Origin of the sequence: Marinactinospora rubrisoli (assembly GCF_042664915.1) — a bacterium.
Classification (GTDB): Bacteria; Actinomycetota; Actinomycetes; order Streptosporangiales; family Streptosporangiaceae; genus Marinitenerispora; species Marinitenerispora rubrisoli.
The window spans coordinates 633,118-746,610 of record NZ_JBHTBH010000001.1; the positions used below are offsets into that span (position 1 = coordinate 633,118).

Genomic DNA, 113,493 nt, shown 5'->3' on the forward strand with positions numbered 1-113,493 from the left:
ACGCGGCGCGCGTGTTCGGGCTGTAGCGCGGCCAGGCGTCACCCGCCGCGCCGGGCAGCCGCCGTCATCCCCGGGCACCGCCGAGATCGGCGTCCACGCCCCACTCGGCCAGCACGTCCGAGAGCTCCGGTTCGGGGAAGTCCGGAGCGCGGGTGACCGCGCCGGGCGTGCGGCCGAACCGCGGCGCCGGTCCGGCGTAGATCCGGTCGCCGTCCCGCCGCAGCGTGCCTCGGGCGCGGACGTGCGGGTGGTCGGGGGCCTCGGCGAGCGAGAGCACCGGCTGGACGCAGGCGTCGGTGCCGGCGAACGCCTCGGCCCACTCGTCGCGGGACCTCGTGCGCAGGACCGCCGCGAAGCGGTCGCGCAGCCCCGGCCAGTTCCGCGGGTCCATCCGGTCCGGAAGATCGGCCTCCGCCAGCCCCAGGCCGGCGAGGAAGGCGGTGTAGAACTTCGGCTCGATGCAGCCGACCGACACGTACCCGCCGTCGGCGCAGGCGTACACGTCGTACCAGGGTGCCCCGGTGTCGAGGTAGTTGGTGCCGCGCTCGTCCCGCCACGCCCCACGGGCGCGGTCGTCCAGGATCATCGACATCAGGAAGGCGCTGCCGTCCACCATGGCGGCATCCACCACCTGCCCGCGGCCGGACCGCTGCCGCTCCACCAGCGCGGCGAGGATCCCGGTGACGACGAAGAGCGCGCCGCCGCCGAAGTCGCCCACCAGGTTGGCGGGCGGCACCGGACCCGAGTCCGCCCGGCCGAAGCTGTGCAGGGCGCCGTTCAGCGAGATGTAGTTCATGTCGTGCCCGGCACGGTCGGCCAGCGGGCCGTCCTGCCCCCATCCGGTCATGCGCGCGTAGATGAGGCCGGGGTTCGCGGCCAGGCAGTCGTCCGGCCCCAGGCCGAGCCGCTCCATGACGCCGGGGCGGAAGCCCTCCAGGGCGACGTCGGCCGCCGCGACGAGCGTGCGCGCGTCGCGTAGCCCCGCCTCGGACTTCAGGTCGAGTCCGGCCACCGGCCGGCCGGCGCTCATGTGCGGGCGGGGTGCGCCGGACGCCGCCGCCTCCGGCCGGTCCACCCGGATGACGCTCGCGCCGAGATCGGCGAGCAGCATCGCGGCCATCGGGCCGGGGCCGATGCCGGCGAACTCCACGATCCGGATTCCGTGCAACGGGCCCATGAGTGCGCACCTTCCGTGCCGGGGGACATCTCGCCGGACGCGCCGGGGTTCCATTCTGCCGATCCGTCGGCCGGTGCGCGCCGGAAGGCGTCCGAATCGCGCCGGACGGCCGTGCGATCCGCCGAAAACCGGGAACCCGGGAAACCGGAAAAACCGCCATTCCCAAAGCGCGGATACGGTCCCTGTGGTAACTTCCCGATATCTCTGAATCACCGTGTGGCAGGCGAGCGAGCCGCGCACCCGGCGTTCCGGCCGGGCGAGGGCACCTCAAGCCGCCACGGTTCTGAACCGGGAATCCGCTCCCGGCCCCCTGCTCCCCGTGATCGCGAAGGTCTGAAATCGTGCGTACTGGGTCGTCACGTTCCCGCGGCTCCCGCCGGGCGCCGCGCAACTCCCCGCCGGACCCGAACCGCTCGCCGCGGACCGGGCCGCCACCGGCACGCCAGCCGGGCAGGAAGGCGAGGAAAGCGAAGTCCGGGCCGCGGCTGTCCCTGCCCAAGCTTCCCCAGCTGCCGCCGATGTCGCGCAGGTCGCGCCCGGTGGTGATCGGCGCGGCGGTCGCCGCGGTGCTCATCGCCATGGGGGGCGGGACCGCCTTCGCCATGGACAAGCGCATCTCGCTGGTCGTGGACGGCGAGAGCGAGACCGTGCACACCTTCGGCGCCTCCGTCCAGGAGGTGCTGGACTCCGCGGGGGTGGAGCTCGGCGAGCACGACGCCGTGGCCCCGTCCCTCGACACGGAGCTGGGCCAGGGCGCCCAGGTGCTGGTGCGCAGCGGCCGCCAGCTCACCCTGGACATCGACGGCGAAGAGCAGACCCACTGGGTCACCGCGCTGACCGTCGGCGAGGCGCTCGACCAGATCGGCATGGGCGAGGAGGCCCTGGAACTGTCGGTGGACCGCGCCGCCGAGGTGCCGGTGTCCGGGCTGGATGTCGAGGCCAGCAGGGGCCAGCACGTCGTCATCCTCCGGGACCGGGTGCGGCTGGAGGTGGACACCACCGCCGCGACGGTCGGTGAACTGCTGACGGAGAACGGCATCGAGCTCGGCGAGCACGACAAGGTGAGTCCGGCCGCCGACGAGGAGCCCACCGACGGCATGGTCGTCAAGGTCATGCAGATGCTCACCGAGCCCAAGACCGAAGAGGTCCCGATCGAGGCCGAGGTCGAGGAGCGCGAGAACCCCGACCTGGAGAAGGGCGAGGAGAACGTCATCCAGGAGCCCAAGGACGGGCTCAAAGAGGTCACCACCGCGATGATCATGCGCGACGGTCAGGAGACCGAGTACGTCATCGAGGAGGAGATCATCGAGGAGCCGGTCGACGGCATCGTCGAGATCGGCACCAAGGAGGACGTCAGCCCCAACGTCGGCGGCGAGGCGGACAGCCTCAACTGGGCGGCGCTGGCCCAGTGCGAGTCCGGCGGCGACCCCACCGCGGTGAACCCGGCCGGGTACTACGGCCTCTACCAGTTCTCGCAGGCCACCTGGGAGTCCGCCGGGGGCAGCGGCCTGCCCAGCGAGGCCAGCCCCGATGAGCAGACCATGCGGGCCAAGACGCTGTACAACCTGGTCAACGGCAACTGGCAGGGCCAGTGGCCGGAGTGCGGCGTGCACCTGTTCGACTGAGCGGCGTCCGCAACGCTTCCCGCCGGTCCCTGACGAGTAAGGGGCCCGCCCGATCCGGGCGGGCCCCTTCGGGTCTCCCGGGCCGGGGACGGGAGTGCCGGAGGGCGTCTCCTCAGGTGTCGGGCGATGCGCGGTCAGGGCCGCCGCGCGAGCGTCAGCATGTGGTTGGACACTCCCATCACCGACGGCTCGCACTCCACCTGACGCAGCGCCCACAGCAGGCGCCGGCGCCGTTCCGGGTCGTCCAGCCAGGCGTCGACCTCGGCGTCCGGCAGCATCCCGGCCGGTCCCTCGACCGCGAACCGCCGCGGCTCGGGCAGCCCGGCCGCCCGCGCCTCCGCCAGGGGCTCGTCCGGGTGGTGCAGGTGGACGTCGGTGAACCACCACCACGGGCTGCCGGGCGGTGGCCGGTGCCGGCCCTCGGCGAGATCACGCCGCACCATGGCGCGGAACGCGTCGTCGGAGAGCAGGCCGGTCCGGATGCCGTCGTGCAGCGAGGCGAAGCGGCTGACCGTGGCCGCCGCCACCAGCCCGCCGCGCCGGACCACCCGGACCGCCTCCCGCCAGGCGCGGGCCCGGTCGGCGGGGTCGGTGAGGTGGTAGAGCGGGCCGAAGAGGAGTACCACGTCCCATGACTCGTCGTCGGCGTCCAGGGCCCGGGCGTCCCCGGCCACGGCCGCCACTCCCGGGAGCCGCCGGGCGACCGCGACGTGCTCCGGCACCGGATCGACCAGCCGCACGCGGTGACCGTCGCCGGCCAGCCAGCGGGCGTGCGCCCCGGTGCCGCCGCCGACGTCGAGCACGGAGACCGGTGCCGCGGGGAGCCACCGGCGCAGGACGTCCTGGGTGCGCAGCAGCTCCAGACGGCCGACTCCGCTCCGCAGCCGGTCGTGCTCCTGACCGCCGGAGTAGTACGCGCGAACGGTCCCCAGGGCGTCGGGGCCTGCGGTGGACTCGCCGGATCCGGCGGGCTCGGTGGGCTCCATGACCCGGACGCTAACCCCACGAGGGCGGTCCACGCACCCCGTTTTCGCGGGACGCGCCGCCCTCCGGCGCGGGCCGGCCGCAGAGACTGCGAAAATGGCATGGTGACCCGATCCGACACCGCCGACCCCGCCCGCCTGCTCACCCCGGCCGACGTCCGGCGGCTGGCCGGCCGGCTGGGCGTCCGGCCGACGAAGACCCTCGGCCAGAACTTCGTCATCGACGCGGGCACGGTGCGGCGCATCGTGCGCGTCTCGGGTGTCGGCGCCGACGACGTGGTGATCGAGGTCGGGCCGGGGCTCGGCTCGCTGACGCTGGCGCTGCTCCCGCACGTCCGGCGGGTGACGGCGGTGGAGATCGACCCGACGCTCGCCGCGGCGCTGCCCGGCACGGTCCGCGAGCACGCGCCGGACCTCGCCGGCCGGCTGGAGGTCGTCACCGCCGACGCCATGCGCGTCACAGCGATCCCGGGCCCGGAGCCCACCGCGCTGGTGGCCAACCTGCCCTACAACGTCGCGGTCCCCGTGGTGCTGCACCTGCTGGAGCTGCTGCCGTCGCTGCGGCGCGGGCTGGTGATGGTGCAGGCCGAGGTGGCCGACCGGCTGGCCGCCGGGCCCGGGAGCCGCACCTACGGTGCGCCGTCGGTCAAGGCCGCCTGGTACGCCGAGGTGCGCCGCGCCGGGTCGATCGGACGCAACGTGTTCTGGCCGGCGCCCAACGTCGACTCGGGCCTGGTCGAACTCCGTCGCCGCCCGGCGCCGCCGGCCGCGGTGAGCCGTGCCGAGGTGTTCGCGGTGATCGACGCCGCGTTCGCCCAGCGCCGCAAGACGCTGCGCGCGGCGCTGGCCGCACTTGCGGGATCCGCCCCGGCCGCCGAGGCCGCCCTGCGCGCGGCCGGCGTCGACCCGTCGACGCGCGGCGAGGCCCTGGACATCGTGGCGTTCGCCCGGATCGCCGAGCAGCTGGCGGCCGGTTCCGCCACCGGTCCCTCCGCTTCGGGGCGGTAGCCGGGCGGGCGGCGGGGCCGCCGGAGCCCCGCGCGGGGGAACCGGCTCAGGCCGGCTCGGTGGCGCCGCTGAGGTCGATGCGGGCGCCCTCCACGTTCTCGCGGCTGCGCAGGACGAGCTGCAGCGGCTCCACGCCGTCGTTCACGATGAACACCAGCTCGCCCTCGGCGCGCTCATTGGGCTCGATGGAGCCCCACAGGGGCGCCATCGCCTCCTCGGCGCTCGGGTCCTCAGCGGGGGCCAGCTGGCCGCCCGATCCCTGGAGCAGCTGCCACTCGGGGCGGATCCGCACCGGGTCGCCGGAGGTGTTGCGCGCCGCGACCGAGAAGACGCAGTACTGGCCGTTCTGCAGCCCGGACCGGCCGCCGACCTGCGTGGTGCAGGTGTAGTCGGTGAGCTGGAACCGCAGCACGCCATCGGAGGCGGAGTCGGCGCCGCCGTCCTCCTCCGCGCCGGCTCCGGGGGACTGCGGCGCGCCGGAGGAGCCCGGCTGCTCGTCCGCCTGCTCGTCCTGCGAGCCGCTGGTGGTGTCCTTCCACGGCAGGCTGAACCCGTTGGAGCTCAGCATGGTGAGCGTGCTGAACAGCAGGATCAGCAGCACGACGGCCACGACCCCGGCGATCACCAGCCAGCGGGTACGCCGTGCCGGCTCCAGCGGGGTGTGCGGGGGCGGCGGCACCGGCGGGACGTAGGGCTGCGCCTGTGGCCGCGACGGCGCCTGCTGCTGGTTCGGCTGTCCCTGGGGCGGCCCGACCGGCGGGATGGGCCCGGTGTGCTGCGGGGAGACCGTCGGGAACTGGCCGGTGTGGTGACCCGGGGGCGCGGGCATCCGTTGCTGCGGCTGCCCCGGCGGTTGCTGGGACTGCTGGGGCGGCATCCCGCCCGCCGGGTGCGGCCCGCCGCCCGGCTGCCCGCCCTGCGGCGGGTAGGGCTGCGCCGGACCGGGCCCGGGCGCGTGCGGATGCCGCATCCCGGTCAGCGTCTGGTGCGCGCCCGGGGGCGGCCCCTGCGGCGGCATGGGCGGCATCGGGGGCAGGTTGGGCCGCCACGACTGGTGCAGCGCGTGGCTCACCATGGCGTTGGGGTCGGGGGTGTTCGCGTCGCCGCCGGCCCCGGCCAGCTCCAGCAGCAGGTCCTGCGCCTTGGGACGGCGCTCCGGCTCCTTGGCGAGCGCCTTGGCCACCAGCCGGTCCAGCGGGCTGTCCAGGCCGGTGATCTGCGGCTCGGCGAACAGCACCCGCTTGCCCAGGGTCATGGCGTCGCCGTTGCCGAAGGGGTGCGCGCCCGTGCCGGCGAACGCCACCAGGCAGCCCCACGCGAAGATGTCGGCCGCCGTGGTGACCTTCTCCTCGAGGAGCTGCTCCGGCGCCATCCAGCCGGGGCTGCCCATGACGATGCCGGTCTGGGTGTGGTTGGTCGCCGTGTTCAGCGCACGGGCGATGCCGAAATCGATCACCCGCGGGCCGGACAGCGACAGCAGCACGTTCGCGGGCTTGAGGTCGCGGTGCACCAGGCCGGCGCCGTGGATGGCCGCCAGCGCGGCGGCGATCCCGAGCGCGAAGCCGTGCAGCGTGCTGGAGTCCAGCGGGCCGTGCGTGGCGATGTGCTCGGCCAGGGCGGTGCCCGCGATGTACTCGGTCACCATGTACGGCCGGTTCTCGAACGAACCGTGGTCCAGGACCTTGGCGGTGCAGAAGGAGGCGACCCGGCGGGCGTTCTCCATCTCGTCGCGGAACCGGGCCCGCGTCGCCTCGTCGAAGGCCAGTTCGGGCCGGATCACCTTGATGGCGACATGGGCACCCTTCTCAGGGGACCGGCCCAGGTAGACCGTTCCCATTCCTCCGCTGCCCAGTCTCCCGGCCAGCACGTAAGGACCGATGGTGGCCGGATCCCCGGCGGCCAACGGTTCCAGGTTCTTCGGGAGCCCATCCGACGGCAAGCGACCCTCCGCGACGGTGACGGTATCTGACTCCGTCTGGTCCCCAAAGGTAGCGGGGATCGTGTCCGGATACCCACCCGCGCAGGCCATCGAGCCCCGGTGCGGGGGTTCGGGGCGGCGCTGCGCCGGGAGGGTTCGTCACCAGGAGTCCCCACCATCCTGAGGGTCGTGCGCGAACCGCACAAGCAGCCCGTTGCAGGACATGGTTCACGCAGGTGGGGTTTCCTTTACGATCTAGGACTCGTGACCGCTATGACCGCCGTGACCGTTCGGGTCCCCGCGAAGGTGAACCTCCAGTTGGCGGTGGGGCCAGCGCGGGAAGATGGATACCACGATCTCGTGAACGTCTTTCACGCTGTTTCGCTGTTCGACGAGGTTACCGTCACGCGCGCCGAACCCGGTCCGCTCCGGCTGACCGTGTGCGGGGACCTGGAGTCCCACACCGCCCGCGTGCCGCTCGACGGGAGCAACCTCGCCGCCCGCGCCGCCGAACTCCTGGCACGTGAGGCGGGGGTCGAGCCCGCCGTGCGCATCCACCTGGACAAGTCGATCCCCGTGGCCGGCGGCATGGCCGGCGGCAGCGCCGACGCCGCCGCGGCCCTTGTGGCGTGCAACACACTGTGGGGGGCGGGGTTGTCCGACGCCGACCTGCACGCGCTCGCCGCCCGCCTGGGCAGCGACGTGCCCTTTCCCCTGCTCGGCGGCAGCGCGGTCGGCACCGGGCGCGGCGAGCACCTCACCCCCATGCCGTGCGGCGGGCGGTTCAGCTGGGTGTTCGCCCTCGCCGAGGGCGGTCTGTCCACCGCCGCGGTGTTCCGCGAGTACGACCGGCTGCGCCCGGACGCGCCGCCGCCCCGGCCCGATCCCGGGCTCGCCGCGGCCCTCGCCGAGGGGGACGCGCCCGCGCTCGGGGCGGCGCTGGCCAACGACCTGGAACGCGCGGCGCTCACGCTGCGACCGGAACTGCGCCGCACCCTGGACACCGGCCGGGCCGCCGGCGCGCTCGGCGCGATCGTCTCCGGCTCCGGCCCGACCTGCGCCTTCCTGGCCGCCGACGCCGCCGCGGCCGACCGCATCGCCGCGGCCCTCACCGGCTCGGGGAACTGCGCCGGCACCGTCCGCGCGTACGGCGACGTGCCCGGGGCCACGGTGGTGGGCCCGCCGGAGCGCTGATCGCCCGGTCCGGCACCGGGCCACGGGAGTCAGAGGCCGCCCTCGCGCGCGGGCTTGAGCAGCGGCGCGCCGGGGCCGAACGCCGCCAGCGCGTCGTCGTTGTTGTGCAGCCGGCAGGACCGCAGTGACAGGCAGCCGCAGCCGATGCACGAGGTGAGCCGGTCCCGTAGCCGCTGCAGCGCGTCGATCCGGGTGTCCAGCTCGTCACGCCACTGCTCGGAGAGCCGGGCCCAGTCCTCCGCCGTCGGCGTCCGGCCGTCCGGCAGCGTGGCCAGCACCTCCCGCACCTGGGCCAGCGTCAGTCCCACCCGCTGGGCCGCGGCGATGAACGCCAGCCGGCGCAGCGTCGCGCGGTGGTACCGGCGCTGGTTGCCCGCCGTGCGCTCGGCATGGATCAGCCCGCGTTCCTCGTAGAAGCGCAGGGTCGTGTGCGGCACGCCGCTGCGGTCGGCCAGCTGGCCGATGGTGAGTCTCACCGGAAGGTGTCCCATGTCACTTCCCACTCGATCGGCTCCTCCGTGTTGACCTACAGTTAACTCGAAGTCCGAGACTGGGCGCATGGACACGCGCTCCTTCACCAGGTACGCCGATCTCCCGGCGCTCATCGGGCTGATGACCGGCGACGAGAAGCACCAGGCGGCCGCGGTTTCCACCCTCGACGTGCTGTGGGTGCTCTACGACCGCGTGCTCGACATCACCCCCGGCCGCGTCGACGACCCCGACCGCGACCGCTTCCTGCTCTCCAAGGGGCACGGGCCGGCCGCCTACTACGCGGTGCTCGCCGCCAAGGGCTTCGTGGAGGTGCCGGCGCTGCGCCGGTGGGGCGAGTTCGACTCCCCGCTCGGCCACCATCCCGACCGGACGCTGATCCCGGGCGTCGAGATCGGCAGCGGCTCGCTCGGCCACGGCCTCGGCCTCGCCGTCGGCACCGCGCTGGGCCTGCGCGCCCTGGGACGCACCCGCCCGCGCGTCGTCGTGCTGGTCGGCGACGCCGAACTCGACGAGGGCAGCAACCACGAGGCCATCGCCGCCGCCGGCCGGCTCGGTACGGACCGCCTCACCGCCGTCGTCGTGGACAACCAGTCGGCGTCCCTCGGCTGGCCCGGTGGCATCGCCGAGCGGTTCGCCCGCGAGGGCTGGGCCACCCGGACCGTCGACGGGCGCGACCACGAGGCGCTGTTCGAGGCGTTCACGGCCGCGCACACCGGCCGGCCGATGGCCGTGGTCGCCCGCGTCCCCGCCAAGAACTCCGCGGCCGGCGTCCGGCCGCGGTGGAGCCCGGCCGTGAACGGCGGCCGGACCGAGGAACCAGGAGGACGGGTCCAGTGAGCACGAGCACCCTCAGCACCCGGCCGGCGCCGCCGGCCGTCGTCCCGCAGGACATGCGCGAGGCGTTCGCCGGTACCGTCGTCGCCGCACTGGAGACCGACCCGCGGACCGTCCTGGTGCTGGCCGACATCTCCGCCGACCGCTTCACGGCAGCCGCCGCCCGGCATCCCGACCGGGTGCTCAACGTCGGCATCCGCGAACAGCTGATGATCGGGGTGGCCGGCGGCCTCGCCCTCACCGGCATGCGCCCGGTCGTGCACACCTACGCGCCCTTCCTCGTCGAGCGGGCGTTCGAGCAGATCAAGCTCGACCTCGCGCACCAGGACGCCGGGGCCGTGCTCGTCGGCATCGGCGGCTCTTATGAGGCGCCGTACGTGGGGCGCACCCACATGGCACCCGGCGACGTCGCGCTGCTGGACACGGTCCCGGGCTGGACGGTGCACGTGCCCGGCCACGCCGCGGAGGTGCCGCGGCTGCTCGGGCCCGCGCTCGGGCCGGATCGCGACGACCGCGTCTACCTGCGGCTGTCCTCCCGCGGCAACGCCGCGGCACGGCCCGTGGACGACGGGCTCGTCGTCATCCGCGCCGGCTCCTCGCGCTCCCGCGGCGTGGTGCTCGGGGTCGGTCCCATGCTGGACCGGGCGCTCGCCGCGACCGCCGACCTGGACGTCACCGTCTGCTACCTGGCCACGGTACGGCCGTTCGACCGCGCCGGGCTGCACGCCGCCGTCGCCGCCGCCGGCCGCCCGGACGTCCTGGTCGTGGAGCCCTACCTGGCCGGCACTTCGGCGCACGAGGTGGCCGCGGCGCTCACCGACCGGCGGCACCGGCAGCTCGGTCTCGGCGTCCAGCGCGCCGCCGAGGTGCGCGGTTACGGGACCGCCGAGGACCACGACCGGGCCCACGGGCTCGACACCGCCGGCATCGCGGCCGCCGCCCGCGCCTTCTTCCTGGACTAGCGCCCGCCCCGGCCGGCGGGGCCGGGCGCGCCCCGTGGTCGCCGCACGGCACCGAAGCCAGCACAATGGGATACACGATGAATCTCGTCAACCTTCAGGACGTATCCCTGGCCTACGGCCCGCTGGTGCTCCTCGACGGCGTCTCCCTCGGCGTCGAGGAGAACGACCGCATCGGCGTGGTCGGGCGTAACGGCGGCGGCAAGTCGACACTGGTGTCGGTCATGGCGGCTCGTACCGAGCCCGACTCCGGGCGGGTGGTGCACACCCGCGGGCTGCGCGTGGGATTCCTGCACCAGCGCGATTCCTTCCCCGACACCACGGTGGGCCGCTACGTGCTCGGTGAACGCGCCGAGCACGAGTGGGCCGGCGACGCGCGGGTCCGCGACATCCTGCGCGGCCTGCTCGGCGGATGGGACCTCGCGGCCTCCATGGCCGGCCTGTCCGGTGGCGAGCGGCGCCGCGCCGCGCTGGCCCGGCTGCTCGTCGAGACGCACGACCTCATCGTCCTGGACGAGCCCACGAACCACCTGGACATCGAGGGCATCGCCTGGCTGGCCGAGCACGTCCGGGGCCGTCGCGAGGCCCTGGTGGTCGTCACCCACGACCGCTGGTTCCTGGACGCCGTCACCACGCGCACCTGGGAGGTCGTCGACGGCCGGGTCGAGCGCTACGAGGGCGGTTATGCCGCCTACGTGCTGGCCAAGGCCGAACGCCAGCGGCTGGCCGCCGCCGCCGAGGAGCGGCGGCAGAACCTCATGCGCAAGGAGCTGGCCTGGCTGCGCCGTGGCCCGCCGGCCCGCACCTCCAAGCCCCGGTTCCGGATCGACGCCGCCAACGCCCTCATCGCCGACGAACCGCCGGCCCGCGACACGGTGGAGCTGGTGCGGTTCGCCAGTGCCCGGCTCGGCAAGACCGTGCTGGACACCGAGAACGTCACGGTGCGCGCCGGTGAGCGGACGCTGCTGGACCGCCTGACCTGGCAGCTCGGCCCCGGCGACCGGGTCGGCCTGGTCGGCGTGAACGGCTCCGGCAAGACCTCCCTGCTGCGGCTGCTCGCCGGCGAACGCGCTCCCGACTCCGGGGCCGTGCGGCGCGGCCGGACCGTCCGGCTGGCGCACCTGTCGCAGAACCTGACCGAGCTGCCGCCCGACCGCCGGCCGCTGGAGGCGGTCGAGGAGATCCGCACGGTCGTCACGATCGGCCGCAAGGAGCAGACGGCCAGCCAGATGCTGGAGCGGTTCGGCTTCCGCGGCGAGCGGCAGTGGACGCCCATCGGCGACCTGTCCGGCGGTGAGCGCCGCCGCCTGCAGTTGCTGCGGCTGCTCATGGACGAGCCGAACGTGCTGCTGCTCGACGAGCCGACCAACGACCTCGACATCGAGACACTGACCGAGCTGGAGGACCTGCTCGACGGGTGGCCGGGATCGCTCGTGCTGGTCAGCCACGACCGGTACTTCCTGGAGCGGGTCTGCGACCGGGTGCTGGCGCTCCTCGGCGACGGCCGGCTCGCCTTCCTGCCCGGTGGGGTGGACGAGTACCTGGAGCGCCGGGCGGCGGCCGGGGACGGCGGCGGGGTTCCCGGGGCACGGGACGCCACGCTGCCGGACGCCGCGGGCGGCGCCTCGGAGACGGCGGACGCGGAGCCGGTGAGCGCTCCGCGCCTCTCGGCGGCCGAGCGCCGCGCGGCGCAGAAGGAGATGCAGCGCATCGAGCGCCGCATCGACCGGATCGGTGCGCGTGAGGAGGAGCTGCACGCGGCGATGGCCGCGGCGGCCGACGACTACGCGCGGCTGGCCGACCTCGACGCCGAACTGAAGGCGCTCGTCGCGGAGAAGGACGAGCTGGAGGAGCTCTGGCTGGTGGAGGCGGAGAAGATCGGCGACTGACCGGGGCCGCCGTCCGGGGCCGCCCGGACCGTCCTAGCCGCGGGCGGGCGGTTCGTCCAGCGGCGCGAGCAGCCCGCGCAGCAGCGCCGCGAGGCGGTCCCGGTCGCGGCGGGGCATGGCGCCGAGGATGGATCGCTCGTAGACGAGCAGGTCGTCCAGCGCGGCGTCCACCCGCTCCCGCCCCTCGCCGGTGAGCCGGACCAGGACCCCGCGCTTGTCGGCGGGGTCGGGGAACCGCCGCACCAGCCCGGCGGCGGCGAGGCGGTCGATCCGGTTGGTCATGGTGCCGGACGTCACGAGGGTGGCGCGCAGCAGCCGGCCCGGGCTCAGCTCGTAGGGGCCGCCGGACCGGCGGAGCTCCGCCAGGACGTCGAACTCCCACGGCTCCAGGCCGTGCCGCGTGAACACCGTGCGCCGGGCCCGGTCCAGGTGGCGGGCCAGCCGGGACACCCGGCTGAGGACCTGGAGCGGCTCGACGTCGAGATCCGGACGCTCCGTCCGCCACGCCTCGACCAGCCCGTCAACCTCGTCGCGCATGGCGGCAGTTTATCTTGATATCGAGATATGTGCGCCGGTTCCGGCCACGCCGCCGGTCACTCGGCGCGGCGCTTGCGCTGCAACGTCTCCAGCCGGGGCTTGGGGTCCAGGCTGGAGAGCCCGTTCCAGGCCAGGTTGACCAGGTGGGCGGCCACCACCTCGCGCTTGGGCTTGCGGACCTCCAGCCACCACTGGCCGGTCAGCGCGACCATCCCCACGAGCGACTGCGCGTACATGGGCGCCAGCTTCGGGTCGTAGCCACGCGAGCGGAACTCGTCGGCGAGGATGTGCTCCACCTGGGTGGCGATGTCGCTGATCAGGCTCGCGAAGCTGCCCGTTCCCGAGGCTGCGTGCGAGTCGCGGGCGAGGATGCGGAAGCCCTGGCTGCTCTCCTCGACGTAGCGCAGCAGCGCCAGGGCCGCGTTCTCCAGCTTGGCGCGGGCGTGGTCCCCGATCAGCGCCTCGCCGACCATGCCGAGCAACTGCTGCATCTCGCGGTCGACCACGACCGCGTAGATGCCCTCCTTGCCGCCGAAGTGCTCATAGACCACGGGTTTGGAGACGCCCGCGCGGGCCGCGATCTCCTCGATCGAGGTGCCATCGAAGCCGCGTTCGGCGAACAGCTGCCGGCCGATGTCCAGAAGTTGTTCCCTGCGCTCCTTACCGGTCATGCGCTTTCGGCGCGACCGGGGTTTCTGCTCGCTCACGGCTTCCATGATGGCCAACCAATCTAGCCGCTGACGCGCTTGGCCGCGAGGCGCTCGGCGTTGGGCCAGCGGACCTTCGAGGCCCATCCCAGCTTCTCGAAGATCCAGATGACGCGCGCGGAGATGTCGATCTGGCCCTTGAGCACGCCGTGCCGGGCGCACGTGGGGTCGGCGTGGTGCAGGTTGTGCCAGGACTCCCCGAACGACGGGATCGCCAGCCACCACACGTTGCGCGAGCGGTCCCGCACCTCGAAGTTCTCCTCGCCGATGGTGTGGCAGATGGAGTTGACCGACCAGGTCACGTGGTGCAGCAGCGCGACGCGGACCAGGCCGCCCCAGAAGAACGCGGTGAACGCGCCCCACCACGACATCGTCACCAGGCCGCCGATGACCGCGGGGGCGAGCAGCGAGAAGGCGACGAGCGCGCCGAACCACCGGTCGATGCGGACGATGTCGCGGTCCTTCAGCAGGTCGGGGGCGAAGCGCTTCGGGGAGGTCTTCTCCTCGCTGAGGAACATCCACGCCATGTGGGCGTAGAAGAGGCCCTTGGCGACCGAGCGCCAGTCGTCGCCGAACCGCCACGGCGAGTGCGGGTCGCCCTCGTGGTCGGAGTACTTGTGGTGCCGGCGGTGGTCGGCCACCCACTTCACCACGCCGCCCTCGATGGCGAGGCTGCCCGCGAGCGCGAGCGCGATCCGCAGCGGCCGGTTGGCCTTGAAGGAGCCGTGCGTGAAGTGCCGGTGGAAGCCGACGGTGATACCGAGGCCGCCGATGACGTAGAAGACGGCGCCGATGGCGATGTCCGTCCAGGTCAGGCCCCATCCCCACGCGAACGGGACCGCCGCGAACAGGGCCAGCAGCGGCACGAGGACGAAGAAGAAGACGGTGGCGCGCTCGGCCTTCCCGCGCCCGTGGGGGTCGACTTCGGGCTCCGGCGCGCGTTTCGGCGTGGAGTCGAGCATCAATTCTGCGGTCATCTGGCCCACCTTGTTCCTGACGGCCACCGCCCGGCGGGCCGATCCGCCGTGCCGGTGTCCTGCTTCCGCGACCGCTCGGCGATCGTGCTGACAACTTATACCTACGTAACCGTAACCTACGGCAACGTAGGTTTGGCAAGGTGTGCGTCGCGAACTTCCCGTAAAGTCCGGATGGGGACCGTCCCTTGATCGCCCCGGGGCCGGCCGGGGAAGAGGTGCTCAGGCGGTGGCGCCCGGAGCGGTGGTCCGCTCGATTGGAGATGCTCTGGGACGGGCCAGGCGTTATGGTGTCTCTGGGTACGGCGCCGGACGCGATGTCCGATCACCGCGACAGGCGAGATGTCCGTTTCATTCCCGGGTGATGTAATCGGCAGCATTTCGGATTTTGGTTCCGACCGTCCAGGTTCGAGCCCTGGCCCGGGAGCGCCTGTCCCTCAGTCCGAACATCCGCCTGTACGCGGTGCCGCCGGACGGCGGCCGTGCCGCCCCTTCTTCCGGCGCGTTCGCGCCCGCCCCGCAGCCCGGCGGCACCCGCCCCGGCCGTGGGGCACTCTCCGCCCCCGCCCGGCTCACAGGCCACATGTATGCTGCCCATGTCGGCCCCGGAAGCCGCGTCTGTTCGCATGCCCGCGGGTGGTTCACGGTGGTGCCGGCACTCATGTCAGCGCGCCCCGACACCGCGCGTCGACTCAGTCATCCGCCAGCGAATCGAGGAGTCTCCGCCAGTGAGCGTGAGCCGCCCGGCTGCCGTCATCGTCCTCGCGGCGGGCGAGGGCACCCGTATGAAGTCCAGGCTTCCCAAGGTCCTCCATGAGATCTGCGGACGCAGCATGCTCGGCCACGTCCTGGCCGCCGCGGCCGAACTCGATCCGGAGCGCACGGTCGTGGTCGTCGGCCACGGCCGGGACCAGGTGACCGGGCACCTCAAGCAGGTGGCGCCGGAGGTCGGCACCGCCGTACAGGAGCAGCAGAACGGGACCGGCCACGCCGTGCGGATGGCCGTCGAGGCGCTGCGCGACCAGGGGGTCGACCTCGCCGGGACCGTGGTACTGGCCTACGGCGACACCCCGCTGCTGCGCGGCCGGACGCTCGCCGACCTGGTGAGCGCGCACGAGGCGGCCGGCAACGCCGTCACCGTGCTGTCGGCGCGGGTGCCCGACCCCACCGGGTACGGCCGGGTGGTGCGTGACGCGGCAGGCGACTTCACCGGCATCGTCGAGCACGCCGACGCCACCGAGGACGAACGCGCGGTCGACGAGATCAACTCGGGGATGTACGCCTTCGACGGCGCGCTGCTGAGCGAGGTGGTCAACCGCCTCTCCACGGACAACGCCAAGGGCGAGGAGTACATCACCGACGCCGTGACGATCCTGCGCGCCGACGGCCACCGGGTCGACGCGACGGTGGCCGGCGACTGGGTCGAGATCCAGGGCGTGAACGACCGCGTGCAGCTCGCCGAGGCCCGCCGGCTCCTCAACGACCGGCTGCTGACCCGCCTCATGCGCGAGGGCGTCACCATCGTCGACCCCGCCAGCACGTGGGTCGACGCCGACGTGGAGATCGGCCGCGACTCGATCGTCGAACCGCAGACCCAGCTCCAGGGGCGCACCCGCATCGGAGCGGACGCGCACATCGGTCCCGGGGTGCTGCTCCGTGACACCGAGGTCGGCGCGGGCGCCCGGATCTCGCACACGGTCGCCCACGAGGCGGTCGTCGGCGCCGAGTGCTCCGTCGGTCCGTACGCCTACCTGCGGCCGAAGGCGGTGCTGCACCGCGGAGCCAAGATCGGCACCTACGTCGAGGTGAAGAACTCCACGGTCGGCGAGGGCTCCAAGGTCCCGCACCTCACCTACGTCGGCGACGCCGACATCGGCCGCGGCGTCAACATCGGCGCCTCGTCGGTCTTCGTGAACTACGACGGTGTCAGCAAGCACCGCAGCTCGATCGGCGACCACGCCCGCACCGGCAGCGACAACATGTTCGTCGCGCCGGTCCGGGTCGGTGACGGCGCCTACACCGGCGCCGGCACCGTCGTTCGGGAGGACGTCCCGCCCGGCGCTCTGGCGGTCTCCGCCGGCGCGCAGCGCAACATCGAGGGGTGGGTGCCGCGCAAGCGGCCCGGAACGCCCGCGGCCGAGGCCGCGGAGCGCGCGAACGGAGCCGAGCAAGCCAATGACCAGTAGTTCCGAGGGAGATCGACAAGTGACCGGCAAGAAGGCCGCGGGTCAGAAGAAGCTCATGCTCTTCTCAGGGCGCAACCACCCCGAGCTGGCCGAGCAGGTGGCCGAGCACCTGGGTGTCGAGGTGGCTCCGACGAGATTCCAGGATTTCGCGAACGGGGAGATCTTCGTCCGCTATCTGGAGTCGGTGCGCGGTTGCGACGCGTTCGTCCTCCAGTGCCACTCCGACCCCATCAACGAGTCCATCATGGAGCAGCTCATCATGGTGGACGCGCTCAAGCGGGCGTCCGCCAAGCGCATCACCGTGGTGACGCCGTTCCTGGGCTACGCGCGCCAGGACAAGAAGCACCGCGGCCGGGAGCCGATCTCGGCCCGCCTCATGACCGACCTGTTCCACACCGCGGGCGCGCACCGGCTCATGGCGGTGGACCTGCACACCGACCAGATCCAGGGCTTCTTCGACGGCCCGGTGGACCACCTGTTCGCGCTGCCGATCCTCGCCGACTACGTGGGGTCGCAGGTGACCGACTCCGAGATCACCGTGGTGTCCCCGGACGCCGGCCGGGTGCGCACCGCCGACCGCTGGGCGGACCGCCTGGGCGCGCCGCTGGCCATCATCCACAAGCGCCGCGACCCCGACGTCGCCAACGAGGTCAAGGTGCACGAGGTGGTCGGTGAGGTCGAGGGCCGCACCTGTGTGCTGGTCGACGACATGATCGACACCGCCGGCACCATCGTCAAGGCCGCCGACGCGCTGTTCGAGAACGGCGCCGACAAGGTCATCGCGGCGGCCACGCACGGTGTGCTGTCCGGCCCGGCGGCGGAGCGTCTGCAGAACTCGCGGATCTCCGAGGTCGTCATCACCAACTCGCTGCCGGTCCCGAAGGAGCGGCAGTTCGACAAGCTCACGCAGCTCTCCATCGCGCCGCTGCTGGCCCGCGCCATCAGCGAGGTCTTCAGCGACGGTTCGGTGACGAGTCTGTTCGAGGGGGCCGGCTAGCCGCCCCGACCGCGGCCGTGCCCGGCTCCGGCGGAAAGCGCCTGCGCCGGGCCTGTCCGGCCGTGTTCGGACCTGTCCGCGGACCCACTAGACTGGAATGAGTGTCCCGCGTCTGTGTGGGGCTCCGTCCCTTTTGGTCGCGTGCACGTTCAATGTGGCCCGGCGCGGTCGTGACCCCGTGGATTCGGGGTTCCCCGCCCAAGCGGGAGTGGTTCCAGAGAAGTCGTGTTCCCCGTCGACGCGGGGATGATCCCGAGGAGTTTTGTCGTGTCCGAGGTACGCATCGCTGCCGAGCCGCGCACGGAGTTCGGAAAGGGCGCCGCACGTCGCGCTCGCCGCGCGGGTAAGGTGCCGGCCGTCCTCTACGGCCACGGCACCGAGCCGCGCCACATCAACCTGCCGGGGCACGACCTCATGCTGGCCCTGAAGACGCCGAACGTGCTGCTGCGCGTCGACGGCATCGAGGGCGGGGACAACCTGGCGCTGCCCAAGAGCGTGCAGCGGGACCCGATCAAGGGCTTCCTGGAGCACGTCGACCTGCTGGTCGTGAAGAAGGGCGAGAAGGTCACCGTGGAGATCCCGGTGACGGTCGTCGGCGAGGTCGTCTCCGGCGGCGTGCTCAACCAGGAGCTCGTGCAGGTCGAGGTGGAGACCGAGGCCACCCACATCCCCGAGGGCGTCGAGGTCGACGTCGAGGGCGTCGAGATCGGCGCGCACGTGACCGCGGGCCAGCTGAAGCTTCCGGCGGGCACCGCGCTGGTGACCGACGCCGAGACGATCGTGCTGACCGTCGCCGCCGAGCGCGTTTCCGCGGAGGCCGAGGAGGAGGCCGCTGAGCCGGCCGAGGCCACGGCCGAGACGGGGTCCTCGGAGGAGTAGGGCCGTCCGCCCCCTGGAACGTACGGAGCGAACCGATGCGTGGTCTCCTCAGCCGACTGCTGGGAGGCCACGCGTCCGTGTCTCCGGAGGGGCGGTCCGACCGGGAGGGCGATGTGAGCGTCGAGTGGTGGCTCGTGGTCGGTCTGGGCAATCCCGGGCCGAAGTACGCGGGTAACCGGCACAACGCCGGGTTCATGGTGGCCGACGCCCTGGCCGGTCGCGCGGGCGCCCGCTGGCGGGCGCACCGGACGCGGGCCGAGGTCGCCGAGGCGACGCTCGGCGGCGCACGCGCCGTTCTCGCCAAGCCGCGCACCTTCATGAATCTTTCGGGCGGGCCGGTGGCCGGCCTGCGCCAGTACTACCAGGTGCCGCCGGAGCGGATCGTGGTGATCCACGACGAGCTGGACATCCCCTACGGCGCGCTGAAACTCAAACGCGGCGGCGGATCCGGCGGGCACAACGGGCTGCGTTCGATCACCGCCTCGCTGTCCGGCCCGGACTACACGCGGGTCAGGTTCGGCATCGGGCGCCCGCCCGGCCGGATGGACCCGGCCGCCTACGTGCTGAAGGACTTCAGCGGCACGGAGCGCAAGGAGCTGGACCTCAACATCGAGCGCGCCGCCGACGCGGTGGAGACGGTGCTCACCGACGGCCTGGAGAAGGCCCAGCTCATCTACCACACCAACAACGGCTGACGCCGGCGCGCCGCGCCGCCGTGTCGTTGCGGACGGTCCGATGGCCGTCCCGTGCCCTGTTCCCGGCGCCCTCCCACCTCCGACACGTCGGGCGGAATCCGCTTTTCAGCTCCCTTACGGGCTTTACCGGCTACTGTCCGTCACCTTCCGCGACTTGCTCGCCACGTTTGGTTACTATTCACCGCGTCAAGTCGCGTTCCGCGCTTCCTGATCCCTTCGTCGCGGCATGTCCGGTCTCGGGGGTGTGCGCGCCGCTCGTGCGGCGGGGCGGGGAGAGGGCGCCGGGGTCGGGGGTGGGAGAGGTATGGCGGTCGCCAGTGGCGTACAGGCGGGTACCCGGGAGGTTCGGTCCAGACCGGGGCCCCGGCTCGTGTGGACCCGGGCCTACGTGCGCGGGATGCTGGCCGCGGATCTGGCCTCCGCCGCGGTCGCGGGACTGTGCGCCGTGCGGCTGCGGTTCGCCGCGTCGATCGGGACCGCCGAGGTGGCTCCGTACCTGCTGGCCACCTGCGCCCTTCCGCTGCTGTGGGTGGTCGCGGTGGCGGTGGCCGGCGGGTACGAGCGCCGGTTCATCGGCGTGGGCACGGAGGAGTTCCGGCGGGTGCTCAGCGCCGGTGTGGCACTGACGGCGCTCGTGGCGATCGCCGCCTATGCGACCAAGGTCGACGTCGCCCGCGGCTACGTCATCGTGGCGCTTCCGCTGCTGACGCTGCTCAGCCTGGCGCTCCGGTACGCCCTGCGCAAGCGCCTGCACCACCGGCGCCGGTCGGGCGCGTGCATGCGGCGGGTGATCGTGGTGGGGCACCGTGACGGCGCCCGAGACCTCATCCGGCAGTTCCGCCGCGAGCCCTACCACGGCATGAACGTCATCGGGGTCTGCCTGCCGGGTGCGCAGTGCGACGAGGCGGACGGCGGCCTGGACGAGGTGGACGACCGGCCGGTCTACGGAGACTTCGCGGCGGTGCCCGGCGTCGTCGAGGTCACCGGCGCGGACACCGTCGCCATCCTGAGCTGCCCGGAGCTGGACGGGGTCGAGCTGCGCCGGCTGGCCTGGCAGCTGGAGAAGAGCGGGACGGATCTCACGGTGGCCCCGGCGCTGATGGAGGTGGCCGGCCCGCGCACGTCGATCCGGCCGGTCGCGGGGCTGCCTCTGCTGCACGTGGAGCACCCGGAGCTGGCCGGGGTGCGCCGCGTGGTGAAGGAGTTGTTCGACCGGGTCACCGCGGCGGCCGCCCTGGTGCTGCTGATGCCGCTCTTCGTGGTGCTGGCGCTGCTGATCCGGGCCGGAGACCCCGGGCCGGTGCTGTTCCGGCAGACCCGGGTGGGGCGTGACGGAGCCGAGTTCACCGTCTACAAGTTTCGTACCATGGTCGTCGGTGCGGAGGCGCTGAAAGGGGGTCTGCGGCCCCGGAACGAGCACGACGGCGTGCTGTTCAAGTTACGGCGGGATCCCCGGGTCACCAGGGTGGGCGCCTGGCTGCGGCGGTACTCGCTGGATGAGCTTCCCCAGCTCGTCAACGTGCTGCTGGGGGACATGTCCCTGGTCGGCCCGCGGCCTCCGCTGCCCGAGGAGGTGGCCGAGTACGGGCACGACGTGCGCCGCCGGCTGGTGGTGAAGCCCGGGATGACGGGGCTGTGGCAGGTGAGCGGACGCGCGGATCTCTCCTGGGAGGAATCCGTCCGTCTGGATCTGCGGTACGTGGAAAACTGGTCGCTGACCCTCGACATCCAGATCCTCTGGAAGACGTGGTCAGCGGTGGTCCGTGGGGCGGGAGCATACTGAGTCTGGTGAGCAGCATCCGAAATGATCATGAGGTGGCGCGGGATCTCGCGACGGAGGCCGGGCAGCAGCTGCTGCGCCTGCGGGACCGGCACGGATTCGAGGAACCCGAGGTGCTGCGCACCCTGGGCGACCGGCTCTCCCACGAGTTCCTCTTCTCCGCGCTGGGGCGGCTGCGGCCGAGCGACGCGGTGCTCTCGGAGGAGGGGGCGGACGATCGCCGCAGGCTGACCGCGCGGCGCGTGTGGATCATCGACCCGCTCGACGGCACCCGGGAGTTCGCGGAGGCCGGCCGTGGCGACTGGGCGGTCCACGTCGCGCTGTGGGAGAACGGGCGGCTCACCGCCGGGGCCGTGGCACTGCCCGCACAGGGCAGCACGCTCTCGACGGTCGACCCGCCGTGGCTGCCCGAGCAGCGGCCCTCGGACCAGCGGCTGCGCATCACCACCAGCCGGACCCGGCCGCCGGAGTTCGTGCAGCGGCTCGCCACCCAGCTCGGTGCCGAGGTGCTGCCGATGGGGTCGGCCGGCGCGAAGATCTGCGCGGTGCTGCTCGGAATCGCCGACATCTACCTGCACGCGGGGGGCCAGTACGAGTGGGACAGCGCCGCTCCCGTGGCGGTCGCGCACGCCGCCGGCCTGCACGCCTCGCGGATCGACGGCTCGAAGCTGACCTACAACGAGGCCGATCCATCCCTGCCGGATATCCTGGTCTGCCGACCGGAATTGTCGAGTATGTTGCTGGCCAGCGTTCGCGAGGTCGCGGACCTGGACGGCGCCGATCCACACGCGGGAGCCTGAGCCGGCCCCCGCTGGGCTAGGACCCTCCCGTGCCCGAGTGAACGGGAGGGCGTTCCCGTGAGGTGACGGGAGCGGTGTCGCGAGCGTGAGGCGGGTTTCATGAGTCAGGCGAAGGCGGCCCCGGGCCGGTACCAGCTCTCGCAGCTGGACGTCCTGGAGGCCGAGGCGATCTTCATCATGCGCGAGGTGGCCGCGGAGTTCGAGCGGCCGGTGCTGCTCTTCTCGGGCGGCAAGGACTCCATCGTGATGCTCCGGCTCGCCGAGAAGGCGTTCTGGCCGGGGCGGATCCCGTTCCCGGTCATGCACGTCGATACCGGCCACAACTTCCCCGAGGTCATGGAGTTCCGCGACCGCCGGGTGGCCGAGGCCGGCGTGGAACTGATCGTGGCGTCGGTACAGGAGCAGATCGACGCCGGCAAGGTCGTCGAGCCGACCGGCCGCTGGGCCAGCCGGAACCGCCTGCAGACCGCCGCGCTGCTGGAGGCCCTGGAGGAACGCCGCCACGACGCCGCCTTCGGCGGGGCCCGCCGCGACGAGGAGAAGGCGCGCGCCAAGGAGCGCGTCTTCTCCTTCCGCGACGAGTTCGGCCAGTGGGACCCGAAGAACCAGCGCCCCGAACTGTGGAACGTCTTCAACACCCGCATCGGCCAGGGCGAGCACATCCGGGTCTTCCCACTGTCCAACTGGACCGAGCTCGACATCTGGGGCTACATCGCCCGGGAACGGCTGGAGCTTCCCGCCATCTACTTCGCGCACCGCCGCCGGGTGTTCGAGCGGGACGGCATCCTGCTGGCCGACAGCCCCTACGTCACCCGGGACGAGGACGAGGAGGTGTTCGAGGCCAGCGTGCGGTACCGGACGGTCGGCGACATGACGTGCACGGGCGCGGTGCGCTCCACGGCCACCGAACTGGGCGAGGTCATCGCCGAGATCGCGGCGACCCGCATCACCGAGCGCGGCCAGACCCGCGCCGACGACCGCACCAGCGAGGCCGCCATGGAGGACCGCAAGCGCGAGGGCTACTTCTAGCCGCCCCCCTTCCTCCGGCCCCGCGGCCGCCCGCCTCCGCGCCCGTTCCTCTCGACGTTGGGAAACCCGCACATGAGCACTGACATCCTGCGCTTCGCCACGGCCGGTTCCGTCGACGACGGCAAGAGCACCCTGATCGGCCGGCTGCTCTACGACTCCAAGTCCATCCTTGAGGACCAGCTCGACGCGGTCGAGCGCACCAGCCGCTCCCGCGGCGAGGAGCAGACCAACCTCGCGCTGCTGACCGACGGTCTGCGCGCCGAGCGCGAGCAGGGCATCACCATCGACGTCGCCTACCGGTACTTCGCCACCCCGCGCCGGACGTTCATCATCGCCGACACCCCCGGCCACATCCAGTACACCCGCAACATGGTCACCGGCGCCTCCACAGCGGACCTCGCCATCGTCCTGGTCGACGCCCGCAAGGGCCTGCAGGAGCAGAGCCGCCGGCACGCGTTCCTGGCCACCCTGCTCCAGGTGCCGCATCTCGTGCTCGCGGTGAACAAGATGGATCTCGTCGACTACTCCCAGGACCGCTTCGAGGAGATCCGGCGGGAGTTCGCGGAGTTCGCCACCCGGCTGGACATCGCCGACCTCACCTTCGTCCCGATCTCCGCACTGCACGGCGACAACGTGGTGGAACGCTCGCCGAACACGCCCTGGTACGACGGCCCGTCGCTGCTGCACCACCTGGAGAACGTGCACATCGCCTCGGACCGCAACCTCATCGACGTGCGGTTCCCGGTGCAGTACGTGGTGCGCCCGCACCGGGCCGACGACCCGGAGCTGCACGACTACCGCGGCTACGCGGGCCAGGTGGCCGGTGGAGTGCTCAAGCCGGGCGACGACGTCGTGCACCTGCCATCGGGGCTGCACACCCGGATCGCCGGAATCCGGACCGCCGACGGAGAGGTCGCCGAGGCGTTCGCCCCGATGTCGGTCACCCTGCTGCTGGAGGACGACATCGACATCTCCCGTGGTGACATGATCTGCCGTCCGAACAACCGGCCGACCGTCACCCAGGACGTCGAGGCGATGGTCTGCTGGATGTCGGAGAAGCGCGACCTGACGCCGCGGTCCAGGCTCATCGTCAAGCACACGACCCGCACCGCGAAGGCGCTGGTGCGCGACCTGCACTACCGGCTGGACGTCAACACCCTGCACCGCGACGAGGGCGCCGACCGCCTCTCGCTCAACGAGATCGGCCGGATCAACCTGCGGGTCACCCAGCCGCTCTTCGTGGACGAGTACCAGCGCAACCGGCTCACCGGCGGGTTCATCCTCATCGACGAGGGGACCAACGCCACCGTCGGCGCCGGGATGATCGTCCAGGCCGGCTGAGCCGCCCCGGCCCGGCGGGCGGCGCGGTGCGGCTCCGGAGCGGGATCCGGCGCCACACCGCGCCGCCGCGTTGCGTGACCGTACGGTGACCCTGCGTACTAGAGTGGGTTCGTGGACGGGTTCCAGCTGGTCTTCGTGGGAGGCATCGGCCGCTCCGGCTCCACGCTGATCGAGCGGCTGCTCGGCGAGCTGCCCGGGGTGTGCTCGGTGGGGGAGATCGTGCACATGTGGCGGCGCAGCCTCGTCGACGACGAACCCTGCGGCTGCGGCGTGCCGTTCGGCGACTGCGAGTTCTGGCGGCGGGTGGGCGCCGCGGCCTTCGGGGGCTGGGACCGGTTCGACCCGGGCGACGCGCTCGGGCTGCGTGCCGCCGTGGACCGCACCCGCCACGTTCCGGCGCTGCTGCGCCGCGACCCGCCGCCCGCCCTCGCCGCCGCGCTGGACCGTTACACAGGTCTGTACCACCGGCTGTACGGCGCCATCGCGCAGGTGAGCGGCTGCCCGACCGTGGTCGACGCCAGCAAACACGCCTCGCTGGCGGCCTGCCTGTGGCGCCGCTACGACCGGCGGATGCGGGTACTGCACGTCGTGCGCGACCCTCGCGCGGTCGCGCACTCCTGGACCAAGCGGATACCGCGGCCGGACGCCACGGCGACCAGCCCGGAGCAGGAGATGGCCCGTTACTCGCCCGGCCGTACCGCCGTGCAGTGGACCGCGCAGAACGCCGTCCTGGCCGCCATCGCGCGCCGCGGCGTGCCGACCCGGCGGGTGCGCTACGAGGACTTCGCGGCGGCCCCGGCCCGGGAGTTCGCCGGCATCGCCGAGTTCGTCGGTCACACCGGCGCGTTGCCGTTCGGAGCCGACGGCACCGCGACGCTGTCCCGCACGCACACGGTGTCCGGCAACCCGATGCGCTTCACCACCGGTCCCGTGTCGGTGCGCGAGGACACCTCGTGGCGGGGCGGCCTGGCGGCGCGGCACCGGATGGTGGTGTCGGCCCTGACCGCTCCGGTGCGCCGGCGGTACGGGTACTGACGGCGGGCGGCCGGTCGCAGGCCGGGACGGCGGCTGGGGCGATGGCCGCTACGGCGACCGCCGTTCCTCACCGTCGGCGTGCGCTCCGGTGGCCGGAACGCTGACGCGCGGCGCGCAGCGTCGACGCGGCACGCCCGTGGTAGCGCGTCGCCGGACCGCGCCCGGGAACGCGGTCGAGGTCCTCGGTGCGGACCGCCGCCCGGGCGGCGGTCCGGCGGACCTCCGCGAGTTCCGGGCCGTTGCGCTTCAGCAGCTCCGCGACCCTGGCGATCCGCCGGTCACGCTCGGCTCTGGCGAGCAGGGTGTGGGCGAACACCGCCCCCGCGGTCAGGCTCGCGGAGACGGCGAATGCGGTAGAGGTGTCCACGGTGGAGGACTTTAGCCGGATTCTGCGCCGAGGTGTACAGGTGCCGTCGCCCGGTCGTCACCGGAAGGCGGCCACGTGCTCCTCCGCCCACTCCCGGAAGAACCGGGCCGGGACGCCCGTCACCCGCGGCACCGTGTCGCGGACGGCCAGCACCCCGTCGTTGACGTCGCCGCCCATCAGGTCGAGCACCGCCGCCGCCGTCTCCGCGCCGAGGTACCGGGCCATCCGCTGCTGGGCCTCCTCACGGCTGATGTCCACGAGGGTCACCGGCTCGCCGAGCGCGGCGGCGATGGCCGCCACCTGCTCCCGGGGTGTGACGCGCTCCGGTCCGGTCAGCGGGTACGTCCGTCCCTCGTGACCCGGCCGGGTGAGCGCCACCCGCGCCACCGCGGCGATGTCGGCGGGGTGCACGGCGGGCAGGCCGATGTCTCCGAAGGGGGCGTGCACGGTCCGGTGTTCCCGGATCTCCGCCGCCCACCACAGCGTGTTCGACGCGAACTGGGTCGGCCGCAGGATCGTCCAGTCCAGGCCGCTGTCCCGCAGCGCCTGCTCGACGGCGAGGTTCTGGCCGCTCGCGGGCAGGTGCGGGTGGGTCTCGACGGCGATGGACGACACCAGCACCACGTGCCGCACGCCCGCCTGCCGGGCGGTCTCGATGATGCCGGCCTCGGCGCCGGCACCGGAGATCAGGAACAGCGCGTGCGCGCCTTCCAGGGCGGGCTTCAGCGACTCGGCCGAGGCGAGGTCGCCTTCGACGGCCACGACCCCGGTGGGGAAGCGGGCCCGCGCCGGATCGCGGGTCAGGGCGCGCAGCGGCGTCGCGCCATCGGCGTGCAGCTGCCGCACGAGTTCACGGCCGATGTTTCCGGTGGCGCCGGTCACGAGGATCACGTCGTCTTCTCCCGTGGTGGAGGGGTGAGTCGGGAGAACGCTAGGACCTCGATCTAAGTGGAGGTCAACCGGCGGTGCCGTGCCGGAGCGAACGCAGGGCGTCGAGGTCGTCGTAGGCGGCGGAGAGCTCTCGTTCGAGCACCGGTGAGCCGGCGTGGAAGAATCCGGCCTCGACCGTCGCCGTGGTCCGGGGGTGCGCGAGCCAGTCGAGCACGTGCGGGTCGACCCGGGACGGTGTTGTGCGCACGACCGATCGGATCACCGCCGCGAGCTGGCGGAGCGCGGTCTCCGACGTGTCCGCGTGCCACACCGCGAGGAACGGGGAGCGGTCCTCGAAGGGGCTCCGCAGCGCGTGCAGCAGGCCCTCCGCCGGGCGGACGTCGGGTGGGGACGCGAGCACGTCCCGCCACAGGGCGTGGCAGAAGGCCGTCACCGCTCGCTGCTCGTCGTCGGGCCAGGCGCCCCAGCGAGCCGTATGGAGTCGGTCCAGCGTCATGGGCAGGTCCCAGCTGAACCAGGTGTCGTCCAGCGCTCCGAGCTCCAGCATTCGCGGCAGGAAATGCCGGAAGTCGTCCAGGTCGCCCCACGTGGAGAGCGCCTTGGCGGCGAACGGCCGCAGCGCGGCGGCGCTCAGCCTCCGCGGCGGCGCCGCCCGCAGAGCCGCCCGGGCCGCCGGATCGACGCAGTGCGGGCAGGCTGCGATGTCCGGCCGGGCCGGGTAGCGGGCGAAGACCGCGTACATCTCGTTGACGGCCCATGTGAGCGCCTCGTGCATGACGTCAGTATGGCCGGGTGGATGCGCGCGGTTCAGGTGTGTCGTCCTGGTGATCGGGGCCGTGGGGAATTGTGCTCTACGGGGTTTTCTTCGTGGATCGCGGTACCTGCCCGGGGCTGGGGGTTTCTGGCGGTGACTCGCCCGCTCTCGACACGTAGTGTGTTGACTGAGGTGCGTATGGTCATCATTTTGCTATGTGCGGAAATCCACGCTCCTCGAATACCGGGAAGACGGGTGGGACGGTACGCCGAACCTGGGGGCGCGCCACCCGGGCCCGAGTCCGGCGGTTCGGGGCGCTGCTGCTCGCGGTGACCGCGGCCGCGACCGCGTGCGTGCCGGAGGATCGGGACCACGGCCGAAGGGCGATCGGCGACGGGCCCCCTGGCGTCGCAGGCACCCCATCGGAGGCGCCGACGAGGCGGCCGTCCGGCTCCCCGAGCCCGACCGCCCTGGTGGCGTCCGTCGCGCAGGCGGCGCCGGAGACGGCCGCGCCCGGCGGAACGGCTCCGTCACCCGCCGACCCGGAACCGGCCCCGGCCGACCCGGCGCCCTCGGCGGCGCCGCCGGTGCCGGAGGAGGAGTCTCCGGCGCCGTCCCCGGAACCACCGTCCCCGGCGCAGCAGCCGCCATCGGAGGCGCAGCCGGAACCGGCCGGATCGCCCGGGGACGCGGCGCCACTGCCGCCCGTCCTGGTGCCGCCGCGCCCGGACGAGGCCCCGGCCGCGCAGCCCGATCCGCCCGCCGCGACCGCCGCGCCGGAGCCTCCGCCCGCGACGGAACGGTGCGAGGTGAGCGAGATCCTGGAGCCGTCCTGCGGCGTCTGGTGGGGAGCCAGCCCCTGGCAGGACGACGTGCACCGGCTGGAGCAGGCGGTCGGCCGGCGGATGGACATCGTCTACACGTGGCACGGGGTCGACCAGCACGAGATCCCCGACGCGGCGGAGCGGGAGCTGCTCGCCGAGGGCCGGTTCCTGCACGCCAACGTCGAGGCCCGCCGGTTCACCGAGCCCGGGCACCCGCCCGTGACCTACCGGCAGATCATCGACGGCGAATTCGACGCGGCGCTGACCGACCAGGCGCGCGGGGTCGCCGCGACCCGGCGGCCGTACTTCATCACCTTCGACCACGAGGCCGACGGTGGCCGCCGCTACCAGAAGCGCGGGACGCCGGAGGAGTTCACGCAGGCGTGGCGGCACATCGTCGACCTGTACCGCGCCAACGGCGCCGACAACGCCATCTTCGTGTGGAACGTGACCGGCTGGCCCGCCAACCTCGACCGGCTGCCCGGCCTGTGGCCCGGCAACGACCACGTCGACTGGATCAGCTGGGAGGCGTACAACATGACCGGGTGCGAACTGCAGCCCAACTGGGAGCGGGTGGTCAGCTTCGAGGAGGCGCTCGCCCCCACGTACGAATGGATCCAGACGGAGGGGCCCGCGCACGGCATCGACCCCACCAAGCCGGTGATGATCGGCGAGATGGGCACCGTCCCGATCCCGGGTGACCCGCGGGCCACGGCCGAGTGGTACGCGCAGATCCCGGAGGTGCTGCGCAAGTACGAGCGGGTGCGGGCCGTGAAGGTCTGGGACGGCGTCACCGCGCCGACCTGCGACTTCCGGGTTCTGGAGGACCGGCACGCGGCCCACGGGTTCGCGCAGGCCGGCCGCGATCCCTACGTCAACCTGCCGCCCCAGGCGCGCGAGGCCGTCGAGAAGGCGCTCGCCCTGATGGAGGACGCGCAGGAGGCTCAGGGGCCGGAGGAACGGCCCACGGAAGAGCGGCCCACGGAGGAGGGGACCGGGGCGACGGCGGAGACCGGCGACACGACGCAGCCGCCGGATTCCACGGCCGACTCCGGCGGGTGACGCCGCCCGGCCGTCCGGCGGCGGGTCCCCGGCCGGACGGCCGGCCGCACGAACAACAGCGGAACCGGCTCTGCCTTGCTCCGTTCACTCGCCACGGAGGCTCCGCTCCGTTCACTCGCCACGGAGGCTCCCCCACACTCCGCGCTGGACGGCCACTCCCGGCTTACGCGCACCGAAGACCTGCCCGATGAGAAGGCGGCCACTGGCGCGGCCTTCCTGCGAGGAGCCGCCGCCTGGTCCGCCGCACGCGTGCTCACCGGCGACGCCGGGGCCTGCGGGCAGAACACCTGGCGACCGGCCTGCCGTGACCTGGGCCTCGCCGGATCGGCCCCGCTAGCCCTGGCCAACGCGGTACGACCAGCACCGGCCGCGCACCGGAATCAGCGGCCGCACCGTGGCCGGCCGCGTCACCGGCCTCGCCGGACAACCCGGCCTAGATCCCCTTGCCCCGCCGGTGCAGGGCGCGCAGCACGGCGTCGGCCGGCAGACCGCAGGCCACGGCGACGGCGAGCGGCACCCGCGGCTCCAGCGGGCGGGCGCGCAGGGCGGCCAGAGCCCACTCCAGCGCGGTGCCCCGGCGGCCCGCTGCCGCCTCCGCGAAAGCGATCTGGCCGGCCACCCGGGCGTAGCCGCGCGGGACCAGCCGGAACTCCGGGTACTCGGTGAGCAGCCAGCGCAGCGCCGTGGAGACGGTCTGCCATCGGCCGGTGAAGTGCGAGCGCGAGTGCCACAGCACCCGCACGGCGGGGTCGGGCAGGTTGCGGATCGGCGCGCGGCGGGCGAGGCGGAGCAGCAGCTCGTAGTCCTCCCCGTAGCTGCCCGGGATCTCCTCACGGACCATGCCGCAGCCGTGCACCAGCGCGTCCCGGCGCAGCAGGAAGGTGGACGGGTGCAGCTCGGTGAGCCGTGAGCGGAGCAGGTCGGCGAAGGTCACCGTGGTGCGGTCCAGCACCCGAGGCGACTCGGTGGTGTTGTACGCGACACGGATGCCGCAGCACACGATCTCGGTCTCGGGTTCGGCGCGCAGCACCGCGACCTGGGCGCGCAGCTTGTGCGGCAGCCAGGTGTCGTCGTCGTCGCAGAAGGCCACCAGGTCGGTTTCGGCGGCCAGCAGGCCGGTGTTGCGGGCGCCGGCCAGGCCGGGGCTCATCGTGTTGCCGAGCACGAGGACGGGGCGGTCGTCGGAGTCGTCGGACAGCGAGTGGTCGGGGTCGTCGTGGTCGTAGACGACCAGGGTGGTGATGACGCCGGGGTAGTCCTGCCCGGTGATGGAACGCAGGGTGCGCCGCAGCAGCTCGGGCCGGTCGCGCGTGGGGACGACCACGGTCACCTCCGGCCAGGAGTCCGCCGCCACGTCGGCGTCGGGCTCCGGGAGCGGACGCTGCGGAGGGGTATCGGCGGACGAGCAGAGCAGGTCGATCAGCTCCCCGGCGTAGCGCACCGCGGCGGCCGGCCCGGAGTCGGCCTCGGGGTCCATCCGGAAGTCGGCGGGCTGGCTGAGCGCCTTGTCGAGGGTCGCGGTGAGCTGCTGAGAACTCGCGCAGGACCGCACCATGCCGGCGATGTCCAGCCGGGAGACGAACCGCAACTGGTGGTCGTCCACGTGCTCGCCGAGTTCGGGGTCCCGGGCGACGGCGATGGGCAGGTGCCCGCTGCGCCGCGCCTCGGTGACGGTGGCCGGTCCGCCGTGCGTGACGACGGCCGCCGCCTCGGCCATCAGCGCGCCGAGCCGGTCGTGGTCGAGGAACGCGACCCCCTCGGCGACCGACGGCGGGCGGGTGCCACCGTGCTGCACCAGGCAGCGGACCTCTGGGCGGTCGGCGGCGTAACCGTCGATCCAGTCGACCAGCCGGTCGAACGGGTGGTGGTCGGTGCCGAGGCTGACCAGCACGAGCGGCCGGTCGTCGGGCGCGGGGCGGTCGGTCATAGCAGCGGTCCTACCGTGATGGCGGTGGGCATGAAGCCGCGCTGCTCCTCCCACTGGGCGAGGAACAGCCGGGTGAACGGCCGGCAGAGCCGGGCGGTCAGCGTCGGCGTCTCGATGCGGTCGTAGACCTCGATGTAGACGGTGGGCACCCGGAGCAGCCGCGCGACGACGAAGAAGGGCAGCGCCACGCCGGCCCCGGTGGAGACCACGACGGCCGGGCGGCGGTCGGCGAACACGCGTACCGCGAGAAGCGTGTTGCGCAGCAGGTTTCCGAGGTGGCGGGTGGTCGGACGATGCGCCCACCAGACCCGTTCGCCGTCGAGCGTGGAGACGGCGTCAGGGGTGTGGAAGGTGACCCAGCTGCGCTCCCGTCCGTCCCACCAGGGGCGCAGGGACCACAGTTGCGCGAGGTGACCCCCGCTCGACGCGACGAACAGGACCGAGGCGGCAGGCATGCCGCCATGATGTCATGGCGATACGTGATGACCTAGTAACGCACCGCCATCATGCCACGTCGGTGGGCGTGCCGATCGCGACGCGTCGTTCCTGGTGTGCGTTTTGAATACTCATAGGTATTGAATACCGGCAGGTATGCTAACCTCCGTGGCATGACCCAGTCCGACGACCGCCTGCCGGAGCCGACGCCCCGCACGCCGCGCGAGGAGGTGCGCCGCCGCCTCCTCGCCGCGGCCGCGAAGGTCTTCGCGGAGCGCGGTTACGCCGACAGCAGGCTCGACGACATCGCCCGCGTCGCGGGGTTCACCAAGGGGGCGGTGTATTCCAACTTCGGCAGCAAGCAGGAACTGTTCGGCGCGCTGCTGCGGGAACGCTCCGACGCCGAGCTGACCGCCGTTATGGCGGAGGCCCGCGACTCCGGCGACCTCGGGGACGCCGTCCACGGCGCCGCCCGGCTCGTCGCGCGGCGCATCGTCGAGGACACCGAACGGGGGCGTCTCGGGCTGGAGTTCGCCGCCCGTGCCACCCGGGATGAGCCGACCCGGGAGACCGTCGCCGAACTGCGCCGCGCGCAGCGGGAGGCGGCGTCCCGGTCCATCGCGGAGGTCACGCGCAGCGACGGACGCGGCCCGGCCGTCGATCCGGACCTCGCCGCGCTCATCGTGCACTGCCTGACCAACGGCCTGTCCATGGAACATCTCGTGGACCCCGGATCGGTCGATGCCGAAACCGCTGAACGGGCCCTCGCCGCCGTCCTGTCAGCGTTGCTGGGTGCGCCGGCGCGCGACTGACGCCCCCCTTCCCCCTGCCCACGCCTCCGGAGGCGCCCCATGTCCACGCCCCCTTCCACCCCGCGCGTTCCGCTGGCCACCGGCGGCGCGCTGCTCGCGATCGCCGTCCTGACCTCATGCGGTCCCGCGTCCGCCGCCGACCCCGAGGAGCGCGGTTTCGGCCCGGTCGGGGACCGGCTCACCATCTCCGTTGGCGGTGGCGACCTGACGGTGCGTCCCGCCGACGTCGAGGAGGTCGAGGTGACGCGGTGGTTCACCGGGTGGTCCCTCATCGGCGCGCGCACCGCGGCGACCTGGGAACTCGCCGGCGACACGCTCACGCTGGCCACCGACTGCGGTCCCGTGGTGCTCGGCCGCTGCGACGCCCGCTATGAAGTGCTCGTGCCCCGGACCGTCGCCCTCGCGGTCGAGGGGGACAGCGGGCAGATCACCGCCGCCGGGTTCGACACCGCGCTGGCGATCGGCTCGGAGAACGGTGCGGTCCGCGTCGAGGACGTCTCGGGCCCCCTCACGCTGCGGAGCTCCAGCGGGCGACTGCACGCCGCCGACGTCCGGTCTCCTCAGGTCACCGCCGATTCCGAGAACGGGGAGATCACCCTGTCCTTCGCCGACGCCCCCGCGCGGGTGGACGCGACGACGGAGAACGGCGCGGTGACGGTCGAGCTACCGGAAACCGGCTACGACGTCACGGCCACGACGGACAACGGTGACGTGCGCACCGACGTGACCGAGCAGCCGGGCAGCCCGCATGTGATCACGGTCCGGACCGACAACGGCGGCATCGACCTGCGCTCCACCGGCCACGCGCCGCCCGGCGGCGACGACTGAGCACGCCCCGTCGAGCCCGCCGGCCCGGAAGCGGCGGGCACCCGGACCCGGGCCGGCACTAGCATCAGGGGTTCGCCGAGAGGAGGCCGTCCAGCGTGGCCGACGATGCGCTTTCCGCGTACGACGCCCAGGTGCGGGGGCATGTTCCCCGGTTCCCGCCGGTCGGCGCGGTGGTCGAACGGGACGGACCGGTGGTGCGGACCCACTACGGCACGCACGGCCGCGTCGAGCATCGCGGTCCGGCCGACGGCGACCTCCGGCAGGTGATCCGCCGGCAGCAGGCGGCGTTCGCGGAGCGCGCCGAGCCGGTGGAGTGGCGGGTACCCGAGCACCATGGCATCCCGCTCGGGGAACTGCTGACCGAAGCGGGCTTTCGCCCCGGGTGGCGGCGTTCCGTCCTCGTGGCGGGCATCGACGGGCCCGCTGCCACCGCCGTACCGTCCTCCGGCCGCGCCGTACGGGGAGTGGGCGGCCGCGACCGCCAGATGGCGGAACGGGTCCGCGCCCTCGCCGTCGCCTCCGGCCCGCACCGCACGCCGCTGGCCGAGGTCGAGGCGGACGGCCGAGTCCGGTTCTCGGAACTCAACGTGCTGGCGCTCACGGAGTCGGAGCGGGTACTGGGCGTGGGCTGGGCCGAGTTCGTGGACGGCACGGAGTTCGTGGCGATCGGCGGGCTGACCGGGCCGCACACCGAGTTCCTGCCGGTGTGGCGCCAGTGGGCGCGCTCCGGACCGACGCGTTACCTGGGATGGAACCCGCCGGACCCGCGGTACCTGCTCGCGGAGGCGGACGGCCCGATCCGAAGCGCTCTCACCGCGAGCGGGTTCCGGGAGATCACCACGGTGCGCTCCTACCACTGGACACCGCCGGGCACTCCCGCCACGTCCCGACCGGTCACGATGCTGTTCGACGAGCCCGGTCACGATGCGCTGTGGGACGGCTTCGCGGGCCGGTTCGCCTTCCGGCCGAGCACCGCGGTCTTCCCAGCGATCGACGAACCGGCCCCGTCCTCGACCTGGCGGCTGGCCGCCGGAGGCGGACGCGGCACCACCGCCGCGCTCGACGCCGCCGTCCGAGGCGGGCTGCGCCGCTGTGCCCGCCCCGGCGAATCGCTGTACTGGCTGGACTGGCAGCACCCCGGCTACCGCTTCGACCCATGGCGTGTCGGCACGCCCGGCCGCCCGCGCTGGCCCGGCAGCGCGTACCCGAACGGCGACTACTACCTGTACCTCACCGCGGACCTCCGGCTGGGCACCTTCGGGCATCCGTGGGAACGCACGCTGTGCGTCTTCGGCGCGGAGCTGCTGGCCGAGGTCGCTGACGAGATCACCGCGCTGCTCGGCTCCCCGATCCGCCGGGACGGGCACGGCGCCGACGGCCGGGCCCCGTCCCCCTGACGTGCTCTGGCTCACTCTCCCACGGTGATGCCGAGCGCCTGGGCCAGGGCGGGCGCCAGCGCGAACAACTGGTCGGAGCCGATGGTCGCCCCGCGCAGCGCGTCGTAGCCGGAGGCCAGGTCGATGGCGGTGGCGCCGCGCAGGTCGACCTTGCTCAGCGTGGCCCGGTCGAACCGGGCGGACTCCAGCCGCGAGCCGGGGAACCGCACCTTGGTCAGCCGGGCCTCCCCGAAGTCGACGTCCACGAGTACGCAGTCCTCGAAGACGACGTCGGTGAGGGCGGCGGCCCGGAAGTTGACGGCGTTGAGCTTGCAGCCGGAGAAGACCACCCGCCGCATCGCGGAGTCGAACGCCGCGACCCCGGCCAGCGAGGCCGACAGCACGGAGACGTCCTGCCAGCCCGACCCCCCGAGGTCGACGCCGGTCATCCGGGACCCGTGGATCCACACGTCGTCGAACCGCGCCCGCCGGTACCGGCCCCGGTCGAAGGCGACGGACGTGAAGGCGCACTCGATGAACCGGGCGCCGGACGCCTGGGCGTCCTCGAAGACGGTGTCCGCCGCGTGCAGGGCGTCGTAGTCGCCGTCCTCCTCGGGTTCTCCTTCGAACGGTTCGAGGGCGGCGGCGTAGGGCAGGTCGGCGAGTGTCCGTGGTATCCGCATCGAGATCCTTCTGACGTGGGCGAACGGTGTCCCGCCCAGGACCGTAGCCGACACCACGGACGGTGTCCGCACCCAGCGGTCGCGGTTATGCTGCCGGACACATCACAGGAACGCGGAGGTCGACGGGAGCGCCATGGCTGACGAGGAATCGGCGACGCCGGGACGGACCGGGCCACCGGATATCAGACAACGCTTTCAGGAGTTGAAGACCCGGCACGGCGACACCGAGCGGATGTGGCGCGCGGTGGAGGCCGAGCTTGAGATGCGGGTGAACCGGGCCGCCGGCCTGTACGCCCGTGGCTTGCAGGCGGCGGAGGGAGAGCGCGAAGCCGAGGCGCAGCAGTTCTTCGCCGATGCCGGGCGTTGGGTGCGCGGTGTGACGGATCTACTTGCGTCACAGGCACGCGGGCGGTTCCCCGGTCTGATGTTCGAGGCCGGGGTGGTCAGCGGGCGTAGTGCCTTGCAGAGGGACGACCTCCACGAGGCGTATGACGGGTTCTCGAATGCCTACTTGATCGCCCGGCAGCTTCGTGGCGATGAACGCGGCCCAATGCACGACACGGTGCGCCGCGCGGACTTCGCGCGGTTGCAGGAACGGCTCCTGGAACGGGCAGCCGGGGAGACGGACCCGAAATCTGCGGACGGAATGCTGGTCCTAGCGGCCCAGATCGAGAGTGATCTGCGTGAACATCAGGATCCGCGACGGATGCGCGAGATTCAGCTTCAGCGTCTCGGGCGACAGATGGAGATACTGGACACCAACGCTGCCTCTGATGAGGAGTCCGTCCGTGCGCACCGATCGGCGGCGATCGAGACGGCGACCACGATTCTCGGCGCGCAGCCACTAGATAAGGCCGGCCCCGAGCTTCGTCCCGTCGCCTACACGTACGCCCGGCTGCTGCGGCAGTTCTTCGCGGATGGCGGCTACTCCAAGGCCGACGCGGCGTACGCCGTGGGGAACCTGCGCCAGGTTCATACGTACCTCAAGCTGGGCGACCCGGACGGGATCCAGGGGATGGACACCCGTGAGAGCCTGCTCGCACTTCGCGATGCCGACCGTGCCAGCCTCGCCATGCTCCCCGCTCCGGGTACGGAAGACTGGAACGACCTGAAAATGGACAAGAAGCGGGAGGTTGACCAGCAGCGTCTGGAACTGCTGAAGGAGATCGTCGCCGTCGGCACCCACTTGGCGGGATCTGAGAGAGACAAGAACGACGAGGCGCAGCGGGCGGCCGACGCCTTCGAATTGTTTTCGGCAGTTGCGCAGAGTGGCCCCGAGCAGTGGCCGTACGCTCGAACGCGACTTTCGAAGCTGCCGGAACGGCTCACCGAAGCGTTCGGAATCGGCGACGACCGGGTCGCGGCGGCGGCCAGTTCGCTGGCCGCATTGCAGTTCGCCGACGGCCGCACGAAGATGGCCGAAGGGCAGCCTCGTGCGGCGCTGGAGGCCGTGAAGAAGGCGGTCGATCACCAGCAGTACGCGGTGCGCAGCCTGCTTGCCAGGGGAGCGGATGTGACAGAGGCTCAGAGGACACTGGCGACCATGCGGCGCGTCCAAGGGCAGGCTGCGGTGGGTGGACCGGACATGGGGTCGCCGATCACAGCGATGGACGCGCTGCGCGCCAAGCGGGCCGCTGCCGGCGCGCCGCTGGATCGAGGTGTCGTCGCCGCTCTCGCCCGGCCGAATGCCCCTGCTCCGTCGTCCACAGCGCCGGTGCGGGACGCCAGAGCGGCGATCCGCAGGGCCTTCCGCATGAGCTGATGCCGACGCCGGCTAGAGAAAGGCACTTCTCCGCCAGAGCAACGGCCTCCCCCGCGCCGACGGAGCCGTCCGGCCTTCGGCCTATGTCATGAACCGCCTACGGCGCGGCGGGTGGCCTGGTGGTTCGGATGGAACCGGCGGGGCAGCAGCCCGTCCAGCCGGAGTGGGCGCCGCAGCCGCCACAGTGTGAGGGCATAGCCGGTGCCGCCGACGGCCAGCGCCACCGCCAGGGACCCCGCCCCGCCGCCGAGTAGCCCCTGGCAGGCCAGCGGGACCGCGCCGAACCACACCGTGCAGGCGCCGGTGGCCGCCAGCCATACGCGGCTGAACGGGGACAGCCCCAACGCGCGGCGCAACTGGCCGAGCGGCAGCAGGTTGCGGACGCACACCGCCGCCACCCACGCCACGGCGCCGCCCACCGCGCCGAGGACCGGAATGAGGGCCACGCACAGCAGCACGTTCGCGCCCAGGGCGGCCAGGTTGTTCACCAGGTTCCACCGGGTCCGGCCGGCCATCGTGAGGACGAGGTCGCCCATGCCGCACGCCGATGACAGCAGCATCCCGGCCGCGACCACCACCAGCACCGCGGCCCCGGCGCTGTAGCCGGCCCCGAAGATCTGCAGCAGCAGCGGCGCGTACAGCGCGGCGGGCAGGTAGAGCGGCCAGGTGAGGCAGATCAGCCAGACGGTGCTCGCGCGGAACAGCGCGTTGGCCCCGGCGCGGTCGTCCACCGCGAGCAGTTCGCTCAACCGGGGCTGGGCGGCGTACTGGATCGCCTGCGTGCCGAACTGGCCCACCACCATGAACCGGGTGGCCGCGGTGAACAGCGCGGCGTCCACCGCGCCGCGCAGCACGGCCACCAGCACGATGCCGCTGCGCTGGATGCCGATCTGCGCGACGCTGGCGACCGACCGCGGCAGGGAGAACCCCCAGAACGCCCGCGCGTCCGTACGCGGCGGGTCCGGGCCGCCGTCCGCCGGACCCGCCGCCCCCGCTTGGGGTGACGGGTCCGGCGGCGCGGCCCGCATGACGCGGCGCAGCCAGAGGCAGGCGAGGACCGCCGCGGGCAGGTACGGGCCGGCCCACGCCACCGCGAGCAGCCCCGCCGCCCCGCTCGCCGCCACCCCCGCGAGCAGCCCGAGCTGGGTGAGCGGCCGGCCCACCCGGTCCAGCAGCACGGTGCCGCGCATGTCGTGGAACCCTCGAGCCGCGGCGAGCAGGGCGTCGGTGAGCACCGCGAACGGCAGGAACACCGCCAGCAGCCGCAGATACCGGCCGGCCTCCGGGCCGCCCAGCAGATCGGCCAGCGGTTCGGCGACGAGGAACAGCAGGCCACCCGCCAGTATCGCCAGCGCCACCACCGGTCCCAGCGCCAGCCGCAGCACGCCGGGCACGCCCCCGGCGGCGCCGAGCGCGCGCAGCCGCGCCACGAAGTACACCAGGCCGTTGGAGGTGCCGAGGTTGGCCACCGTGGCGCAGATGAGGAAGACCGACGCGGCCGAGAAGAAGGCACCGGCCGTCTGCTGGGAGAACGACCGGGCGATCGCCACCGTCAGCACGACGTTCAGTCCGGCCCCCACCACCGCGCCGGCCAGGTTCACCGCGCCACCGCGCGCCACCCGGCCCAGGCCGGCGGGATCCGCGCGCGGCACGGGCGCCGCGCCCGGTGGCCGCATCGTCACCTCCGCCACGACGGGGTCCGGCCCCACCAGGCGGCGAGCCGTTCGTCGTGCGGGGCGAAGTACTCCTCCAGCCGGGCGCGCAGCGCCGGGTCCATGTCGGCGCGGGGGCGCGCGTTGTGCCGCTCGAACCGGATGTCCGGCCGGTGCGGGAGGCCGAGGAACAGCTCCACCTCGGCGAACACCGGTTCGGGGTCGGTGAAGAGGTCCCCGCTGTCCACGACGTACAGGCGGTCGCGGCCGAGGTGCTTCTCCAGCCGCTCCAGCTGCTCGGCGTAGCGCCCGCGTGCCAGGTAGCCGTGGTGCCGGTGGCTGTGCGACACCGCCGTGGGGTCGGCGCGCAGCCGCTCCTCGGTCCCGGCGAGCCGGTCCTGTTCCAGCTCCAGGGCGCGCTCGAACGGCTCGGTCTCGAACCCCCGGGCGCGTTCGTGCACGTGCGCGGAGTAGGCCCGCTGGACCGGGTCGCGCAGTGTGACGATGACCCGCACCTCCGGCAGCTCCCGCGCGATCCGCTCGGCCGCCAGCGGATGGAACAGGTAGTACGGGCTGGACTCGCCGACCTGTACCGGGGCGGGCGGAGCGCCGCGCCGGCGCCGGGTCCGCATCGCGAGCGGGAAGTGCCCACGGTACCAGTCGAGCCCGCGATGGTGGCCGACGTCGAAGTAGTGCACGCCTTTGCGCAGCACCGGCCCGAGCACGGCGGGATGCTGCGTCAGCGCCTTGAAGAGCGAGGTCGTCCCGCACCGCTGCGCGCCCGCGATCAGGAACGTGGGCAGGACGCGCAGGCCACGGGTGCACTGGCCGAACGCGTCGGCCGCGCGACGGGCCGCCTCCTGCGCGGCGGAGCGGGTACCGCCGGACGGCCGGGTGGAACGGTCGGACATGGTGGCCCCAATCTCGGGTGGTGATGGTGGACGGTGCTGGGCGATGGTGCGGCGTGGCGGCCAGGCCGTGGCGCCGGGGGCTCACGTGGCGTGTCTGGCCTCGTGCGCGGCGCGTTCCCGCAGGCCGGCCAGCGCGGGCAGCGCCCACTCGCCGACCGCGGCGAGCCGGCCGCCGGCCTCGGCCTGCCGGTCCTGGAGGTAGCGGGTGGCCAGGTCGACGAGGTAGAGCGCCATCACGGTGGAGACGGAGTCGGGGCGCAGCCCGGCCGCGTGCAGGAGGGGGTCGCGCAGCAGCCGCGATCCGCTGTCCAGCCAGCGGTGCACGCCCGCCTGCACGCCGGTGCGCACGCACTCGGTCAGCTCGTAGTGCAGGGCGTCCATGCCCACCGGGACGTCGAAGGCGAGCCGCTCCCAGTCCCACACGAAGGCGCGGCGCGGCGTGCTCGCGACGTTCCACCGGGTCAGGTCGCCGTGCCACGCCCCGAAGGGCAGCAGGAGGTCGGGCAGTTCGTCCAGCACGGCGCGCAGTGGCGGCGCCTCAGGGCGGCCGGCCAGCGCCGCGACCCGGCGGCGCAGCTCGTCGAGGTAGCGGCTGGTGGAGAGACGGTTCTCCCGGATCGGCTCCAGGGCGGCGATCTGGGTGACACAGCGCAGCAACTGCCGCCGGGTCGGGCGGTCCGTCTGGTGGCCGACCGGCAGCGCCTCCTGCACCAGCAACGGACGGCCGTTCCACTCGCCGGCGTACACCAGCCGCGGCACGGTGATGTCGCGCAGCCGCGCGTCGGCGAGCCGCCGCAGCGCGGCCGTCTCGGCGGCGACCAGCCGCGACGTGAGCTCGTTGACCCCGACCTTGGCGAACCCGATCGTCCGCCCGCCGGGTGTGAGCAGCAGCAGGACCGGTTTGCGGTTGGCCCTCGGCGGGCCCAGGTGGATGGCGATGACGACCTCGCGGTCCAGCGCGGCGGCGAGCGCGTACTCGATGGCCGGCCCGGCGGCCACGCGGAGGCGGTCGCGGAGCAGCAGTGGCGCCGCCCCGCTGGCGAACGCGGTGGTCAGCAGCGTGGCGCGGAGCCGCTGGCGGAAGGAGTGGCGCTGGGCGAACGCCGCGACGCCGCGCGCGGCGGCGTAGCGGTTGGCCACCGGCAGGATGACCCGGGGGCGCCGCGCGGACGGCACCGGCAGGTACTCGCGCACCTCGCGGCCGTCCGGCCCCGGGAGCCGCGCGCCGCCGGACTCGCCGCGACCGCGGCCCACGACGCCGCCGCCCGGCCACAGCACCCGGGCCAGGGTGGTCAGGTAACCGGCTTCGCCGTTCACCGCGTCACACCCTCACCGGCTCGGCGGCGGCGCCGGCGCGCTCGGCCGCCCGGCGCCACAGCAGCGCCACGGCGGTCAGCGTGATGGCGAGCGGCGCCGTGAGCGCGACGTAGCAGAGCATGTACCAGAACAGCAGCAGGACGGTGAGCAGGGCACCCGCGCCGATCGGCGACGGGTCGCCGCGGTACCGCCACGCGGCCTGCGCGAAGAACGCGACGAACAGCGCGGTCCCCACCCAGCCGTTGGCGACGAGCAGCAGCCACAGTTGCCCGTTGTTGCCGATGGTGGTGTTGCCGCACTGCGGGCAGTCGGGGGTGCGGCCGATGGCGATGGAGTCGCCACCGCCGCGCAGCTCCCGGGTGGCGCCCCAGCCGGCGACGGGCGACTCGCCGGCCGCGCGCACGGCGGCGGCGCTGGCCGTGGCCCGGCCGTCGTCGCTGTGCGGGTGGGCGGCGCGCTGTTCGATGATCGCCATGAGCGGGGAGAACAGCAGCGCCACCGCCGCGACCAGCGCGGCGGTTCCGCAGAGCATCGCCGCGGCCGTCTTCCGGCGGCGGACGAGCTGGTACAGCAGGAAACCGAACGACAGCGCGAGGCCCACCCACAGCCCTCGGTTCAGCGAGTAGACCACGGGCACCGCTGCGAGGCAGATGGCGACGGTGGCCGCCCCCCGCCGCCACCCGGAGCCGAACCGGATCCAGCCGACGACGAGCCACACCAGGAGCAGTGAGAGGTTGTTGCCCCAGGAGTTGGTGTACTCCCACGGCGCCTTGGGACGGGGAGCCTCGTAGCCGAGCACGTCCATGACCTGCGCCGCGGCGGGGTGCAGCAGCGCCTGAACGTACGGATCGGCCGCCAGCGCCCCCGGCAGCAGCCGCTCCAGCGGAGCGGTGAACTCGAAGTACGGGGCGACCGTCCCGAGCACGCCGCCCGCGACGGTGGCCAGGCACAGCCAGCCGAGGGCCCGGGCCACCCGCAGGTCGGACAGCTCGTCCCGTGAGAGGTTGCCGACGTAGAGGAGGAGCACGGTCACCGCCAGGTAGCAGCCGAGGCGCACCAGCGCGCCGAGCAGCCCACCGCTGCCCGGCATCGTGCCGGTGGGCGTGAGCCCGACCAGCGCGAGTCCGGCGACCGACCACAGGAGAAAGAGCGCCCACAGGCCGAACCCCGGCGGCACCCGGATCCCGCCAGCGCGGTGCCGGCGGAGCAACTCGATGGCCATGGGCACCGCGAACACCCAGAACGCGAACTGCCCGAGCCCGAGCGCCCACCACAGCGGGTACCCGGCGAACAGCGCGACGAAGGGCCATCCGGCGGGCGGCCGCAGGGTGCGGATCGGGCGGTCGGTGCCGCGCACGGTGGTCATCGCGTACCTCCGGGGAGAACCCGCCCGGCGGGGCGGGAAAGCGGACGGGGTCCGCGAACGAGGGCGGCGGCCGTTCGGCCGCGAGGGCGGGTTCGATCCGTGGGACGGGGACGGGGACGGGCGCGGCCGCACCGGCACGACGCGGGCCCGGCGGGGCGCGGGAGCGGCCGGTGTTCCGGCCCGCCGTCCCGGGTGCCGGCCGCGCGTTCGGCGCCCTCGGCGCGGCCAGGGACCGGCGCGGTCGCCGGTGTCGGGGCAGCGACCTCGCGCGCCAGCGGCTGGTCCGGCTCGCCGGAGCGGCACCCGGCGGTCTCCCGGGCTCGGTGGACGTCCTCCCGGTACCGCTGGGCGGCGGTGCCGGTGGTGGGGGAGTCCGCCGCCGCGCGGCCGCCACGTCGGAAGGTTCGGGACGGGACCGGCATCCGAACGCCGGGTCGCGGGGAGGACGGCATGACGAGCCCTCCGTGTTCGGGACGGACGTCCGCCGCTGCCGTGCCGGGGGTCGCTGTGCGGCGCCGCGCGGCCGGGCGGCGGCGTCCGGGCCGGGCGGAAGCGGGGCGAGGTGCTGGTGGTGCGATCGCTGACCCTGGGGCCGCATGGGCGTCACCGGGGCACGGGGGCAGCGTGCGGTAGCGGGCAGGGCCGGGCGGAGGCGGGCAGGGAGCGGCGGCCCGGCACGTCGGCAGGAGGGTGCTCGATGGCACCCGCAGGGATGCCGCGGCCCGCTGGCGGGCGGCGAAGCCCGGCCGGGCCGCGCGACGTGCGGATGGGCCGGGCGATCCGAGACGCGCCGGGATCGGGACGGGCCGCGGTGGGCGGGCGCCGCCGTGGTCCTGGAAGGCGGCCCGGGGCTCGGAGGGCGCTGAGGCGGACCGCTCTGCCGGGCGGCCGCCGGACGGGCGGCGCGGCGACATCGCGGACCCGCGGCGGAGGGAGCGGGGCGACCGGACCGGAGGAACGGCGCGGATGGCAGTGGACTCCGGGGACGCGGAGGAAGCGCCCGGGTGCCGGACGGCAGCGGTGCGGTCGGTGGAGCCGGCCGACCGCCTCGGCGGCCGAGGCGGGCACACCGGGGCCTGGTGGCCGGAGACCTCGGCCGGTACCGGTGCCGGGGGACCGGCGGGCGGGGCCGGCACGCCCCCGCCCGCCGGCCGTCGGGTGACGGTCGCGCGTCGTACCGCGCCGGTGTCCGGTGCCGCGGGCGCCGCCGTTTCGGGGAGCGCCTGCGGCACCGGAGCGGACCGGCGCGGACCAGTGGTGGATCGCATCGGGTCCGTCAACGTTGCGGTGCGAGGTCGGCGTCGTCGGTGACCGTGCCGGCGTCGGCCTGCTGCTGGGCCGGGACCGCGGACTTGCCGGGCGCCGTTGCGTCCGAGGCCGCGGGTGCGGCTTCGTCCGCGTCGGCCGTGCCGGAGTCGGCCGCCTGCGCGTTCGCGGGAGCCGCCTGCTCCTCGGGCGCGGTGTCCGGTGTCGCGGGCGGTTCCGTGGCGTCCGGCCGGCCGTCCTTCGGCTCCGCGGCGACGGCCGCCTGTGCCCGGGCGGCCGTGTTCGTCGGCGGGAGACCCCACCAGACGCGCAGCCGCTCGAACAGGTCGCGCGCGACCCGCAGCGCCGTGGCGGCTCCCCGCTGCGGCTCGGCCGGGTGCTCGGTGGCCACCGGCGCGGGCTGCCCGGCGGGGCGCTGCTCGGGCAGACCGACCGTGCCCAGCACCTCGACGCCCAGCCGTTGCAGCCGCTGGACCGCGTCGCGGACGTCGGCGGCGCGGGTGCGGCCCAGTTCGACGGTGACGATGGCGGCGTCGGCGTCGCCGGCCATGGCGTAGGCGTCGGCCCGCGCCGAGGTCGGCGCCGTGGCGATCAGCACGTACCGGGCGCTGCCCCGCAGCTCGTGCAGCAGCACGCTCATCACGTCGCGCTGGAGCAGGTCGGCGGTGTGCTCGCCGGGAGCACCCGGCGGCAGCACCCGGAGCCCCGGCACCGCGGCCGGGCGACGCTCCACGTCGGTGTGCTCGGCGGTGCCGTCCAGCACCTCCGCCAGACCGGGGCCGTCGGTGATGTCCAGGAGTTCGGCGGCCGTCCGGTCCGCGGGATCGGCGCAGACCAGCAGCACGTCGGAGTCGGTGCGGGCCAGGGCGGCGGCGAGGTTGACGGCCGTGACCGCCCCGGAGCGCCCCGGGGGCACGCCGGGCACCAGCAGCACCCGGCCGGTGACGCCGAGCCGGTTGCGGAGCGTGTGCGCGAGCGCGTGGAATCCCTGGGCGGCCGGATCGGCGGACGGCAGCGGCCCGGACCGTGCCATGGACTCGGGCCGGCCGCTGAGGTCCAGCAGCAGCGGGACGTCCACGGCGCGGCGCAGTTCACGGGACCGGTGCAGGTACGGGTCGGTGCGGTCGACCAGGTAGCCGACGGCGAGGCCGGCCAGCAGGCCCAGCAGGGCGCCGCCACCGAGCCACAGGGGCGCGACCGGCGAGCTGGGAGAGTCGGGCGCGACCGCCGCCGTGATGATCCGGCCGGGGACCACCGACTCGCGGAGCGCGCTCAGCGGGTTGATCTCGTTGTTGAGCTCGGTCAGCTCCCCCTGGACCGCCGAGAGATGGCTCTCCGCGCGGACCTGCGCCCCGCCGGACGAGGTAGCGGCTCGCTCGGCCAGCGCGTCCAGCTCGGCGCGGCGCCCCTCACGCTCGTCGCGCAGCGCGGCGATGCGGCCGTCGAGCTGATCGGTGATCTGCGCCTTGCGGTAGTCCAGATACGCCGCGGCGAAGGCGGCCGACCCGCGGCGCGCCAGCTCGGGCGTGGCGTCGGAGTAGGCGATCTCCAGCACGCTGCTGTTCGGTGGAACGGTGACCGCGACGCGCTCGCGCGCCTCGGTGACGTCCTCGGCACTGTCCAGGAGCGAGACGGCGGCGTAGGCGACCTGGGTGGACCCCACGATCTGGGCCTCGGTGTCGAGGTTCACCTCGCCGTTGGTCCGGCCGGACCGTTCGCCGGTGAGTTCGGGGACGCCGGTGGGCCGTACCTGCACCGCCGTCTTGGCGGTGTAGGTGGCCGGGACGACGAGCAGCGCGAGGGCCGCGAGTGTGACGCCGAAGGCCACGCCGACGGCCGCGATCCACCAACGCCGGCGCAGGAAGGCCGCGTAGTCGCCGAGTTCCGGTCCGGATGCAGCGGTGTCCATCTGGATTTCGGTCCTTCCATCTGCGGGTACCACGCAATGGATCTATACGAATACGCAGCGTAGTATCTCCGGCGCGAAGAGTGGTCGATATCCACAGGGGTGGCCGCCGGGTCGTGCGGCGAGGAGAGGGCGTCAGGGCGGCGTCCGACGCACCGGTACGGCGGTGCGGGTGTGCGGCCTCCGCGGTGCGCCGTCGGCGCGGGAATCCCCGGCCCGCGGGCGGCGTGTCGCCGGGCCGGGCGGATGGCCGGGGTGAGGGGGACGGCGGTGCGGTCGCCGCCCCGGGGGTTCACCGTGTCACCGGAACGGAATTCCCGGCGGGTTTCGGTGTGGATCCCGGAGTATTTTCACCACGTGGTTTTCCGGGCTGTTCTCTCATGCGGCGCCGGCGCGGTGGCGTCCGCAGAATTCCTCGATTTCCCTCCTGGTCGCCTGGTGGTGCGCGGGGGCCGCCAATGGAGGTCATCACCAGGGCGAACCTCGCATGGCGCGGGATTCCGGTGCGCCGGCCGCTAGTCGATCGCATTGATGAACAGAAACAGCAGAAAGAGGATGGCGACGGCCGTCGTCCAGTCGCTGGACTGCCCCTTGAAATTGCGCGGCGGCACGGAAACTCCATTGTTCGGGAACGGGGTGCGGTCCTCATTATTGGCGCGGCCCCCGGCGGGAAATCTTGTTCGTTTTTCCGGTGGCCGGTGTTGGCCACGAGGTCCGATCGTCACACCAGGTGACGGATTTCGGATCGATGATCACCCTGCGTTTAAATCCCGTGAAACGGACAGCCGAAGCGAGGAGTGCGGTAGATCCCGATATTTTTTCGGGAGTTCCGCACGTGATTCGGGCTTCTGGCGCAGGTAGGCGGACGACGGTGTACAGCGGTCAGGGCCGCCCCGAGGCGGGGCGGCCCTGACCGGAACGTTCGCAACGTCGCGGGAGGGCGGCCGGTGTCGTCGGCGACGCGGGGGGTCTGGCCGGTCGGACGGCCGGTCGCGACCGGACGGCGGACGGCGGTCAGGGAATCAGCAGGCGGGGCTCGTCGTCCTCGTCGGCCTGCACGTACACCTCGGGGCAGGCCGCCACGAGTTCCCGCAGGACCTCCCGGTAGTCGTCGGGGCCGATCCGGTCCTGGAAGCCGACGATGGCGTCGAGGGTGTCGGCCAGGCGGTCGCCGTACACGGGGAACACCGTGAGTTCGCCGCCGCGCGGATCGACGAGGTTGAACAGGAGCTCCGGGCGCTCGTGGTGCCGCTCGATCTCCAGCACCATCCGGCCGCGCGGGTAGGTGAGCGCGGCCCGCGACAGTGTCACGGCGCCCACGGCCATCTCCCAGCCGGCCGCTTCGAGCCGCTCGACGACCAGCCTCCTGTCCCGCTCGTCCCGATCGCCGGCCGACGCTTCCCCGCCCGACATGGCCTGCCCTCTCCGACGGATGTTCCGGAGCCGAACACTACCCGTGGGTGCGGACATGTCCCGGACCCGGCCGGTGCGGGCCGCGCGGAACCGTCCGCCGCACCGTCCGCCCGCGTCGGGGCCCTCCCCGGCGGGCGGACCGCCCGCCGGGGAGGAAGCACTCACGCTGCGAAGCCGCCGTCCACGGAGATGGCGGCCCCCGTGACGTACCCGCCGTCACCGCCCGCCAGATACGCCACCGCCCCGGCGACCTCCGAGGGTTCCCCGTAGCGGCCGAGCGCGGTGAACGTCCGCTGCCCCTCGGCCCCCGGGCCGTCGGCCGGGTTCATGTCGGTGTCGACGGGACCGGGGTGGACCAGGTTGACGGTGATCCCCCGCGGTCCGAGTTCGCGGGCCAGCGTTCTGGTCAGGCCGGTCATCGCGGACTTGCTCGCCGCGTACAGCGAGCCGCCGCCGAACGCGGCGCGCTCCGTCATGCAACTGCCGATGTTGATGATCCGCCCGCCCTCGGTCATGTGGCGCAGCGCCGCCTGCGTCGCCACGAACGGCGCGCGCACGTTGACCTGCAGCACCCGGTCGACATCGGCGAGCGCGATGCTCTCGACGGGCCCGAGCACCCCGACCCCGGCGTTGTTGACCAGGATGTCCAGGCGCCCGAACCGGGCGGCGACCTGGCCGACCGCGGCCGACAGCGCCGCCGGATCCGCGCTGTCGGCCCGAACCGCCCAGGAACAGCGCCCCAGTGCCTTGACGCGGTCGACGACCGCTTCTGCCCGGTCGGCGCCGTCCCGGTAGCTCAGCGCCACGTCGGCGCCCTCCTCGGCCAGCCGGATCGCCACCGCCGCGCCGATGCCCCGGCTGCCGCCGGTCACGAAGGCCACCCTGCCGTCCAGTGCCGTACTCATGTTCGTCCACTTCCGTGTCGGTTCAGGAACGACATGATGCTCCCGCGTGACGTGCGGAAAGTCTGGCGGCAATCGGACGCCGAGGCGCGATGGCGGGCCGTCCGCGGCGCGGACCGCCGCGGCTTCACGCCGGTGCCGCCACGGCTCCGGCGCGCCGCCGCCAGTACGCGATCGCGACCGCCCCCAGCAGCGGCCCCCACAGCAGCAGCGGCGCGTAGGCCACGGCGAACACGGCCGCCCGCCAGTCGTGCGCCACGAAGGGCACGCCGGCCGGAAGGGGATCGCCCTGGATGGTCTCTCCGGCGCTCATCGCGACGGCGGCGGACGTCCACATGGCCGTCAGCGCCACCGCGCCGAGCAGCGCGGGCAGCACGGCGGCCGCCACCGGCACCCGCCGTCCGCGCGCCACCGGGACCCACCGGGGGACGACCTCGCCCCAGGTGGCGACCAGCCCGACCGCCGCGAAGGCCAGCAGTTCGGACGCGACCGACAGCAGGATTACGTACACCTCGATCGGCAGCCAGGAGGGCAGATCCCCCCGCCCCTGGGAGCCTTCGCCGAGGGGAACGTGGAGGACGACGTCCGCGATCCGCCAAAGAGCGGACGGCAGCACGGTGAACGGGATCGCGTAGGCGGCGATCAGCGCCCAGCGGGGCACACCGGCCACGGGAGCGTGAGCGGCTCGCCAAGCGGCGCGCAGCCGCCCCTTCGCCGCTGGTGCATCGGTACGGGGAATCATGCGCGGTCCTCCTGTGCCCACGGGCGGGGCCGCCCGTTCGGCTCCGAGCATGCCGCCCGGTCCACCGGCGCGCATCGTCCGGCCGAGGCGGTCCGCCTCCGCCGTGAGGAGGACGGCGATCCGTATCCGGGGACGACGGAACCCCGTGGCCGTCACCCCCATCGAGGAGGCGGCCCCGGCGGCGGACGATGCGCCCCACGGGGACGACGTTCCGGGCCACGCGAACGCCGGACTCCGGCCGGACGCCCCCGGGCGCCGGACCGGTGCGACGCGCACACCGGGCAGCGTGTGGCGCCGCCGCGCCTCAGCCCGCCGTGGCCGCCGTCCGCCGGGCCGGCTCGAACACCGCCTCCACCAGGTCCGTGCACCAGGCCAGCAGTTCCCGGTCGCGCAGGGGCTTCCCGCCGATGCCGCCCGACTTGGGCACCGGGACCAGCAGGGTCTGCGACGCCTGCTTGAGGATCGACTTGGGGTGCAGCCGGCGCAGCCGGAGCTGCTGGGACTCGCGCAGGTCGACCGGCGCGAACCGGATCTGGTTCCCCTGCAACACGACGTCGGTCAGCCCGGCGCTCTTGGCGAGCACCCGGAACCGGGCCACCGCGAGCAGGCTGTCCACCGGCTGCGGCGGCTCGCCGTAACGGTCGGCCAGCTCCGCGCGGACCTCCGCGATGTCGGACTCGTCCGCGACGCTCGCGATCCGCTTGTACGCCTCCAGCCGCAGCCGCTCGCCGGGCACGTAGCCGTGCGGGATATGCGCGTCGACGGGCAGCTCGACCCGGGTCTCGACCTCCTCCAGCGCGTTCGGGTCGCCCCGGAGTTCGCGCACCGCCTCGCCGACCATGCGCACGTACAGGTCGAACCCGACCCCCGCGATGCTGCCGGACTGCTCGGCGCCGAGGATGTTGCCCGCGCCGCGGATCTCCAGGTCCTTCATCGCCACGTACATGCCCGCGCCCGTCTCGGTGTGCTGGGCGACCGTGGACAGCCGCTCGTGCGCGGTCTCCGTGAGCGGTTTCTCCGCCGGGTAGAGGAAGTACGCGTAGGCGCGCTCCCGGCCGCGGCCCACCCGCCCGCGCAGCTGGTGCAGCTGGGACAGGCCGTAGGTGTCGGCGCGGTCCACGATGAGCGTGTTGGCGTTGGGCACGTCCAGGCCGGACTCCACGATCGTGGTGGAGACCAGGACGTCGAAGTTCTTCTCCCAGAAGTCGACCATGACCTTTTCGAGCTGCTGCTCGTTCATCTGGCCATGGGCGTAGGCCACCCGCGCCTCCGGCACCAGCTCGCCGAGCCGCGCGGCCACCCGGTCGATGGAGGCCACCCGGTTGTGCACGAAGAACACCTGGCCCTCGCGCATGAGCTCGCGGCGGATCGCGGCGGCGATCTGCTTCTCGTCGTAGGGGCCGACGAAGGTCAGCACCGGGTGCCGTTCCTCCGGCGGGGTGAGGATCGTCGTCATCTCGCGGATGCCGGTGAGCCCCATCTCCAGCGTGCGCGGGATGGGCGTCGCCGACATCGCCAGCACGTCCACCTGGGTGCGCAGCCGCTTCAGCGCCTCCTTGTGCTCCACGCCGAACCGCTGCTCCTCATCGATGATGACCAGGCCCAGGTTGCGGAACCTGGTCTCCGAGGACAGCAGCCGGTGGGTTCCGATGACGACGTCCACCTCGCCGGTGCGCAGGCCGTCGCGGGTGGCCTCCACCTCGGCGTCGCTCTGGAAACGGGACAGCGGTTTGACGGTCACCGGGAACGACGCGTACCGCTCGGTGAACGTGGACAGGTGCTGCTGGACCAGCAGCGTGGTCGGCACGAGCACCGCCACCTGCTTGCCGTCCTGCACCGCCTTGAAGGCGGCGCGGACCGCCACCTCCGTTTTGCCGTAGCCGACGTCGCCGCAGATGAGCCGGTCCATCGGGACCGGCTTCTCCATGTCGCGCTTGACCTCGTCGATCGCGGCCAGCTGGTCCGGAGTCTCCACGTAGGGGAACGCGTCCTCCAGCTCCCGCTGCCACGGCGTGTCGGCGGCGAACGCGTGTCCGGGCGACGCCTGGCGGGCCGAGTACAGCCGGATCAGGTCGCCGGCGATCTCGCGCACCACCTTGCGCGCGCGGCTCTTGGCCTTGGCCCAGTCGGCACCGCCCATCCTGCTGAGCGTGGGGGCGTCACCGCCGACGTAGCGGGTCACCTCGTGCAGCTGGTCGGTGGGCACGAACAGCCGGTCGCCGGGCTGGCCGCGCTTGGAGGGCGCGTACTCGATGAGCAGGTACTCGCGGGTGGCGCCCTGCACGTTGCGGCTGACCATCTCGATGTACCGGCCGACACCGTGCTGCTCGTGCACGACGTAGTCGCCGGCCTTCAGTTGCAGCGGGTCGACCGCGCCGCGGCGCCGGCTCGGCATGCGGCGCATGTCGCGCGTGGAGGACTTCTGGCCGGCGAGGTCGGCCTCGGTCAGCACCACCGTCCGGGTCGCGCGCCACAGGAAGCCGTGCTCGATGCGCCCGGTGGCGACGGTGGCCACCGCGGGCTCCGGCGCCTCGGTGAGGTGCACCCGCAGCTGGGCGCCCAGGCCGGCACCGCGCAGCATGGCGACCAGCCGCTCGGCGGGGCCGTGGCCCTGGGTGACCATGACGACCCGCCACTCGTCGTGCAGCCAGGACTTGGCGTCGGCGAGGGCCCGCTCGGTGTCGCCACGGTACTCGTCCGCCGCGACCGCCCCGATGGTGATCGCGTCCTCGTCGGCCGTGTCGGTACCCGGGTCGAACGGCGTCACCGTCCACCAGGGCAGGCCGAGCGCGTCGGCGTCGGACCGGATCTCGGCGATGGTCTTGTAGGACGAGGCCCCGAGGTCGATCGGGGCCTCGCCGCCGGACGCGGCGTTGATCCATGACGCGTCGAGGAATTCCCGGCTGGTGGCCGCCAGTTCGATCGCGCGGGTGCGGATGCGCTCGGGGTCGCAGCCGACGATGTGCGCGCCGTCGGGCAGGTAGTCCAGCAGCAGCTCCATGCGGTCGGCGAGCACCGGCGCGAAGGCCTCCATGCCCTCCACGGCGGTGCCGTCGGCCAGCTTGTCCAGGATCTCGGCGAGCGACGGGTGCTCCGCCGCGAGGGCGCGCGCCCGCTCCCGGACCTCCGGTGTGAGCAGCAGTTCGCGGCACGGCGGCGCGAACAGGCCGGACGGGGCGGCACCTGGCTCCTGCTCGCCCTCCCCGCCGATGGACCGCTGGTCGGCGACCCGGAAGTACCGGATCTCGTCCACCTGGTCGCCCCAGAACTCCAGCCGCAGCGGGTGCTCCTCGGTGGGCGGGAAGACGTCGAGGATGCCGCCGCGCACCGCCACGTCGCCGCGTTTCTCCACGAGGTCGACCCGGGCGTAGCCGGCGTCGACGAGCGCGCGGACGACGTCGTCCAGCGGCACCTCGTCGCCCGGACGCACCCGTACCGGCTTCAGGTCGCCCAGTCCGGCCACCAGCGGCTGCAGCACGCTGCGGACCGGAGCCACGACCACGCGCAGCGGGGTGGTGAGCGGGTCGCCGGGGTCGGGATGCGCGAGCCGGCGCAGCACCGCGAGCCGCTGGCCGACGGTGTCGGACCGCGGCGACAGCCGCTCGTGCGGCAGGGTCTCCCACGCCGGGAACAGTGCCACGCACTCCGGGGGCAGCAACGAGCCGAGCGCGTCGCTCAGGTCGGCCGCCTCGCGTTCGGTCGCGGTGATGGCCAGAACCGGACGCCCGGCGCCCACCGGCGCGTCGGCGGCCAGCGCCGCGACCAGGAAGGGGCGCAGCGCCGGAGGGGCGACGAGATCAAGACGGGGATCGCGGCCGCCACGGGCGGTTTCGATCGCTTTCGTGAGGGCCGGATCGTCGGCGACGACGGCGAGAAGTCCAGAAAGGCTCATATCACCAGGTGGGGCGTGTGACGGTGGTACCGATGGTGCGGCCGGTCGAACGGCGGACAGGACACGCTGGGCTGAATCGGTTGGCTCCCCGCTCCTAGCCTACGCCGCGCACTCTACCGCGAGCATCCGCATCGCCGGGCGCCGGACGCCGTGACCGGCACGGGCGCTCCACAGGGCCAACGCCGCCGCGGCGCCCCCTGTTCCCCGTCTCCCGGAGCAGTCCCCGGGGCTTGCGTCGCGAGGTCATACGCTAAGTGGGTCCTCCGCGTACGAGAAGGAGCCTCCCGTGGCGAGTGAACGGGAAAAGGAGCGCGAATGACCGGCCCCGCCGCTGCCCCGCCGACCTTCACCCCGGGACCGGACGCCATGGCCCACCTCGAACTCATCCTCAACGGGGCCTGCCCGCTGCCCGGATTCATGACCGCGAGCGAGACGGCGTCGGTGGTCAAACGCGGCCGGCTGCCGGACGGCACCCCCTGGCCGGTCCCGGTCACCCTTCCGGTGCCGGACGAACTGGTCGGCGCCGAGCGCGTGACGCTCACCGACGCGGAGGGCGCGCCGCTGGCGGAACTGACGGTGTCCGAGCGCTGGTGGGCCGGGAGCCTCCCGTGGCGAGTGAACGGGGAGACCAGCGGGCACCGGCTGGCCGGCGAGGTGCACCTGGCCCGCCCGCCGGTGCACGGCGTGTACCGCAGCCTGCGGCGTGCGCCGGCCGAGGTGCGCGGCAGCCGGGAGATCGGCGCGCTCGCGCACCGGCCGATGCTGGCGGTGCTCACCGACCGTCCGCTGCACCACCGGGCGCTGCACCAGATCCGCACCGCGATCAAGGAGGTCGGCCGGGGCGGCCCCGTGGAGGTGCTGCTGCTGATCGACGCGCCGTTCGACGACGAGGGGGCGGTGCCGGCGGTCCTCGCGGCCGAGCCGCTGCTGCCGCCGCGGTCCAGGTTCGCGGTGCTGACCCTGCCCCGCGCCGAGACCACCGACGGCATCGCGCCGCCGGAGGGGCGCACCGAACTCCTCGCGGCGCACGTCGCCGCCGCGTACGGCGCCAGCCACCTGCTCATCAACCGCGACCCCGACCAGCCACCGGCGGTGCCCGTGCCCGGCGCCCCTGTCCGGATCGTCGCCCCCGCCGCGTGGGCCTACGACATCCGGGCCGGCGCCTGGCGCCTCGCCGACCGGGTCACCGCGGGGGAGTCCCGGTCGGAGCTCACCCCCACCGAGGTCGAGGACCTGCTCGGCCGTGGCGAGACGCTTCCGGCGTGGTTCACGTCGTCGCGGGTCTCCGCCGAACTGGCCCGCCGCCGCCCGGCCCGGGTCCGGCGCGGGCTCACCCTGTTCTTCACCGGCCTGTCCGGCTCGGGCAAGTCCACCATCGCGCGCGGCGTGGCCGACGCGATCCGGCGGTCCGGGCGTACCGTCACACTGCTCGACGGCGACGTGGTGCGCCGGATGCTCTCCTCCGGCCTGACGTTCTCGCGTTCCGACCGTGACCTCAACGTCCGCCGGATCGGCTATGTGGCCGCGGAGATCGGCCGGCACGGCGGAGTCGCGGTCTGCGCGCCGATCGCCCCGTACGCCGCCACCCGGGCGGAGGTCCGCGCCATGGCCGAGGACACCGGTGACTTCTTCCTCGTCCACGTGGCGACCCCTCTGGAGGTGTGCGAGGCGCGCGACCGCAAGGGGCTGTACGCGAAGGCGCGGCTGGGGGAGATCCCGGAGTTCACCGGCATCTCCGACCCGTACGAGGCGCCCGGGGACGCCGACCTCGTCATCGACACCACCACCGCCACGGAGGCGGAGTCGGTGGCCACGGTGGTGGAGGCGCTGCGGGCGGGCGGATGGCTGCCGAGGATGGCAGGCTGAGAGGCATGAGCGACCGACACCGCGAGCAAGCGCACGTTCCGGCCGGGCACCGCGTCCTGGCACTGGTCGAGGTGATGGACACGCTGCGCCGCCGGTGCCCCTGGGACGCCGAGCAGACGCACGCCTCGCTGGCCAAGTACCTCATCGAGGAGGCGTACGAGACGCTGGAGACCATCGAGCACGGCGACCTGGGGACGCTCCGCGAGGAGCTGGGCGACGTGCTGCTGCAGGTGGTCTTCCACGCCCGGATCGCCGAGGAGCGCGGACCGGAGGGCTTCACGATCGACGACGTCGCCGACGCCATCATCGACAAGCTCACCCGCCGCCACCCGCACGTCTTCGGAGAGGTGGACGTGGCCGGTGTCGACGACGTCCGCGCCAACTGGGAGACGATCAAGGCGGCCGAGCGCGCCGACAGGGGCCAGCACGACGCCTCCGTCCTGGAGGGCGTCCCGTTCGGTCAGCCGGCCGCGCTGCTCGGCTACGAGCTGCAGAAGCGCGCCGTCCGCAACGGGTTCCCCGAGGACCTGATCGGCGACGACGGCGGCCCGGGCGGCGAGCTATTCGCGGCCGTCAACGCGGAACGCCGCCGCGCGGCCGACCCGGAGATGGATCTGCGCGCCGCGGCCCGCCGCTTCGACCAGCGGGTGCGCGCCGCCGAGGCCAAGGCCCGTGCCGACGGCCGCGACCCGCGCCGGCTGACCCCGGAGCAGTGGCGGGCGTACTGGGAGTGAGGCCGCGCGCCGCTACGGCGGCATCTGGGTGCGCACCATGTGGTCGAACTCGGGGGAGTGGATCGCCGGCAGTTCGCCGTCGGCGCCGGGCGTGAACTCCAGCGCCGTCAACTGCCCGCCGCGCCACCACAGCATCCGGTCGAGGAACGGCCCCTCGCCCGCGATGGACCGCCGGAAGACCACGTGCGCGTCGGCGAGCGCGAGCAGCGACCGCCGGCTGAGCAGCGGCACGAAGATGAGTCCGTCCAGCTGCGGCAGCAGCGCCGCCACCCCGAAGGGGGCCGGACCGGCGAGGAGCTCCGGCAGCCGCAGCACGTGGGACGACGCCGGCCACCCCGATCCCTTCACGGTGTGGACGGGGACGTCGCCGCGGATCTGGATCGGCCGGACGTCGAGGGGCTCATATGCCATGCTCTGCATGGCGGCGAACCAGACGTCCTCCCTGCGCACCCCCCACGCGCGGGCGTGCTCCTCGGTCAGCAGACGGGTGTGGTCCGGTCCGCGCTTGACGCACAGGTGCGCCGTGCAGCCCGGAACGAGCGGGTAGGCGAGTGCGTCCGGAAACAGCGGCCCGGAGCTCGCGAACAGCATCACACGGATGTGCGGTGCGACGTTGGGGAACCGGTCGTGGAGGAGCTGCGCCTGGAACCGCTGGTCCGTGAAGTCGATCTGCAAGGTCTTCTCTTCTTGCTCCGCTGGCGATGGTGCTGCCTCTGACGTCTCTCCCGGCCCGCGCGTTCCCGGCTGCGGCCACGGCACGCGTCTCCCGCGATGCCGAGGGGGCGCGCGACCGTCGAATTTAGGTAAGGCTATCCTCGTCTCGTTCTCAGTGAAGGGGGAGGCCGATGCCGGCAGGGGCGAGGCGACTTGGGGCGGCCGTGGCCGCCGTGGCGCTGCTGAGCGGATGCGGGGCCGCCGAAGGGGTGGCCGGCTCCGCGGAGAACTCCCCGGCACCGGCCGTCGAGACCTGTACCGCGGTGCCCGCGGCCGAGGCGCCCGCGCCCACCGCCGTGCCGGACGGGATGGGAAGCACCGCAGAGGACGGGGAGTTCCCGCGGGAGGTGGCGCACTTCGGCGGGACCAGCACCATCGAGCACCGTCCGGAGCGGGTGGTCGTGGTGGCCACCGGCCAGCTCGACGGCGTGCTGTCCCTGGGCACCGTCCCGGTGGGCGCCGCCGGCGCGCCGGGGGCGGACCTCGTTCCGGAGTACGTCGCGGACGCCTTCCCAGAGCACGCCGACGCGCTCGCCGGCATCGCGCCGGTGGGGACCCGCCAGCAGCTCAACGTCGAACGGATCGCCGACCTGCGCCCCGACCTCATCCTGGCCAACGAGGCGGGCGTGGGCGGCGGACTCTACACCCAGCTCACCGAGATCGCGCCCACCGTGCTCACCGAGGGCACCGGAGTCAATTGGCGGCAGGACTTCCTGCTGATCGCGGACGCCATGGGCGCGACGGACCGCGCCGCGCGGGTGCTCGCCGGCTACCGGTCGCACGCCGCCGAGATCGCCGCCGCCGTCGCCGGCGCACCGCCGTCCGTGTCCATGGTGCGGTTCAGCGCGGGGCGGACGCGGGTGTGGGGACTGGGGTCCTTCACCGGCAGCATCGCCAACGACGCCGGCCTGTCCCGCCCGCGGCCGCAGTGCCGGGACGAGACCTCGGCCGACGTCAGCGCCGAGGACGTCGACCAGATGGACGCCGACTGGATCTTCTACTCCGTCCAGGGCGACGGCGAGGACACCGACGCCGACACGGTGCTCGGCGGGGCGCTGTGGCCGCGACTCGGCGCCGTCCGCGCCCGGCAGGCGGTCACCGTCGACGACGACCCGTGGTTCCTCAACGCGGGCCCGGCGGCGGCCGAGCGCGTTCTGACGGACCTGGAACGGGTCACGGCCGACTAGGGCGGCGCGGGAACCGGGCGGCGGGTCACGCGTGCGACGCCGCGCGCAGCAGCCGAAGCTGGCCCACCTCGGTGATGTTCTTCATCAGCTCGGCGTTCACCCAGCCGGCCATGTGCGCGATGGTCATGCCGGAGTCGTCCTGCCACGGGAACGGTGCGGGGCCGTCGAGGTCCGCATCGGTGAGCCGGTCCAGGACGGTCAGCCACTCCGCGCGCAGGCCGCGCAGCCACGCGGCCGTCGCCGGTCCGGTGCCGGGCCAGGTGATCGCCTCCCGGTCGCGGGGCTCCCGCCCCTGGACGTGGTCCAGGGCCACCGACCACCACCATCCGATGTGCCAGGTGACCCAGGCGATGGTGGGGACCGGGACGGGGTCGGACTCGGCCTCGTCCCAGTCGGGCCGCCACACGCCGTCGGCGCCCTGACGCACCGTCCAGCAGAGGGGAGCGGGCTCCCAGAGGTGGTCTTCGGGTTCCAGCCGCTCCAGGTGGTACTCGAACAACGACCAGGTGAACTCGAACTGCCAGCGCAGCAACGCGGTACGGGAAGTGGTCACGGGGAAACCGTGCCAGGCGGGCGCCGGGAGGGGAAGCGATTTTTTCGCCGCCGGCGAGGGTGCGCCCGCCCGCCTCGGGCTTACTCGGAGCGCGGAGCGGACGCGCCGCGTCCGGCGTGCTCCGCCTCGCGCCGGTCGAGACGGGCCGCCTGCTGCTCCGCGGCCAGGCGCTCGGCCTCCTCCCCGCCGATCGCCTCGCCCCGGGCGACGAGGCCGGAGTCGGCCTTGAGGGGGATCTGCTTGATGAAGCACGCGAGGACGAGCGCCACCACCATGAAGGGGATGATGTACCAGAACACCGGCGCCAGCGACTCGGCGTAGGCGTTGACGATGCCGTCGCGGACGGCCTCGGGCAGGGCGGCGAGCGTCTGCGGGTCGATCGTCGACGTCGCGTTCGAGGCCTCCTCCGCACTCGCTCCGGCGCCGGTGAAGACCTCGGTGAGCCGTTCGGTCAGCCGCGTCGTGAAGAACGCGCCGAAGACCGCGGTCCCCAGGGACGCGCCGACCTCACGGAAGTAGTTGTTCGTGCTCGTCGCCGCGCCGATGGTGTCGGAGGGGACCGCGTTCTGCGCGACGAGGACGACGATCTGCATCACCAGCCCCAGGCCCGCGCCGAACACGAACAGGTAGCCGCAGATGAGCCAGATGGGGGTGGCGGCGGTCAGTGTGGTCAGTGCCAGCAGCGCGACGAGCACGACGAGGATGCCCGCGATCGGGTACGCCTTGTACCTGCCGGTCCGCGAGACGAGGATGCCGGACGCGATCGAGGTCCCCATCAGCCCGGCCATGAGCGGGAGCAGCAGCAGCCCGGACTCCGCGGCCGAGGTTCCCGAGGCCATCTGCAGGAACGTCGGCATGAACCCGATGGCGGCGAACATCCCGATCCCGAGAGTGAAGCCGATCGCGGCGGTGTTGACGAAGATCCGGTTGCGGAACAGCGACAGCGGGATGACCGGGTCCTCCGCTCGCGACTCGACGAGCACGAACAGCGCGGCGGCGGCGAGCAGACCGGCCCCCCACGCCCAGGTCACCGGCGACCCCCAGCCGTGAGCGGAGTCGCCGCCGAAGTCGGTGAAAAAGACGAGGCAGGTCGTGGCGACCGACAGCAGCAGCACGCCGAGGACGTCGATGCGCTTGGTGGGCCTCTTGCTGGGCAGCGTCAGCGCGAACACCCCCACCAGAAAGGCGATGACGCCGACCGGGATGTTGATGTAGAACGCCCACTGCCACGTCAGGTGATCGACGAAGTAGCCGCCCAGCAGCGGGCCGCCCACGGCCGAGATCCCGAACACCGCGCCCATGGGTCCCATGTACTTGCCGCGGTCCTTGGCGGGCACGATGTCGGCGATGATCGCCTGGGACAGGATCATCAGGCCCCCGCCACCGAGCCCCTGCATGGCGCGGAACACCACGAACGTCCAGAAGTCCCCCGCGAACGCGCAGCCGACGGAGGCGAGGGTGAACAGCGCGATCGCGATCAGGAACAGCCATCTGCGTCCGAGCACGTCGCCGAGCTTGCCGTAGATCGGCATCACGATCGTCGTGGCCAGCAGGTACGCGGTCGTGATCCACATCTGGTGGTCGACGCCGCCGAGCTGGCCGACGATCGTCGGCATCGCCGTGGACACGATGGTCTGGTCCAGGCTGGACAGCAGCATCCCGGCGATGAGCGCGGAGAAGATGATCCAGATCCGGCGCTGGGTCAGCAACAACGGTGGGGAGGCGGTGGACATGGAACTCCAAGGTGAATTGCAGTAACTGAAACCATAAACTACAGCATCTGCATGTACCGGTCGTCCGCGCCATCATGAACGGGGCGGAAACGCACATGGAATCCGAACAGTGGACGGAGCAGCTCATGGCACGACCCCACGGGCGGGCGGCGGCGACGAGAGCCGCGATCGAGAACGCAGCCCTCGACCTCGCCCTGGCCCGAGGGTACGAACACGTGACCGTCGATCTGATCTGCGAGGCCGCGGGGGTGAGTCAGCGCACGTTCTTCAACCACTTCCCCACCAAGGACGACGCGCTCCTCGGCCGCGACATGCCGCGGATCGACGAGCGAGCGGCCCGGCGGTTCGTGCTCTCCGAGGGCCCCCTGCTGCTCGACGCGATCGCGCTCGTCGATCATCCAGAGCGGAAAGCGGTGTCGCCCCGGCTGGCCGATCGGCTGAAGGTGATCTCGATGTCACCGCCGCTGCTGGCTCGTCAGATGGAACGGATCAGCGCGATCGACGCCGAGCTGCGCGAGATCGTCGCCCTGCGGCTCGAACGCCGGCACCCCGGCGCCGACGAAGCCGAGCGCGCCGACGAGGCGGCGATGGTGGCCTATCTGCTCGCCGGCTTCATGCGCTTCATCGCGTCGATGGACATGCGGGGCGAGTTCGACGTGGACGATCTGGAGGCGCGGGCCCGAGCCGCGCTGACGCGCGTTCTGGACGACTCCGCCATGTGCGACGCCCCGGCCCCTCCTGCCGCCGGCCGGGAACCGGCGGACCCGCCGTCCCGCGACGTGCGCTGAGCGACCTCGGGCGGCGCTACCCCCACCCGGCCGCCGCGACCACGTCACGGGCGATGCCCGGCACGGTCCGCCCGGCCGTGGGGATGCGCGTCACCCAGTCCGGGGCCGTCGCGTCGAGGTGCTGTGCCATCGTCGCGCTGCGCGCCATGTGCGGAGCCAGCTGGCTGCCGATCTCACGGACGGCGAGCCGGGCGTTCGCCGTCGTGTCGTCCGCCGTGAGCAGCACGCCCGTCACCCGGGCGTCACCGCCCATGGCCCGGGTGACCAGATCGGCCTCCAGCACGCTCACGGTGTTGGTGTACACCAGCCGCCGGTAGCCGAGCCCGGCGTAGTTGCCCCACAGCGCGGCGAGGTTGCGTTCGGTGAGGAGGGTGCGCTGCGGGTCGCCCGGCGGCGCCGGGTGCGCCTGGTCCAGCAGGTCGCCCTCGACCACGCAGTGCGCCACCCGGGCGGCCTGGAGCAGGACCGACACCTCCCACATCACCGTGGATTTGCCGACACCGGACCGGCCACCGATGAGGAGGGCCTCCGGCGCGCTGGCTCCGGCGCGCACCGGAGCCGTGGAGTCGCGGAAGGACATGCGGCGGAGGCTACCGCGCAGCCGGGGAGCGGCTCCAGGGGTTTTTCCCGGACGTCAGTCCCGCGCCTCGGCGGCCTCCGTGGCGGCCGGCGGCGCGGCCGGAGCGTCCGGCACGACCGGCGTTTCCAGCGCGGGGCGGCGCTCGGCGAGGTGCGCGCGCAGCGACCAGGCGACGCAGCCCGCCCAGGCGAGGACGATGACGGTGTAGACGGCGGTCTGCGCCACCGGGGGGATCACCAGGAGTTCGCTGTGGATCAGCGTCCGCACGTTGGTCAGCACGATCAGGCCGCCGACCGCCGCGCCGAGGACCCGCGGCGGGAAGTGGCGGACGATCCAGGCGGCGATCGGCGCGGCGATCACGCCGCCGACCAGGAGCACCGCGGCCCACGCCAGGTTGATCCCGGCGCTGCCGAGACCGACCAGGAAGCCGATGCTCGCCGACAGCGCGATGATGAACTCGCTGGTGTCGATGGAGCCGACGACCTTGCGCGGTTCGATCCGGCCGCTGGCCAGCAGGGCGGGCGTGCCCACCGGCCCCCATCCGCCGCCGCCGGTGGCGTCGACGAACCCGGCCACCAGACCGAGCGGGGCGAGGAACCGCCGGCGCAACGGCAGGCCGATCCGCCCGCGCGGGGTGCCCCACGCGGTGAAGCGGACCAGGATGTAGACGCCGAGTGCGAGCAGGATCCCGGACATGACGGGCTGCGCGGCCTCCGTGGACAGCCAGCTGAGGAAGGTGGCGCCGGCGAACGCCCCGATGGCGCCGGGCAGCGCGATCCGCCGTACCACCCGCCAGTCGACGTTGCCGAAGCGCCAGTGCGAGATCCCCGAAGCCAGCGTGGTCCCGATCTCCGCGAGGTGCACGGTGGCCGAGGCCGCCGCCGGGTTGGCGCCGACGAGCAGCAGCAGCGTGGTCGACGTGACGCCGTAAGCCATGCCGAGGCTGCCGTCGACGAGTTGGGCGAGGAGCCCGACGAGGCCGAGCAGGAGGAGGGTCTGCATGGTGGGGGCCTTTCCGTACGGGGCTGTTCTCGCCGCGGCCGGGATCACGCGATCCGGCGCGATCTTCGCGGGTTTGTCTACCGGTTTGATAGGAATGGTAGGCGAAGACCGGCCTGTCCGTAAACGGGGCGCGCTGATCCGGCCCGGACGGCGGCACCAGACCGTGCCCACCCGGTGGCGCCGCGTTCCCGGCCACGCAGCCCCGCTTTGCGTTCCCGGCCACGCAGCCCCGCTTTGCGTTCCCGGCCACGCAGGCGTACACCCCGCGACACGCCGCGGCCGTGCCGCGGCGCCGCCGCGCCGATCCGGCATCGTGGAGGGGCGGCGAGGCGGCTCCGGGTGAACTCCGCGAGTGGACTACACCAATTCCGAGTGCGGGGAGACTCCGCGCGAGCCGGGTCGATAGGCTCGGCCCTGGTTCGCGTAACGGCCGTGGCGCAGCGGGTCCTGGTGACCCGGCGGGCCGCGGCCCCCGTGCGACGCGGTGTCACCCGCACCGAAACGTGTCTCCGCGCCGGAGGTGTGGAGGTCACGCCCGACGCGAGGAAATGGAGTACAACGTTGTCGTCGATCGAGGAAGTGCAGGCGCGGGAGATCCTTGACTCCCGGGGCAACCCGACGGTCGAGGTGGAGGTCCGGCTCGACGACGGGATCGAGGCCCGCGCGGCCGTCCCCAGCGGCGCGTCCACCGGCCGGTTCGAGGCGGTGGAGCTGCGCGACGGCGGTGAGCGCTACGGCGGCAAAGGCGTCGAGAAGGCGGTGACCGCCGTCAACGACCAGATCGCCGACGAACTCCGCGGCTACGGCCCCGAGGAGCAGCGGCTGATCGACCAGGCGCTGATCGACCTGGACGGCACCCCCGACAAGTCCCGGATCGGCGCCAACGCCATCCTCGGCGCGTCGCTGGCCGTCGCCAAGGCCGCCGCCGCCAGCGCCGGCCTCCCGCTGTTCCGGTACATCGGCGGGCCGAACGCGCACGTGCTGCCGGTGCCGATGATGAACATCCTCAACGGCGGCGCGCACGCCGACACCAACGTCGACATCCAGGAGTTCATGATCGCCCCCATCGGGGCGGACGGCTTCCGTGAGGCCGTGCGCTGGGGCACCGAGGTCTACCACGCGCTCAAGGCGGTGCTCAAGTCGCACGGGCTCGCCACCGGCGTCGGCGACGAGGGCGGATTCGCGCCGAACCTCGACAGCAACCGCGCCGCGCTCGACCTCATCGTCGAGGCGATCGAGAAGGCTGGCTACACCCCGGGCCGCGACATCGCGCTCGCCCTGGACGTCGCCGCCAGCGAGTTCCACAAGGACGGCGGCTACGAGTTCGAGGGCAAGGTCCGCACCGCCGAGGAGATGGCGGCCTACTACGGCGAGCTGCTCGACGCCTACCCCCTCGTCTCCATCGAGGACCCCCTCAACGAGGAGGACTGGGACGGCTGGCGGGCGCTCACCGAGGCGATCGGCTCGCGGGTCCAGCTGGTCGGCGACGACCTCTTCGTCACCAACCCGGAGCGGCTGCGGCGCGGCATCGAGGCGAACACCGCGAACTCGCTGCTCGTCAAGGTCAACCAGATCGGCACGCTGACCGAGACCCTGGACGCGGTCGCGCTCGCGCAGCGCAGCGGCTACACCGCGATGATCAGCCACCGCTCCGGCGAGACCGAGGACACCACGATCGCCGACATCGCGGTGGCCACCAACGCCGGTCAGATCAAGACCGGCGCGCCGGCGCGCAGCGAGCGGGTCGCCAAGTACAACCAGCTGCTCCGCATCGAGGAGGAGCTGGACGACGCCGCCGTCTACGCGGGCGCGTCTGCCTTCCCGCGCTTCGGCCGGGAGGGCTGACCGAGCGTGCCGAAGGTGCCGGAGCAGCCGAAGGGACCCCGTAAGCCCGGCAGGGCGGGGTCCCCGGCCTCTGGCGCCCCGGGACGGGCCACCGGCGCGGCCGGCCGGGACGGCACGCCGGACCGGCCGGCCGCGCCCGCGCAGCGCGTTCGCGCCAAGCCGGGGTCCGCGAAGCCGGGCGCGCAGGAGCGGCGCCCACCGGAAAGCGAGGGGCAGGCCGCCAAGGCGGGGCGGTCGGCCAAGACCACGGGCGGCGGCCCCACGCGCGGTCGCGCGTCCGGGAAGGGCACGCCGCCGGGCGCCGCCGGCACCACCGGCCAGCCGGCCGCACGGCCGCGGCCCGCGCTGACCAGCCGCGCCGCCATCCTCGGCCTCGTCATGTGCGTCATCGCGCTCAGCCTCGCCTACCCGCTGCGCGAGTACATCGCCCAGCGGTCCGAGATCGCGCAGCTACAGGACCAGCGCGCCCGCACCGAGCAGAGCGTCGCCGAACTCCGCGAACGCAACGAGGAACTCCAGGACCCCGCCTACATCGAGCGCGAGGCCCGCACGCGCCTGCACTACCAGTACCCGGGCGAGCGCGCCTACGTGGTGCTCGACGGCACCGATGAGGAGGCCGCCGAGCCGGAGGCCACCGGCCCTCCCGACCCCTGGTTCACGAAGTTGTGGAAGTCCATCCTCGCGGCCGACCAGGCCGGTGCCGAGAATGAGGAGATTCCGGAGGCACAGCCGCCCGCGCGCTAGTGCCGTCCGTCATAAGTCGTTTCAGACGTCCCTGCTCGTCCGATGGCCAGGACGGGAAGGCCGAAAGCGCCGTTGACCCTCACCGGTGAGCGGCCCGGGGCGTGTTCGGCTCCGGCGGCACGCCGGTGCCGCGAGGGCGCCCTTGCCCGGACACCGGCGAAGCGGCGTTCCCGGCCGGCCGGGGTGCTCAGTCGTGGCCGCGCAGGCCGTCGGGGTGGCCGGCCGTCCGTTGTGGATCCGGTCGGCCGTGGCGGTCGGCACGCACCGGTGTCGTGCGGGATCGGCCGGCGCGAACCCGGCCGGGCGGCGGCCGCCCGCTTCGGCGAGCTCGCCGCACGGGCTGCGGCGACGGCGGCGCTCGCCGCCATCGGGGAACGGCACTGAAATCCGAACACGCCCCGACCCGGCCGTCCGGTCCGTGTGGCCTCCGGTGCGGCGGTCCGCTGGTACACCGCCGGGGCGATGGTGCGGTCCTCGCGCCGCCACCGTTCCGGTCAGCCACTACGCTGAGACCCGAGATGACTTCCGTTGACCCGACCACCGCCGGCGAGCCGGCCCCCGGCGTCGATCCTGCCGATGTCGCCGCCGTCGAGCGGCAGCTCGGCCGTCCGCCGCGCGGCGTCCGCGGGGTGGCGCACCGCTGCCCCTGCGGGCTCCCCGACGTCGTCCGGACCGCGCCGCGGCTGGCGGACGGCTCCCCGTTCCCGACGCTGTACTACCTGACGTGCCCGCGCGCGGCCTCCGCCATCGGGACCCTGGAGTCCAGCGGCATGATGCGGGAGATGACGGACCGGCTGGCCGCCGACCCGGAGCTGCGGGCGGCCTACCAGGCGGCGCACGACTCCTACGTCGCCGACCGCGCCGCGCTCGCCCACGCCGACGGTGTCCCGCCGCTGCCCGAGGGCATGCAGAGCGCGGGCGGCATGCCCACCCGGGTCAAGTGCCTGCACGCCCTGGTCGCCCACGAGCTGGCGGCGCCCGGGAGCAACCCCTTCGGGCGCGAGGCGCTGGACGCGCTGCCCGACTGGTGGGGGAAGGGACCGTGCGTGCACGTGGACGACCCCGACGCGGCCCCCGGCCGCGCCCGCGACGAGTAGCGAGGAACCGTACGTGAACACCGTGGCCGCGATCGACTGCGGCACCAACTCCCTTCGGCTTCTTGTCTCCGGCGTCATCGAGACGGACGGCGACGAGGTGCAGCTGGTCGACCTGGAGCGCCGCATGGAGGTGGTCCGGCTCGGCGAGGGCGTGGACCGCACCGGAGCGTTCGCGCCCGAGGCGCTGCGCCGCACCTTCGACGTGCTGCGCGACTACGCCGAGCTGATCCGCGCGCACGGCGTCGAGCCGGGACCGGATTCGGTGCGGATGGTGGCCACCAGCGCCACCCGCGACGTGAGCAACCGCGACGAGTTCATCGACGGCGTGCGCGACATCCTGGGCGTCGAGCCGGAGGTGATCAGCGGAGACGAGGAGGCGGAGCTCTCCTTCGTCGGCGCGACCGCCGAGCTGGCGGCCGACGGCGAAGGCCCGTCGGGTCCGCTGTTCGCCCGCCCGCACCTGGTGGTGGACATCGGCGGCGGTTCCACCGAGTTTGTGCTCGGCCACGGCCGGGAGGCGGATGACGGCGTCGTGCGCGCCGCCCGCTCGGTCGACATCGGCTGTGTCCGGATGACCGAGCGCCACCTGCACGACGACCCGCCGACGGCCGGCCAGATCGCGGCGGCCACCGCCGACATCGACGCCGCCTTGGACGAGGCGGCGGCCGCTGTGCCGCTGGGCGAGGCCGCCACGGTCGTGTGCGTGGCCGGAACGGCGACGACCATCGCCGGCATCGCCCTGAACCTGCCCGGATACGACCCCGACCGCATCCACCACAGCCGGATCCCGGCCGCGCGGGTGCACGAGATCGCGCAGGAACTGCTGGCGATGCCCCGCGAGCGGCGGGCCGCGCTCCCGGTGATGCACCCGGGGCGGGTCGACGTCATCGGCGCCGGAGCGCTGATCCTGGACCGGGTGCTGGCCCGCGCCGGGGCGGCGGAGTTCGTCGCCAGCGAGCATGACATCCTGGACGGCATCGCGTGGAGCCTGAGCTTCGGGGACCCGGAGCAGGGGTGACGCGCCGGCCTGCGGATCCGGCGCCGAGCCGCCGGATCGTGCGGGACGGTCGTGGCAAGAGACCAAAGCCACGATGCGGGGGAATCGGGGAGTGAGACCGGTCACGTCCACACGGCGACGTTAACGCCTTCACAGGCGTTCTGACCTGGTCAAACGTTGCCCGTGTCCGATGTATTGTGGTCTAAACCTTTCCTGGCTGTCCCTTCCTTGACAGGGGTAGCTTGTGAAAGGATGCACAAGCGTGCACGAGGTGAGATGGCCGCGTGCGAGCGAAAAGAAGCTCATTCTTTCCGCGAAACACAACGGTAGAGATGTCGGATCTAGAAGAATTACCGATCTTTGCCACTCCGAGTGACAACGTGCGGTGTGGCAAGGCGATGTGGGAACCAAGGGCGGATATGCGATGACCGAGAGCAGGAACTACCGGCTGGTACACGGTGGTGACGACGCGGAGATTCCGCACGTGCTCATCGTCGGCGGTGGCTACCTGGGCATGTACACCGCGATGCGACTGCAGAAGAAGCTGGGCGCGGGAGAGGCCCGGATCACTGTCGTCGACCCCAACTCCTACATGACCTACCAGCCGTTCCTGCCGGAGACGGCTGCGGGCAGCATCTCTCCGCGCAACGTCGTCGTGCCGCTGCGCAAGGTCCTGGACCGGGTGAAGGTCCTCAACGGGCGCGTCATCCGCATCCAGCACGCCGACCGCAAGGTCGAGTTCGAGCCGAACGAGGGCGAGCCGCGCGAGATCCGGTACGACTACCTCGTCATGGCGGCGGGCGCCGTCTCCCGCACCCTCCCGATCCCCGGGCTCGCCGAGTGGGGCATCGGCATCAAGACGGTGGAGGAGGCCGCGTTCCTCCGCAACCACGTGCTGGAGCAGCTGAACATCGCCGACTCCACCGACGACCCCGAGGTCCGTCGCAAGGCGCTCAACTTCGTCTTCGTCGGCGGCGGGTTCGCGGGTGCCGAGGCCATCGCCGAGCTGGAGGACCTGGCCCGGGACGCCACGCGGATCTACCCCTCGATCGGCGTCGATGATCTGCGCTTCTACCTCATCGAGGCCGCCGACAAGATCCTGCCGGAGGTCGGCCCGGAGGTCGGCCAGAAGGCGCTCAACCAGCTGCGGCTGCGCGGGATCGATGTCCGTCTCTCCACCTTCCTGGAGTCGGCGGTCGACCAGCACATCAAGCTCAGCGACGGCACCGAGTTCGAGGCCGGCACCCTGGTGTGGACCGCCGGTGTGAAGCCGAGCCCGGTCGTGCAGGCCAGCGACCTGCCGCTCGGGCCCAAGGGGCACGTCGACACCAACGAGTACCTGCAGGTCAACGGGGTCGAGAACGCCTTCGCGGGCGGCGACAACGCTCAGGTCCCCGACCTGAACAACCCCGGCCGGTACTACCCGCCGAACGCGCAGAACGCGGTGCGGCAGGCGCCGGTGCTCGCCGACAACGTCATCGCCACGTTGCGCGGCTCGACGAAGCTCACCGCCTACCGTCACAAGAACCTCGGCGCGGTGGCCGGACTCGGCCTGCACAAGGGCGCGGCACAGTTGTTCGGCAAGATCCGGCTGACCGGGCGGTTCGCCTGGTGGGCGCACCGTGGCTACCACCTGTTCGCGGTGCCCACCTTCAACCGCAAGCTGCGGGTCCTCGCCGACTGGACGCTCGCGTTCTTCCTGCGCCGCGACTTCGCCTCGCTGCCGGACATGGGCGAGCCCCGCCAGGCGTTCCAGGAGGCCAGCAAGCCTCAGGTCGAGAACGGGCAGTTGCTCCGCCGCGTGAGCTGACCGCCGCCGAACGTCCACATCCGGACGATCTCGGCTGGTGACAGCGACGAACGGCCGGCTCCACCACGGGGTCGGCCGTTTCGGGTACAGAGTCCCAACCCCGGCGAATCCGGAGTTTTGTCTGTCACGGGTATGATGGTCGCGCCCTCGTAGCCCAATGGTAGAGGCAGGCCCCCTAAAAGGGTCACAAGTGTCGGTTCGAGTCCGACCGGGGGCACCGCACGCACACCTCTTCTCAGCCTCCAACGAACGGCCCCGATCGCCGGTTCCACTCCCTGGAGATTTCTCTGCGCGCCGCATCGGGCGCCGGCCCGGCCGGCGAGACCCGGTGACCGGCCCGGCGGTGCCGCGTCCCGGGTGTTCGCCCTGGTCCGTGACATCCTGGCCGTGCACAGCGCAACACGGTTCGTGCGATCGGACAACACGGGCGGCCGACTTCCGTGGGGCCGTACAGGACGGACCGCCCATCACAGGCGTACGGTGCCTCAAACACGCCGGGTACCCGGTACTCCCCGTACTCGGCGCAGAACACCGCTCCGCACACCTGACGGGAACCAACATGGCATCTGCACCGCAGAGACCCGGGACCGGCTCGGGCATCTTCCGCCGCAAACCCATCGAGAACATCGACGAGGGGCAGCAGGGATCCGGCGGTCTCGCGAAGTCGCTGGGGCTGTGGCAACTCACCGCCATCGGCGTCGGCGCCATCATCGGCGCCGGTGTCTTCTCACTGGCCGGCGAAGTCGCCCAGGGCACCGCCGGTCCGGCCGTGCTCCTCTCCTTCCTCATCGCCGGTGTGGCCAGCGCGGCGGCGGCCTTCTCCTACGCCGAGTTCGCCGGTCTCATCCCGCGCGCGGGCTCCGCCTACACCTACGGCTACGCGGTGCTCGGCGAGATCGTCGGCTGGTTCATCGGCTGGGACCTGCTGCTGGAATACACCGCGATCGTCGCCGTGGTGGGGATCGGCATCTCCGGCTACTTCGGCTTCCTGTTGCAGAACCTCGGCATCGAGCTGCCGCTGTGGATGCTCGGCGCGCCCGGGACCGAACCCGCCGGAGTGCCGGAGGGCAGTTACCGGGTCGACCTGTTCGCGGTCCTGCTCTGCCTGTTCATCGCGTTCCTGCTGACGCGCGGCATGCGCAGCGCGGCCCGGTTCGAGACGATCGTGGTCGCCATCAAGGTGCTGATCGTCCTCGTCATCATCGGCGCCGGCGTGTTCTTCATCAACACCGACAACTACACGCCGTTCTTCCCCTTCGGGATCGGGGGGACGTTCGCCGGTGCCGCCGTGGTGTTCTTCGCGGTGTTCGGCTACGACGCCATGAGCACCGCCGCCGAGGAGTCCACCGACGCGCAGCGGCACATGCCCAAGGCCATCCTGCTGTCGCTGGCCATCTCCATGGTGCTCTACGTCCTCGCCTGTCTCGTGCTCACCGGCATGCAGCACTACACCGAGATCGACCCGCGGAGCGGCTTCTCCACCGCCTTCGCCTCGGTCGGGCTGGGCTGGCTCGCGAACGTCATCGCGCTCGGCGCGATCGTCGGCATCCTCACCGTCATGTTCACCTTCATGCTCGGTGTGACCCGGGTGTGGTACGCGATGAGCCGGGACGGCCTGCTGCCCCGCTGGTTCGCCAAGACCGATCCCAAGCGGCACGTCCCGACCCGCGTCACCTGGATCGCGGGCGTCATCTCCGCGGTCATCGCCGGTTTCCTGCCGATCGGTGAGGCCGCCGCCCTCACCAACATCGGCATCCTCTCGGCGTTCGTGGTGGTCTGCATCGCGGTGATCGTGCTGCGCTACCGCCGCCCCGACCTGCCGCGCACCTTCCGGACGCCCGGCATGCCGGTGGTGCCCGCCATCGGCGTGGTGTTCTCCCTCTGGCTGATCAGCTTCCTCGACTGGCACACCTGGATGCGGTTCGGGATCTGGCTGCTGATCGGGCTGGTCATCTACTTCGCGTACTCCTACCACCGTTCCAACCTCAACCGGCCGCAGGCCACCGAGGCACCGCCGCCGCAGTCCTGACCCGCACCCGCCCGCGGCGGCGCCCGCCCATCGGCCTGGGGCGGGCGCCGCCGCGGACGTCACGGCCGGTGCGTCATCAGCAGTTGCAGGTGGGCGAAAAGCCGCTCGTTGGGGTCGGACAGGTCCAGCCCGCTGACCGCCTCGGCCCGCCGCACCCGGTAGCGCAGCGTGTTGGGGTGGATGTGCAACCGTTCCGCCGCGGCCCGCACGTCGCCGAACGCCTCCAGGTAGGCGACCAGTGAGCCGGCCAGGTCCGAGCCGTGCGCGGCGTCGTGCGCGGTCAGCAGGTCGACTCGGGGGTCGCGCAGCCGTGGGTCGGCCCGCAATCGCGCCAGGGTCTCGCTGACGAGCACGCGGGATCGGACGTCGGAGATGGTGGCCACGTCCATGGCCGGATCCCGGCCCATCGCGTCGAGCACCCGGTCGGCCTCGGTTCGCGAGCGCGCGACGTCGCCGAGTGAGTCCACCAGCGAGCCCATCGCGCCCTGCACCGTGCCGCCGAGCATGGCCCGCGCGGCGCCGACGATCCGGCGGGTCAGCGCCAGCACTGAGGACTCCGCCGACGGGCGCGCCAGGTCGGGGAGCAGCGCGTACACCCGGCCGCCCAGCGCGGTGACCAGCGCCCGCCGCCGGTAGGCCGCGGCGTGCACCGATATGAGGTTGGTGAGCTGCGCGCGCTGCAGCTCCGCCTCCGACCGCCCGGCGGCCGCGTGGGCGGCACCGGCCCGCAGGGCGAACACCACGACCATCACCGGCCGCTCGTGGTCGGCCTGCACGCTGTCGGCCAGTGCCGCGGCCTCGATGCGGCCCTCCAGCAGGCTGGCCAGCAGGTCCTCGCGCAGCCGCAGGCCCACCGTCGCCTCGGTGCGCTGCCGCAGCAGGTGCAGTGTGGCGAGGCGGGCCGCGCCGAGAAGCGCCTCCTCGGCGTGCGACGCCAGCGGGGTGTCGCCCTCCTGCACCCAGATCGCCCCCAGGGGCTGGGTGCCGGCGTGGATGCCCACGGCGATCCGGCGGCGGATGCCCAGTTCGGGGTGCTCGTCGACGCGGACCACCTCCTCGCCGGAGCGGAGCCGCTGGAACACCCCCCATTCGCGCAGCAGCGCGAGATACCGCTCGGGGCCGCGTCGGCCCAGCACCGAGCGCCGGCGCAGCTCGTCGGCCGCCTCTCCTCCGGAGTAGGCGAGGACCCGGCTCGCGGCGTCCTCGATGCTCACCAGTCCGCCGGTGAGCGTGGCGACCGTCTGCGCCAGCGCCGACAGGTCGCCCGGCGCCTCGCCGAGGTCGCCGTCCGCCACGAGCCGCGCGTCGTCGACGATGCTCCGGAACAGCCACTGCACCTGCTCCCAGCGCGCCTCGGGCCGGACGGCCAGCAGCGCGACCCCCGCATCCCCGGCCACACCGCGCAGCACGTCGGCCTCCGCCGGGCCGCCGGCCTTGACCGCGACCGCCGCCGCTCCCTGCCGGGCCGCCGCCCGTACCAGCCGCCCGGCGGCCCGGCCACGGGCGCCCACCAGCAGGACCAGGTCACCGGGGTGCGCGCCGCCCTCGTCCTCGGGGTCGAGGATCACGACGTCGTTCACCCGCACGTCCAGGCCGGCGGGCGCCGCCAGCACGTCCAGCAGCAGGTCGCCCGCCGCGAGCAGCAGGCGGCGGAGCCGCGCCCCGGCGGCCGGGTCGCGCGGATCGGGACCCGCGGAGCGGGACGGCGGAGACGGGTCGGCGGCCATGACCATCCCTCGTTGTTCCTTCGGCCAATCCAGGCTGTCAAAAATCGGGAGCTTCGCCAATGTTGTGGCGGATCGCCGGACATAACTTTTGTGCAGATCCACGACGATCCTCGGGGAGGCAGCCATGGACGCCGTCACGAACGTTCCCGTCCCGGTGAACGAGCCCGTCCGCACGTACGCGCCGGGTAGCGCGGAGCGCGCCGAGCTCGCCGACCGGCTGGACGCGCTCGTCAAGGAGCCGGTCGACCTGCCCATGACCATCGGCGGCGAGCGGAGGATGGCCGGCGGTGAGCGGATCGACGTCGTGCAGCCGCACCGGCACGCCTCCGTCCTCGGGTACACCGCCAACGCGACGCATGAGGACGCCGCTGCGGCGGTGGCGGCGGCGAAGGCGGCGGCGCCGGGGTGGCGGGCGATGTCGTTCGATGACCGGGCGGCGATCCTGTTGCGGGCGGCGGATCTGCTGGCGGGACCGTGGCGGCAGACGCTGAACGCGGCCACCATGCTCGGCCAGTCCAAGACCGCGATCCAGGCGGAGATCGACGCGGCGTGCGAGCTCATCGACTTTTGGCGGTTCAACGTGCACTACGCGCGCCGGCTGCACGCCGAACAGCCGCACAGCCCGGCCGGGCAGTGGAACCGCATGGAACAGCGCCCATTGGAGGGATTCGTCTACGCCATCACGCCGTTCAACTTCACCGCGATCGCGGGGAACCTGCCCACGGCGCCGGCGCTGATGGGCAACGTCGTGGTGTGGAAGCCGTCGCCCACCCAGCAGTTCGCCGCGGAGCTGACCATGCGGTTGCTGGAGGAGGCGGGGTTGCCGCCGGGGGTGATCAACATGGTCACCGGTGATGGGCGTGCGGTGTCGGAGGTGGCGCTGGCGGATCCGGATCTGGCCGGGGTGCATTTCACGGGTTCCACAAGGACGTTCCAGCATCTGTGGCGGTCGGTGGGCGAGCGGATCGGGGAGTACCGGTCCTATCCGCGGATCGTGGGGGAGACGGGCGGTAAGGATTTCGTGGTGGCGCACGCCTCGGCGGATCCTGACGTGCTGCGCACGGCGCTGGTGCGGGGGGCGTTCGAGTACCAGGGCCAGAAGTGCTCCGCCGCCTCCCGGGCGTTCGTCGCCCGATCGGTCTGGGAACGGATGCGCGACGACTTCCTCGGCGAGGTGGAGGCGCTCACCGTCGGCGACGTCACCGACTTCGGCAACTTCATGGGGGCGTTGATCGACCGGCGGGCCTTCGACCGAGTCGCCGGCGTGCTGGAGCGCGCCCGCGCCGACTCGCGCCTGCGGGTCCTCGCCGGCGGCACCGCCGACGACTCCGAGGGCTACTTCGTCCGCCCCACCGTGCTGGAGGGCGACGACCCGGGCCACGACGTGTTCCGCACCGAGTACTTCGGCCCGGTCCTCGCCGTGCACGTCTACGACGACACCGACTTCGACCGGATCCTCGGCGTGGTCGACACCGGGTCCGCCTACGCGCTCACCGGTGCGGTGATCGCGCGGGACCGCGCGGCCGTGGCACGTGCGACCGAGGCGCTGCGGTTCACCGCCGGCAACTTCTACGTCAACGACAAGCCCACCGGCTCGGTCGTCGGCCAGCAGCCCTTCGGCGGCGCCCGCGCCTCCGGCACCAACGACAAGGCCGGGTCCGCGCAGAACCTGGCGCGCTGGGCGAGTCCGCGCGTCATCAAGGAGACCTTCGTGCCGCCGACCGTCTCCGGCCACCCGCACCAGGGCTGACGCCCGCCACCCCCTGGCCGCGGGCCCACCGGCCCGCGGCCGTCCGCCCGGCCGAATCAGCGAGGTCCACATGCTCCGCACCCCACTGCTCATCGCGGCCCGCTCCGCCCGCTGCCGCGCCCTCGTCGAGCACACTCCGCTCACCCGGGGTCTGGTCGACCGGTTCGTGGCCGGGGAGACGCTGGAGGAGACGATGCCGGTCGTCACCGGCCTCACGCGCGACCGCCTGGTCACCCTCGACCACCTGGGCGAGGACGTCGCCGACGCGACGCAGGCCGAGGCCACCGTGGCGGCCTACACCCGGCTGCTCGCCGAGTTGGGCCGCGCCGGGCTCGCCGGACGGGTGGAGGTCTCGGTGAAGCTGTCGGCGGTCGGGCAGGCGCTGCCCGAAGACGGCGAGAAGATCGCGCTGCACAACGCCCGGCGGATCTGCGAGGCGGCGGCGGAGGTCGGCAGCACGGTCACCCTGGACATGGAGGACCACACCACGACCGACTCCACGCTCGGCGTGCTGCGGGACCTGCGCGTCGACTTCCCGTGGGTGGGGGCGGTCCTGCAGGCGTATCTGCGCCGCACCGAAGCCGACTGCCGCGACCTGGCCGGCCCCGGATCACGGGTCCGGCTGTGCAAGGGCGCCTACGACGAACCCGCCTCGGTCGCCTACCGCACGCGGGCGGAGGTGGACCTCAGCTACGTCCGGTGCATGCGGGTGCTCATGGCCGGCGACGGTTACCCCATGATCGCCTCGCACGACCCCCGCATGGTCGCCATCGCTGGCGCGCTCGCGGCGCGGTACGAGCGCTCACCCGACGACTACGAGCACCAGATGCTGTTCGGGATCCGCGACGCCGAACAGCGGCGCATCGCCGCGACGGGCAGGCGGATGCGGGTGTACGTGCCGTTCGGCACGGAGTGGTACGGCTACTTCATGCGCCGCCTCGCGGAGCGGCCGGCCAACCTGGCGTTCTTCCTGCGCTCGCTCGCCGGGCGGAGCTGACGGCGCGACCGGCCCGGATCCGGGGCGGGCGGACACCTCACCGGCCAATAGCCCACATCGCCGCTCCCCGGGGGAGAAACGGCCGGATGATGTCGACCTGTGACAGCCTGGCGGGAACCGCGGCCGAGGCCCGTACGTTACCTTGAGCGCAGCACAACCACGCCCTGAAAGGCTTGCACAACATGCCGATTCGAGGTTCGAACCCCGTTCTGAAGCGGGTCATGTCCCAGCAGGGAGCGGGCGCCCCACCGTACCAGCAGCCCTATGGCCAGGGTCCGTACCAGCAGCCTTATGGTCAGCAGGGCTACTACCAGCAGGGATACCCCGGCTACCCGCAGCAGGGGTACCAGCAGCACCCGCAGCAGCAGTTCGGCTACGGCCAGCCGGTTCCGCCGTCCGCCGAGGACGCGCGGCCCATGACGATCGACGACGTCGTCGTCCGCACCGGGCTGGTGCTCGCCGCGGTGGTCGCCGCCGCGGTCGTGTCCTTCTTCATCCCGAACCCCATCCTCATCTTCGGCGGCATGATCGTCGGCCTGATCCTGGGCCTGGTCATCTCGTTCAAGCAGTCCACCAACCCGGCGCTGATCTTCTGCTACGCCGTGGCCGAGGGGCTGTTCCTCGGCGGTGTCAGCCGGATCTTCGAGATGTCGGCCGGGGTGGCCACCGGCAGCCTGGTGACGCAGGCCGTCTTCGGCACGATCTTCGCGTTCGGCGCGATGCTGGCGCTGTACTCGTTCCGCGTCATCCGCGTCACCAACACCTTCGTCAAGGTGGTCTCCGCCGCGCTGATCGCCGCCGTCGTCCTGCTGCTGGCCAACCTCGTCATCGGCCTGTTCAACGGGGGCGTCGGCCTGGGCCTGCGCGAGGCCGGCCCGCTCGGCATCATCGTCTCGCTGGTGCTCATCGTGGTCGCCTGCGCCACGCTGGCCATCGAGTTCCGGGGCATCGAGGACGGTATCCAGGCTCGCCTGCCGCACCGCTTCGCCTGGCAGTGCGCGTTCGGCCTGACCGTCTCCCTCGTCTGGCTCTACATCGAGATCCTGCGGCTGCTGTGGATGATCCAGTCCATCTTCAGTGGTGACTAGCCCCGTCGCCGCGGTGGCTCCTGACGACGAACGCCTCGCCCGGCAGGGCGAGGCGTTCGTGCTTCGTCGGTGGCCCGCGCCGGCCGGGGCGGGCCGTATGCGAAAGACGCCCCGGCGTCCCCGCTCTGCGGGGGCGGGAGTGGCGCTTCCGGTGTTCGGTGGTGGACGTGGGCCGCGGGACCGCGGCCGGTCAGGAGCGGGGCGACGGGACCGGGGAGCGGTTCCGCCGGCGGCGGTCGTACTCCTGCACGATGGCGCGCGCGTAGCCGTGGCTGAGGCCGTGCTCGTCCGCGAGCCAGTTGGAGCGTTCGGAACAACGGGTCAGCGCGGGGCCTTTCTCCAGCGTGTCGAACCAGTCCTGCAGATCGCGTCCGGTCACGGCGGGGATGCGGGCGAGGAGTAGGGCGTGCGTCTCTGGCGAGTAGGTAACCGACATGGGCACCTCCGAGAGTGACTTCACCTACCTGTGACACTGCAACACGATCTGCTTCCGGACAACCCCCCGGATTCACCTTTTACGTTGCGTTCGGTATGTCGAATCTTTTCGGCCCCGTCACGCGGCGTTCAGTTCGGTGCGCTCGGCCGGCCCCGCGCCGCGCGGGTCAGCTCAGCCGCTCGAACACGGCGGCCATCCCCTGCCCGCCCCCTACGCACATCGTCTCCAGGCCGAACGTGCGGTCGTGGAAGCTCAGTCCGTTCAGCAGCGTGGTGGTGATGCGCGCGCCGGTCATGCCGAACGGGTGGCCCACGGCGATCGCGCCGCCGTTGACGTTGAGCTGCCGGTCGATGTCGATGCCGAGGTCGTCGGCGGACGGCAGCACCTGCGCCGCGAACGCCTCGTTGATCTCCACCAGATCGATGTCGCCGATCGTCATGTTGGCCCGCTCCAGCGCCTGCCGGGACGCCTCGACCGGGCCGAGGCCCATGATCTCCGGGGACAGCGCGCTCACGCCCGTGGAGACGATCCGGGCCAGCGGAGTGATGCCGAGGTCGGCGGCCCGGGTGTCGCTCATGATCACCACGGCGGCGGCCCCGTCGTTGAGCGGGCAGCAGTTGCCCGCCGTCACCGTGCCGTCCGGGCGGAACACCGGCTTCAGGCCGGACACCTTCTCGTAGGTGGTGCCGCGGCGCGGGCCGTCGTCGGTGCTGACGACCGTGCCGTCGGGAAGCGTCACCGGGGTGATCTCGCGCTCCCAGAAGCCATTGTCGAGCGCCTTCTCCGCCAGATTCTGCGACCGAACGCCGAACTCGTCCTGGCGTCGGCGGGACACCCCGCGCAGCTCGGCGAGGTTCTCGGCGGTCTGGCCCATGGCGATGTAGACGTCGGGGACCCGGCCGTCGTCACGCGGATCGCGCCACGGCTCGGCGCCGCCCGAGGCCCGGCGCTCGGTGCGGGACTCGGCCTCGGCGAACAGCGGGTTGTGCGTGTCGGGCAGCGAGTCGCTGTTGCCCTTGACGTAGCGGCTGACGGTCTCCACGCCGGCCGAGACGAAGACGTCCCCCTCGCCGGCCCGGATGGCGTGGAAGGCCATGCGGGTGGTCTGCAGCGACGACGAGCAGTAGCGGGTGACGGTGGCGCCGGGCACGGTGTCCAGGCCCAGCTGTACCGCGACCACCCGGGCGAGGTTGAACCCCTGCTCACCGCCGGGCAGCCCGCAGCCCACCAGCAGGTCGTCGATCTCCCGGGGGTCGAGCTGCGGCACCTTCGCCAATGCCGCGGTGATGATCTGCGCGGCCAGATCGTCGGGGCGGATGTCGGTGAGGGACCCCTTGAAGGCCCGCCCGATGGGGGAGCGCGCGGTCGCGACGATGACGGCTTCAGCCATGCTCGCTGCCCTTCTCCTTCTTCGGATTGCCGCGGACCGGATGGTCGGTCTGCTACTCGCACGTTAACCTGTCGCGGCGTCCCGGTCCGCCGCCGGGGCGCCGTCGCCGGCCTCTCCGCCGGTCCGGGCGCCGTCGGCAGCCGTCTCCGGTGCGGCCGCCCGTGGCCGGCGGCGCATCAGGGTGACCCAGCGTCCGCGCGGACCGCGCTCCCTGCCGCCGACCTGCGCACCGCTGACCTCCGTCCCCGGCTGTTCCGCCGCCGCAACGGCGGCACGGGCGACCGGCAGGACGCCCTCCCCGCGGCGCCGGTCGGGGTGGACCAGGCGGTCGGGCGGCAGACCGAGCGCGGCGCACGCCGACGGCAGCACGGCCGCCGCCGCCTGCGCGTAGCCGTGCGCGGACGGGTGAAAGCGGTCGGGCCCGAACATCTCGTCGGGGTTGCTCCGGAACTGGTCCGCCAGCAGGTCGCTCAGCGAGACGGTGCGGCCGCCCTCCTCGACCACCGCGATGGTCTGTGCCGCGGCCAGTTGCCGCGAGGCGCGCCGGGCCACGTAGCGCAGCGGCGTCCCGATCGGGCGCACCGTTCCCAGGTCCGGGCAGGTGCCGACGACCACGGCGGTGCCCATGGCGGCCAGTTCGCGCACGGCGTACTGCAGATGGCGCACGGAATCGGCCGGCCGGGCCCGCCGGATCACGTCATTGGCGCCGATGAACACCACCGCCAGATCCGGCGGCGCGTCGCGGAGCCGGTCGACCTGCCCGGCCAGATCGCGGGAGGTGGCGCCGACCACCGCGACCGAACGCGCCCGCACGGGCCGCTCGGCGACGGCCGCGATGCCGGACGCGAGCAGCGCCGTGGGGGTCTGCGCGGGAGTCTCCACCGCGCATCCGGCCGCCGTGGAGTCGCCGAGCATGGCGAACTCGATGGGGTCAGCGCCGTCCTTCCCGGTGTGGCCGTAGACGCCGTCCACCGGTGGAGAGGTCCAGGAGGTGACGCCGACGGCCTGGTGCGCCAGCCGCGCCTGCAGGTAGAGCAGCGCCACCGTGCTCGCCCCCAGAACGGTCAGCCCGCCGCCACCGAACGCCGTCGCGGTGGCGATCCGTCGAGCCTGTGCGGCGCGCAGCACCATACTCCCGCCTCCCCACGCCGGGGGCCGATCCCACAGTCGGGCTACCAGCCAGTAATTTTACGGCACGGCGGTGAGATCCGTCCGGCGTACGAGTGAACGGGACCGCCACGGGAGGGGGCGCGATCAGGCTAGAGTTCGGGGAAACGGCCTGATCGGCCGGGCCGCGCGGCCTCCGGACGGGAGCGCGCGGCGCGGAGGGGCGTCCGCGGGATCCGCGGCCGCCGAGGGACTCGAAGGGGGCACCGCTGATGCGGGTGTACGACTCGCTGATCGATCTGGTCGGGAACACCCCGCTGGTGCGGATGAAGCGGGTGACGGCGGGCCTGGCGCCCACGGTGCTGGGCAAGGTGGAGTACTTCAACCCGGGCGGCTCTGTGAAGGACCGCATCGCCCTGCGCATGGTCGAGGACGCCGAGAAGCGCGGCGCGCTGCGGGCGGGCGGCACGATCGTGGAGCCGACGTCGGGCAACACCGGCGTGGGCCTGGCGATCGTGGCGGCCGAGAAGGGGTACCGCTGCGTGTTCGTCTGCCCGGACAAGGTGGGCACCGACAAACTCGCCGTGCTGCGCGCCTACGGGGCCGAGGTCGTGGTCTGCCCGACCACCGTGGCACCGGACCACCCCGACTCCTACTACTCGGTGTCGGACCGGCTGGCCCGCACCATCCCGGGCGCCTGGAAGCCCGACCAGTACAGCAACCCGAACAACCCGGAGTCGCACTACCACAGCACCGGCCCGGAGATCTGGGAACAGACCGAGGGCCGGATCACGCACTTCGTGGCCGGCGTCGGCACCGGCGGCACCATCACCGGCACCGGGCGCTACCTCAAGGAGGTGTCCGGCGGCGCGGTGCGCATCATCGGCGCCGACCCGGAGGGATCGGTGTACTCCGGAGGCTCCGGGCGGCCCTACCTGGTGGAGGGCGTGGGCGAGGACATCTGGCCGGAGACCTACGACCCCGCCATCTGCGACGAGGTCATCGCGGTCAGCGACAAGGACTCCTTCCTCATGACCCGGCGGCTGGCAAGGGAGGAGTCGCTGCTGGTCGGCGGCTCGTGCGGCCTGGCGACGGTCGCCGCACTGCGAGTCGCCGCCACGGCCGACCCCGACTCCGTCATCGTCGTGCTGCTGCCCGACGGCGGCCGCGGCTACCTCACCAAGATCTTCAACGACGAGTGGATGGCCGACTACGGATTCCTGTCCGCCGAGACCGAGGAGGCCACCGCCGGCGACGTGCTCGTCGGCAAGGGGGAGGCGCTGCCGGAGTTCGTGCACACGCACCCGCACGAGACCGTCGGCACTGCCGTGGCGATCATGCGCGAGTACGGGGTGTCGCAGCTGCCGGTGATGAAGGAGGAACCCCCGGTCATGGCGGCCGAGCTGGTCGGCGCCATCGCCGAGCGGGACCTGCTGGACGCACTGTTCAACGGCCGCGCCCAGTTGGGCGACACCGTCGAGGCGCACATGGGCCGGCCGCTGCCCATGGTCGGCTACCGGGAGCCGGTGAGCCGGTGCGTCGACCTGCTGGAGCACAGCGGCGCGGTCGTGGTGCTGCTGGACGGCAAGCCGTCCGGCGTGCTCACCCGGCAGGACCTGCTCGCCTACCTGGCGCGCTGACCCCACTCGGTACCCCACGGGACCGGGCGCCCGGCGCCCGGTCCGGCGGGTGCGGCGCTGGCGCTCCTCGTCGCATTCGCCCTTCACCGCGAACGCGGAGGCGCTGTGGGAGGGCGTAGGCGGCTGCGGGCGCTCGGCGGTTCGCTGCTCTGTGCCTCTGGTCGCGCTTGCCGCCTCGCTTTCCTCCGCCGTCGGCACGACCGGCCTTCGGCAATCAGCGCCGACGGCTCCGGGCGCTCGGCGGCTCGCCGCTCTGTGCTCCTGGTCGCGCTCGCCGCCTCGCTCCCCTCCACCGCCAACGCGTAGGGGGCCTACGGCCATCGGCGTTGACGGCTGCGGACGCTCGGCGGTTCGCCGCTCCGTGTTCCTGGTCGCGCTCGCCGTCTCGCTTTCCTCCGCCGTCGGCACGACCGGCCTTCGGCAATCAGCGCCGACGGCTCCGGACGCTCGGCGGCTCGCCGCTCTGTGCTCCTGGTCGCGCTTGCCGCCTCGCTCCCCTCCACCGCCAACGCGTAGGGGGCCTACGGCCATCGGCGCCGACGGCTCCGGACGCTCGGCGGCTCGCCGCTTCGTTGGTGACCGCACCCGCCCTGTGTCGCCCGTGCGGCGTCCTCGTAGGGTGAGTCCTCGACGTTACCTGTTGGTAGGTGTGTGGAGGGCGCGTGGCGCGGCTGCTGTCCTGGATGGTGCGCGCGGTCTGGAGCTGGAGCCGCCGGCACGCCGACGTTCGGGCGGGCTCACGGGCGGCCCGACGGTTCGCGGCCTTCGGGCCCGGCACGTCCATCGCCTTTCCGCCGGCCACGATCTTCGGGGAGCCGTGGATCGAGCTGGGCGCGCACACGCTGATCGGCGGCGACATCACGCTCAGCGCGGGTTTCGTCCCCGGGCTGGACCTGGGGCCGCGGCCGCTCATCCGCATCGGGGACGGCTGTGCCATCGGCCGCGGATCGCACGTGGTCGCGCACACCTCCATCGAGCTGGGCGACTACGTCTACACCGGCCCGCACGTCTACATCACCGACCAGAACCACGTGTACCGCGACCCCGACACCCCGATCGGCCTGCAGTGGCCGGCCGACGCCCCGGTGCGGATCGGATCCGGAAGCTGGATCGGCGCGAACGCGGTGATCCTGCCCGGCGCCCGGATCGGCCGCAACTGCGTGGTGGCCGCGAGCACCGTCGTCCGTGCCGGCGAGTATCCCGACCACAGCGTCATCGCCGGGGTGCCCGGGCGCGTCGTGCGCCGGTACCGGCCCGGGACGGGCTGGGTGCCGCCGCTGCGCGACGCGGGCGCCGAACCCGCGGCCGGGGCGGTCGACGGCTCCCCCGATCCCGCGGACGCGTGACGGCGCGGGCGCGGATGCGGTGTCCCGCCGAGGCGGCGCCACTAGTCTGGGCGCATGACGTTCGAGGGCTTTGAGACGCTGGCCATCCACGCTGGTCAAGAGGCCGACGCCGAGACCGGCGCGGTCGTGGTTCCGATCTACCAGACGAGTACCTACCGGCAGGACGGTGTCGGTGGCCTGCGCGGCGGCTACGAGTACAGCCGCTCCGCCAACCCCACCCGCACCGCGCTGGAGGAGTGCGTCGCGGCACTGGAGTCGGGGGCGCGCGGCCTGGCCTTCGCCTCCGGCATGGCGGCGGAGGACACCCTGCTGCGCACCATCGCCAAGCCCGGCGACCATGTGATCATCCCCGGCGACGCCTACGGCGGCACCTACCGGCTGTTCTCCCGGGTGCTGGAGCGCTGGGGCGTCAGCTGGGACGCGGTAGGGCTGTCCGACCCCGCCGCGGTGCGCGCCGCGGTGCGGCCGGAGACGGTCGCCATCTGGGTGGAGACGCCGACGAACCCGCTGCTCAACATCGCCGACATCGCCGCGCTGGCCGACGTCGCCCACGACGCCGGCGCCCTGCTGATCGTCGACAACACCTTCGCCTCGCCCTACCTGCAGCAGCCGATCACCCTGGGGGCGGACGTCGTCGTGCACTCCACCACCAAGTACCTGGGCGGGCACTCCGACGTGGTGGGCGGCGCCCTCGTGGCGGCCGATCCGGAGCTGGCCGAGCGGCTGGCGTTCCACCAGAACGCCATGGGCGCGGTGGCCGGGCCGTTCGACGCCTGGCTGACGCTGCGCGGCGTCAAGACGCTGGCGGTGCGGATGGACCGGCACTGCGCCAACGCCGAACGCGTCGTGGAGGAGCTGACCCGGCACCCCGAGGTGGCGCAGGTGTACTACCCGGGGCTGCCTGACCACCCCGGTTACAAGGTGGCGGTCGAGCAGATGCGAGCCTTCGGGGGCATGGTGTCCTTCCGGGTGCGCGGCGGCGAGGAGCGGGCGCTGCGGGTGTGCGACCGCGCCCGGGTATTCACGCTCGGCGAGTCCCTCGGCGGCGTCGAGTCGCTCATCGAGCACCCGGCCCGGATGACGCACGCCTCCGCGGCAGGGTCGCCGCTGGAGGTCCCGAACGACCTGATCCGGCTGTCGGTGGGCATCGAGTCCGCCGACGACCTCGTGGCCGACCTGCTGCAGGCGCTGGGCGACTGACGGGGCGACGGAGCCCGCCGTGCCGGGCGCGTGGCGGGTCAGTCCATTGGGGTACCTACCCGGAGCCGGTTGCCGTCGGGGTCACGGAGCTCCACCTCCCGGGCCCAGGGTGCCTGCGTGACCGGCAGCCCGAACTCGGCGGCGACCGCTTCCACGTCCGCCACCCGCAGGTAGACCAGGGTGTCGGGCCGGGCGTCGCCGACGTGCTCGGACAGGAACAGCCGCATCGGCCCGCGCGCGACCGCGACGAACGCGGGCAGGCCGGGCTCGAACCGGTGCTCCCACTCTTGGGTGAACCCGAGGCGGGCGTACCACCGGACGGCCGCGGCGGCGTCGCCGACGTGCAGGATCGGGATGACCTCTTCGCGCATGCCGGCCATCCTGCCACCCGGCGGCGACGCCGGAGGTGACCCGATGAGACGGTCAGCCCACCCGGCGCCGGCGGGACAGGAAGTCCTGCACCACGTAGGAGCCGAGCCGATCGGCGTTCGGGCGGACCACCCGGCCGCCGTTGCGGCGGGCCACCTCCTCGACGAACGCCTCCAGGCGCGGGTCGTCGGCGAGCAGGAAGACGTTCAGCGCCGCGCCGCGGCTGGTCATCCGGTCGACCTCGGCCAGGGTGAGCGCGGTGGTCTCCGAAGTCGGCGGCCAGGCGAACTGGGCCGAGCCGTCGCGGGCGAGATGGGCCGTGGGCTCGCCGTCGGTCACGATCAGCACGATGGGGTCGAAGTCGGGGTGCCGGTCCAGGTGCCGGCCCGCCAGCACCAGGGCGTGCTGGAGGTTGGTGCCCTGGACCGGTTCCCACTCCAGCTCGGCCAGCCCGGCGGCCGGCAGCTCCCGTGCGTAGTCGCTGAACCCGATGACCTGCACCGCGTCCTGGGGAAACCGGGTGGTCACCAGCGCGTGCAGCGCCATGGCGGTCTGCTTGGCGGTGCCCCACAGATCGCGCAGCGCCATGGAGTAGGAGAGGTCCACCAGCAGGCACACCGCGGCCGCGTCGTGGCGCTCGGTCTCGACCACCTCGAAGTCGTCGGCACGCAGCCGCAGCCGGCCGTCGGGAGCCCGCCCGCGGGCCGCGGCGTTGCCGAGGGTCCGCACCACGTCGAGAGGCTGTTCGTCGCCGAACCGCCAGGGCCGGGTGGCGCCGGTGGGCTCGCCGGTCTGCCCGGCGCCTTCGGCGGCGTGCTGGCCGAGCCGGCCGCCCGCGGAGTCGGCGAACACCTCGCGCAGCGCGGTCTCACCCAGCCGCCGTACCGCCTTCGGGGTGAGTTCCAGGCGGTTGCGGGTGCCGGTGAGGTAGCCCTGGTCCCGCAGTTCGCGCTCCAGCGCCCGCAGCCGCGCCAGATCGTCCACGGCCGCGCGGCCGAGCGCGCGGCGGACCGCCTCCTCGTCGATGTCGTCCAGGCCGGCGCCCGCGTAGCGCTGGCTCAGCGCGGAGTCGAGGTCGGCGAGGTCGGCGAGCTCCTCCAGCGCGGTGGTGGCGTCGCCCACCCCGAGCCCCTCGGAGCCGTCCATGCGGTCCGTACCCGACCAGGCCAGATCCGGCCGCCGGGACCGCAGTGCGCCGGACAGCCGATCCATGGCGTCGGTGAGACCGGCCTCGGCGGTGGCCTGGGCCATGAGGTCGGCGAGTTCGGCCCGCTGGTCGGGGGTGAGCGAGTTCAGCAGGCGCTGGGCGGCGGCCGACCGGCGGGCGAGTGTGTCGACCAGCTCGGCGAGGTCGCGCGGGTTCTCCGGGAAGAAGTCGCCGTACTCCGCCATGAACCGGTCGAAGTCCGCTTGGGTGTGTTCGCCGCGGTCGTCGGCCGCGAGCATCTCGTTCAGGGCCTCGACCATGGCGCGCACCCGCGCCATGGCCGCCGGGTCGGCGCTCTGCAGCGCCTGTTTCATCCCGCGGAACTGGGCGTCCAGCACCTCGCCGCGCAGCAGGTCGCGCAGCCGCCCGAACGTCTCCCGGGCGGCGTCGGACCGCCACTGGTAGTCGGCGAGCCGGCGCACGGCCGCCGCGGTGTCGGCGGGCAGCGCGTCGAGCTCGGACTCCCGCAGCCGCGCGTCGTCGGACGGATCGGGGAAGAGCGCGGCGCGCTCCTGGCCCACCGCCCGGTCCAGCAGCGCCCGCGCCTCCCGCAGGGTGCCGTCGAGTCGGCCCTGACCGCGCAGCAGGTCGCGCCGCTCCCGGACCTGCCGGAGCAGGTCGTCCAGGCCGGAGATGCCCTGCGTGCCGCGCCGCAGCAGGTCGCGCAGCGCCCGCAGCGGCTTGGCACCGGCCAGTACCGAGCGGCCCAGCTCGTCCAGGGCGGCGCGGACGTCGTAGGGCGGCGCCAGCGGGTCAGGGCCCTCCTGGTACTCGCCGTAGCGGAAGCCGCTCATCCCGGTGCCTCCTTGCTCTCCGCGGGCCGTCCCCGCCCGGGTCAGGTGCGGTAGACGGTGCGGTCGTCGACGGTGTCCTTGGAGAGCCGCCGGTTGAGGTACAGCCCCTCCAGGGCGAACTCCAGCGCGGAGGCGGCGTACCCGGCGGTCTCACCCGGGTCGTCGTCCTCGGGGGCGACGCGGGCGACGAGCTCGGCGAGACCGGGCACCGGGCCCACCCGCCGGAGCAGTTCGGCGCCGCTGACCAGCTCGCCGGACTCCACCGTGGCGCCCTCGGCGAAGCGGTCGATGAGGGGCCCGAGGTCGACCCCGCCCAGGGTGTGCCGGAACGTCTCGGCGGTGGCGCGGCGCAGCAGGTGGGAAAGGATCTCGACCTCGCGGCCCTCCTCGCCCACCTCGAACTCGACCTTGCCGCGCAGCGTCTCGACGACCGGCGCGAGGTCGCACACCCGCGCCACCGGCCGTTCCTCGGCCACCAGCGCGGCCCGCCGGGCGGCGGAGGCGGCGGTGGTCTCGATGGCCGCGAGCGCGAACCGGGCCGAGACTCCCGAACGGTCGTCGACCGAGGAGGAGGCCCGGACCAGCCGGGTGAACCGGGCGACGACCTCGACCAGGTAGCGGGGGACCACGGGGCCGCCGTCCAGCCGTGCCTCCTGGGCGACCAGCGCGATCTCGGAGTCGAGCTCCAGCGGGTAGTGGGTGCGGATCTCCGCCCCGAAGCGGTCCTTCAGCGGGGTGATGATACGGCCCCGGTTGGTGTAGTCCTCGGGGTTGGCGCTGGCGACCAGCAGCACGTCCAGGGGGAGCCGCAGCGCGTAGCCGCGGATCTGGACGTCGCGCTCCTCAAGGACGTTGAGCAGCGCCACCTGGATGCGCGCGGCGAGGTCGGGGAGCTCATTGAGGCAGAAGACGCCACGGTTGGCCCGTGGCACCAGCCCGTAGTGGACGGTCTCGGGATCGCCCAGGCTGCGCCCCTCGGCCAGCCGGACCGGGTCGACGTCGCCGATGAGATCGCCGACGCTGGTGTCGGGCGTGGCGAGCTTCTCGCCGTAGCGGTCCTCGCGGTGCCGCCAGGCGACCGGGAGGTCGGGCCCGGCCTCGGCGGCGAGCCGGCGGCAGCGCACGCAGACCGGGGCGTAGGGGTGGTCGTTGATCGGGCACCCTTCGACCACCGGGCTCCACTCGTCGAGCAGCCCGGCGATGGTGCGGATCAGGCGGGTCTTGCCCTGACCGCGCTCGCCCAGCAGCACGATGTCGTGCCCGGCCAGCAGCGCCCGCTCCAGGTGCGGCAGCACCGTGGAATCGAAGCCGACGATGCCGGGGAAGCGCTCCTCACCGGCGCGCATGCGGGCCAGCAGGTTCTCGCGAACCTCGGCCTTGATCGAACGGTGGACGTGGCCGGAGGCCCGCAGCGCCGAAAGGGTCGCGGGACGGCCGCCGGAGTCGGTCGGGTGTGCGGAGTCGGCAGACACGGGACGAGTCTATGCAGCGGGCGGCCCGGCGCCAGTGGTCCGCGTCACCCCTGTGGACGGAGCCTTGAGCGCGACGCCTGCGTGGCCGGGAACGTGGAAGATGTCTGCGTGGCCGGGAACGTGGAAGATGTCTGCGTGGCCGGGAACGTGGAAGGCGCCTGCGCGGCCGGGAACGCGGAATACCCCAGGAGCAGGCAGGTTTAGTTCGAGCGGTGAGGAGTATGGTCCGGGTAGAGATGGCAGCGGTACGGCGCGGTGTGGAGGAGGCGGCGAGTGGCCAGGTTCGGCGACGCTCTGGCGACGGGCGCTGACCTCGTGAGCGCGGCCGAGCGGGCGGCGCTGTGCGCGCTGGAACCGCTCGGTGGTCCGGCGGACCTGGTGTGCGTCTTCGTGGCGGGCAGCGACCCCGAGGAGGTGGCCCTGGCGGGCGAGCGCGTCATGGCGCTGGCCGGTGACGCCGTCACCATCGGGTGCAGTTGCACGGGTGTCATCGGCGGTGGCCGCGGCGTCGAGGGGCGGGGTGCGGTGAGCGTGTGGGCCGCCGTCCTGCCCGATGTCCGGATCACCCCGTTCGAGCTGGAGGCGCTTCCCGAGGAGGACCACCTCGCCGTCGTGGGGATGCCCGAGCCGGAGCCGGACGACCGTCTGGCGCTGCTGTTCGCCAACCCCTACGACTTCCCGGCGCACTCCTTCGTCCGGCGCTCCGCCGCTGCGCTGGGCGGGCTCCCCCTGGTCGGCGGGCTGGCCGACGGCATGGGCGGGCGGGAGTCCGTGCGGCTGTTCGCCGACGGCCGGACGGCGGCCGGCGGAGCCGTCGGGGTACTGCTCGCCGGCTCCGGGGTGGCCGGCACGGTGGTCAGCCAGGGCTGCCGGCCGATCGGGCCGTCCATGGCCGTGACCAAGGTCGAGGGACAGGAGCTGCTGGAACTCGCCGGAACACCGGCGTACCAGAAACTGGAGCAGATCCTGCACGCGCTGACCCCGGCCGAGCAGGAGCTGCTGGCCGACGGGCTGCACATCGGGGTCGCCATGGACGAGTACGCCGACCACCACGAGCGCGGCGACTTCCTGATCCGCGGTCTCATCAGTGCCGATCCCGAACGCGGCTCGCTGACGATCGGCGACGTGGTGGAGGTCGGCCAGACGGTGCGGTTCCAGGTCCGTGACACCGACGCCGCCGACACCGACCTGCTGGAACGGCTGCGCGCGTTCGGTGAGGAGACCGAGGGCGGCACGGCCGGGGCGCTGCTGTTCTCGTGCAACGGGCGTGGCGCCGCCATGTTCGAGAACGCGGACCATGATGTGCGGTCGGTCCGGGAGACCCTGGGCATCGACGCCGTGACCGGTTTCTTCGCCGCGGGCGAGATCGGCCCGGTGGCCGGCCGCAACCACGTGCACGGCTTCACGGCCTGCCTGGTCGCCTTCGGCGGCTGACCCGGCGCCGGTCCCCGGATCCGGCGGCTCCCCCCTTCCACGGCCCGGCCGTTCGCCGCCCTCGCACGTCACCACGGCGCGTGACCGGCGATGGCCGGTCACGCGCGGGACTCTCCGTCCGGTTCGGCACGATAACCCGATAGTTCCGGCAAGGCGCACGATTCGCCGTGTGTCCGGCGCGTCGCCTTCGTTACTTCTTGTCACTATGTGATTACTATCTGTGGTGATTGGGGCCATAGGGGGTTTTCACGGTGTTGCAGGGACAATCACACGTCTGGATGAGAATCGGGGCGGCGGCCGCGCTCGGCATGCTGTTCCTCACCACGCTGCCGTCCGGCCGCGAGCCGGCCGCGGCGGCGGGCGTACCGCAGCGAGGCGGGACGGGGTGGATCCACGAGGACCTGGCGACGGCCACGCGCAGCAACGTGCTGCTCGACGCGAGCGGCCTGCGGGCCGCCGGTGCGGCGCGGCTCCCGATGGCGGCGTCGGTGCGGGGCGTCCGCGCGGTGCCCGGTGGCATCGCGCTCTTCCCGGCGCACGACCTCGCCCGGTCGGCGGGTGCCCTCCAGGTCGCGGTCGCCGGAACGGCCACCCGCGGCGACCTCGTCGTGGAGGCCCGCGGGCAGCGCCCCGACGGGGTGTGGACCGAGTGGCGCGAGGCCGCGGACGCCACCGCCGGGGACGGTGACCGGATCGAGCTGCCCGACGTCGTGTCCCGGGTGCAGTTGCGGGTCGGGTTCACCCCGGAGGCCGCCGACGGCCCGGCGCGGGTCAGCGGTGTCCGCTTCCGGCCGCTGGACGGTGCCGCGGAACGCCGGGAGCGGCCCGGCAAGCCGTATTCCGCGCGGCTGTACGCGACCCGCATCGGCCTGGTCGGCGCGCGGACCGCCAACGGGCACGTCATCCGCACCGCCGATCACTTCGTCGCCCTGCCGTCCCGGCGCGGGCTGGCCGCGCGTGGCAGCGGGGACTACACGGTGCGGGTGTGCGCCGAGAAACGGTGCGCCTACGTGCCCGTCTGGGACGTGGGGCCGTGGAACATCAAGGACGACCACTGGAACGCGGGACGCGAGATGTGGACGGACCTCCCGCACGGCAGGCCGCAGGCGCAGGCCGCGCACGAGGAGGGCTACAACCGCGGACTGGACGGCTTCGGGCGGCGGGTGCGCAACCCGGCCGGGATCGACCTCGCCGACGGCACCTACCGCGAAGCCCTGAAACTGCGTGACAACGGATGGGTGGACGTCGACTACCTGTGGACCGCCGACTACGCGCACCCGGCGGAGGTGGGGACCCGCAGCAAGCGGCACCCGCTCATCGTGCGCTCCGGGCCGGCCACCACGTTCGACCATGTGGGACTGGCCGCGCACTCCGCCCGGGTGGACGTCTCCTGCCGCGCCGCCGGCCAGGAGGTCGACGGCCCGTTCGGCCGCACCGACGAGTGGCTGAAGATCGGCCGGCGCAACTTCATCCCGGCCGCCTACGCCCGGGGCGGCACGGAGGCGCCGCGGTGCGCGAAGCGGTGGAAGCTGGCGCAGTCCTCGGCGGGCTCCGGCGGCGCTCCGGCCGCCGAGTCCCTCGTCGAGGCCGTGCCTGGCTCGGGCGGCTGACGGCGCGCCCCGAGCGGCCGGAGCGCGGTCAGCCGCGGATGACGATCGTGCCGCACGCCCGGTCGTGCAGCGCCTGACCGCGCTCGGGGGCGAACGCGAGCCACAGCATCCCGGCCAGCACGAACAGGTGGCCGATGCACACGAGCGACTGCGGCAGCCCGAACAGCGCCGCGCGCCCGGCCGCCTGGCCCTGGCCGAGGCGGCCGCCGTCGGCGCGGCGCACGACCTTGATCGACAGCAGGCGCTTGCCCGGCGTGCGGCCGGCCCCCGCGTGGAACAGCCAGTCGTAGCAGAACTGCAGGCCGCCCCAGCCGAACACGAAGAGGAAGGCCCACAGTTCGTAGAACTCGTCGGTGAAGTTCTGCTCGGCCGCGTCGGGGTTGGCGAAGGTCAGAAAGAGGATCACCACGACGAAGAACATGACGGCGAGGAAGCCGACGATCACGTAGTCGATCACCCGTGCGGCCAGCCGCCGCCCGAACCCGGCGAACTCCGGACCGGGGGCCGGAGTGGGGGAGCCGGCCGGCCAGGCGGCCGGCGGGGGCTGCTGCGGACCGTACGGTGGCTGGTGGGGCCAGGGAGGGTAGTTCACCCCAGCATTATGGCCGGATCACCGGAACAAGCGGACGGTCCCGGCAAAGCGGGCGTGAACCGTCCGCGTCCGGTCGTTCTCCGCTCCCGGCGACCCGCTGGACCGCCCGCCCTGTCTGTGCTGGAAAAGCCGTGATCCGCTCGCCGAATGGTGCGATATTGAGTACCACTTTGAAGGAGGGGCGATCGCGATCACCGCGTCCGAGGCTGGCAAGAACCTTTTTCTACTCATAGAGCAGGTCAACGACGACCGCGCGCCCGTGGAGATCACCTCGCGCAGGGGCGACGCCGTGCTGATCTCGCGCGAGGACTACGAGGCGCTGGAGGAGACCGCGCACCTGCTGCGCGCCCCGGCCAACGCGCGCCGCCTGCTGGAGAGCCTGGCCCAGGCTCAGCGCGGCCCCATCAGCCCTCTGGCTGCGCAACGCGGAAGGGGTGGCCCGTGGCCACCCCTTCCGCGTCGACGCTTCGGGGGCTACGCCGCCCCGTAGGGGACGGCGTCGATGATCTCCACCGTGAGGCTGCGGCCGTTGGGGAGGGTGTAGGTCGCCTTCTCTCCGGCCTTCTTACCGTTGATGGCGCTGCCCAGCGGGGACTTGGGCGAGTACACGTCGATCGGCGCGCCACTCTCCTCACGGGAGGCGAGCAGGAAGGTGACCTCGTCGTCGTCGCCCTCGAACTTGACCGTGACGGTCATCCCCGGGCCGACGACTCCCTCACTGCGCGGGGCCTCGCCGACGCGGGCGTTGTTCAGAATCTGCTGCAGCTGGACGATCCGGGCCTCGATCTTGCCCTGCTCCTCCTTGGCGGCGTGGTAGCCGCCGTTCTCCCGAAGGTCGCCCTCCTCCCGCGCGGCTTCGATCCGGTCGGCGATCTCGATGCGACCAGGCCCCGACAGGTGCTCCAGCTCCGCTGTGAGCCGGTCGTACGCCTCCTGGGTGAGCCAGGTGACGTTGTCATCGCGGGTCTCGGTCACGGGAACTCCCTTGGTGCGTCGAGGAACTGCGTTGCCTACCGAACGCAGCTGAACTTACGAGATTAGCACCGAGCCGTTCCGGCAGGTCGGCCGCAAGATCCGGCCGCCGGGGCCGTCAGCCCGCCGTGGCGGCGGAAGAGACGGAGACGGTCGGGGGAGGGCCACCATGCCGGATCGTGTCGCGGCCGGCGCGGTCGGGCGGGGAACGGACGGGGGATCTACTGCACGGGTTCGCTCTGTGAGCCTTGTTCCCTGCAGGAGGTCACTTCTACCGCCGATGCCTCACGAACCGTCTCGATCCGCGCGTGCACATCCTGGACCCCGGCCTCGACCGGCACCTCGGTCTGCCCCACCTGGACGTGCCGCGCATCGCGCGCGCTCACCAGACACAGCGCCGGCTCCCGGCTGTTCACCTGGAAGCTGATCGACGCCTCGGAACCGGAGTTCACCCGCCACGCCACCACCTGGTAGCTGGGCTGGTTGACGCCGCCGCTGTAGCTCATCAGCGCGAAGCCCCACCCGACGGTGAACACGGCGGCCACGACGATGCCCATGAGGAAGAACACAGGCCGGTTCCCGAGTCGCCGTCGGCCGCCGGAGGCCGGCGCGGCGGCGTCGGACGGCACGTCAGTGGGCTTCGAGGACATGCGGGAATCTCCGAACGTGAGAGCGCTGTTGTCTAAGATAGCTCTGTCCTGAGAGGCTCCCGCTCCGCCCCCACGCCCTGCCCCGCCCGGGGTGTGTCTCCACGTCAGCGCCAGAGCGGTCGTTGTCTGCTTTTCGCCACTACGAAGAGGACTTGCCAGTTGTCCGAGCGCCTGCGCCTGATGGCCGTTCACGCCCACCCCGACGACGAGTCCAGCAAGGGCGCGGCCACCATGGTGCGCTACGCCAACGAGAACGCCGAAGTGCTGGTCGTCACACTCACCGGAGGCGAGCGCGGCTCCATCCTCAACCCGGCAATGGACCGGCCCGAAATCCGGGAGAACATCGCCGAGGTCCGCCGCAAGGAGATGGCCGCCGCCCGCGAGATCCTCGGAGTCCACCAGGAGTTCGCCGGTTTCGTCGACTCCGGGCTCCCCGAGGGCGACCCGCTGCCCCCGCTGCCGGAGGGCTGCTTCGCGCTGCAGCCCCTGGAGGTCGCCAGCGAGCCCCTCGTCCGCTCCATGCGTTCCTTCCGCCCGCACGTCGTCATCACCTACGACGAGCAGGGCGGCTACCCCCACCCCGACCACATCATGTGCCACAAGGTCTCCGTGGAGGCGTTCGAGGCGGCCGGCGACCCCGACCGCTACCCCGGCACCGGAGACCCGTGGCAGCCCCTCAAGCTCTACTACCACGTCTCCTTCACCCTGGACCGGTTCGAGCGCATCGCGGCCCTGCTCGACGAGCGCGGGCTGGCCAACCCCTACGCGGAGTGGATGGAGCGCATGAAGGAGCGCGACTACCCGCAGTGGGAGATCACCACCCGGATCGTCTGCGACGAGTACTTCGAGACCCGCGACCGCGCGCTCATCGCGCACGCGACCCAGATCGACCCCAACGGCATCTGGTTCGCCGTCCCCCTGGACATCCAGCGCGAGGCGTGGCCCACCGAGGACTACCACCTGGCGCGCTCCCTGGTCGACACCGAACTCCCCGAGGACGACCTCTTCGCGGGCGTCCGCGAGTCAGTGAGAACATGAGGCCATGACCGCCGCAGTTGTGCTCGCCGACTCCCAGGTCGCCGCCGACACCGTCACCCCCGGGGTGCTCGGCTTCCTCGCCTGTGCCTTCGTCGGCTTCGCCCTGTACTTCCTGATGAAGAACATGCGCAAGCAGATGGCCCGGATCGACTTCGACGAGGGCCCGGCCGAGTCCGGTGACGGCAGGGCCGCCGCCCGGCCGGCCGCCTCCGGTGCCGCGGCCGAGGCCGGCCACCACGACGGCGCGTCGCCGGCCGACGGCGACGGCCGAGGTCCGGCCTGACCCCACGGTCCCGGACCCGCCCGCCGTGTGACAACGGGCGGGTCCGGGGCAGAGTGGAGGCATGCCCAACCGTCTGGCCGACTCCACCAGTCCCTATCTACTCCAGCACGCGGACAACCCCGTCGACTGGCATCCGTGGGGTGACGACGCCTTCGCCGAGGCTCGGCGGCGCGACGTCCCCGTGCTGCTGTCCGTCGGTTACGCGGCCTGCCACTGGTGCCACGTCATGGCCCACGAGTCGTTCGAGGATCCGGCCACCGCGGAGCTGATGAACGCCGGGTTCGTCAACGTCAAGGTGGACCGCGAGGAGCGGCCCGACGTCGACGCCGTCTACATGGAGGCCACCCAGGCCATGACCGGCCAGGGCGGCTGGCCGATGACGTGCTTCCTCACCCCCGACGGCGCGCCCTTCTACTGCGGTACGTACTTCCCCCGTGAGCACTTCCAGCGACTGCTGGCCGGGATCGGGGAGGTGTGGCGGCGCGACCGCGCCGCGGTCGTCGGCCAGGGGCGCAGGCTCGTCGAGGCGCTCACCGCGCCGCGGCGGCTGGGCGGGACGGCGGCTCCGGGCCCGGACGACCTCGCCGCGGCCGTGCGTGCGCTCGCGGCCGAGCACGACGACGCCGAGGGCGGATTCGGCGGCGCGCCGAAGTTCCCGCCGTCCATGGTGCTGGAGTTCCTGCTGCGGCACCACGCGCGCACGTCCGGCGCGGACGCGGAACCGGGCGACGGGTCCACCGGCGCGACCGCGCTGCGGATGGCCCGGCGCACCGCCGAGGCCATGGCCCGCGGCGGGATCTACGACCAGATCGGCGGCGGATTCGCCCGCTACTCGGTCGACGCCCACTGGACGGTGCCGCACTTCGAGAAGATGCTCTACGACAACGCGCTGCTGCTGCGCGGCTACACGCACCTGTGGCGGTCGACCGGCGACCGGATGGCCCGGCGCGTGGCCCTCGACACCGCCGACTGGCTGGTGGCCGACCTGCGCACCGCCGAGGGCGGCTTCGCCTCCGCGCTGGACGCCGACAGCGAGGGGGAGGAGGGGCGGTACTACGTCTGGACCCCCGCCCAGCTCCGCGATGTCCTGGGCGAGGAGGACGGGGACTGGGCCGCCGCGCTGTTCGGCGTGACCGAGGCCGGGACGTTCGAGCACGGCAGCTCCGTCCTTCGGCTGCTCGGCGATCCGGACCGGCCCGGGGCACCGGACGCGGTGGACCCCGAGCGGTACACGTGCGTGCGCACCGAGCTGCTTGCGGCCCGCGCCCGGCGGGTGCCGCCGGCCCGCGACGACAAGGTCGTGGCCGCGTGGAACGGGCTGGCCATCGCCGGACTCGCCGAGGCGGGGGCGCTGCTCGACCGGCCCGACCTGGTGCACCGCGCCCGTGAGGCCGCCCGCCTGATCGTGGACGTGCACCTGACCGGCGACCGGCTGCTGCGGACCTCCCGCAACGGTGCGGCCGGAACCAGCGCCGGTGTGCTGGAGGACTACGGCGACGTCGCCGAAGGGCTGCTCACCCTGCACGCGGTCACCGGCGAAGCCGAGTGGGTGGCCGTCGCCGGGCGGCTGCTCGGCACCGTGCTGGACCGCTTCGCCGACGGGCGCGGCGGCTTCTACGACACCGCCGACGACGCCGAGGCGCTGGTGAACCGGCCGCAGGACCCCACCGATAACGCCGCACCGTCCGGCCGGTCGGCCGCCGCGGGGGCGCTGCTGTCGTACGCCGCCCTCACCGGGTCCGCCCGGCACCGGGCGGCGGCCGAAGCGGCCCTGGGCCCGGCGGCGCGGCTCGCCGCCGCCGCTCCGCGGTTCGCGGGCTGGGGCCTTGCGGTGGCCGAGGCGGTGGCGGCCGGACCGCTGGAGATCGCCGTCGTGGGGCCGTCCGACGACCCGGAGGCGGCGGCGCTGCACCGCGCGGCACTGTCGGCCACCGCTCCGGGCACGGTCGTCAGCCGCGGCGACGGCATCCACGATGGCGGCATCGGCCTGCTGCGGGACCGGCCGCTGCTGAACGGCCGGCCGGCCGGCTACGTGTGCCGCGGCTTCAGCTGCCGGCTGCCGGTGACCACACCGGACGGGCTCCGCGCGGAGATCGCCGCGGGGTGACACCCGTGTGTCCGCAGTGCGCAGATCGTCCCGCGAAAAGCGCGAAGTGAACCACTCGGTGGGGGTTGGGCGTGTATAACGCGGAAGACCCGACATCGTGAGGGAGTTCCCAGTCGTGCTGAACACCGACAGCCCCAGCGACCGCGTTCAGGTCCGCCTGCCCGTCCCCGCCGCCCGCACCACGGCCACCCATCCCCTCGACGACCTGGTCGGGCGGGCCCGCGACGGCGACCGGGCCGCGCTCACCGACCTGACCCGGCGGATCCAGCCCGAGGTGCTGCGGCGCTGCTCCCGGTTCCTGCCCTACCCGCAGGACGCCGAGGAGGCGTGCCGCCGGGCGCTGGACTCGGTGGCCCGCGACATCGGCGGCTACCGCGGCGATTCGCTCTTCACCACGTGGCTGTATACGGTGGTGTCGGACTCGGCGCGGCAGACCTACCGATCGTTGAAGAGCCGGTCGGCGGAGCTGACCGCCGAGGCGGAACGCATCCCACAGCAGCGTGACCCCCGTACCACAAGCGTCACCGCCGGTTCACGCGTCGGCCTGCTGGAAGCACTCGACCAGCTCGAACGCAGCCGCCCCCACCTGGTGGCCCCCCTGGTCCTGCGGGACCTCTGCCAGATGGACTACGGCGAGATCGCGGCGGAACTCGACCTCGATCCCGGGACAGTGCGGTCCCGCATCCACGAGGCCCGCAAGCACGTGCGCAGGTCGCTTGCTGTGTCGTAAGCGCGTGAGCCCTGGCGGGCTCGAAGAGTCGACATCGGCGAAAGGTAACGTCCCATGGGGCTGCGATACCCCCTCTACTGGCTCTACGAGCGTCGGCTGGAACGCAAACTCGGCAGCTACGAGATCCCGCGCCACGTCGGGGTCATCCTGGACGGTAACCGCAGGTGGGCGCGGACCAGCGGGCTGGCCAACATCAACCGCGGCCACCAGGCCGGAGCGGAGAAGATCTTCGAGCTGCTCAACTGGTGCAACGAGGTCGGCGTCCAGGTGGTCACCATGTGGCTGCTGTCCACCGACAACCTCAGCCGCCCCAAAGAGGAGCTCGAACCGCTGCTGCGGATCATCGAGGAGACCGTCGTCCGGCTGCGCCGGGAGGGCTGGCACGTCAACCCCATGGGCGCGCTCGACCTGCTCCCCGATGCCACCGCCCGCGTGCTGAAGGAGGCCGGGACCGCCACCGCCGACCAGCCCGGACTGATCGTGAACGTCGCGGTGGGCTACGGCGGGCGGCGCGAGATCGCCGACGCGGTCCGCTCGCTGCTCCTCGCCGAGGCCGCGAAGGGGACCACCATCGCCGAGCTCGCCGAGCGCCTCGACCTGGAGCACATCGCCGAGCACCTGTACACCCGCGGCCAGCCCGACCCCGACCTGCTCATCCGGACCTCCGGGGAGCAGCGGCTCTCGGGCTTCCTGCTCTGGCAGAGCGCGCACTCGGAGTTCTACTTCTGCGAAGTCTTCTGGCCGGCGTTCCGCAAGGTGGACTTCCTGCGTGCCCTGCGGTCCTACGGAGTGCGCAACCGGCGATACGGAACGTGATCACGAGCGCGTCCGTGCCGGGGTTCCACCACGGACCGTGATCGCTTAACGGCCCGTTCACAAGGTGTGCCACCTGGGGGTCTTGCTCATTTGCGTGAGCCGGGTACCGTCGATACCGGTGGATGGTGCGCATCCGTCCACCCGGGAGGCCCCGACTCATTGACGGTCCTGGATTTTCAGGAACTCAACATGACGAGGGCCGGTCCCGGCCCTCACGGGGCTGGTCCCGGTCCTTGGATTCCCGTGAGTCTAGGGCGCCCCGAGGCGTCCAGGGGGAGAACGAGTGGCTAGTTCCTCGACCCACCGCCGCGACCTGCCGACCGCCGCTGTCTCCGCCGATCCGAACGATCGGCGGACGTATGTGCTGGACACCAGTGTCCTCCTCGCCGACCCCATGTCGATCACCCGCTTCGCGGAGCACGAGGTCGTGCTGCCGATCGTGGTCGTCACGGAGCTGGAGAGCAAGCGGCATCACCCCGAACTCGGCTACTTCGCCCGGGAGGCGCTGCGCAAGCTCGACGACCTGCGGGTGGCGTTCGGCGGTCTGGACGCCGCCGTACCGGTCAACGACGAGGGCGGCACGCTGCGGGTGGAACTCAACCACAGCGACCCGCAGGTGCTGCCGGCGGGGTTCCGGCTCGGGGACAACGACACGCGGATCCTGACCGTGGCGCGCACCCTGGCGACGGACGGCCACGACGTCGTCCTGGTCAGCAAGGACCTGCCGTTGCGGATCAAGGCGGCCTCGATCGGGCTCGCGGCCGACGAGTACCGCGCGGAACTCGCCATCGAGCACGGCTGGACCGGGATGGCCGAGCTGGAGGTTCCGGCGCACGAGGTGCAGGCCCTCTTCGACGGCGGCACCGCCGACATCGAGGCGGCCCGCGACCTGCCGTGCCACACCGGGCTCGTGCTGGTGTCCGAGCGCGGCAAGGCGCTCGGGCGGGTGCTGCCCGACAAGTCGGTCAAGGTGGTGCGCGGCGACCGTGAGGTCTTCGGGCTGCACGGGCGCAGCGCCGAGCAGCGCATCGCGCTGGACCTGCTCACCGACCCCGACGTCGGCATCGTCTCGCTGGGCGGACGGGCCGGCACCGGCAAGTCGGCGCTCGCGCTGTGCGCCGGGCTGGAGGCGGTGCTGGAGCGGCGCCAGCACCGCAAGGTCGTGGTCTTCCGGCCGCTGTACGCGGTGGGCGGCCAGGATCTCGGATACCTGCCGGGCAGCGAGTACGAGAAGATGACCCCCTGGTCCCAGGCCGTGCACGACACGCTCTCGGCGCTGACCACCCAGGACGTCATCGACGAGGTGGTCGACCGCGGGATGCTGGAGGTCCTGCCGCTGACCCACATCCGGGGCCGCTCGCTGCACGACTCGTTCGTCATCGTGGACGAGGCCCAGTCGCTGGAGCGCGGTGTGCTGCTCACGGTGCTGTCGCGGCTCGGCGAGAACTCTCGCGTGGTCCTGACCCACGACGTCGCCCAGCGCGACAACCTGCGCGTCGGCCGCTACGACGGCGTGGTCGCGGTCATCGAGAAGCTCAAGGGACACCCGCTCTTCTCCCACATCACGCTGACCCGGTCCGAGCGCTCGCCGATCGCCGCGCTCGTCACGGAGATGCTGGAGGGCTGAGCAGACGGAAGGTGGGCCCCGCCGTCCGGCGGGGCCCACGTCCGTGCCCGGCGGCCGCACTGTTCACCCCCGATTCGGGCCCAGTTGGGATCCGGTACGCGGCTCCTCGGTAGAACCGGCTAGATCACCGTCCCCGCCATCCCCGACCAGGCGTTAGGAGTCCCCGTGACCGAGACAGCCGAGCCGTCCGCCCCGAACCTGACCCGGCGGACCCTGCTGCGAGCCGGAGCCGTGGGGCTCGGCGCCGCGGCCGCCACCGGTTTCGCCGGCGCCCCCGCGCTGGCCCGCGGCAAGGACCGTCCCGTCCTCACCCACGGCATCCAGCTCGGCGACCCCCGCAGCGATGGCGCCGTGATCTGGACCCGTGCCGACCGCGCCGCGCGCATGGTGGTCGAGGTGTCCAGCCGTCCCGACTTCCGGCGATCCCGCACGATCCGCGGGCCGGAGCTGACCCCCGCGAGCGACGGCACCGGCAAGGTGCGCATCACCGGCCTGCCCGCGGGCCAGCAGGTGTACCTGCGGGTGCACGCCGAGGCCGACCGCGTCGCCGGCGAGGTGGTCGAGGGGCGATTCCGCACCACCGGCCGTGGCGGCGAGCCGGTCCGGTTCGTGTGGTCGGGGGACGTCGCCGGACAGGGGTGGGGGATCAACCCGGAGTTCGGCGGCATGCGGATCTTCGACGCGATGGCCGAGCGCGACCCGGACTTCTTCCTGCACAGCGGCGACTCCGTCTACGCCGACGGCCCGCTGACCGAGTCGGTCACCCTGCCCGACGGCCGGGTCTGGCGCAACATCGTCACCGAGGAGAAGTCCAAGGTGGCCGAGACGCTCGCGGAGTTCCGCGGGCAGTACGCGTACAACCTGACCGATGACGCCCTGCGGGCGTTCTCCGCGCGCGTGCCGCAGATCGTGCAGTGGGACGACCACGAGGTCACCAACAACTGGTTCCCGGGCGAGACGCTGCCGGAGGGGCCCTACACCGAGCGCGACGTCGACGTGCTCACCCGCCGGGCGCAGCGGGCCTTCCACGAGTGGCAGCCGATCCTGCCGCGGGAGACGGTCGACGGCAAGATCTACCGGCGGATCTCCTACGGTCCGGACCTCGACGTGTTCGTCATCGACATGCGCACCTACCGTGACCCGAACTCCGACGGGACCGCGGAGTACGAGCGCATCCTCGGCGAGCGCCAGGCGCGCTGGCTGGTGAACTCCATCGCGGCCTCCAAGGCCACCTGGAAGGTCGTGGCCTCCGACATGCCGATCGGCCTGATCGTGCCGGACGGCAGCGCCATCGAGGCCGTCGCCAACGGCCGGCCGGGCGCGCCGGCCGGCCGCGAGGCGGAGATCCAGTGGGTGCTGCACGCCCTGCACCGCCGTGGTGTCAAGGACGTCGTGTGGCTGACGGCGGACGTGCACTACACGGCCGCGCACCACTACTCGCCGGACCGTGCGAGCAGCCAGGAGTTCGAGCCGTTCTGGGAGTTCGTGTCCGGCCCGCTGCACGCCGGCGCGTTCGGCCCCAACGAACTCGACCCGACCTTCGGTCCGGAGGCGGTGTTCGTCAACGCGCCCCCGCGGGCGAACACCTCGCCGATGGAGGGCTTCCAGCACTTCGGCGAGGTGGAGATCGACCCGGAGAGCAAGCGGTTCACCGTCGACCTGCGCGACATCGACGGCCGCTCGCTGTGGCGGAAGTCGCTGGCCCCGGCCGGCCGCTGACCGCGCCCCGCAGGCCCGGCCTCCACCACTGCCCGCGCCCGTGCGGCACCCGCCGCACGGGCGCCGGCGTGTCGAGGGCACCCCGGCCGGCCGCGTGGCCCAGGAGCCGCCGGAGGGGTCTATGGCGTTTTGCGTGGTCAGCGGTATTTCGGGGCTTTTACGGACCGTGATGTGATTTACGGCATATCAAAATGGGTGTTACGGGTCCGTGATCTTGCGGCATGGTGGGTCCCGATCTGAAAGACCCCCATCGCGCGGCGGCCCCCTGTCGACGGCCCCAACAGCCGCGTGTGCGGATCTCCAGCGACGCAGGCGGCCAGCGTCCGCCCACCTTCACCCGCCCGTCGCGTTCCTGACCTGTGTGAGACCGGGGGTGCGGTCGACCGCGCGCGTCGCTGGGTGCGCGACTGGCGGAAGGGCACTTCTTGCTACTCAACCGGATTTCCCTGCGGGTCGCCACGGCGGTCGGCTCGGCCGCGATGGTGGCCGGCGCCACCTTCGCCGTCTCCGCGTTCGCCGACGACACCGGGGAGCCCGACACCACACCGGCCGCGGCCCGGCCCACACCGGCCGCGGACGAGCCGGAGGAGCCGTTCTTCCCCGAGACCGACCAGACCAGCCCCGAAGAGCGCGAGGCCCAGCTCGCGGAAGCGCAGGACCGGCGGGAGCAGGCGCTCACCGCGGCCTTCGCCCAGGGGACCGGCTCGGTCGAGGAGGAGGAGAAGGAGGAGGAGCCGGAGGAGTCCGACGGCGGCTCCGGCTCCGCCCCGGCCCCCACCGGCGACCCCAAGGACATCGCCAGGGCGATGCTCGCCGACTTCGGCTGGGGCGAGGACCAGTTCAGTGGTTGCCTGGAGCCGCTCTGGGAGAAGGAGAGCAACTGGAACCCGAGCGCCCAGAACCCCAGTTCCGGCGCCTACGGGATCCCGCAGGCGCTCCCGGGGGACAAGATGGCGACCGCCGGCTCGGACTGGCGGACCAACCCGGCCACCCAGATCGAGTGGGGGCTCGGCTACATCGAGGACCGCTACGGCTCGCCCTGCGAGGCGTGGGCGCACTCCCAGGCGAACGGCTGGTACTGAGGCCGGCACGCCGCCCGGCCCCGCGAACGACGACGGCCGGCGCCCCGGAAGGGGCGCCGGCCGTCGGAGCGTGCGGGCCGGTTACCCGCGGTCGGAGTTCGTCATCGACAGCACGTCGAGGGCGTCGTCCAGCTCCGCCTCGGTGAGCTTGCCGTCGGCGACGTAGCCGCGGTCGATGACGACCTCGCGGATCGTCCGCCGCTCGGCCAGCGCCTGCTTGGCCACCTTGGCCGCCTCCTCATAGCCGATGTAGCGGTTCAGCGGCGTCACGATGGACGGCGAGGACTCCGCGTACTCACGGCAGCGCTCCACGTTGGCCTCGATGCCCGAGACGCACCGGTCGGCGAACACCCGGGAGACGTTCGCGAGCAGCCGGATCGACTCCAGCACGTTGCGGGCGATCAGCGGCAGCTGAACGTTCAGCTCGAAATTGCCGGACGAGCCGCCGAACGCGACCGCGGCATCATTGCCGACCACCTGCGACGCCACCTGGAGCATCGCCTCGCACAGCACCGGGTTGACCTTGCCCGGCATGATCGAGGAGCCCGGCTGCAGGTCGGGCAGGAAGATCTCCGTGAGCCCCGTGCGCGGGCCCGAGCCCATCCAGCGGATGTCGTTGGCGATCTTGACGTAGCCGACCGCGATCGTCCGCAGCTGCCCGGAGAGCTCGACCAGCCCGTCGCGCGCGCCCTGCGCCTCGAAGTGGTCGCGGGCCTCGGTCAGCGGCAGACCGGTGGCCCGCGCGACCTCGGCGATCACCCGCGGCGCGAAGCCCTCCGGGGTGTTGATGCCGGTACCGACGGCCGTACCGCCCAGCGGAAGCTCCGCCACCCGCGGCAGGGTCGCGCGCAGCCGCTCCACGCCGTAGCGCACCTGCGCCGCGTACCCCGCGAACTCCTGGCCCAGGGTCACCGGCGTGGCGTCCATCAGGTGGGTGCGCCCGCTCTTGACGACGGTCGCGAACTCCGCCGCCTTCGCCTCCAGCGCCCCGGCCAGGTGCTCCAGCGCCGGGATCAGATCATTGACCACCGCCGAGGTGGCCGCGATGTGGATCGACGACGGGAACACGTCGTTGGAGGACTGCGAGGCGTTCACGTGGTCGTTCGGGTGCACCGGCCGGCCCAGCCGGTCCGACGCCAGGGTCGCCACGACCTCGTTGGTGTTCATGTTGCTCGACGTGCCCGAACCCGTCTGGAACACGTCGATCGGGAAGTGCTCGTTCCACCGGCCCTCGGCGACCTCCAGGGCCGCCTCGCGGACCGCCTCGGCCACGTCGCCGTCGAGCACCCCCAGCTCGGCGTTGACCTTCGCCGCCGCGGCCTTGATGTGGCCGAGCGCCGCGATGTGCGCGTGCTCCAGACCCTGGCCCGAGATCGGGAAGTTCTGCACCGCGCGCTGGGTCTGCGCCCGCCACTTCGCCTCGACGGGGACCTGCACCTCGCCCATCGAGTCGTGCTCGACGCGGAATTCACTCATTGCTGAAAGACACCTCCAGGGAACCTGGTCCAAGACTGCCAGATGGCGGCCGGAGCCGCTGTCGGCACCCCGACCTGCCACGCGGCGCCATGGCGCGGGCGCTATTCGAGCTCCCGCCGTCGGCGGCCCCACCACGGCAGCCGGCGGCGCGGTGAGGTCACCCGCACCGCGCCGAACAGCGTGAATCCGTCCACCTCCAGCACGGGGGCGTCCCGCAGCCGGGACGGCCGGGTCGAGTCGGATCGCAGACCGAGGAACGACCGGCCGCGCATCCGCACCCGCACGCCCTCGGGCACCCGCACCTCGATCCGGCCGAACACGGCGGAGGCGTCCAGCCGGACGCGATCGCGCATCAGCAGGGCGTCCGTCAGATCGATCCGCGCCGTGCCGAGCAGCGCGAACGCCGCCTGCCGGCGCGGCACGACCCAGCGGCCGGTCCGCGACTCACCGCGCAGCAACGCCAGGACCGGCGCGGAGACCAGCCGGACCGGCTGCCGATCGGCGGGCAGCAGGTCGGCCGTGAGCGGCGCGAGGTCGCCGAGCACCCGGGCCCGGTGCGCCAGGTCGGATCGCTCGGTGAACTCGCCGAGATCGAGGCGGCCGTCCTCGGCCGCCGCGCGCAGTACCGCGAGCACCCGGTCCCGGTCACGGTCCGACGCTCGCAGCAGCTCCGGTTGCACTTCCTCGACCACACGGTCACGGTACCCAGCGCGGCCGGCGGTCACCGCCGCGCTTCGAAGATCCCAAACCGCTGGCGGCGTTCGCGCCGTCCCCGTAGGTTGATGCCATGTCCTCCTCGCGGCTGGAAGAGTCCACTGACATGCCCCGAAGTGACACTCCCCCCGCGATATCACTGCGTGGGGTGGTGAAGCGCTACGGGCCGCTGACCGCGGTCGACGGCCTCGATCTGGAGGTGTCGGCCGGCACCGTGCTGGGGCTGCTCGGGCCGAACGGCGCCGGCAAGTCCACCACCATGCGGCTGCTCACCGGGCAGAGCCGCGCGGACAGCGGCGAGATCTCCGTGCTCGGCCACCCCCTCCCACGCGAGTCCAAACGCGCCCGCGCGGCCATGGGGGTCGTCCCGCAGCACGACAACCTGGACGAGGAGCTGACCGTCCGCGAGAACCTCGCGGTGTTCGCGCACCTCTACCGGGTGCCGCGCGCCGAGCGGCCGGCGGCGGTGGAGCGGGCGCTGCGCATCGCCCACCTCACCGACCGGCGGGACACCCGGACCGACCGGTTGTCCGGAGGCATGCGGCGCCGGCTGCTCATCGCCCGAGGGCTGGTGCACCGGCCGCGGCTGGTGCTGCTCGACGAGCCCACCGTCGGCCTGGACCCGCAGATCCGGCAGGAGCTGTGGGGGCTCATCAGCTCGCTGCGGGAGGACGGGGTGACGGTGCTGATGTCCACGCACTACATCGAGGAGGCGGAGCGGCTCTCCGACGAGGTGGCGCTCATGGCCCGGGGACGGGTGGTCACCCGGGGCCGGCCCGCCGACCTGATCGCCCGCTACGCCGGAGGCTCGGTCGAGGAGTTCCCGATCCGGGCGGCCGGTGCCACGGCGACGGTCGAGGTGCTCCGCACGGCCGGGTTCCCGACCCGGCAGACCGGCGCCACCCTGTCGGTGCTCCGCGCCGAAGGACTGCCCGCGTCGCTGCGCGACCGGCTCGGGGAAGGGCGGCCGCGGGCCGCCACACTGGAGGACGTGTTCGTGACTCTCACGGGGGAGCGGGTGGAATGACCGGTCCGGGAACGGCGGACCCGGCGGGCCGCACCGGAGCGAAGGAACCGGGCCGGTTCGAGTTCGCACCGGTCGCCGGGGTGCTCGTGCGGGAGTGGGCGCTGTTCCGGCGCAGCTGGGGGCCGACCACGTTCGCGGCCGTGGTGGAGCCGGTCGTCTACCTGCTCGCCTTCGGGTTCGGGCTCGGCTCACTGGTCGGCGCCGTCGGCGGCTACGACTACATCCAGTTCATCGGCACCGGCATCGTCGCGATGTCCGTGCTGTTCAGCTCGATGTTCCCCGGCCTGATCGACACCTACGTGCGCCGGGTCTTCCGGCACTACTACGAGGGCATGCTGGCCGCGCCGGTCGACGTGCGCGAGCTGGTCACCGCCGAGGCCACGTGGATCGCCCTCAAGGCCGGTGGCTACGCCTGCGCGCCGCTGCTCGTCGCCATGGGCTTCGGCCTGCCCCCACGGCCGACCATGCTGCTGGTCCCGCTGATCACGCTGGTCACCGCGTTCGGCTTCGCGCTGCTGGGGATCTGGCTGTCGGCGGTCGTCCCGTCGATGAAGACCATGGACTACATCATCTCGGGGCTCATCACCCCGCTGTTCCTCGTCGCCGGCACGTTCTTCCCGCTGGACAACCTGCCGGCCTGGGCACAGAACATCGCGGCGCTGAACCCCCTGTACCACTGCGTGGAACTGGTGCGCAGCGCCGCGTTCGGCCTGCGGCCCGCGGCCGACCTCGGCCACCTGGCCGCCATCCTGGCGTTCGCCGCGATCGTATGGTGCCTGGCGGTCTTCCAGATGCGACGCAAACTGATCGACTGATCTCTCCGGGCCCGTCAGCTCGCGGACTTGAAGTCGATCCCGCTGTAGGTGGCCAGCTTGCTGAGCCGGTGCTCGCTGCGGACCTTGCGGATGGTGCCGCTGCGACCGCGCATCACCAGGGAGTCGGTGATCGCGCCGCCCGCCTCGTAGCGGACCCCGCCCACCAGTTCGCCGTCGGTGATGCCGGTCGCGGCGAAGAACACGTCGTCGGAGGAGACCAGGTCGTCCGTGGTCAGCACCCGGGACAGGTCGTGGCCGGCCGCCTCCGCGCGGGCCCGCTCAGCGTCGTCCTGCGGCCACAGCCGGCCCTGGATCACACCGCCGAGGCACTTGAGCGCGCAGGCCGCGATGATGCCCTCGGGCGTGCCGCCGATGCCCAGCAGCAGGTCCACGCCGGTGCCGGCCCGGGCGGCCATGATGGCGCCGGCGACGTCGCCGTCGGTGATGAACTTGATCCGTGCTCCGGTCGCTCGGATCTCCCGCACGATGTCGGCGTGCCGCGGCCGGTCCAGGATCACCACGGTGACGTCCTGCGGGCTGCCGCCCTTGGCCGCCGCCACCGCTCGCACGTTGTCGGCGACCGGGGCCGTGATGTCCACCGCGTCCGCGGCGGCCGGTCCGGTGACCAGCTTCTCCATGTAGAACACCGCCGACGGGTCGAACATCGACCCGGCGGGGCTGACCGCGATCACCGAGACCGCGTTGCTCATTCCCATCGCGGTCAGCCGGGTGCCGTCGATCGGGTCGACCGCCACGTCGCACTCGGGGCCGCCACCGTCGCCGACCCGCTCGCCGTTGTACAGCATCGGGGCGTTGTCCTTCTCACCCTCGCCGATCACCACGGTGCCGGTCATCGAGACGGTGTTGATCAGGTGCCGCATCCCGCGCACGGCCGCTCCGTCGGCGCCGTTCTTGTCGCCCCGGCCGACCCAGCGCGCGGCGGCGAGTGCGGCCGCCTCGGTGACCCGGACGAGTTCGAGGGCGAGGTTGCGGTCGGGAGCGTCGGCGGGAGTCGGCACGGGCGCGGTGGGAGTGGTCATCTTCAGCCTTTCGAACGACGGCTCGACTGCGCTCGCCTGGTGGGTCACGGGCGCGACTCTGCGCCACCCGGCCGCCCGCGGCGGCTGCGTCCAGGTTAGCCAGCTGGCGTACCCTCGACCCGAGCCGCCCCGGTCACGGGCGAGCCGGGGGACGAGGCCACGGGGAGGAGCGCGGTGGACGCGGAACGGCCGGAGCACACGGAGGACCCCGGGATCACAGCGGACCCGGCGGGCGTGGGGGACCCGGACGGCGCCGAGCGGACGGTGCGCGTGTCACCGCGCGGCACGGCCACCCGCCGGGCGCTGCTGGACGCCGCGGAGCGCGTCTTCCGGACGGTGGGGTTCGACCGGGCCGGGGTCAGCGAGGTGGTCGCCGAGGCCGGCGCCAGCGTCGGCAGCCTCTACCACCACTTCACCGGCAAGGCCGACCTGTTCACGGCCCTGTACGCCGAGTTCCAGCGCCGCCAGCAGCAGCGCACCCGCGACGCGGCGGCCCGCGCCCGTGCGGCGGGTGAGACGGATCCCACACGGCTCATGAACACGGCCGCGCGCGCCTACCTGGAGGGCTGCATCGAGGAGCGCGAGACCGCGTGGCTGTTCTTCAGCGGTGACGGCCCGCCCGGCTTCGACGCGGCCATGCGCGACGAGCTGCGCGCGTGGACCGACCGCAACGTGGCGCTGTTCCGCAAGGCCGACGAGCCGGTCGACGAGGCGCTGCTCATGGTGGTGAGCGGCGCCATGCTGGTCGCCGTGGGCGAGGTCGTGCGACGCGACGACCACGACGCCGCGCGCCGGCTCGCCGACGATGTGATCGAGATCCTGGGCGGCCTGGAACGGGCCCGCAGGCCACCCCGGCCGGAACGCCCACCGTGGCTGCGGCAAGCTGGTCACGATGAGCAGACCGACTGACGCGCACCGCGCCCCGGCGACCCCGGGCGGTGCCGCATGAGCACCTACAACCGCGCCAACGCCACGTTCGGCGGGTACGCCGCCGCACTGGGGATCGTGGTGCTGATCGTCCTGGCCATGGCCCTCGTGGTCGCCGGCCGCACCCGAGAGCACATCCCGAGCGTCGACTACACGGCCGACCTGATCGCGCTGCGGGACGTCGCGCCCTACACCACGTACGCGCCGGAGGAGGTGCCCGAGGGCTGGGTGCCCACCAGCACCCTCCTGGACACCGGCGGGGCGCTGCCCGGCGAGGAGCCCACCGCGCCCGTCTCCTGGACCCTGGGCTTCGCGACCCCCGCCGACCGGCACGCCGAGCTGGCCATCAGCGACGCACCGCACGAGCGGTTCGTGGCCACCGCCACGGAGAACGGCGAGCCGGACGGCACGGCGGAGGTGGCCGGCAGCACCTGGGACCGGTACGTCAACGCGGCCGGTGACCACCGGGCCCTGGTGCTGCGGGACGGGGACGCCACCGTCGTCGTCTCGGGCAGCTCGGACTACGCGGAGCTCGCGGAACTCGCGGCGTCGCTGCGCCCCGACGGCGGCTGACCGGGCCGGTGCCGTGGGCTCCGTCACCCGGCGTGCCGGCGCGATTTCGGCGCGATTTAACGTGCCCATGAGGTTTCCTCGGGTACACCTGGGAGTCCACGACCCCAGGGCGCGATCAGGGCGTCCCAGCACGGAGTTGATACCAGGTGTTCAGCGAGATTGTCGATTGGTTCAAGGGCCTGTTCGGTGACGCGGCCGAGACCGCCGGTGGGGCCGTCGAGACGGCGGTCCAGGGAGCCGACGGCCTCACCGGAGGCGCGGCCGGCGACATCGCCCAGGTCGCGGGCGACCACTACGGCGAGCAGTTCCAGGAGGCGACCGCCGGAATGCAGGAGACCGCCGCCGCGGCCCAGGAGGCCTACGCCGACCCCGCGGCGGCCGCCCAGGAGCAGTTCCAGGAGGCCGCCGGCGGCTATGTGGAGACGGCCGAGCAGGCCGTCCAGGACCCGGCGGGCACGGCCACCGACGCGATCCGGGACCGGCTGGCCGACAACGGCTGACCGGCGATGACCGGGCGAAGGCCGCCGCCCCGTGGGGCGGCGGCCTTCGTGGTCCGCAGTCCGCGCCGGCGCATGCCGCGCCGCGCGGTGTCAGGAGCCGACGGCCTCGGCGCGCAGGTCGCGGCGGAGCTCCTTCGGCAGGGAGAACGTCAGGCTCTCCTGGGCGGTCTCCACCTCGTCCACGCTGTCGAAGCCGTACTCGGCGAGCCGGCGGAGCAGGTCCTGCACCAGGATGTCCGGCACCGAGGCGCCGCTGGTCACGCCGACCGTGCCGACGCCCTCCAGCCAGGACTCTTGCATGAGGGAGGCGTTGTCGATCAGGTGCGCGGCGCCGGCGCCCGCCTCCAGGGCCACCTCGACCAGCCGCACCGAGTTGGAGGAGTTGTCGGAGCCGACGACGATCACCAGATCGCACTCCGCCGCCATCTCCTTCACCGCGGCCTGGCGGTTGGAGGTGGCGTAGCAGATGTCGTCACTGGGCGGGTCCAGCAGGTTGGGGAAGCGCCGGCGCAGCGCGTCGACCGTGGCGTTGGTCTCGTCCACCGAGAGCGTGGTCTGCGACAGCCACGAGACGTTGTCGGGGTTGCGCACCCGCACCTTGTCGACCTCGTCCGGGCCGTCGACGACCTGGATGTGCTCGGGCGCTTCACCGCTGGTGCCCTCGACCTCCTCGTGGCCGGCGTGGCCGATGAGGATGATGTCGCGGTCCTCGGCCGCGAACCGCTTGGCCTCCTTGTGGACCTTGGTGACCAGCGGGCACGTGGCGTCGATGGTCTTCAGCCGCCGCTGGGCGGCCTCTTCGTGCACCATGGGGGAGACCCCGTGCGCGGAGAACACGACGATGGCGCCCTCGGGGACCTCGTCGGTCTCCTCCACGAAGATGGCGCCCCGCTCCTCCAGCGTGCGAACGACGTGCGTGTTGTGCACGATCTGCTTGCGCACGTAGATGGGCGCTCCGTACTGTTCCAGCGCTTTCTCGACCGTGACGACGGCGCGGTCGACCCCGGCGCAGTAGCCGCGAGGCTTGGCGAGCAGGACACGGCGGCGATTCGTCGCAGTCATGGCACCCATGGTAGGGCCTGTACCGGGGGCGCGGTCCGGTGCGGGGGCGCCCCCGGCGGCGGGAGGACCGGCCCGGCGCACGCGTCGCGCCGGGCGGGGCGGCGCTGCGGTAACGCGCGGGCCTCACCCCGCTTCCGAACTGGCGAAGACCGGGCTTCACAAGCTCCGCGAGCGCGAGAAACTCCCCTATTCTGGCTTATCTGCGAAACGAAACAGCGCCGTGCCAGCGGTTCGCACGTTCCGGGCAGCCGACCCCTCGCCGTCCCGAGGAGGCGCGCCGCACCACACCCCCGACCGCCAGCAGCAGGAGTCCCCGAGTCCCATGTCGAATGCCAGCAAGATCTCCGAGAAGGTCCGGCGCGTCTTCGCCACGTTGAGCCGGCGAGCCCGGCAGGCCGGTGATCGGCTGCTCCGGCCGACCGGGGCCGGCACGCCCGCGAAGCCCGCCGCCGAGACCCCGGCTCCGCCCGCGTCCGCCCCCGAGACCGCGACCGCCACCCCCGCCCCGTCCACCGCGCCCGCTGCCCCCGCCGCCGTCCCTGAGCCGGCCGGCGACACGCCGCAGCGGGCCGACGGCACGACCGCGCCGGGCGGGGAGCGGCCCGAGTCCGCCGCCCCCGGAACCCCCGCCGATGCCGCACCGGCCCCGGAGCCCACGGCCGCCGAGGAGCTGGTGAAGCCCGAGGAGAAGGCCGAGATCGCCGCGGAGCTCGCCAGCGCCAACGCCGAGACGGTCGCCGCCGACAGCTCCGTCTTCGTCGACGCGGTCGCCGCCGCCAAGGCCGCCGAGCGGGACGAGCCCGCCGCCGAGACCCCGGAGCGGGCCGCCACCGCCGCCGAGACCGCCGACGCCACGACCGCGGAGCCGTCATCCGCCGCCGAGCTGCCGGTGCCCAACTACGACGAGCTCACGCTGCCCTCCGTCCGTGCCCGGCTCCGCAAACTCACCATCGACCAGGTGCGGGCGCTGCGGGACTACGAGGCGGCGCACGCCGACCGCCCCGAGTTCCTCCGCATGTACGGCAACCGCATCGCCAAGCTGGAGTCGGAGGCCGCCGCCGAGTAGCGGGCCGGTCGCCTGGCCGGGGCGGCAGCGGCGGGGTGGCCCGGGTGTGTCGGCATCCTCCTCTAGGCTCGACAGATATGGGGATGCAGAGTTCCGCCGAGTCACCGCAGCCGGTGCGCGTCGTCCTCCAGGCGGTGGGCGGCTGGATCGGGCGGCTCGGCCGGATCTGGGTCGAGGGCCAGATCGCCGAGCTGAACCGCCGCGGCGGCACGGCGTTCATGACGCTGCGCGACACCGTCGCCAACGTGTCGGTGCGCGTCGTGTGCCCGGTGCGGGTCCTGGAGGCGGTCGCCCCCGCCCCGCAGGCCGGGGCGCGCGTGGTGGTCCACGCCAAGCCCGACTTCTACGTCGCCCGGGGCACCTTCTCGCTCCTGGCCCTGGAAGTCCGGCACGTGGGGCTGGGCGAGCTGCTGGCCCGGCTGGAGCAACTGCGCGGCACGCTCGCCGCCGAAGGACTCTTCGCCGACTCCCGTAAGCGGCGGCTGCCGTTCCTGCCGGGCGCCGTCGGGCTGATCTGCGGCCGCGGCTCGGCCGCCGAGCGCGACGTCCTGGAGAACGGCCGGCGGCGCTGGCCCGCGGTGCGGTTCGAGGTCCGGGAGGTGGCGGTGCAAGGGGACCGCGCCGTCGGCGAGGTCACGAACGCGCTCAAGGATCTCGACGGGAACCCGGAGATCGACGTCATCGTCATCGCCCGCGGCGGCGGGTCGCTGGAAGACCTGCTGCCGTTCTCCGACGAGGCCCTCGTGCGCGCGGTCGCGGCCGCCCGGACCCCCGTCGTCAGCGCGATCGGGCACGAGCAGGACAACCCGCTGCTCGACCTGGTGGCCGACGTGCGGGCCTCCACCCCCACCGACGCGGCCAAGCGGGTGGTGCCCGACGTCGGAGAACAGTTCGAGCTCGTGCGGCAGCTGCGCGAACGCGGCCGCAGGGTCATCCTCGGCGGCATCGCGCGCGAGGAGGCGTGGCTCGCGGGCATGCGGTCCCGCCCGGTGCTGGCGAGCCCGCTGCGCGAGATCGACCGGCTCACCGAGCAGGTCGCCGGCCTGCGGGACCGCGCCCGACGGTGCGTCGACACGGCGGTGACCCGCGCCGAGGACGACCTCGCCCACACCCGGGCCCGGCTGCGCGCGCTGTCGCCGGCCACCACGCTGGCCCGTGGCTACGCCGTCGTGCAGCGCTCCGACGGCACGGTGGTGCGTTCCGCCGAGCAGGTCACCACCGGGGAGACGCTGCGGGTGCGCTTCGCCGAGGACGGCATCACCGTGACCGCCGGCGACAGGATCGACCAGGAGGGGGACGCATGACAGCGACCAACGACACCGGCGGCGCCGGACCGAGCGAACCCGAACTCGGCTACGAGGAGGCCCGCGAGCAGCTCACCGCGGTCGTCCGCCAGCTGGAGTCCGGGGGGCTCTCGCTCAAGGACTCCCTCGCCCTGTGGGAGCGCGGCGAGCGGCTGGCCCGGGTCTGTGAGGAGTGGCTGGAGGGCGCCCGCGCCAAGCTGGCCGTCGCTCTCGCCGAGAAGGAGCCGGCGGAGGAGAACGGGCCGGCCGAGGCGCCGTTCTAGCCGACGGGCCGCCGCGTCTCAGGAGGCCGCGGAGTCCGTCCGGCCCCGGCGGCCGGAGTCCCGGCCCCGGCGGGCCGGACGGCCGCTGAGCTCGTCGCCGAGCTCCCGGATGTTGGCGGGCAGTCCCCGGAACGCCGTGATCGCCAGGACGATCCCGGTGCCGAGGAACAGTGACGGCGCGATGTCGGCGAGCCGGGTCGCCAGGCCGATCAGGACGGCGCGCACGAAACCGTCGCTGCCGAGGGTGAGGACGGCCTCCGCCGCCAGCACACCGGTGAAGTAGCCGAGCGGCGGGCTCACCGCGAGCGCGAGCAGGTCGCCCGGGCGCACCAGGAACGCCGCCAGCACGCACACCACCACGAACGTGATGCTCGTGGCCGACGGCACGCCGGCCAGCCGCTCCAGCAACGCGGCGCCGAACGTGGCGAGCACCAGGGCGAGGATCGCGCCGCGCGCCGTCAGCCGGAGCCGGGAGACCGTGGCCGGCCGTGCGGAGCGCCCGCGCTGCGGGCGGCGCCGTCCGCGGGGCGAGTGAGCCGTATCGCGTGGGACCGGGGTGCCGTCCGCGTCGTGGGTCGCGATCACCGTGTGCTCCTTCAGCCGCCTCACCGCGTCCAGTGTGTCACTTCGGCGGCGAAATCCGGATCCTCCCCGGCCTCTGTGTCGGTACCCCCGCCGTTGACGGCGGAGCCGTACAACCGGACGCGCACGTCGTCCCGGCGGTCGTCCGCGTCCTCCCGCGGCGCCGGGCCGCCGTCCAGGAGGCCGTCCTGCGCGCCGCCGCGCGAGGTGAGTTCCGGGGCGGTGAGCGGGCGCGCCTGCTCCCCGACGCCCTCCGGCGCGTCCAGCTCCTCATCCGCCAGCCCGAGTTCGCTGAACCTGCGGGCGGTCACCAGGACCCGGCTCTCCAGGGAGCCGACGGTCTGGTTGTAGGCGGTGACCGTCCGCGTCAGGGCGCGGCCGAGACCGTCGACGTGCCCGCCCAGGGTGGCCAGCCGCCCGTGCAACTGCTTGCCCAGTTCGAACACCGTCCGGGCGTTCGCGCTCAGGGCCTCCTGCTGCCACGCGTACTGCGCGGTGCGCAGCAGGGAGATGAGCGTGGTCGGGGTGGCGATGTGCACCCGCCTGGCCATCGCGTACTCCAGCAGGCCGGGGTCCCGGTCCAGCGCCGGGGCCAGGAACGCCTCGCCCGGAATGAACAGGACGACGAACTCGGGTGCGGGGCTGAACGCCGCCCAGTACGACTTCGCCGCGAGCTGGTCGACGTGCGTGCGCAGGTGGCGGGCGTGCGCGTCGAGCCGGGCGGAGGCGTGGCCGGGGTCGTCGCTCTCCACCGCCTCCAGGTACGCGGCGAGCGACACCTTCGAGTCGACGACGATGCTCTTGCCGCCGGCGAGCCGCACCACCATGTCCGGCCGCCGGACGCCGTCCGGCGTCTCGGCGCTCGCCTGCTCCTCGAAGTCGCAGTGGGCGGCCATCCCGGCCAGTTCGGCCACCCGGCGCAGTTGCAGCTCGCCCCACCGCCCGCGCGCCTCCGGGCGGCGCAGCGCGGTGACCAGTGCCTGGGTCTGGTCCCGCAGCCGCTCCGAGCCCTCGCGGACGTACTCCACCTGCTTGGCGAGTTCGGCGTGCGCGGCCCGCCGCCCGGCGTCCACCTCGCGGAGCTGGACCTCCACCCGGGCAAGGGTCTCCTTGAGCGGCGCGACCAGGTGCTCGACGGCCTGGCGGCGCTGGTCG

At 73.0% G+C, this 113,493-nt stretch carries 99 protein-coding genes and 1 tRNA gene (2 of these 100 cut by a window edge); 57 read left to right on the plus strand and 43 right to left on the minus strand.

The genetic code is table 11. The features are described 5' to 3' along the window. Positions 1–26, plus strand: partial view of a TatD family hydrolase gene (locus ACFQRF_RS02890; protein WP_379868546.1) — the 3' end only. Its footprint begins 895 nt before the window's first position; the window shows 26 of its 921 coding nt (coding positions 896–921); its start codon lies beyond the left edge, outside the window; its stop codon occupies positions 24–26. 38 nt (positions 27–64) lie between these two features. Here the strand turns inward: ACFQRF_RS02890 and ACFQRF_RS02895 are convergent, their stop codons facing one another. After that, complete coding sequence (locus tag ACFQRF_RS02895; RefSeq protein ID WP_379868547.1) at positions 65–1,177, minus strand: CaiB/BaiF CoA transferase family protein; 1,113 nt, start codon at positions 1,175–1,177, stop codon at positions 65–67. A 518-nt stretch (positions 1,178–1,695) separates the two neighbouring features. Between ACFQRF_RS02895 and ACFQRF_RS02900 the strand changes: the two genes are divergently transcribed. Further along, positions 1,696–2,802, plus strand: coding sequence for a ubiquitin-like domain-containing protein (locus ACFQRF_RS02900; protein WP_379868549.1), 1,107 nt, complete (start codon positions 1,696–1,698; stop codon positions 2,800–2,802). A gap of 134 nt (positions 2,803–2,936) precedes the next feature. On the opposite strand, the gene ACFQRF_RS02905 is transcribed toward ACFQRF_RS02900, so the two are convergent. Beyond that, positions 2,937–3,788: a class I SAM-dependent methyltransferase gene (locus ACFQRF_RS02905; protein WP_379868551.1), complete on the minus strand. Its 852-nt coding sequence runs from the start codon at positions 3,786–3,788 to the stop codon at positions 2,937–2,939. Between the two features lie 102 nt (positions 3,789–3,890). Here ACFQRF_RS02905 and rsmA point away from each other — a divergent pair, with 102 nt between their 5' ends. Then, positions 3,891–4,793 (plus strand): 16S rRNA (adenine(1518)-N(6)/adenine(1519)-N(6))-dimethyltransferase RsmA, encoded by a 903-nt coding sequence (gene rsmA, locus ACFQRF_RS02910; protein WP_379868553.1) that lies wholly within the window; start codon positions 3,891–3,893, stop codon positions 4,791–4,793. A 46-nt stretch (positions 4,794–4,839) separates the two neighbouring features. On the opposite strand, the gene ACFQRF_RS02915 is transcribed toward rsmA, so the two are convergent. Beyond that, complete coding sequence (locus ACFQRF_RS02915; protein WP_379868555.1) at positions 4,840–6,732, minus strand: serine/threonine-protein kinase; 1,893 nt, start codon at positions 6,730–6,732, stop codon at positions 4,840–4,842. 252 nt (positions 6,733–6,984) lie between these two features. Here ACFQRF_RS02915 and ACFQRF_RS02920 point away from each other — a divergent pair, with 252 nt between their 5' ends. After that, the gene (locus tag ACFQRF_RS02920) at positions 6,985–7,905 is read left to right on the plus strand and encodes a 4-(cytidine 5'-diphospho)-2-C-methyl-D-erythritol kinase (RefSeq protein WP_379869020.1); all 921 of its coding nucleotides are present in this window, start codon (positions 6,985–6,987) and stop codon (positions 7,903–7,905) included. A 29-nt stretch (positions 7,906–7,934) separates the two neighbouring features. Here ACFQRF_RS02920 and soxR read toward each other — a convergent pair whose 3' ends face one another. Beyond that, positions 7,935–8,396 (minus strand): redox-sensitive transcriptional activator SoxR, encoded by a 462-nt coding sequence (soxR, locus tag ACFQRF_RS02925; protein ID WP_379869021.1) that lies wholly within the window; start codon positions 8,394–8,396, stop codon positions 7,935–7,937. 67 nt (positions 8,397–8,463) lie between these two features. Between soxR and ACFQRF_RS02930 the strand changes: the two genes are divergently transcribed. The 3 genes from ACFQRF_RS02930 to ACFQRF_RS02940 all read left to right on the plus strand — a co-directional run bounded on the left by ACFQRF_RS02930 (position 8,464) and on the right by ACFQRF_RS02940 (position 12,079). Then, positions 8,464–9,234 (plus strand): thiamine pyrophosphate-dependent enzyme, encoded by a 771-nt coding sequence (locus tag ACFQRF_RS02930; protein ID WP_379868557.1) that lies wholly within the window; start codon positions 8,464–8,466, stop codon positions 9,232–9,234. Positions 9,235–9,287: 53 nt separating this feature from the next. Next, the gene (locus ACFQRF_RS02935; protein WP_379869023.1) at positions 9,288–10,193 is read left to right on the plus strand and encodes a transketolase family protein; all 906 of its coding nucleotides are present in this window, start codon (positions 9,288–9,290) and stop codon (positions 10,191–10,193) included. 77 nt (positions 10,194–10,270) lie between these two features. Further along, complete coding sequence (locus ACFQRF_RS02940; RefSeq protein ID WP_379868558.1) at positions 10,271–12,079, plus strand: ABC-F family ATP-binding cassette domain-containing protein; 1,809 nt, start codon at positions 10,271–10,273, stop codon at positions 12,077–12,079. Positions 12,080–12,112: 33 nt separating this feature from the next. Here the strand turns inward: ACFQRF_RS02940 and ACFQRF_RS02945 are convergent, their stop codons facing one another. Genes ACFQRF_RS02945 through ACFQRF_RS02955 form a run of 3 tightly spaced genes read right to left on the minus strand, consistent with a single transcriptional unit; the run spans position 12,113 to position 14,300 of the window. Then, on the minus strand, positions 12,113–12,616 hold the full coding sequence (locus ACFQRF_RS02945; protein WP_379868559.1) for a MarR family winged helix-turn-helix transcriptional regulator: 504 nt from the start codon (positions 12,614–12,616) through the stop codon (positions 12,113–12,115). 56 nt (positions 12,617–12,672) lie between these two features. Continuing rightward, positions 12,673–13,332 (minus strand): TetR/AcrR family transcriptional regulator, encoded by a 660-nt coding sequence (locus ACFQRF_RS02950; RefSeq protein ID WP_379868561.1) that lies wholly within the window; start codon positions 13,330–13,332, stop codon positions 12,673–12,675. A gap of 14 nt (positions 13,333–13,346) precedes the next feature. Beyond that, the gene (locus ACFQRF_RS02955) at positions 13,347–14,300 is read right to left on the minus strand and encodes an acyl-CoA desaturase (protein WP_379868562.1); all 954 of its coding nucleotides are present in this window, start codon (positions 14,298–14,300) and stop codon (positions 13,347–13,349) included. A 725-nt stretch (positions 14,301–15,025) separates the two neighbouring features. Here ACFQRF_RS02955 and glmU point away from each other — a divergent pair. The 9 genes from glmU (at position 15,026) to ACFQRF_RS03000 (ending at position 25,039) form a co-directional block, all read left to right on the plus strand. Then, entirely contained in the window at positions 15,026–16,483 is a 1,458-nt protein-coding gene (glmU, locus tag ACFQRF_RS02960) for a bifunctional UDP-N-acetylglucosamine diphosphorylase/glucosamine-1-phosphate N-acetyltransferase GlmU (protein ID WP_379868563.1), read from the plus strand. 19 nt (positions 16,484–16,502) lie between these two features. Then, complete coding sequence (locus tag ACFQRF_RS02965) at positions 16,503–17,480, plus strand: ribose-phosphate diphosphokinase (RefSeq protein WP_379868564.1); 978 nt, start codon at positions 16,503–16,505, stop codon at positions 17,478–17,480. A 267-nt stretch (positions 17,481–17,747) separates the two neighbouring features. Next, positions 17,748–18,359 (plus strand): 50S ribosomal protein L25/general stress protein Ctc, encoded by a 612-nt coding sequence (locus ACFQRF_RS02970; protein WP_379868566.1) that lies wholly within the window; start codon positions 17,748–17,750, stop codon positions 18,357–18,359. Positions 18,360–18,394: 35 nt separating this feature from the next. Further along, positions 18,395–19,054: an aminoacyl-tRNA hydrolase gene (gene pth, locus ACFQRF_RS02975; protein ID WP_379868567.1), complete on the plus strand. Its 660-nt coding sequence runs from the start codon at positions 18,395–18,397 to the stop codon at positions 19,052–19,054. Positions 19,055–19,358: 304 nt separating this feature from the next. After that, positions 19,359–20,837, plus strand: coding sequence for a sugar transferase (locus ACFQRF_RS02980; RefSeq protein ID WP_379868569.1), 1,479 nt, complete (start codon positions 19,359–19,361; stop codon positions 20,835–20,837). A 5-nt stretch (positions 20,838–20,842) separates the two neighbouring features. Continuing rightward, on the plus strand, positions 20,843–21,634 hold the full coding sequence (locus ACFQRF_RS02985; RefSeq protein WP_379868571.1) for a 3'(2'),5'-bisphosphate nucleotidase CysQ: 792 nt from the start codon (positions 20,843–20,845) through the stop codon (positions 21,632–21,634). A 99-nt stretch (positions 21,635–21,733) separates the two neighbouring features. Continuing rightward, a complete protein-coding gene (cysD, locus tag ACFQRF_RS02990; protein ID WP_379868572.1) occupies positions 21,734–22,663 on the plus strand; it encodes a sulfate adenylyltransferase subunit CysD in 930 nt (309 codons plus the stop codon). A gap of 72 nt (positions 22,664–22,735) precedes the next feature. Next, positions 22,736–24,004, plus strand: a complete 1,269-nt coding sequence (locus ACFQRF_RS02995; protein ID WP_379868574.1) for a sulfate adenylyltransferase subunit 1 — start codon at positions 22,736–22,738, stop codon at positions 24,002–24,004. Between the two features lie 111 nt (positions 24,005–24,115). After that, a complete protein-coding gene (locus ACFQRF_RS03000; RefSeq protein ID WP_379868575.1) occupies positions 24,116–25,039 on the plus strand; it encodes a sulfotransferase in 924 nt (307 codons plus the stop codon). A 67-nt stretch (positions 25,040–25,106) separates the two neighbouring features. Here ACFQRF_RS03000 and ACFQRF_RS03005 read toward each other — a convergent pair whose 3' ends face one another. From ACFQRF_RS03005 to ACFQRF_RS03015, 3 genes are all read right to left on the minus strand, one after another. Continuing rightward, entirely contained in the window at positions 25,107–25,406 is a 300-nt protein-coding gene (locus ACFQRF_RS03005) for a hypothetical protein (RefSeq protein ID WP_379868577.1), read from the minus strand. Positions 25,407–25,463: 57 nt separating this feature from the next. Beyond that, positions 25,464–26,297: an NAD(P)H-binding protein gene (locus ACFQRF_RS03010; protein WP_379868578.1), complete on the minus strand. Its 834-nt coding sequence runs from the start codon at positions 26,295–26,297 to the stop codon at positions 25,464–25,466. Positions 26,298–26,361: 64 nt separating this feature from the next. Further along, positions 26,362–27,072: a hypothetical protein gene (locus ACFQRF_RS03015; RefSeq protein ID WP_379868579.1), complete on the minus strand. Its 711-nt coding sequence runs from the start codon at positions 27,070–27,072 to the stop codon at positions 26,362–26,364. A gap of 788 nt (positions 27,073–27,860) precedes the next feature. Here ACFQRF_RS03015 and ACFQRF_RS03020 point away from each other — a divergent pair. Then, positions 27,861–28,937, plus strand: a complete 1,077-nt coding sequence (locus ACFQRF_RS03020) for a glycoside hydrolase family 26 protein (RefSeq protein ID WP_379868580.1) — start codon at positions 27,861–27,863, stop codon at positions 28,935–28,937. A 433-nt stretch (positions 28,938–29,370) separates the two neighbouring features. Here the strand turns inward: ACFQRF_RS03020 and ACFQRF_RS03025 are convergent, their stop codons facing one another. Then, positions 29,371–30,864 carry a glycosyltransferase gene (locus ACFQRF_RS03025; protein ID WP_379868581.1) on the minus strand — a complete coding sequence of 498 codons (1,494 nt, stop codon included), beginning with the start codon at positions 30,862–30,864 and terminating at the stop codon, positions 29,371–29,373. Next, positions 30,861–31,319: a UDP-N-acetylglucosamine--LPS N-acetylglucosamine transferase gene (locus ACFQRF_RS03030; RefSeq protein ID WP_379868582.1), complete on the minus strand. Its 459-nt coding sequence runs from the start codon at positions 31,317–31,319 to the stop codon at positions 30,861–30,863. The genes ACFQRF_RS03025 and ACFQRF_RS03030 overlap by 4 nt, the downstream gene beginning before the upstream one ends. Positions 31,320–31,472: 153 nt before the next feature. Between ACFQRF_RS03030 and ACFQRF_RS03035 the strand changes: the two genes are divergently transcribed. The 3 genes from ACFQRF_RS03035 (at position 31,473) to ACFQRF_RS03045 (ending at position 34,336) form a co-directional block, all read left to right on the plus strand. Further along, positions 31,473–32,111 (plus strand): TetR/AcrR family transcriptional regulator, encoded by a 639-nt coding sequence (locus tag ACFQRF_RS03035; protein ID WP_379868583.1) that lies wholly within the window; start codon positions 31,473–31,475, stop codon positions 32,109–32,111. Between the two features lie 39 nt (positions 32,112–32,150). After that, entirely contained in the window at positions 32,151–32,939 is a 789-nt protein-coding gene (locus ACFQRF_RS03040; RefSeq protein ID WP_379868584.1) for a DUF4097 family beta strand repeat-containing protein, read from the plus strand. 95 nt (positions 32,940–33,034) lie between these two features. Beyond that, positions 33,035–34,336, plus strand: coding sequence for a DUF2716 domain-containing protein (locus tag ACFQRF_RS03045; RefSeq protein ID WP_379868585.1), 1,302 nt, complete (start codon positions 33,035–33,037; stop codon positions 34,334–34,336). A gap of 11 nt (positions 34,337–34,347) precedes the next feature. Here the strand turns inward: ACFQRF_RS03045 and ACFQRF_RS03050 are convergent, their stop codons facing one another. Beyond that, positions 34,348–34,998: a pentapeptide repeat-containing protein gene (locus tag ACFQRF_RS03050; protein WP_379868586.1), complete on the minus strand. Its 651-nt coding sequence runs from the start codon at positions 34,996–34,998 to the stop codon at positions 34,348–34,350. Positions 34,999–35,131: 133 nt separating this feature from the next. Between ACFQRF_RS03050 and ACFQRF_RS03055 the strand changes: the two genes are divergently transcribed. Then, complete coding sequence (locus ACFQRF_RS03055) at positions 35,132–36,760, plus strand: hypothetical protein (RefSeq protein WP_379868588.1); 1,629 nt, start codon at positions 35,132–35,134, stop codon at positions 36,758–36,760. An 86-nt stretch (positions 36,761–36,846) separates the two neighbouring features. On the opposite strand, the gene ACFQRF_RS03060 is transcribed toward ACFQRF_RS03055, so the two are convergent. The 9 genes from ACFQRF_RS03060 to mfd all read right to left on the minus strand — a co-directional run bounded on the left by ACFQRF_RS03060 (position 36,847) and on the right by mfd (position 52,127). Next, on the minus strand, positions 36,847–38,436 hold the full coding sequence (locus tag ACFQRF_RS03060; protein WP_379869024.1) for a lipopolysaccharide biosynthesis protein: 1,590 nt from the start codon (positions 38,434–38,436) through the stop codon (positions 36,847–36,849). A gap of 2 nt (positions 38,437–38,438) precedes the next feature. Further along, positions 38,439–39,323 carry a sulfotransferase gene (locus ACFQRF_RS03065; protein ID WP_379868589.1) on the minus strand — a complete coding sequence of 295 codons (885 nt, stop codon included), beginning with the start codon at positions 39,321–39,323 and terminating at the stop codon, positions 38,439–38,441. A gap of 81 nt (positions 39,324–39,404) precedes the next feature. After that, positions 39,405–40,640: an aminoglycoside phosphotransferase gene (locus tag ACFQRF_RS03070; protein WP_379868590.1), complete on the minus strand. Its 1,236-nt coding sequence runs from the start codon at positions 40,638–40,640 to the stop codon at positions 39,405–39,407. A 4-nt stretch (positions 40,641–40,644) separates the two neighbouring features. After that, positions 40,645–42,006 carry a ligase gene (locus tag ACFQRF_RS03075; protein WP_379868591.1) on the minus strand — a complete coding sequence of 454 codons (1,362 nt, stop codon included), beginning with the start codon at positions 42,004–42,006 and terminating at the stop codon, positions 40,645–40,647. A gap of 1,276 nt (positions 42,007–43,282) precedes the next feature. Next, positions 43,283–45,181: a tyrosine-protein kinase domain-containing protein gene (locus ACFQRF_RS03080; RefSeq protein ID WP_379868593.1), complete on the minus strand. Its 1,899-nt coding sequence runs from the start codon at positions 45,179–45,181 to the stop codon at positions 43,283–43,285. A gap of 1,011 nt (positions 45,182–46,192) precedes the next feature. Continuing rightward, positions 46,193–46,591 (minus strand): hypothetical protein, encoded by a 399-nt coding sequence (locus ACFQRF_RS03085; RefSeq protein ID WP_379868594.1) that lies wholly within the window; start codon positions 46,589–46,591, stop codon positions 46,193–46,195. 161 nt (positions 46,592–46,752) lie between these two features. After that, complete coding sequence (locus ACFQRF_RS03090) at positions 46,753–47,496, minus strand: SDR family NAD(P)-dependent oxidoreductase (RefSeq protein ID WP_379868595.1); 744 nt, start codon at positions 47,494–47,496, stop codon at positions 46,753–46,755. A 124-nt stretch (positions 47,497–47,620) separates the two neighbouring features. Further along, entirely contained in the window at positions 47,621–48,235 is a 615-nt protein-coding gene (locus tag ACFQRF_RS03095; protein WP_379868597.1) for a hypothetical protein, read from the minus strand. 304 nt (positions 48,236–48,539) lie between these two features. Further along, positions 48,540–52,127, minus strand: coding sequence for a transcription-repair coupling factor (gene mfd, locus ACFQRF_RS03100; RefSeq protein ID WP_379868598.1), 3,588 nt, complete (start codon positions 52,125–52,127; stop codon positions 48,540–48,542). Positions 52,128–52,442: 315 nt separating this feature from the next. Here mfd and cysC point away from each other — a divergent pair, with 315 nt between their 5' ends. Together cysC and mazG are read left to right on the plus strand one after the other, a co-directional pair. Continuing rightward, on the plus strand, positions 52,443–53,993 hold the full coding sequence (gene cysC / locus ACFQRF_RS03105) for an adenylyl-sulfate kinase (RefSeq protein WP_379868600.1): 1,551 nt from the start codon (positions 52,443–52,445) through the stop codon (positions 53,991–53,993). A 5-nt stretch (positions 53,994–53,998) separates the two neighbouring features. After that, a complete protein-coding gene (gene mazG, locus ACFQRF_RS03110) occupies positions 53,999–54,727 on the plus strand; it encodes a nucleoside triphosphate pyrophosphohydrolase (RefSeq protein WP_379868601.1) in 729 nt (242 codons plus the stop codon). A gap of 12 nt (positions 54,728–54,739) precedes the next feature. Here mazG and ACFQRF_RS03115 read toward each other — a convergent pair whose 3' ends face one another. Next, a complete protein-coding gene (locus ACFQRF_RS03115; protein ID WP_379868603.1) occupies positions 54,740–55,402 on the minus strand; it encodes a hypothetical protein in 663 nt (220 codons plus the stop codon). Positions 55,403–55,572: 170 nt separating this feature from the next. Between ACFQRF_RS03115 and ACFQRF_RS03120 the strand changes: the two genes are divergently transcribed. Next, the gene (locus tag ACFQRF_RS03120; protein ID WP_379868604.1) at positions 55,573–56,628 is read left to right on the plus strand and encodes an ABC transporter substrate-binding protein; all 1,056 of its coding nucleotides are present in this window, start codon (positions 55,573–55,575) and stop codon (positions 56,626–56,628) included. A 25-nt stretch (positions 56,629–56,653) separates the two neighbouring features. Here ACFQRF_RS03120 and ACFQRF_RS03125 read toward each other — a convergent pair whose 3' ends face one another. Together ACFQRF_RS03125 and ACFQRF_RS03130 are read right to left on the minus strand one after the other, a co-directional pair. Further along, a complete protein-coding gene (locus ACFQRF_RS03125) occupies positions 56,654–57,181 on the minus strand; it encodes a DinB family protein (RefSeq protein WP_379868606.1) in 528 nt (175 codons plus the stop codon). A gap of 80 nt (positions 57,182–57,261) precedes the next feature. After that, positions 57,262–58,914 carry an MDR family MFS transporter gene (locus ACFQRF_RS03130; RefSeq protein ID WP_379868607.1) on the minus strand — a complete coding sequence of 551 codons (1,653 nt, stop codon included), beginning with the start codon at positions 58,912–58,914 and terminating at the stop codon, positions 57,262–57,264. 125 nt (positions 58,915–59,039) lie between these two features. Between ACFQRF_RS03130 and ACFQRF_RS03135 the strand changes: the two genes are divergently transcribed. Continuing rightward, positions 59,040–59,702: a TetR/AcrR family transcriptional regulator gene (locus ACFQRF_RS03135; RefSeq protein WP_379868608.1), complete on the plus strand. Its 663-nt coding sequence runs from the start codon at positions 59,040–59,042 to the stop codon at positions 59,700–59,702. Between the two features lie 16 nt (positions 59,703–59,718). Here the strand turns inward: ACFQRF_RS03135 and ACFQRF_RS03140 are convergent, their stop codons facing one another. Further along, a complete protein-coding gene (locus tag ACFQRF_RS03140; RefSeq protein ID WP_379868610.1) occupies positions 59,719–60,282 on the minus strand; it encodes a P-loop nucleotide/nucleoside kinase family protein in 564 nt (187 codons plus the stop codon). 54 nt (positions 60,283–60,336) lie between these two features. After that, the gene (locus ACFQRF_RS03145) at positions 60,337–61,284 is read right to left on the minus strand and encodes a sulfite exporter TauE/SafE family protein (protein ID WP_379868612.1); all 948 of its coding nucleotides are present in this window, start codon (positions 61,282–61,284) and stop codon (positions 60,337–60,339) included. Positions 61,285–61,845: 561 nt separating this feature from the next. Between ACFQRF_RS03145 and eno the strand changes: the two genes are divergently transcribed. From eno to ACFQRF_RS03180, 7 genes are all read left to right on the plus strand, one after another. Next, positions 61,846–63,129 carry a phosphopyruvate hydratase gene (eno, locus tag ACFQRF_RS03150; RefSeq protein WP_379868614.1) on the plus strand — a complete coding sequence of 428 codons (1,284 nt, stop codon included), beginning with the start codon at positions 61,846–61,848 and terminating at the stop codon, positions 63,127–63,129. Positions 63,130–63,135: 6 nt separating this feature from the next. Beyond that, positions 63,136–63,873 (plus strand): FtsB family cell division protein, encoded by a 738-nt coding sequence (locus ACFQRF_RS03155; protein ID WP_379868616.1) that lies wholly within the window; start codon positions 63,136–63,138, stop codon positions 63,871–63,873. 518 nt (positions 63,874–64,391) lie between these two features. Continuing rightward, a complete protein-coding gene (locus ACFQRF_RS03160; RefSeq protein WP_379868618.1) occupies positions 64,392–64,970 on the plus strand; it encodes a DUF501 domain-containing protein in 579 nt (192 codons plus the stop codon). 13 nt (positions 64,971–64,983) lie between these two features. After that, positions 64,984–65,988 carry a Ppx/GppA phosphatase family protein gene (locus ACFQRF_RS03165; RefSeq protein ID WP_379868619.1) on the plus strand — a complete coding sequence of 335 codons (1,005 nt, stop codon included), beginning with the start codon at positions 64,984–64,986 and terminating at the stop codon, positions 65,986–65,988. Between the two features lie 403 nt (positions 65,989–66,391). Continuing rightward, positions 66,392–67,777: an NAD(P)/FAD-dependent oxidoreductase gene (locus ACFQRF_RS03170; RefSeq protein WP_379868621.1), complete on the plus strand. Its 1,386-nt coding sequence runs from the start codon at positions 66,392–66,394 to the stop codon at positions 67,775–67,777. Positions 67,778–67,920: 143 nt separating this feature from the next. Further along, positions 67,921–67,994: transfer RNA gene (locus tag ACFQRF_RS03175), tRNA-Leu, on the plus strand. A gap of 342 nt (positions 67,995–68,336) precedes the next feature. Continuing rightward, positions 68,337–69,806 (plus strand): amino acid permease, encoded by a 1,470-nt coding sequence (locus ACFQRF_RS03180; protein WP_379868622.1) that lies wholly within the window; start codon positions 68,337–68,339, stop codon positions 69,804–69,806. Between the two features lie 59 nt (positions 69,807–69,865). Here ACFQRF_RS03180 and ACFQRF_RS03185 read toward each other — a convergent pair whose 3' ends face one another. Further along, positions 69,866–71,533 (minus strand): PucR family transcriptional regulator, encoded by a 1,668-nt coding sequence (locus ACFQRF_RS03185; RefSeq protein WP_379868624.1) that lies wholly within the window; start codon positions 71,531–71,533, stop codon positions 69,866–69,868. A 124-nt stretch (positions 71,534–71,657) separates the two neighbouring features. On the opposite strand from ACFQRF_RS03185, the gene pruA reads away from it, so the two are divergent. From pruA to ACFQRF_RS03200, 3 genes are all read left to right on the plus strand, one after another. Continuing rightward, positions 71,658–73,283, plus strand: a complete 1,626-nt coding sequence (gene pruA, locus ACFQRF_RS03190; protein WP_379868625.1) for an L-glutamate gamma-semialdehyde dehydrogenase — start codon at positions 71,658–71,660, stop codon at positions 73,281–73,283. A gap of 70 nt (positions 73,284–73,353) precedes the next feature. Continuing rightward, entirely contained in the window at positions 73,354–74,280 is a 927-nt protein-coding gene (locus ACFQRF_RS03195; protein WP_379868627.1) for a proline dehydrogenase family protein, read from the plus strand. Positions 74,281–74,462: 182 nt separating this feature from the next. Continuing rightward, entirely contained in the window at positions 74,463–75,368 is a 906-nt protein-coding gene (locus ACFQRF_RS03200; protein ID WP_379868628.1) for a Bax inhibitor-1/YccA family protein, read from the plus strand. Between the two features lie 190 nt (positions 75,369–75,558). Here ACFQRF_RS03200 and ACFQRF_RS03205 read toward each other — a convergent pair whose 3' ends face one another. The 3 genes from ACFQRF_RS03205 to ACFQRF_RS03215 all read right to left on the minus strand — a co-directional run bounded on the left by ACFQRF_RS03205 (position 75,559) and on the right by ACFQRF_RS03215 (position 78,322). Then, the gene (locus ACFQRF_RS03205; protein ID WP_379868629.1) at positions 75,559–75,804 is read right to left on the minus strand and encodes a DUF4287 domain-containing protein; all 246 of its coding nucleotides are present in this window, start codon (positions 75,802–75,804) and stop codon (positions 75,559–75,561) included. Positions 75,805–75,970: 166 nt separating this feature from the next. Beyond that, on the minus strand, positions 75,971–77,194 hold the full coding sequence (locus ACFQRF_RS03210) for an acetyl-CoA C-acetyltransferase (protein WP_379868631.1): 1,224 nt from the start codon (positions 77,192–77,194) through the stop codon (positions 75,971–75,973). 63 nt (positions 77,195–77,257) lie between these two features. Beyond that, positions 77,258–78,322 carry an SGNH/GDSL hydrolase family protein gene (locus ACFQRF_RS03215; RefSeq protein WP_379869025.1) on the minus strand — a complete coding sequence of 355 codons (1,065 nt, stop codon included), beginning with the start codon at positions 78,320–78,322 and terminating at the stop codon, positions 77,258–77,260. 251 nt (positions 78,323–78,573) lie between these two features. Here ACFQRF_RS03215 and ACFQRF_RS03220 point away from each other — a divergent pair, with 251 nt between their 5' ends. The 3 genes from ACFQRF_RS03220 (at position 78,574) to ACFQRF_RS03230 (ending at position 82,487) form a co-directional block, all read left to right on the plus strand. Further along, positions 78,574–79,941 (plus strand): cystathionine beta-synthase, encoded by a 1,368-nt coding sequence (locus ACFQRF_RS03220; protein WP_379868632.1) that lies wholly within the window; start codon positions 78,574–78,576, stop codon positions 79,939–79,941. A gap of 662 nt (positions 79,942–80,603) precedes the next feature. Further along, positions 80,604–81,287: an acyltransferase gene (locus ACFQRF_RS03225; RefSeq protein WP_379868634.1), complete on the plus strand. Its 684-nt coding sequence runs from the start codon at positions 80,604–80,606 to the stop codon at positions 81,285–81,287. A 54-nt stretch (positions 81,288–81,341) separates the two neighbouring features. Further along, positions 81,342–82,487 carry a cystathionine gamma-synthase gene (locus ACFQRF_RS03230; protein WP_379868635.1) on the plus strand — a complete coding sequence of 382 codons (1,146 nt, stop codon included), beginning with the start codon at positions 81,342–81,344 and terminating at the stop codon, positions 82,485–82,487. A 38-nt stretch (positions 82,488–82,525) separates the two neighbouring features. On the opposite strand, the gene ACFQRF_RS03235 is transcribed toward ACFQRF_RS03230, so the two are convergent. The 3 genes from ACFQRF_RS03235 to ACFQRF_RS03245 are packed head-to-tail and all read right to left on the minus strand — an operon-like array spanning position 82,526 to position 86,329. Beyond that, entirely contained in the window at positions 82,526–82,858 is a 333-nt protein-coding gene (locus tag ACFQRF_RS03235) for a glyoxalase superfamily protein (RefSeq protein WP_379868637.1), read from the minus strand. Between the two features lie 52 nt (positions 82,859–82,910). Beyond that, on the minus strand, positions 82,911–84,857 hold the full coding sequence (locus tag ACFQRF_RS03240; RefSeq protein ID WP_379868638.1) for a hypothetical protein: 1,947 nt from the start codon (positions 84,855–84,857) through the stop codon (positions 82,911–82,913). Between the two features lie 41 nt (positions 84,858–84,898). Next, entirely contained in the window at positions 84,899–86,329 is a 1,431-nt protein-coding gene (locus ACFQRF_RS03245; protein WP_379868640.1) for an ATP-binding protein, read from the minus strand. Positions 86,330–86,602: 273 nt separating this feature from the next. Here ACFQRF_RS03245 and ACFQRF_RS03250 point away from each other — a divergent pair, with 273 nt between their 5' ends. Then, positions 86,603–87,763, plus strand: a complete 1,161-nt coding sequence (locus tag ACFQRF_RS03250; RefSeq protein WP_379868642.1) for an FIST signal transduction protein — start codon at positions 86,603–86,605, stop codon at positions 87,761–87,763. A 278-nt stretch (positions 87,764–88,041) separates the two neighbouring features. Then, positions 88,042–89,373, plus strand: a complete 1,332-nt coding sequence (locus ACFQRF_RS03255) for a hypothetical protein (protein WP_379868644.1) — start codon at positions 88,042–88,044, stop codon at positions 89,371–89,373. A gap of 28 nt (positions 89,374–89,401) precedes the next feature. Here the strand turns inward: ACFQRF_RS03255 and ACFQRF_RS03260 are convergent, their stop codons facing one another. Beyond that, positions 89,402–89,965 (minus strand): RDD family protein, encoded by a 564-nt coding sequence (locus ACFQRF_RS03260; protein WP_379868645.1) that lies wholly within the window; start codon positions 89,963–89,965, stop codon positions 89,402–89,404. Between the two features lie 190 nt (positions 89,966–90,155). Between ACFQRF_RS03260 and ACFQRF_RS03265 the strand changes: the two genes are divergently transcribed. Continuing rightward, complete coding sequence (locus ACFQRF_RS03265; protein WP_379869026.1) at positions 90,156–90,455, plus strand: type II toxin-antitoxin system Phd/YefM family antitoxin; 300 nt, start codon at positions 90,156–90,158, stop codon at positions 90,453–90,455. Here the strand turns inward: ACFQRF_RS03265 and greA are convergent. Together greA and ACFQRF_RS03275 are read right to left on the minus strand one after the other, a co-directional pair. Further along, entirely contained in the window at positions 90,440–90,940 is a 501-nt protein-coding gene (greA, locus tag ACFQRF_RS03270) for a transcription elongation factor GreA (RefSeq protein WP_379868647.1), read from the minus strand. The genes ACFQRF_RS03265 and greA overlap by 16 nt on opposite strands. 218 nt (positions 90,941–91,158) lie before the next feature. Continuing rightward, the gene (locus ACFQRF_RS03275) at positions 91,159–91,587 is read right to left on the minus strand and encodes a DUF4307 domain-containing protein (RefSeq protein ID WP_379868649.1); all 429 of its coding nucleotides are present in this window, start codon (positions 91,585–91,587) and stop codon (positions 91,159–91,161) included. A gap of 159 nt (positions 91,588–91,746) precedes the next feature. Between ACFQRF_RS03275 and mca the strand changes: the two genes are divergently transcribed. From mca to ACFQRF_RS03315, 8 genes are all read left to right on the plus strand, one after another. After that, positions 91,747–92,625 (plus strand): mycothiol conjugate amidase Mca, encoded by an 879-nt coding sequence (gene mca, locus ACFQRF_RS03280; protein WP_379868650.1) that lies wholly within the window; start codon positions 91,747–91,749, stop codon positions 92,623–92,625. Between the two features lie 4 nt (positions 92,626–92,629). Next, the gene (locus ACFQRF_RS03285) at positions 92,630–92,908 is read left to right on the plus strand and encodes a hypothetical protein (protein ID WP_379868652.1); all 279 of its coding nucleotides are present in this window, start codon (positions 92,630–92,632) and stop codon (positions 92,906–92,908) included. Between the two features lie 61 nt (positions 92,909–92,969). After that, complete coding sequence (locus tag ACFQRF_RS03290; protein ID WP_379868653.1) at positions 92,970–95,015, plus strand: thioredoxin domain-containing protein; 2,046 nt, start codon at positions 92,970–92,972, stop codon at positions 95,013–95,015. 157 nt (positions 95,016–95,172) lie between these two features. Then, positions 95,173–95,745 (plus strand): RNA polymerase sigma factor, encoded by a 573-nt coding sequence (locus ACFQRF_RS03295; protein ID WP_379869028.1) that lies wholly within the window; start codon positions 95,173–95,175, stop codon positions 95,743–95,745. A 54-nt stretch (positions 95,746–95,799) separates the two neighbouring features. Next, entirely contained in the window at positions 95,800–96,561 is a 762-nt protein-coding gene (locus ACFQRF_RS03300; RefSeq protein WP_379868655.1) for an isoprenyl transferase, read from the plus strand. Between the two features lie 361 nt (positions 96,562–96,922). Beyond that, on the plus strand, positions 96,923–98,188 hold the full coding sequence (locus ACFQRF_RS03305) for a PhoH family protein (protein ID WP_379869030.1): 1,266 nt from the start codon (positions 96,923–96,925) through the stop codon (positions 98,186–98,188). Between the two features lie 165 nt (positions 98,189–98,353). Then, positions 98,354–99,907 (plus strand): alkaline phosphatase D family protein, encoded by a 1,554-nt coding sequence (locus tag ACFQRF_RS03310; protein ID WP_379868656.1) that lies wholly within the window; start codon positions 98,354–98,356, stop codon positions 99,905–99,907. A gap of 425 nt (positions 99,908–100,332) precedes the next feature. Beyond that, complete coding sequence (locus ACFQRF_RS03315) at positions 100,333–100,989, plus strand: aggregation-promoting factor C-terminal-like domain-containing protein (RefSeq protein ID WP_379868658.1); 657 nt, start codon at positions 100,333–100,335, stop codon at positions 100,987–100,989. Positions 100,990–101,070: 81 nt separating this feature from the next. Here the strand turns inward: ACFQRF_RS03315 and ACFQRF_RS03320 are convergent, their stop codons facing one another. Both ACFQRF_RS03320 and ACFQRF_RS03325 read right to left on the minus strand, forming a co-directional pair. Beyond that, the gene (locus tag ACFQRF_RS03320) at positions 101,071–102,465 is read right to left on the minus strand and encodes a class II fumarate hydratase (RefSeq protein WP_379868659.1); all 1,395 of its coding nucleotides are present in this window, start codon (positions 102,463–102,465) and stop codon (positions 101,071–101,073) included. 101 nt (positions 102,466–102,566) lie between these two features. Further along, a complete protein-coding gene (locus ACFQRF_RS03325; RefSeq protein WP_379868661.1) occupies positions 102,567–103,157 on the minus strand; it encodes a DUF1707 SHOCT-like domain-containing protein in 591 nt (196 codons plus the stop codon). Positions 103,158–103,285: 128 nt separating this feature from the next. On the opposite strand from ACFQRF_RS03325, the gene ACFQRF_RS03330 reads away from it, so the two are divergent. Together ACFQRF_RS03330 and ACFQRF_RS03335 are read left to right on the plus strand one after the other, a co-directional pair. Further along, positions 103,286–104,206, plus strand: a complete 921-nt coding sequence (locus ACFQRF_RS03330) for an ABC transporter ATP-binding protein (RefSeq protein WP_379868662.1) — start codon at positions 103,286–103,288, stop codon at positions 104,204–104,206. Then, positions 104,203–105,021 (plus strand): ABC transporter permease, encoded by an 819-nt coding sequence (locus ACFQRF_RS03335; protein ID WP_379868663.1) that lies wholly within the window; start codon positions 104,203–104,205, stop codon positions 105,019–105,021. Before ACFQRF_RS03330 ends, ACFQRF_RS03335 begins: the two co-directional genes overlap by 4 nt. Positions 105,022–105,035: 14 nt before the next feature. On the opposite strand, the gene glpX is transcribed toward ACFQRF_RS03335, so the two are convergent. After that, positions 105,036–106,061: a class II fructose-bisphosphatase gene (gene glpX / locus ACFQRF_RS03340; protein ID WP_379868665.1), complete on the minus strand. Its 1,026-nt coding sequence runs from the start codon at positions 106,059–106,061 to the stop codon at positions 105,036–105,038. A 264-nt stretch (positions 106,062–106,325) separates the two neighbouring features. On the opposite strand from glpX, the gene ACFQRF_RS03345 reads away from it, so the two are divergent. From ACFQRF_RS03345 to ACFQRF_RS03355, 3 genes are all read left to right on the plus strand, one after another. Continuing rightward, positions 106,326–106,970 carry a TetR/AcrR family transcriptional regulator gene (locus ACFQRF_RS03345; RefSeq protein ID WP_379869031.1) on the plus strand — a complete coding sequence of 215 codons (645 nt, stop codon included), beginning with the start codon at positions 106,326–106,328 and terminating at the stop codon, positions 106,968–106,970. Positions 106,971–107,006: 36 nt separating this feature from the next. Beyond that, on the plus strand, positions 107,007–107,561 hold the full coding sequence (locus ACFQRF_RS03350) for a DUF4245 domain-containing protein (protein ID WP_379868666.1): 555 nt from the start codon (positions 107,007–107,009) through the stop codon (positions 107,559–107,561). A 146-nt stretch (positions 107,562–107,707) separates the two neighbouring features. Continuing rightward, positions 107,708–108,061 carry a hypothetical protein gene (locus ACFQRF_RS03355; RefSeq protein ID WP_379868667.1) on the plus strand — a complete coding sequence of 118 codons (354 nt, stop codon included), beginning with the start codon at positions 107,708–107,710 and terminating at the stop codon, positions 108,059–108,061. A gap of 90 nt (positions 108,062–108,151) precedes the next feature. Here the strand turns inward: ACFQRF_RS03355 and ACFQRF_RS03360 are convergent, their stop codons facing one another. After that, entirely contained in the window at positions 108,152–109,123 is a 972-nt protein-coding gene (locus ACFQRF_RS03360) for a 4-hydroxy-3-methylbut-2-enyl diphosphate reductase (RefSeq protein ID WP_379868668.1), read from the minus strand. A 322-nt stretch (positions 109,124–109,445) separates the two neighbouring features. On the opposite strand from ACFQRF_RS03360, the gene ACFQRF_RS03365 reads away from it, so the two are divergent. The 3 genes from ACFQRF_RS03365 to ACFQRF_RS03375 all read left to right on the plus strand — a co-directional run bounded on the left by ACFQRF_RS03365 (position 109,446) and on the right by ACFQRF_RS03375 (position 111,756). Continuing rightward, positions 109,446–110,189: a DUF8129 domain-containing protein gene (locus ACFQRF_RS03365; RefSeq protein WP_379868669.1), complete on the plus strand. Its 744-nt coding sequence runs from the start codon at positions 109,446–109,448 to the stop codon at positions 110,187–110,189. Between the two features lie 77 nt (positions 110,190–110,266). After that, the gene (gene xseA, locus ACFQRF_RS03370) at positions 110,267–111,493 is read left to right on the plus strand and encodes an exodeoxyribonuclease VII large subunit (RefSeq protein WP_379868670.1); all 1,227 of its coding nucleotides are present in this window, start codon (positions 110,267–110,269) and stop codon (positions 111,491–111,493) included. After that, positions 111,490–111,756 (plus strand): exodeoxyribonuclease VII small subunit, encoded by a 267-nt coding sequence (locus tag ACFQRF_RS03375; protein ID WP_379868671.1) that lies wholly within the window; start codon positions 111,490–111,492, stop codon positions 111,754–111,756. The genes xseA and ACFQRF_RS03375 overlap by 4 nt, the downstream gene beginning before the upstream one ends. A gap of 18 nt (positions 111,757–111,774) precedes the next feature. Here ACFQRF_RS03375 and ACFQRF_RS03380 read toward each other — a convergent pair whose 3' ends face one another. Then, positions 111,775–112,365: a DUF6542 domain-containing protein gene (locus ACFQRF_RS03380; RefSeq protein ID WP_379868673.1), complete on the minus strand. Its 591-nt coding sequence runs from the start codon at positions 112,363–112,365 to the stop codon at positions 111,775–111,777. Continuing rightward, on the minus strand, positions 112,362–113,493 hold the 3' portion of the coding sequence (locus tag ACFQRF_RS03385; protein WP_379868674.1) for a DNA recombination protein RmuC. It continues 263 nt past the right edge of the window; the window shows 1,132 of its 1,395 coding nt (coding positions 264–1,395); its start codon lies beyond the right edge, outside the window; it ends in the stop codon at positions 112,362–112,364. Before ACFQRF_RS03385 ends, ACFQRF_RS03380 begins: the two co-directional genes overlap by 4 nt.

Excerpts from the sequence above, each read along its gene's own strand:
- ACFQRF_RS02895 (WP_379868547.1), bottom strand. The coding sequence starts at position 1,177 with ATGGGCCCGTTGCACGGAATCCGGATCGTGGAGTTCGCCGGCATCGGC.
- ACFQRF_RS02900 (WP_379868549.1), top strand. The coding sequence starts at position 1,696 with ATGTCGCGCAGGTCGCGCCCGGTGGTGATCGGCGCGGCGGTCGCCGCG.
- ACFQRF_RS02905 (WP_379868551.1), bottom strand. The coding sequence starts at position 3,788 with ATGGAGCCCACCGAGCCCGCCGGATCCGGCGAGTCCACCGCAGGCCCC.
- ACFQRF_RS02920 (WP_379869020.1), top strand. The coding sequence starts at position 6,985 with ATGACCGCCGTGACCGTTCGGGTCCCCGCGAAGGTGAACCTCCAGTTG.
- soxR (WP_379869021.1), bottom strand. The coding sequence starts at position 8,396 with ATGGGACACCTTCCGGTGAGACTCACCATCGGCCAGCTGGCCGACCGC.
- ACFQRF_RS02930 (WP_379868557.1), top strand. The coding sequence starts at position 8,464 with ATGGACACGCGCTCCTTCACCAGGTACGCCGATCTCCCGGCGCTCATC.
- ACFQRF_RS02935 (WP_379869023.1), top strand. The coding sequence starts at position 9,288 with ATGCGCGAGGCGTTCGCCGGTACCGTCGTCGCCGCACTGGAGACCGAC.
- ACFQRF_RS02940 (WP_379868558.1), top strand. The coding sequence starts at position 10,271 with ATGAATCTCGTCAACCTTCAGGACGTATCCCTGGCCTACGGCCCGCTG.
- ACFQRF_RS02945 (WP_379868559.1), bottom strand. The coding sequence starts at position 12,616 with ATGCGCGACGAGGTTGACGGGCTGGTCGAGGCGTGGCGGACGGAGCGT.
- ACFQRF_RS02950 (WP_379868561.1), bottom strand. The coding sequence starts at position 13,332 with ATGGAAGCCGTGAGCGAGCAGAAACCCCGGTCGCGCCGAAAGCGCATG.
- ACFQRF_RS02955 (WP_379868562.1), bottom strand. The coding sequence starts at position 14,300 with ATGACCGCAGAATTGATGCTCGACTCCACGCCGAAACGCGCGCCGGAG.
- pth (WP_379868567.1), top strand. The coding sequence starts at position 18,395 with ATGCGTGGTCTCCTCAGCCGACTGCTGGGAGGCCACGCGTCCGTGTCT.
- ACFQRF_RS02980 (WP_379868569.1), top strand. The coding sequence starts at position 19,359 with ATGGCGGTCGCCAGTGGCGTACAGGCGGGTACCCGGGAGGTTCGGTCC.
- cysD (WP_379868572.1), top strand. The coding sequence starts at position 21,734 with ATGAGTCAGGCGAAGGCGGCCCCGGGCCGGTACCAGCTCTCGCAGCTG.
- ACFQRF_RS02995 (WP_379868574.1), top strand. The coding sequence starts at position 22,736 with ATGAGCACTGACATCCTGCGCTTCGCCACGGCCGGTTCCGTCGACGAC.
- ACFQRF_RS03015 (WP_379868579.1), bottom strand. The coding sequence starts at position 27,072 with ATGCACGAGGCGCTCACATGGGCCGTCAACGAGATGTACGCGGTCTTC.
- ACFQRF_RS03025 (WP_379868581.1), bottom strand. The coding sequence starts at position 30,864 with ATGACCGACCGCCCCGCGCCCGACGACCGGCCGCTCGTGCTGGTCAGC.
- ACFQRF_RS03030 (WP_379868582.1), bottom strand. The coding sequence starts at position 31,319 with ATGCCTGCCGCCTCGGTCCTGTTCGTCGCGTCGAGCGGGGGTCACCTC.
- ACFQRF_RS03035 (WP_379868583.1), top strand. The coding sequence starts at position 31,473 with ATGACCCAGTCCGACGACCGCCTGCCGGAGCCGACGCCCCGCACGCCG.
- ACFQRF_RS03040 (WP_379868584.1), top strand. The coding sequence starts at position 32,151 with ATGTCCACGCCCCCTTCCACCCCGCGCGTTCCGCTGGCCACCGGCGGC.
- ACFQRF_RS03050 (WP_379868586.1), bottom strand. The coding sequence starts at position 34,998 with ATGCGGATACCACGGACACTCGCCGACCTGCCCTACGCCGCCGCCCTC.
- ACFQRF_RS03055 (WP_379868588.1), top strand. The coding sequence starts at position 35,132 with ATGGCTGACGAGGAATCGGCGACGCCGGGACGGACCGGGCCACCGGAT.
- ACFQRF_RS03060 (WP_379869024.1), bottom strand. The coding sequence starts at position 38,436 with ATGCGGCCACCGGGCGCGGCGCCCGTGCCGCGCGCGGATCCCGCCGGC.
- ACFQRF_RS03065 (WP_379868589.1), bottom strand. The coding sequence starts at position 39,323 with ATGTCCGACCGTTCCACCCGGCCGTCCGGCGGTACCCGCTCCGCCGCG.
- ACFQRF_RS03075 (WP_379868591.1), bottom strand. The coding sequence starts at position 42,006 with ATGACCACCGTGCGCGGCACCGACCGCCCGATCCGCACCCTGCGGCCG.
- ACFQRF_RS03080 (WP_379868593.1), bottom strand. The coding sequence starts at position 45,181 with ATGGACACCGCTGCATCCGGACCGGAACTCGGCGACTACGCGGCCTTC.
- ACFQRF_RS03085 (WP_379868594.1), bottom strand. The coding sequence starts at position 46,591 with ATGTCGGGCGGGGAAGCGTCGGCCGGCGATCGGGACGAGCGGGACAGG.
- ACFQRF_RS03090 (WP_379868595.1), bottom strand. The coding sequence starts at position 47,496 with ATGAGTACGGCACTGGACGGCAGGGTGGCCTTCGTGACCGGCGGCAGC.
- ACFQRF_RS03095 (WP_379868597.1), bottom strand. The coding sequence starts at position 48,235 with ATGATTCCCCGTACCGATGCACCAGCGGCGAAGGGGCGGCTGCGCGCC.
- mfd (WP_379868598.1), bottom strand. The coding sequence starts at position 52,127 with ATGAGCCTTTCTGGACTTCTCGCCGTCGTCGCCGACGATCCGGCCCTC.
- cysC (WP_379868600.1), top strand. The coding sequence starts at position 52,443 with ATGACCGGCCCCGCCGCTGCCCCGCCGACCTTCACCCCGGGACCGGAC.
- mazG (WP_379868601.1), top strand. The coding sequence starts at position 53,999 with ATGAGCGACCGACACCGCGAGCAAGCGCACGTTCCGGCCGGGCACCGC.
- ACFQRF_RS03120 (WP_379868604.1), top strand. The coding sequence starts at position 55,573 with ATGCCGGCAGGGGCGAGGCGACTTGGGGCGGCCGTGGCCGCCGTGGCG.
- ACFQRF_RS03130 (WP_379868607.1), bottom strand. The coding sequence starts at position 58,914 with ATGTCCACCGCCTCCCCACCGTTGTTGCTGACCCAGCGCCGGATCTGG.
- ACFQRF_RS03135 (WP_379868608.1), top strand. The coding sequence starts at position 59,040 with ATGGCACGACCCCACGGGCGGGCGGCGGCGACGAGAGCCGCGATCGAG.
- ACFQRF_RS03140 (WP_379868610.1), bottom strand. The coding sequence starts at position 60,282 with ATGTCCTTCCGCGACTCCACGGCTCCGGTGCGCGCCGGAGCCAGCGCG.
- ACFQRF_RS03145 (WP_379868612.1), bottom strand. The coding sequence starts at position 61,284 with ATGCAGACCCTCCTCCTGCTCGGCCTCGTCGGGCTCCTCGCCCAACTC.
- ACFQRF_RS03160 (WP_379868618.1), top strand. The coding sequence starts at position 64,392 with ATGACTTCCGTTGACCCGACCACCGCCGGCGAGCCGGCCCCCGGCGTC.
- ACFQRF_RS03170 (WP_379868621.1), top strand. The coding sequence starts at position 66,392 with ATGACCGAGAGCAGGAACTACCGGCTGGTACACGGTGGTGACGACGCG.
- ACFQRF_RS03180 (WP_379868622.1), top strand. The coding sequence starts at position 68,337 with ATGGCATCTGCACCGCAGAGACCCGGGACCGGCTCGGGCATCTTCCGC.
- ACFQRF_RS03185 (WP_379868624.1), bottom strand. The coding sequence starts at position 71,533 with ATGGCCGCCGACCCGTCTCCGCCGTCCCGCTCCGCGGGTCCCGATCCG.
- pruA (WP_379868625.1), top strand. The coding sequence starts at position 71,658 with ATGGACGCCGTCACGAACGTTCCCGTCCCGGTGAACGAGCCCGTCCGC.
- ACFQRF_RS03195 (WP_379868627.1), top strand. The coding sequence starts at position 73,354 with ATGCTCCGCACCCCACTGCTCATCGCGGCCCGCTCCGCCCGCTGCCGC.
- ACFQRF_RS03200 (WP_379868628.1), top strand. The coding sequence starts at position 74,463 with ATGCCGATTCGAGGTTCGAACCCCGTTCTGAAGCGGGTCATGTCCCAG.
- ACFQRF_RS03205 (WP_379868629.1), bottom strand. The coding sequence starts at position 75,804 with ATGTCGGTTACCTACTCGCCAGAGACGCACGCCCTACTCCTCGCCCGC.
- ACFQRF_RS03210 (WP_379868631.1), bottom strand. The coding sequence starts at position 77,194 with ATGGCTGAAGCCGTCATCGTCGCGACCGCGCGCTCCCCCATCGGGCGG.
- ACFQRF_RS03220 (WP_379868632.1), top strand. The coding sequence starts at position 78,574 with ATGCGGGTGTACGACTCGCTGATCGATCTGGTCGGGAACACCCCGCTG.
- ACFQRF_RS03230 (WP_379868635.1), top strand. The coding sequence starts at position 81,342 with ATGACGTTCGAGGGCTTTGAGACGCTGGCCATCCACGCTGGTCAAGAG.
- ACFQRF_RS03235 (WP_379868637.1), bottom strand. The coding sequence starts at position 82,858 with ATGCGCGAAGAGGTCATCCCGATCCTGCACGTCGGCGACGCCGCCGCG.
- ACFQRF_RS03240 (WP_379868638.1), bottom strand. The coding sequence starts at position 84,857 with ATGAGCGGCTTCCGCTACGGCGAGTACCAGGAGGGCCCTGACCCGCTG.
- ACFQRF_RS03255 (WP_379868644.1), top strand. The coding sequence starts at position 88,042 with ATGAGAATCGGGGCGGCGGCCGCGCTCGGCATGCTGTTCCTCACCACG.
- ACFQRF_RS03275 (WP_379868649.1), bottom strand. The coding sequence starts at position 91,587 with ATGTCCTCGAAGCCCACTGACGTGCCGTCCGACGCCGCCGCGCCGGCC.
- ACFQRF_RS03285 (WP_379868652.1), top strand. The coding sequence starts at position 92,630 with ATGACCGCCGCAGTTGTGCTCGCCGACTCCCAGGTCGCCGCCGACACC.
- ACFQRF_RS03290 (WP_379868653.1), top strand. The coding sequence starts at position 92,970 with ATGCCCAACCGTCTGGCCGACTCCACCAGTCCCTATCTACTCCAGCAC.
- ACFQRF_RS03300 (WP_379868655.1), top strand. The coding sequence starts at position 95,800 with ATGGGGCTGCGATACCCCCTCTACTGGCTCTACGAGCGTCGGCTGGAA.
- ACFQRF_RS03320 (WP_379868659.1), bottom strand. The coding sequence starts at position 102,465 with ATGAGTGAATTCCGCGTCGAGCACGACTCGATGGGCGAGGTGCAGGTC.
- ACFQRF_RS03330 (WP_379868662.1), top strand. The coding sequence starts at position 103,286 with ATGCCCCGAAGTGACACTCCCCCCGCGATATCACTGCGTGGGGTGGTG.
- ACFQRF_RS03335 (WP_379868663.1), top strand. The coding sequence starts at position 104,203 with ATGACCGGTCCGGGAACGGCGGACCCGGCGGGCCGCACCGGAGCGAAG.
- glpX (WP_379868665.1), bottom strand. The coding sequence starts at position 106,061 with ATGACCACTCCCACCGCGCCCGTGCCGACTCCCGCCGACGCTCCCGAC.
- ACFQRF_RS03350 (WP_379868666.1), top strand. The coding sequence starts at position 107,007 with ATGAGCACCTACAACCGCGCCAACGCCACGTTCGGCGGGTACGCCGCC.
- ACFQRF_RS03360 (WP_379868668.1), bottom strand. The coding sequence starts at position 109,123 with ATGACTGCGACGAATCGCCGCCGTGTCCTGCTCGCCAAGCCTCGCGGC.
- ACFQRF_RS03365 (WP_379868669.1), top strand. The coding sequence starts at position 109,446 with ATGTCGAATGCCAGCAAGATCTCCGAGAAGGTCCGGCGCGTCTTCGCC.
- xseA (WP_379868670.1), top strand. The coding sequence starts at position 110,267 with ATGGGGATGCAGAGTTCCGCCGAGTCACCGCAGCCGGTGCGCGTCGTC.
- ACFQRF_RS03375 (WP_379868671.1), top strand. The coding sequence starts at position 111,490 with ATGACAGCGACCAACGACACCGGCGGCGCCGGACCGAGCGAACCCGAA.